Here is a 115,343-nt window from a genome sequence, read left to right as displayed (position 1 = left end):
CTATCTTTCATCGCCGCACCGCCATATTTGACCACAATTGTGCGACCTGCAAAGTGTTGGATGTAAGGCAGTGCTTCGGAAAGCACCTCTACTCGATTAGTGTCCGAATTCCTAACAAAATCGCTTTGTTTGAGCATGGGTAATTTACAAAAGACTAAAAACTTAATTCTAAACTTTAATGGTTAAAGCACATATCAACAGCCACCAAAATCACTTTTTTCGTTGAATTTATGGACGCGCCAGCCGGATCGATCGCCCTTATTCACACCAATCCTCAAAATCTTAATAGGTTTTTTTAATAATCTGACTGAAAATTTTGTATTATAACTTATAGAATCTTGCTAAAGTCAAGAAATGTATAACTCCCTTGATTTACTTAACCTTATATGTTAACTGCTGTCGCCCCGGACTCTCAAAACCCTCAGTACAACCTACCATCAGACGCTGACTCGTCCCCCCGGATGACAGTATTTTGCGATTTAGACGGGCCCATAGTCGATGTGTCCGATCGCTACTACACCACATATCAACAGGGATTAGCCGACACTCAAGCAGCCTACGGGGCCCTGGGAATCAACCTCAACCTCCAAATCCTCAGCAAACAGCAGTTTTGGCAAATGAAACAAAACCGAGTGCCCGATGCTGAAATAGCAAAAAGTTCCGGCTTGTCAGGAGAAGAAATTCACGTTTTTCTCGGCTGCGTGAGTCGGATTGTCAATCAGCCAGACTTGTTGCACTTAGATCGCATCCAGCCGGGGGTGCAGTGGGCGATCGCACTTTTGCACTCCCGCGGCGTGCGGCTGATTTTAGTCACCCTGCGGCCGAGAAATCAAGCCGTTCAACTGTTGCAAAATTACGGTTTAGCCAGACTGTTTACCAGCATTCGCGGCACTCAGATGGCGGATGCTGCGTATCACAACTACACAGCCTTAAAAACCGAATTGTTGGCTGAAGTTGCAGAAGAATTTGAGTCATCTCTGGGTTCAGCTTGGATGATTGGAGATACCGAAGCAGATATCCTCGCGGGACAAGCATTAGGGATACCTACAATTGCCGTTACCTGTGGCATTCGCAGTCGCCATCAACTGCAAAAGCACCAACCTAATTTCATTCTCAGTGACTTGATTATTGCCGTACATCACTTATTAGGTTCGGCGCAACAAGTAATAGTAGATTGACTACGATTTTGCAAGCACTCCGAATTTTAGAAACCGGGTTTTTTACCGAATTAGTGAGCTGAAATTAAGTGTTTTTGTAACAAACCCGGTTTCTCGCCACTCGCGTGTAAGTCCAAATTAGTTAACTATTAACTAATGCCCTATGCCCTATGCCCTATGCCCTATGCCCTATGCCCTATGCCCAATGCCCTATGCCCCATGCCCCATGCCCCATGCCCCATGCCCCATGCCCCATGCCCCATGCCCCATGCCCCATGCCCCATGCCCCATGACTAAGATTTTTCTAAATTCCTGGTCATTTCCCACAAGCGATTGAGGGGAAAATAAATTACCGGAGCCCAAAGACTGCTGAGAATAGCAGAACACAAAGCTATTCGCTGGTGATAGCTCCAAATTTCCAGTAAAGCCCGATCGCCCATAGCGAAAAATTGCAGCCCCATCACCGTTTCCGCTACCACCGCCATCCCAAACACAATTAAGGCGATCGGAATCGGATCTCTCTCCACAATATCAGCCGGAATCGACCAGCTTTTCTGCAAAACAACAGTTAAGACACCTACAAAAACTAGACTCACAGCGTGGGTGGGATGGGGAGCCGTCATCGCATCTTGAATAAAGCCCAAAACCATGCCCATGCTAGCGGCTCCCCAAACTGTACGTTTCCGCTTAATACTCCAGGCTACCAACCAAATCAACAGCCAGTTCGGGCTAATTCCCAGCAATTCCATTCCTGGCATCCGGGTGGGCAATATTAGTATACACAGCAGCACAGAAACAAATGTAACGCCGAAGTTGAGAAATTGGCGCCATCGCGAAGACAACCGAGATAAACGCTTCATTACTGCTTTGCTCCCCCCGAAGGTGCAGAAGATTCAGCCTGCGAAGCCTTGAGTTCGGCTTGCTTATCGTGGGGGTAAACAACCGCCCACTCCAGAGCATTCATCGGTGCAGAGAACTCAACAACAGCTTCGGGAGCAGGAGTTTTATTCATATCCACCGAAACCACTTTTCCCACAGGCAAACCAGCAGGGAACAACTGACTGAAAGAAGAAGTTGAAACTAGATCCCCAGGCTTGACATTAGGAACATTATCAAAAAATTCCATCACAGCCTGATTGGGGCCTTTCCCGCGCATAAAACCCATGTTGCGACTGCGGGTAATTCCCACACCCAATTGACTCGTAGGGTCACTGATTAACAACACCAAGCTAGTATTAGGAGTCACGCTGACAACCCGACCTACCAGACCGCCGGGGCCCATGACAGTAAAATCTGCTTTGATGCCATCATTACTGCCGCGCCCCAAAGTTACTTGCTGCCACCAATGATCGGCGCTGCGACCCACGATTGGAGCAACAATCCCTTTAGGTTTCTTAGCAGAAACGTAACCTAAAAGCTCTTTCAGTTTCTGATTTTGACTCTCTGATTCTAAGAGCTTCGCTTGCAATTCTTGAGTGCGAGCCGAGATGAGTTTCTCTTGTCCTGAACCGTCGGCATGAAATGGACGAGACACCCAATTGTAAACTTCAAACAGTGCAGCACCTTGTGTTTGTCTAACTCCCCAAGCCGCAGTTACAGCTAAACCTAAAAGAGCGATTTGTAGGCGCAGATCCCACCACCTGCGGATTGTGTTTTTTAGCATAATTTCAGTAATGTAAAATTGTTATGTCAGGATTTTAGATTTTAGATGGCAGACCTATTTCTAAATCCAAAATCCCAAATTTGTTAACTACATATTGCGCGACGACTGCCCGCTGAAAACCCGTTCCAACTGTTTGTTTTCCAAGACCCGACCGGTTCCCAAAACCACGCAGCACAGAGGATCTGCTGCCACGTGAGTGACAATTCCTGTTTCGTGACTGATCAGAGTATCTAAACCTTTCATGAGTGCGCCACCGCCGGCGAGCATAATTCCCCGGTCAATAATATCTGCTGCTAATTCCGGAGGAGTGCGTTCCAAAGTACGTTTGACAGCTTCCACGATTACTGAAAGCGGTTCGGACATACTTTCGCGAATTTCTGGGCCTTTGATTGTAACAGTTCGCGGTAGACCGGAGAGCAAGTGCAAGCCGCGCACTTCCATGATCGCGTCGTCATCCTCGGTAGTTGGGTATGCAGAACCTACCTGAATCTTAATTTCTTCAGCAGTACGTTCGCCGATGACCAAATTGTGAACTTTTTTCATGTATATGACGATCGCCTCATTGAGTTCGTCGCCCGCCACCCGCACAGACTCGCTGATCACCGTACCTTGCAAACTCAAAACCGCAACTTCCGTCGTACCCCCACCGATATCTATAATCATATTGCCAGTTGCCTCAGCTACAGGCAATCCAGCTCCGATCGCCGCCGCGATAGGTTCATCAATTAACCGTACTTCTCTAGCACCGGCTTGAGTAGCCGCCTCAATAACAGCCCGCCTCTCGACTCCGGTGACACCGCTGGGGATGCCAATAATGATCCGCGGTGAAACTAAGCTTTTGCCTTCGTGAACCCTGCGGATAAAAGTTTTGAGCATCAACTCGGCTGTATCGAAGTCGGCGATTACCCCGTCGCGCAGCGGGCGAAGTGCTATCACGTTCCCGGGCGTGCGCCCGAGCATTTTTTTAGCATCTTCTCCGACAGCCAGCGGTATTTTCAAGTCTTGGTCGATCGCCACTACGGACGGTTCTTGCAGAACAATACCTTTGCCGGATACATAAACGAGCGTGTTAGCAGTACCGAGGTCGATACCCATATCTCTAGATAAGGAAAATCGATTGAGAAGACCCACTGATTTGTACCCCCCCAAAACTAAAATACTAATGTGTGCAATAATGGTGTTACAAAAGTGTAACCGAGGTGGATTCTATTACGTTTTTCATCCTGAGTCTAGTCAGAAATGTACATTGTCGAGCATAAGTTGAACGCAGGCTCGCCAATCATCCACAATAAATATGTTCTGGTCAGTGGGTGTAAAATCAGGATGAAGCCCTGATTTGCGCTGTTCCAAGTTAAGTTTGGAAGCGATCGCCCTTCAGGGAGAGTTTAACTACATCACCAATCGAACACATTCCCGAAAAAGTTTATGAGTCTTAATGTTGTGACTTTAGTCGGCCGCGTCGGTGGCGACCCGGACGTGAAGTATTTTGAATCCGGTACAGTTAAGTGCAAGTTGACGCTAGCAGTCAGAAGGCGATCGACCAAAAGCGACGAACCAGACTGGTTTACCCTGGAAATCTGGGGCAAAACAGCCCAAATCGCCGCTGACTACGTTCGCAAAGGCTCTCAAATAGGGGTAACAGGCTCTTTGAAGTTCGATCGCTGGCAAGATCGCAGCACGGGAGCCAATCGCTCGATGCCTGTCATTAAAGTAGATCAGTTAGACTTGCTAGGCTCCAAGCGCGACAATGAGTCAAGTATGTCGCAAAATAGCGAATTCTAGTTTTTGCGGAATTGGAAAAATAATATTTGTCAATTGGGTGGCGGCTGGTGAGTTCAGAAAAGTTAGAAATTGTTCAAACCGAGTATCAAGCGGGCCGAGCAGCTTTTGAGAGCGGGCTGTACGCTCAAGCTATCCAAAGTTTAGAAACAGCTAGCGGTTTGGTCGATCGCACTTCCCGGCTGGGCGGCGAGGTGCAGATGTGGCTGGTGACAGCCTACGAAGCCTCGGGCGATACCGAAAGGGCGATCGAGCTTTGTCGCAAACTCACCCGCCATCCCCGCCAAGAAACCCGCCAACAAGCCAAGCGCCTGCTGTTCATTCTCGAAGCCCCCAAACTCAGCATCCCTGAGGAATGGACGGTAAAAATCCCCGATTTAGCAGCTTTGGATGAAAATAAATCAATTAATTTTCAAGCCAATCCGAACGCTGATATCAAGTACGCTAAACCCAAACCACCCGTAAAAGAACCTGTAGATTTGAGTCAGGTTAATACGAAGGATAATCGGTTTATTTGGGTGGCATTAATTGCGATCGTTTTGATTTTAGGTAGTTTATTTATTAGTTATTAAAAGCAATGGCAGATATTCAAATCAGTGTCGAAGGACAAGATGCAGTTGCGGCTACCGAGGAATTCTTTGCGATTTCTGGGTTGTCGGGAAATTGGGAAACAGCCGGAGATGATGAAAAAGAGGGAGTTTTAGTCACCATTGGTGCTATTGTCGGTATTGTTGGCGGCACTGTGGCGATCGCAGAACAAATTCGCAAGTGGTATCAAGAATACAAAAAAGGTGAATCTGGTAAAAAGATTGAGAAAGTTTTGCTGGTTGGGCGGCACGGGCGGCGGTTGCTGTTGGAAAATGCGACGATCGACCAAATTAAACAAATTTTAGACGAATAGAAGGAAGTTCGGCAACGAGCAATGTACGGGATGTAACGGATAGCCGCCGTTGTAGGGTGTGTCGCCACGCAAAATCCCTAGATGAAATAGACAATCTCAAAGCGACGCACCTTGCAAAATAGTAACGGATAGCCGCCGTTGTAGGGTGTGTCGCCACGCAAAATCCCTAGATGAAATAGACAATCTCAAAGCGACGCACCTTGCAAAATAGTAACGGATAGCCGCCGTTGTAGGGTGTGTCGCTACGCAAAATCTCTCAATGAAATAGACAATCTCAAAGCGACACACCTTGCAAAATAGTAACGGATAGCCGCCGTTGTAGGGTGTGTCGCCACGCAAAATCCCTAAATGAAATAAACAATCTCAAAGCGACGCACCTTGCAAAAGAGTAACGGATAGCCGCCGTTGTAGGGTGTGTCGTCACGCAAAATCCCTAAATGAAATAAACAATCTCAAAGCGACGCACCTTGCAAAAGAGTAACGGATAGCCGCCGTTGTAGGGTGTGTCGCCACGCAAAATCTCTCAATGAAATAGACAATCTCAAAGCGACGCACCTTGCAAAATAGTTATCGCACATAGGCATTTATCGCCGGCGACACACGCTACACATATCAGGCGGGCGGGCACGGGGGCACCGCCCCTACTTGTATAAATGATTTGGACGCAGAATATATCAGCAAAATATCCGGAAACGACAAAAACCAGAGGGAAGTCATCTTTAACCTGATTCAAAATATTTTATTTAACTATAGGTTAAAATTTTCGGCGATCGGGGAAAGCATCACCTATTAACCTTATATAAGTCCTAACTATGAAAATTTTGCACCTCGACCTCAAAACTGTTCAAGGTGATTATGTCGAATTTCGCTATTTTTTAGACAATCCCAATAATTATAATAGCCCGCGGCGGCTGTCTCTGACTGAAATTGCTGATTTAATTCAACTTGTCGAACGAGATTATTATGTGCCTTTGCCAGAAGACTATGCTGTTACTGGAAAATGCTTGTTTGACTGGCTTGATGGCACGGAACGCCTGTTTTCTCGAAAACTTCATGAGTTGGCTGGGGAAAGCGTTATTTTAGCCATTTCTGCGGCAGAAAGACTCGCTCACTTGCCTTGGGAATTGCTGCACGATGACAGCAGTTTTTTAGTGGCAAAACGCCAGCCGATTATTCCCACTCGCTGGGTGTCTTCTGACAGTGTTAAAAAGTTGTCGGTTGATGAGGCAAAACCGGAAAATCGAGCGCTGAATCTCTTGTTTATGGCAGCTTCGCCCGTCGGTGCGAAATCTGTGCTGGATTTTGAGAAGGAAGAAGGATTAATTCTGACAGCAACGGCGAAGCAACCTTTGGCGCTGGTAGTTGAAGAAAGCGGCTGTTTGACGGAATTGGGAGATTTAATTGATAGTCACGATCAGGGATATTTTGATGCTTTTCATTTAAGCGGTCATGCTACAATTAATGATGGAAAACCGCGTTTTTATACGGAAACCGAAACTGGTGAAACTTATCTAGCTAGCGGTGAAGATATTGCTAGATCGTTTAAATCTCGGATTCCTAAATTACTATTTTTGTCGGGTTGTCGGACGGGACAAAGTGGCAAAGCTGGGTCGGTTCCTTGTTTGGCTGAAGAGTTGCTGAGTTTCGGGGCTAAGGCGGTTTTGGGTTGGGGAAAAAAGGTGGCAGATGAGGATGCCACGGCGGCGGCTGCGAAACTTTATTCTAGTTTGGCGGCGGGCTATGAATTGACGGAGGCTTTGGCAAAAACTTATCAAGCTTTGATTGCAAATCAGGCGCGGGATTGGCATTTACTCAGGCTTTATGTGGCTGGAACTTTGCCGGGAAATTTGGTGACAACTTTGCAGACTCGCGGGCGGAAACGCGCACCGAAACCGACTGTTAGAGAACAGTTTTTGGATGCTGCGGGGCAGCAGGTGAAAGTGCCAACTCGCGAAGCTTTTGTCGGACGGCGGCGGCAGATTCAATCTTGTTTGAAGGCATTAAAATTGCCCTCGGATCTATCGGGTGTTTTGATTCACGGGATGGGAGGTTTGGGTAAGAGTAGTTTGGCGTCGAGGTTGTGCGACAGATTGACTGATTTTGAAAGGATTGTTTGGTCTGGTAAAGTTGATGAAAGAAGTTTATTGATTAAGTTGGGCGACAAGTTATCGCAGTCGCAGCGAGAACATTTGCAGCGAGATGATGATGAGGAGTTAAAATATCGCTTGCGAAACTTATTTTCGGCTTTGGAGGAGGGTGAGTTAAAGCCGTTTTTGTTGGTTCTGGATGATTTTGAAACTCATCTAGAATCGCGACCAAATAGTGGCTATGTGTTGCAGCCGGAAATGGCAAAGATTTTAGATGCTTGGGTTTGGGCAATTAAAGAAACTAATGCGCCTCACCGTTTAATTTTAACTTGTCGTTACGATTTTGACTCCCGGCTGTTGCGGGATTTTTACAAGCAGGGTTTGGATGGTTTTAAAGATGCAGATTTGCTGAAAAAATGTAGTTGGCTTAAGGCTTTTGCACCGAAATCTCAGGTGGATAGAGAGTTGAGATTGCAAGCGCAGAATTTGGCAGATGGAAATCCTCGCTTGTTGGAACGGCTGGATTTGGTTTTGCTAGCCGAAAAGCTGGATGTAAGTGCGATTTTGGCACGGATGCAGCAGAAAACTGCGGAGTTTCGGGAAAATATTTTGAATGAGGAATTGTTGAAGCAGATATCGCCGGAATTGAAAAGTATGCTGGAGTTGGCATTAGTTTATCAATTGCCGGTACCGAGGGAGGCTATCGCGGCTGTTTGTACAAGTATTGTGGAGATTGAAAAAATTATAGATCGGGCCATAGCCTTGGGTTTGCTAGAAGTTAGTCCAGATTCGTCGCTGCGAGTACCGCGAATTTTGTCGCTGAATTTGCCGGAGGAAAGCGCAGGTTTGCACCGAGAAGCTGCTGAGTTTTTGTATCGTCTCTGGTGGGAAGAAGCGGAATATTCTACGGAGGAAAAAGGGTTAGAAATTCATCGGTTGGCGCTGCTGGGAAAGGTGGAAAAGATTGCGGTGAAAATTGCCGATATTGTGACAAGTCGGTGGAAAAATCAAAGTCGATTTCGGGAAGCGGTGAAAACTTGCGAGGACACTTTAGCGGTTTTTCCAGATTATCGGATTTTTCACAGTTTGGCACGTTCTGAGGCTCAATTGGGCAACACTGATGCAGCAAAAAAGTATTACGAACAAGCATTAGATGAGTGTCCGCCCGAAGACGAAAGAGTAAAGGCAGCCATTATTCACAATCTTGCAGGAATTTATGCCAATCAAGGGGATGTAGAAGAGGCGATCGCACTTTATCAACAATCTCTCGAACTTGACGAAAAAATTGGGGATGTTCAAGGGAAAGCTGCTAGTTTGCACCAACTTGCAATAATTTATGCCGATCGAGGGGATGTAGATGAGGCGATCACACTTTATCAACAATGTCTGGAAATTGACGAAAAAATTGGCAATGTTCAAGGGAAAGCTGCTAGTTTGCACAATCTTGCAATAATTTATGCGAATCGAGGGGATGTAGAAAAGGCGATCGCACTTTATCAACAATCTCTCGAACTTGAGGAAAAAATTGGCAATGTTCAAGGGAAAGCTGCTAGTTTGCACTGTCTTGCAGGAATTTATGCCAATCGAGGGGATGTAGATGAGGCGATCGCACTTTATCAACAATCTCTCGAACTTAAGGAAAAAATTGGTGATGTTCAAGGGAAAGCTGCTAGTTTGCACTGTCTTGCAGGAATTTATGCCAATCGAGGGGATGTAGATGAGGCGATCGCACTTTATCAACAATCTCTCGAACTTGAGGAAAAAATTGGCGATGTTCAAGGGAAAGCTGCTAGTTTGCACAATCTTGCAATAATTTATGCGAATCGAGGGGATGTAGAAAAGGCGATCGCACTTTATCAACAATCTCTCGAACTTAAGGAAAAAATTGGCAATGTTCAAGGGAAAGCTGCTAGTTTGCACTGTCTTGCAGGAATTTATGCCAATCGAGGGGATGTAGATGAGGCGATCGCACTTTATCAACAATCTCTCGAACTTAAGGAAAAAATTGGTGATGTTCAAGGGAAAGCTGCTAGTTTGCACTGTCTTGCAGGAATTTATGCCAATCGAGGGGATGTAGATGAGGCGATCGCACTTTATCAACAATCTCTCGAACTTAAGGAAAAAATTGGCAATGTTCAAGGGAAAGCTGCTACTTTCGCAATGTTAGGACAATTGTTAGCATCGCGGGGAGATTTTGAGCAAGCCTTGAATTATTTACAGCAATCTTTGGAGATTTTACAGCATTTGCGCTCGCCCGACGCGGAGACAGTGAAGGAAATTATTGCTGATGTTCAGCAGATGGCTGATGGTTGAAGAAAACCGGGCGGTTAAAATATATCATCTTCTTCAGTCCCTCTGAGCTCGGACATCGTTTGTGTAGATGCGGTTTCAACCGCCGTCTTACTTCGACTAAAGAAACCGGGTTGTTCGCAGTTTTTGGGCGGTGCATCGATATGCTTGGAAAAAACCCGGTTTCTGCCCACACCCAAAATCGCTAAAATTAGAAAAGACAAACATAACAGGCGATAATTATTGTGAGCGATTCCACCATAGAGCAGATTTTGAAATTGGCAAGTCAGCGAGCGGATGCCGCTGAAGTATACTACCTGTCAAGTCAAGACACCCCGATCGAATTTGAAAACAATCGCCTCAAATCCCTGCAAACCAAAGCACTGCAAGGCGTAGCACTCCGGCTGATTTACAAAGGCAAAATCGGCTTTGCTAGTTCCACAGACTTAACGCGGATAGATGATTTAGTAGATGCAGCGATTCAAACAGCCGAAATCGGCGACCCCGCAGAATTTGAACTCGCCTCCGACTTCCATCTCAAAGGCCCGGAAAGCGCCTACACTCCGCCCACAACCCAAGAATTAGTCGAAACCGGCAAAAACCTCATCGAGCAAGTCCACGCCTACAATCCCGATATTATGGTAGATGTGGGCTTTCACGTCCGTAAAGGTCGCGTCAAAATTGCCACGACGCGAGATGTATATGCCGAAAGGTGCAGCCAAATAGTCAGCGGGACGATCGCAGGCAACTTGGTAAAAGGAGAAGACTTTATGCAAGCATACAGTTACGATGTCGCGCGCGATCGGGCGATCGACACCAACAGCATCCTCCAATCCCTCCTCGAAAAATACCGCCTCGCCGAACATCCAGCCACCATCACCAGCGGTTCCTACCCAGTATTATTTACCCCCAGAGCCGCCGCCAGCACATTAGGAAGCCTATTTGATACCATCCTTTCAGGTCAAACAGTAGTCCAAAAAGCCTCTCCCCTAGCCGACAAAATCGGCGAAACCTTATTTGACGAACGGTTCACCTTTTTTGAAGACCCCACCCTAGGCCCTTCCGCTTGTCCCTTTGACGACGAAGGTACACCAACCACCCGCAAAACCTTGATTGACAAAGGAACCGTCACCGGATTTTACTGGGATCGCAGGTGGGCGGCCCGCGCTGGTGTACGATCGACCGGTAACGGTTTTCGTGGCGGATTGTCTCGCCCAGGCCCAGACTTGACTAACTTCTGCATTTCCCCAGGAAATACCAGCACCCAAGACTTGATTGCTAGCATGGACGAAGGTCTTATCATAGAACAGGTTTTAGGTGCCGGTCAGTCCAATCAGTTAGCTGGCGAATTTTCTGTCAATTTAGACTTAGGCTATAAAGTAGAAAAAGGCAAAATTGTCGGTCGCGTCAAGAATACAATGGTTGCAGGCAGCATTTTTGAAGCCTTTAAAAATTTGGCAGATTTGAGCAGCGAAGCCGAATGGGTAGGCGGTGGGGCATATTTGCCGAGTATGCTGTTTCACCACTTGGGTGTAGCTTCGAGGCAATAAGTTCATTCAGTGCGGTTAATTTCAGGTGACTCCGACACTGCTGCTATCAAAATGTTAAGACTCACGTCTTGGTTTGTAGTGAGGACTTTAGTCCTCTTATCCTAGTTGAGTCAAGAAGGACTGAAGTCCTCACTACGAACCTGGCTTTGCAAAAAAAAACTGTTTCTGTCACAAATCGACAGCTATAAAATTGGTTTGTAGTGAGGACTTTAGTCCTGTTATCCTAGTTGAGTTAAGAAGGACTGAAGTCCTCACTACGAACCTGGCTTTGCAAAAAAACTGTTTCTGTCATAAATCGACAGCTATAAAATTGGTTTGTAGTGAGGACTTTAGTCCTCTTATCCTAGTTGAGTGAAGAAGGACTGAAGTCCTCACTACAAACCTGGATTTGCAAAAAAACTGTTTCTGTCATAAATCGACAGCTATAAAATTGGTTTGTAGTGAGGACTTTAGTCCTCTTATCCTAGTTGAGTTAAGAAGGACTGAAGTCCTCACTACAAACCTGGATTTGCAAAAAAACTGTTTCTGTCACAAATCGACAGCTATAAAAATGGTTTGTAGTGAGGAATTTAGTCCTCTTATCCTAGTTGAGTCAAGAAGGACTGAAGTCCTCACTACAAACCTGGCTTTGCTAATTTATGCAAATAGGGAAATACAGGGGAAGAAAGATGAAAGAGCAAAATGTCAAGGATGGAACTGGGAAGAAGAAAAAGCAGTTTTTCTTTCTTTTACCTTTTGTTTTTTGCCTTTTAACTCTAGTGACTGGATGCGTTCAGTACGATGTCGGAGTCAACTTTGATAGTCAAACTCACGGCGAAATCGTGCAGCACATTAAACTAGGGGAAAGGTTGACCAGCTTCAGCAGCGAAACTGTTGCCGATTGGTTGAAAAGCGTAGAAAGCAGGGCGAGATTGCTCGACGGAAAAACTAAACGGCTTTCTGAGAGAGAAGTTCTAGTGACGATTCCATTCAATAATGGAGCCGAATTAGAAGACAAGTTTAACCAATTTTACAATCCGATCCCACCCACCGCCAAATCTCGGGCCGCAAGTCCCCTAGAAACCGATTTGCCGAAGTTTGAATCTCACCTGAAAGTCAAGCAGAATAATTTGTTATTGGCGCTGCGAAATCGGTTGACTTTGGAATTGGATTTGCGATCGCTTTCTCTGCTTTCCTCAAACGGCAGTCCGCTGCTGAGTCCGGGGGGACTTTTGCAGCTAGACTTTAGCTTGAACACGCCTTGGGGTGCCGAAAATATTCAAACTCCAGTCAACGGTGCGCTGGTTCCCGAAAGCTACCAGCAAGGAAAGCAGTTAGTTTGGAAGCTGAAGCCCGGGGAAGTTAACTATTTGGAGGCTACATTCTGGATTCCCAGTCCCGTAGGAATTGGGGCGCTGATTATTGCGTTATTTGTGGCGGCCGGCACTGCTGTGAAATATCAAATATTCCCAGCTCTGGGAATCGGTAAAAAAACTCAAAACATCAGCCAAACCTAAAAAGGATATTTTCGGTTTAGGGCGGGCGTACCATTATCTTCAATAAACTTTCAAAGTTCCCATAAACCCGCCCTGGGCTATTATGGTTAATTGACCAGATTCTATCTGATCAACAAAACTGGGAGCATCTGCTAAAAAATAGTTGACAAATGGCAAACAATTTGATTGACCAGAAACAATTGGTTTAAAGCCGGAACCCTTGTAAGGAGAAATTAAAATCAGACTATTCATTACTCCAATCCTCTTCCTTCCAGATAGATGTCGCCCTCCGAAGTCAACCTGTTTGCTGTCAACTGTCAACTGTCAATTGTCAACTGAATGACCGGAATTAAGAATTAGGAACAGAGAAAATGCGAGCGCTAAATTTCTTCTTCATCTTTCTGATTTGCTTGGCTCTAGTATTGTTCAGCATCGAAAATACAGAGCAGACCACCGTTCAAATTATTAAAGGCGTCCAACTTAAAGCTCCGCTGTGCGTAGAACTAATTGTAGCGACCGGATTGGGAGCGATTTTAGCGTGGCTGTTCAGTTTGTGGTCGAGAATGCAGCGAACTATCACCTCCCGCCAAGAACTCCGCCAAGTTCGCCAAAAAGAGCAGCAAATTCAGGAATTACAACAAGATATCGAACGCTATAAAGCAGAAGTAGAAGGAAAACAACCTTTGTTAGAAAGTGCAGAACTGACAAGTTTAGAAACAGCAACAACCGAGGTAAAAGCTGCTGAAATGACTGCTAATTAAATTGAGTTACTCTCTCATTTTTGGAAGAAATCTCGAATCTCTGTCCAGAACCCACCGCTGGTCATAACCTTGGTTGTTTAACCCAAAAACTTGCTGAAAATACTTTATTTCGGTTAATGTACCCGGTTTCTGGGTGGTCGAGTGCACAAGTCCTAAATCTAAAATCTAAAATCTAAAATCCAAAATCGAATGGTTGTTTCCCGAGACCAAGATGGTTTAGAAACGATTTCTGAGGGGATCGCAATTTTAATTGACTTAGCAGAACGGGGAGAAATCGATCCTTGGGACGTTAAAGTCATTGAAGTGTTCGATCGATGTTTGAGCAAGCTGACCAACGCCTGCGATACCAATCAGAGTAAGGATTTCTCCGATTTGTCCCACTCGGGCCAAGCGTTTTTGTACGCTTCGATGCTGGTGTTGCTCAAAGCAGAAAGTATTGTCCTCTCAGAACCCCCGCCGAATCCCGAAGCTGACGAGGCGGCGCTCGAAGACGCAGAACGCTCAGGAGGGCGACATTTGCCGCAGCATCTCGAACGACAATTGCGCCGTCGCGGTGTCGCTCAACTGCCACAAAAACGCCCGGTGACTCTCCCAGAACTGATCGAACAGTTGCAGTTAATGAAAGCTGCAATGGAGCAGACTGTTGCTCCCAGACGCCGCCCGACTTCAAAAATGCGATCGCAAGCCGCCCAGGCTATCTTTGAGCTGGCTCACCAAGAAAATCTCGTGGAAACTGCTAGCGAACTCGATCGGTTTCTGGCACAACGCGGCTCTGAAATTGATGACGGTTGGCTCGACTTGGAACAACTGCTAAAACTTTGGCACGATCGCGATTTGCACACCTCTGTTAACCCAGAACCCCCGCCAGCGGCTGGAGAAGTCCACTTACCCGATCGTGACCGTGTGGGTGTTTTTTGGGCGCTGTTGCTGCTATCGGCTCAGTCTAAAGTAGAGTTGGTTCAAGAAGAGTTTTACCAAGACCTCAAAATCCGGGCGATTTGAGCTTGCAGGGCATTAGGTTCTCGGGGGAAACTAATAAACGTGCTGCTGCGTCGGCTAAAATTCCAGGCACAACCTCGCTCGCCGGTATTGTGCCACTGAGTCTACAACGCCGACAGCAGGAGTGCCAAGTTGTTGCTGATTCTCGATTCCTGGTTTCTGAAATCTAAGTGAATTGGGAATAAACGATCGATAGCCTGGTACGATGTCGCCTATAAACAGGTCAGGATATCGCTGCGATCGAATCGATCGCAACCGCTAGCATCTAATTGTTGAGTTGATATCAATTAACAGAGGGTTGAGGAAGTTAAGAATGAAAGCGATGATTCTGGCGGCTGGTAAAGGCACTCGCGTCCGTCCCATTACTCACACTACACCAAAACCGATGATCCCGATCCTGCAAAAGCCGGTGATGGAATTTTTGGTTGAATTGCTCCGCCAGCATGGGTTTGACCAGATTATGGTCAATGTTTCTCACCTGGCCGACGTGATTGAGAACTACTTCCGCGACGGTCAAAAGTTTGGGGTACAAATAGCCTATTCTTTTGAAGGGCGGATTGAAGACGGACAAATGATTGGAGATGCCGTGGGTTCGGCTGGCGGCATGAAACGGATTCAGGACTTTTCCCCGTTTTTTGACGATACTTTTGTGGTGCTGTGCGGCGACGCTTTGATTGACTTGGACTTGACTGCTGCTGTGAAGTGGCACCGGGAAAAAGGGGCGATCGCTACTATTGTAATGAAATCTGTTCCCAAGGAAGAAGTTTCGAGTTACGGTGTTGTAGTTACAGACGAGTCTGGCAAAATTAAAGCTTTCCAAGAAAAACCTTCTGTAGAGGAAGCTCTGAGTACCGACATCAACACTGGTATTTATATTTTTGAACCAGAAATATTCAATTACATTCCTTCTGATACGGAGTACGATATCGGTTCCCAGTTATTCCCGAAGCTAGTAGAAGCAGGCGCGCCTTTTTACGGGATTAGCATGGACTTTGAGTGGGTGGATATCGGCAAAGTTCCTGACTATTGGCGCGCAATTCAGAGCGTGCTGTTGGGAGAAATTAAAAATGTTTCCATTCCCGGAATTGAAGTGCGCCCCGGCGTTTACGTTGGTCTGAATGTAGCTGTCAACTGGGATAAAGTTGATATTACCGGCCCGGTTTATATTGGCGGGATGACGATTATTGAAGACGGAGCCAAAATTGTCGGCCCGACAATGATCGGCCCGAATTGTTGGGTGTGCAGCGGGGCGACTGTGGAAAACAGCGTGATTTTTGAGTATTCGCGTTTAGGCCCGGAAGTGCGGTTAGTTGACAAACTGGTGTTCGGACGCTACTGCGTTGATAAAACCGGGGCGGCGATCGATTTGCAAGCAGCGGCTCTCGATTGGCTGATTACTGATGCTCGCCAAGTTTTACCAACTCAGCAGGGAGAAGAGCGGCGGGCGATCGCAGAAATTCTCGGTCATGCTGAATAATTGGTAATTGGTAATTGGTAATTGCTAATTGCTAATTGCTAATTGATAATTGCTAATCGATAAAGGTAAGGTGCTCCATTTGCACCCTACCTTTACAGTTATGTCATCATCATTTCTCAACAAATGACAAATGACAACTGACAACTGACAACTGACAACTGAGGGCGGGCACGGGGGCACCGCCCCTACTGACTGACAACTGACAACTGACAACTGACAACTGACTACTGACTAATTATGACTGCAAATAAGTATATTTGCCCAAACTCCGCTCGTAATTTTGCAGTAAAAGTTGGGCCTCGGAAAGAGTGATTTTATTTTGCTGCAAAGCTGCTTCTGTCTGGCGGCGGATGCTTTCCACCAAACTTTCTGCATCATACTGAACGTAGCTGAGAACTTCTTTCATCGTGTCTCCTTTCACAACGTGTTCGATATGATAGCCTGAAGGCGTTAGCTGAATGTGAACTGTATTTGCATCGCCGAATAAGTTGTGAAGGTTGCCCATAATTTCTTGATAAGCACCTCCCAAAAACAAAGCTAAATAGTAAGGTTCTCCAGGTTTAATTGTATGCAGTTCCAGAACGGACTTGACATCTCGTAAATCGATAAATTGGTCGATTTTGCCGTCGCTGTCGCAGGTGAGATCGGCTAAAATACCGCGCTGAGTCGGTTCTTCGTCAAGTCGGTTTATTGGCATAATTGGAAACAATTGGTTAATTGCCCAACTGTCTGGTACTGACTGGAAAACAGATAAGTTGATGTAATAAATGGACGCCATCACCTTTTCTAAGTCTTCCAAATCTTCCGATACATAGTCTTTTTGTCGCGCGATGGCCTGTATTTTATCGCAGCAAGCCCAGTATAACTGTTCGGTTTTTGCCCGTTCCTCAATTCCCAGATAGCCTAGGTTAAATAAACTCACTGCTTCTTCCTTAAATTGGATAGCATCGTGATAGACTTCTTGGTAATTTTCCGGAGTAATAGATTGGTAAATTTCGTAAAGGTTGCGCGGAATTTGGTGCGCGTTTTCGTCTACTGGTTCTGGTACTTCTCTGGGGACATCGCTAGTCCCGAGTACGTCAAACACTAAGACTGATTGGTGAGAAGCGATCGCCCGCCCGCTTTCGCTAATGATAATCGGTACAGGAATTTTCCGCTCGTCGCAGGCATCTTTCACTCCCGCTACTACGTCGTTTGCGTAGTTTTGCATATTGTAGTTTTTGGAAGCGTGGAAGTTGGTTTTAGAGCCGTCGTAGTCAACGCCCAGCCCGCCACCTACGTCCAAGTAGTTCATATTAGCTCCCAATTTAGCTAACTCTACATAGATGTGGCTGGCTTCCCGAATGGCATCTTTGATGACGCTAATTGAGGAAATTTGAGAGCCGATATGGAAGTGCAGCAATTGCAAGCAATCCAGCATTCCAGCTTTTTCCAGTTGGGTGACAGCACGGATAATTTCAGGAATTGTCAAGCCAAATTTTGCCCGATCGCCCGTGGAACCTCCCCAGCGCCCAACGCCTTTGGTAGTAAGTTTGGCTCGCACTCCCAAAATCGGCTTAATTCCTAATGCTTTGCTAGCGGCGATGGCGAGTTCTACTTCCTCAATTTGCTCCAGCACAATTACGGCAGTTTTGCCGAGCCGCTGCGCTAAAATTGCGGTTTCTATGTATTCGCGGTCTTTGTAACCGTTACAAATCAACAAAGCGCCTGGGGTTTTTAAGGTCGCTAAAGCGATCATTAATTCTGGTTTAGAGCCGGCTTCCAGTCCGAAGTGATGGGGTTGACCGAAACGCACCAAATCTTGAACTAATTGTCGGTGCTGGTTGCATTTGACTGGAAAAACACCGCGATAAACATTTTTGTAATTGTAGCGAGCGATCGCTCTGGCAAAACAGGAATTGAGGCGATCGATCCGGTCTTCCAAAATATCAGAAAATCGAATCAGCAGCGGCAAAGCCAAATTTCGCTGTTTGAGCGATTCTACCAGTTCGCACAAATCCAGGGAACCGCCGCGATCGCCCTTGGGAGACACGGTAACGTGACCGGCAGCATTGATCGAAAAATAGGGTTCGCCCCAACCTTGAATGCGGTACAGTTTCTCGCTATCTTCTATTGTCCAAGATTTTTGTGGTACTTGAGAAGCGGCTACCAAAGCACTGTGCGATACAGTCAAACTCGTGACTGTTTGTGGCTGAGTCGATAGCGGCTCGATATCGGAGGAAGCAGCGGTGGCTGGGGAACTCATCTTATCGGAAATCTCTTTTAGGACTGGTCAAGTAGATAGTTTATCGCACATATTGGGTTTCCTGATGTGGTTGAAAATGCACTTTGGGTGCAACGCGGGGCAATTTGAGATCGGAAATTTTTCGATTTGACTCGATACATAGATGAAAAGTGCGGGATGCAACTAAAATTGCCACCACGATTGATTATTCTGAGCGACGGATGTCTTCTAGCTGTGTATCTCACACAGGTGAGCTCGGAAACTCAGTTTCCGAGCTCGCCTGGGCTAAGAGTGTTGTCGGACGATCGATCGCCCGACACACTCACCCAATACAGTTTAGATAAGACAGTGCGATCGGCAAAACCCTGTGAAAAAAAGATACTGCGATTGATTCGTTCCTGGCAATGACAACCGCTAAAAATCGCGTATTGCACCCTAACCAAAAATCACCTCCGGAGGTGCCATGTCAGCCCCCATAATCATGCCCCCGTGACTCTTAGACTTCTTCAAGCCCGGTTGAGGCGCTTTTTCTTGGCTTTTTGGAGACGGCGCAACCGAGGCGGCTGGTTTCACCTGTGGCTCTACAGCATTCGCTCCAGGTACGACGGGTTGCTGCGACAACCAACCCACGCCCCCGATCGCCCCAGCCATCAAAGCTGTGTAGCCGATGTACAAATGCACGGGACGCATTTGAAAGCCTTCGCCTGAGTCGGAGTCGGAAGCAGACAAATACGTGCTGGGAACGATTGGACTCGGGGCGGGTTTGGGCAAAGCATTCGCCATGGCGGTGCCGTCTAGCCCCAAGGCGTCGCCCAATCTGCGGATAAAACCTCTAACGTAAATATCTTGGGGCAGTTTCTCAATTTCCCCATTTTCGATCGATTCGATGTGGTGCAGCGGTACGAGAGTTTGACTGTGCAGTTGCTGGAGAGATAGCGATCGAACTTGCCGCCCTTTGCGTAATTCTCTACCCAACTCCAGCAGGCATTCTTCTCGCTGTTGAACTGCTATTGCTGCTGCTTCTTCCTTGGTGAGTTTTTGCTGTTTCTTGGGAAAACCAAGCCCTGGGAAGGATTTAGCGGGGGCGATAACAGTTGCAGCAGGTGCAGCGGACTCGACTTCAATTTCTGTTTGAGGCGCTGGTTTGCTTTCTTCTGGTATGTAAGTGTCTCGATCGCAATTTTCAGTCTCCAGTTCGGTTGTCGGAGGCGCTTCCAAAGTAGCGCTGCGCCAATAGAAAACAGGAGCAGGTACTGACGGCTCTACTTCTTTAAGATAAGTTGCAGCGGGCATTGCGGCAGCGAAATTCTCTTGGGTGAGTTGCATTTCCGTTTTGTTTGGTTTGCCAAATCTGTCAAATGCGAGCTTTACGGCTTCTCTGCTAACTGCTCTAATTAAAATTTCGGCAGCAGAGGCTGCGGAGCCCAACATAGTTTGCAAGCTAGCTAGAGCTTGGGTGTAGGTGTCGCTACACAGGAGTTCAGCTTCTATTTGACCGAGGACAGAACGAAAACTTTCTTGAGAAACTTCAATAGTTGCGTGATCTGTCACCCCAAAATAAGCCTCGGGTTTCAGTGCCATGATGTTTGTGGTGTATTGCTAGAAGGTATCTGAGTACGTTCTTCGACTGCTTGGCATTGATTCCGGAGGGGAGAGGGGGAGAGTGGGGAGTTTGAGAGGGCTCGCGGGAGAGTGGGGGAGTGGCGGTTACCTATTACCAATTCCCGATTCCCGATGTTCTATTGCTTGTGGATGCGATCGAGCAACCACAAACTCCCAATAATCCCCACAAAGTGGGCAACAGTGGCGTGAGTGTTGGCTAGCACCACAAATATGTCTAAAGGCTGAATAAATCGGCCCAAATCAACGGCGGCACCGAACAAAGCTTGTGGCTGAGCTAGGGATTTAGCTAACAGCGTGCCGCTGATGGCTTCTGCGCCGATCAGAGTCAGCAGCATTCCTGATAAGTTGCTCATCAGTGTCAACTGCACTTGTTTGATGGTGTCTGCTTTTTTGGGGCGGGCTGTGTTGGCGGGCGATCGCAACTCTCTCGACAAGCGGGTGAACCTCCAAGCACGAAATACGCTGTAACCGAGCACTCCCAGCCCGCACAGGGCAAAAAATACGCCCCCGCCGGTGCCGGCACTGGTTGAACTCCCAGGGGCGGTGGCGCTGGGAATAGCCAAGGGAATGGCAAAGAGCAAAATGATCGCCGCGACCACCGCCAGCACTGACTGCGCCCAGAAGCACACCCAGCCTACTGTACGAAGGGCAAAGGCAACTCGCTGTGCGGCTACCGGAAGCTTATCGTTATCTAACTGATCTGTCATATTTTGAGCCCATATAATTGAGTGGTTTTAATTTGCAGCAGTTTTTTTTAGGGCGGACGGTTGATGGCGGTTGACCATATAATGGAAGCAGAAATGTTTAAGATTTGTAACTAACATTCAATTTCACCTCTCAATAGCGTCGATCGCAAGGTATCAAAAGCAATGACACAACTACAACCGACCGTCACTCCCAAACTCGAACAACCAAAGTTTGGCTTCAACAGCTACGCGGAACGCCTGAACGGTCGAGCCGCGATGATTGGTTTTTCCCTAACTTTAATTATCGAGTATGTCACAGGCCAGGGGTTGCTGGCCTGGTTAGGTCTCAACTAATTTTAGCAACGGCGCGGTCAGTCGATTTTAGATTTTAGATTTTAGATTTTAGATTTGATGCCACAGATTCATCTGGGAACAGGAACAGGAGTCTAAAATTTGGGGATTGACCGCAAGCGAGCGTTGAGGGCTTGTACCCGTTTTGGGGCGGGTCAGCCTCACGCTTTGTCTGGACTCTCACTCGCGTCGATTTTCCATTTTTCGATTTGAGGATTGACTCGACAGATTCAGGAATTGATTAGAATATTAATTAGAAACAAGCCCAGCGACAAGTCGATCGACAAACATCGGTTGAGGAAATGCAAGAGCTAGCTTGGGATTTGGCTCTCGGATCGAATTTTGATTGGACAAGCTTGGCAATTTTACCTCGCTCCCGTACAATTCCCGACAGGCGAGAAGATTAATTGAGGTGAAGCTAGTTTCAAAGCTAGAAATCCCGATCGTACCGCCAACTCTAAGTTTTAGAGATTGTAGATAAATATAGAACAGAGTAAAACCACATGAATGCTTCGTGGACGCGACTTTTGAAGTCAGCTTACCGTAAAGAGCCTATTACCAGCTTTGTTGTCACAGTGGGCGTTGTCGATGCAGCCATTGGCAGCATTGGTGCGAGCGGCTCTTTATTGGCTTTTGGGCTGGGTACTGCTGGAGTGGCGATGGGTCTCCGCTGGTGGCAAAGTTACCGCTCTGGAGCCGAACAGCCCGCCCCTGCTACCGAATACTATCTTCCTCCTCAGTCTTCTCGCCCTCAGTTGCCCACGCTCAACAACGTGTCTAAGAAAAATCCTCCTTATTAATTTGCTCGGGGAATGGGACTCTGGGGATGTGGCGATCGCGCCAGCCTGCATCTGAGGCAATATTAAAGATAGGGTCAGAAAAGTCTTTCGAGCTTCGATCTTTGAGGCTGGGTTTATGAATATTTCTGTTGCCGAGAAACTATACAAAATTGGCTCTGTAGCTGCCTGTAGCGGTTTGTCGGTAAAAACTGTTCGCTACTACGAGGAGATGGGCTTGCTGTCTCCGGCGGTGAAGCGCTCGCCTGCTGGTTATCGGTTGTTTGGGGAAGCGGTATTCAACAGGTTGGTGTTTATTAAACGATCTCAGGCTCTGGGTTTGAGCCTTCAGGAGATTAATGATATTTTACAAGTTCGCGATCGGGGAGAGTTGCCTTGTTCTGAAGCGAAGCAGCATCTAACAGCCAAGGTAGAGGCAATTTCCGGGCAAATTGCAGCGTTAGAAACTTTGAAGGGGGAGTTGCAAGGTATTCTCAACGGCTGGGAAGAGCAACCCTCGCCCGCGAGCCTTACTGGGACGATTTGTCCGAACATTCAGCGGGATTGAGCAACGCCCCAAATATACAAAAAAAGGGAAGGAATTATCGGTTTCCTTCCCTTGGTTGTTTGGTTTGTGGTTTGGGCGATCGTTTTGTCGATCGTGCTGAGCTTTTAACCGTTTTCGGAGAGTTTGCTGTTGCTTTTTGAGCTGTCTGGCTCTTGCCGAACCGCCTTTGCCTTTGGAGTTTCTGCCCTCGCTGCGGGGAGACTCCCAACTTTTTAGTCTCATGTTTTTAATTATGTGCACTACTTCTATAGTACACCTCCATAATTTGAATGTCAAGTATTTTTGAGAGCAATTTTTTGAGGGGGAGTTATTGACAGTTTGATCGTTCGGAATGCAAGTCTTTAGATGGATGCGGACTAAAGTCCGAACGATCAAACCTTTATTATCGGTTTGATCGTTCGGACTTTAGTCCGCATCCATTAGAGGACTAAAGTCCGAACGATCAAACCACTGTGATGTTTTTTTTAAATGATATTAACTCTCAAATCTAATCACCTCAAACCCAATAATAGCGCGATGCCAGCGATCGCACAAACCACGCCCACAACAGCCCGGAGACTAACTTTCTCGCCTGCAAGCACGGCTAAAGGCAGCACAAACAGGGGACTGGTAGAACTGAGCGCTTGAGCGATAGCGGCGGGTGCATATTTCAGGGAAGTCTGTTGCAGGAAAATTCCGAGATAGGTTCCTAGAAAAGCTGCTACAATTATTGCACCTAATATTTTGGGTACTTTTAATTGTTGGAAACTGTCAAGGTTTCTGCGGTTGAGAAAGCACAGCATAACTACCATACCACCACTCAAACGCAACGCTACTGTCCATAGCGGATCGATATCTATTTGAGTGAAGGCGGCGCGGGATAAAATAGCTCCGGTGGCGTGGGCTGTTTGTCCTAATAAACTAATGCCTAATCCTTGCCAAAGATGTTTTGATGGTAAGGTTGTTTCGGCGGTTCTTTCGGCAATTACCCAAGCTATGCCGCAGATTGTTAAAAGAATGCCTATACAAGCAATGGGCGATAGTTTTTCTTGTAAAAATATCAAGCCTAATAATGCTGTTAAGGGGGGAGATAGGGTTTCTAAAAGCAGCGCTCGCCTCGCGCCTAAATATTTTAAGACGATAAACCAAGCTGTGTCTCCGATGCCAATTCCTAGGGCGCCGCTGATGAGCAGCATTGTTAAGATATTGGGGTTGACTGCTGGTAAGGATTTGCCTAAAATCAGTATTGTGGCAAAAATCATGCACAGGGCGATCGCGCCTTTGAGCAAGTTTAGTACAACTGCGGGGATTTGCTGTCCTACTCGCTGCCAGATTATGGAAGATAGGGCCCAGACAAATGCAGCACCTAAACCAGCAATTTCACCGATAAAATTCATTGGATTTTCAATTTTAGATCGAGGTGTTTGTAGTGAGGACTTTAGTCCTATAATTTTTCTTGCGGACTAAAGTCCTCACTACAAACCTGTAGGATACGCCCTGAAGCACTTTCGGAAATAAAATAAATTAGGGTTCCAGACTTATTATCCGAAACCCTAGTTTATTAAGCTTTTGTGGTAGTGGGCGGGGAGAGAATCGAACTCTCATACCTTTCGGTGTCAGATTTTGAGTCTGATGCGTCTACCAATTTCGCCACCCGCCCTTTTTCGTGGCTTCACTATCGTAACATACCGATCGACTTTGTGCAAGCAAAGATTCATAATTTTTTGAACTTGCCCAGCGATCGATCTCTCTGGCGCGCAATACTGGTACAGGATGGGATAACTGAGCGGTTTGAGCTTGCTTCAACATTTCCCCAAGTTCTGTACTGCTGAGGTCGTCATAGGCTCGCGCCTGCGCCAAAAACGCATCAACATTGAGTTTCGGTGCTAACGTGGGCGAACCTCCGGCCAGTTTCATCAACACCGATGCTACCACTCTGGGGTCTTGGGTGGCGAGTAGGGCGGCGCGATCGCACGTAAATTCTGCACAACGCAACCATTCCAACATTTGCGCCTGCAAACCTTGAGCGAACACCGCGCCCAAAGGTGAAATTTGACCAGCGGCTAAGACTATTAAATTAGCCAGAGTCAGGTAAACTCCGTGCTCGCACTTCAAATGTCCCAACTCGTGAGCGATTACGGCCTTCACTTCCTCGTCAGTGAGCAAATCAATCAGCGAAGTGTGCATCACCACAAAAGGCTGTTTTCCGCGCATCGCAAAGGTGTAAGCATTCGGCATCGGATGCTGGCGGACATAAAGCTGCGGCACTTCCAAATCCAGAGTTTTGCAAGCCTCCACCAGTAATTGATGCAGGTGTGGCAGTTGATTTTCCCCGACTTGAACGCTGGAAGCCAAATTTTCGAGCATGAAAAACTGTTCGCCCAGTTGTCCCAGCAACTGTCGCACCATCAAATCCAGGCCGGGTAGTTGTTTGAGTGTGTTGGTAGCTTCCAAGTCTAGCGGGTGCCGAAACTGGTCTGCTTTTAAGCCGATGAGGGGGATGTTCAACATTTTAGTCATTAGTCATTGGTCATTAGTCATTGGTCATTGGTCATTGGTCATTGGTCATTGGTCATTGGTCATTGGTCATTGGTCATTAAAAAAGATTGTTTTTTTCTTCTTCCTACTGACTACTGACTGCTGACTACTGACTGCTGACTAATGACTAATGACTACTGAACTAATGACTAATTAACAGTTTAAACTCGATCGCACGGAATTGACAGGAGCCTCAGCCGTCGCCGGGTTTGTTCCTTCTTTGACTCGTCGCAACTTAGCTCCCAATTTTTGGAGTTTGATCTCTAACTGCTCGTAGCCGCGGTCTAAATGCTGCAAACTGCTAATTGTGGTGACACCATCGGCTGCAAGTCCCGCGATTACCAACGCCGCCGAAGCCCGCAAATCTGTTGCAACTACCGGCGCACCGGAGAGCATGGGGACTCCGCGCACGACGGCGACATTGCCTTTAACGCGAATGTCTGCGCCCATGCGGTTGAGTTCTGCTACGTGGCGCAAGCGGTTCTCAAATACGGTTTCTTTGATCATGCTGTCTCCCTCGCTCAGCGTCAGCAAAGCCATAAACGGGGCTTGCATATCTGTGGAGAAACCTGGGTAAGGCAGAGTTTCGATGTCTGTGGCGGTGTGAATTTTGCCGGGAACTATCCGCACAGTGTCGGACTCTACAATAATTTTCGCACCCATTGTCTGCAATTTGGCAATGACTGCCGTCAGGTGGTCGGGAATTACTGACGACAAACTGATTTCTGAGTGAGTTATGGCTCCTGCTAGTAAAAATGTTCCGGCTTCGATGCGATCGGGAATAATTGCATAGTCTACCGCGTGGAGTTTCTCAACTCCCGAAATGACGATCGTATTTGTGCCCGCGCCTTGAATTTTGGCTCCCATCGCGCGGCAGAAATTCGCCAAATCGACTACTTCCGGCTCTTGAGCAGCGTTTTCAATTACGGTTTCTCCTTCCGCCAAAGTCGCCGCCATCATCAAAGTTTCAGTGGCGCCGACGCTGGGGTAGTCCAAATAAATTTTGGCTCCTTTCAAGCGGCGGTTCGGCCCTTTGACATAAGCATTAACTGTACCGTGGTCGATGTGGACTTCGGCGCCCAGGGCTTGCAAACCCCGAACGTGGAGCTCGACGGGCCTGGCGCCGATGGCGCAACCACCGGGTAACGGCACTTTAGCAAATCCCAAACGCGCCAGCAGCGGCCCGATGATGAAGAAGCTCGCCCGCAGTTGGCTGACTAATTCGTAGGGGGCTTGAGCGTCCATCAGGTTGCTGGCGTTGATGTCTAAAACGTCGCCGCTTTGTTGTACTTTGACTCCTACAGCCGAGAGAATTTGTCCCATGCGGGCGACATCGACTAGAGCGGGAACGTTGCGGATGTGGCAATCGTCAGGACATAGTATAGCTCCGGCCATGACTACTAAGGCTGAGTTTTTGGCGCCACTGATTTTGACGTTTCCTTTCAGGGGCTGGCGGCCCCAAATTTGTAATACTTGTTGTTCGCTTTCTGGTGAAGCTGACAGGTTAGACGAGTTTTGAGCTGGTGTAATGATTTTGCCCTCCATAATATTTGCTTCGCTACTTTATACATTATTAATTTTGGTTTCGATTTTACCGGAAAGTTTGGATATGTCTAGGGGGTAATCTGAGGACTTTCCGACTTTATCTGGGCTAAGTTCTTGCTGGGTGAGGATTTCAGGTGCAATCGCACAAATATTGTCGATCGACTTTAATGAAGTAATATGTATCAAAATTTACTTTTGTTTTCCGCTGTCCGTCGCGCCGCAGAGGCGGCGCCATTCTCAAGCAGCTTTTGAAGTAGAAGCTGCTTGAGAATTTCAAAGGTGGTACCCGCCACGTGATTTATCCGTGGAATCAATCCAAAATCGTTCGACAGAGCGAAGTCGAAGTCTAAAATCTAAAATCCTCAAGCCCCCGCATTTATCCGTGGGGTCAATCTAAAATCTAAAATCGTTCGACTGAGCGAAGTCGAAGTCTAAAATCTAAAATCGGTTGACTGTGTTGTTGACAAAAGTGGCAGATACCTGTTCGATCGACAATGCCCGAAAAGTTCGCAGGTTGTCGATCGCCCTAGTGCCTGTGCTACCCTGTGACAACACCCTAGAGCCAAAGTTAGTCCTAGCAAATGGTTCACATTAAGCGGATCGAACTAACTAACTTTAAGTCTTTTGGCGGCACAACTTCGATTCCTGTGCTGCCCGGTTTTACTGTGGTTTCCGGCCCCAACGGTTCAGGGAAGTCTAACATCCTTGATGCTTTGCTGTTTTGTCTGGGACTTTCGACTTCTAAGGGAATGCGGGCTGAACGTTTGCCGGATTTGGTGAACAGCGCCCAAAATAAGCGCGGTACGATTGAGGCTAGCGTGACTGCTACCTTTGCGCTGGAAGATGTGGGCGATGAATGGTTCGACCAAGATGAAGATGAGGATGATGCTCAAAATCAGGATGAAAATTTAGCGGATGATTTGTCTGTTAATTCTGTTGCAGATGTTGAAGCAATCGAAATTCCTGAAACTGAAGATAACAACGGACAATCATCTAATCTAAAATCTAAGATCCAAAATCCCGAAATAGACGTTCAAGACAAGAACGGAAAATCATCCAATCTAAAATCCAAAATCGAAAATCCAAAATCGGAAGATTTATCTGTTGAAGATGTCGAAGAGATTGAAATCGCCACAACTCAAGACAACAACGGACAACTACTTACTAGCAATCGCAAATCCAAAATCCAAACTCCAAAACCGGATGAGTGGAGTGTGACGCGGAAACTCCGAGTCACTCGTCAAGGAACTTATACGTCAAATTATTATATTAATGGCGCACCTTGCACGTTGACTCAACTGCACGAACAACTTAACCGTTTGCGGATTTATCCCGAAGGTTATAACGTTGTTTTACAAGGAGACGTTACGAGCATTATTTCCATGAATGCTAAGGAACGCCGCGAAATTATTGATGAATTGGCAGGAGTGGCTCAATTCGATCGCAAAATCTCCCTCGCAAGGCAAAAGTTGGATGAAGTTAAGGAAGTTGAAGAACGCAGCGGGATTGTTGAAAAAGAGCTGATTTCTCAACGCGATAGACTTGCTTCGGATCGCACAAAAGCGGAAAAGTATCAAAAGCTGCGGGCGGAGTTTCAAGAGAAGTCGCAGTGGGAAATTGTCCTCAAGTTCCGTCAGTTGCAAAAACAAGAATGGAAACTGCGCGAACAAATCGAAACGGGCGATCGCAATTCGGCATCTCTCACCGAACAATTGCAAGCAATTACTACCCAAATTCAAGCAGCAACCGCTGAACTTGACGCGCTAAATGCCCGCGTTAAGGCTTTGGGTGAGTCGGAATTGTTGGCTTTGCAAGCGACGATTGCGACTCAGGAAGCGGAACGGCGCCAACTTCAAAACCGCAAACAGGATTTGGAAACCACTGCTGGACAAATGGCTGCGAACATAGCACAAACTGAGGAAGAAGTGCGGCAATTCCGGCAAAGTTTGGAGCAAATTGAGATTGAAATATCTTATGTTAAGTCTCAAACAGGAATTTTGCAGGAACAGCGAGACGTAGCCCAGCAAAGTTTAGCTGATAATCGGGAAGTTGCAAATGCGATCGCCTCGACGGCCGAAGCTTGGGTGCAACAGCAAACGGAACTGCACCGCCAAATCGAAACAATTCAGCAAACTTTGGAACCGCAGCGTACAGAACAAGCTACGATTGGTGAAAGAGCCGATCGCCTGCAAAGTCAAATTCAAGAACACAACGAATCGCTGCAAGTATTGGAACAGCAAATTGAATCGAAAAAAGTTCAGCAATCTCTTCTGGGGGAAACCAAAGCAGTTGCTGCTTTGCAAGTGGAATCGCTGAATCAGATTTTAGTCGCCGCCGAACAAGAATTGCAACTACAACAGGAAACTCAAACTCGTTTGTTGGAAGAACAACGGGAAAGACAGCGCAGGTTAGATAAGCTAGAAGTGCAGTTTCAAGCGCAGCAAGAAGCGAGCGGCACGTTTACGGCAAAAATTATCGCCCAAAGCGGAATTGGCGGAGTTTGTGGCTTGGTGGCTCAACTGGGCAGGGTGGAACCGCGCTTTCAGTTGGCGCTGGAAATTGCGGCGGGCGGCCGCATGGGTAATATGGTTGTGGAAAATGACAGTGTGGGGGCTGCTGCGATCGAATTGTTGAAGCAAAAACGGGCGGGAAGGATGACGTTTTTGCCTTTGAATAAGATTAGAGGCGGTCGGTTTTCGGTGAATGAAAATTTGCGGCGCGCGGCGGGTTTTGTCGATGCGGCGGTGAATTTGATTGAGTGCGATGCGCGCTATCAGGAGATTTTTGCTTACGTTTTTGGCAGTACGGTTGTATTTGGCAACCTTACCGATGCCCGCCGCTATTTGGGACAATATCGGATTGTCACTTTGGATGGGGAAATTCTGGAAACTAGCGGCGCGATGACTGGCGGAAGTTCGAGTAATAGATCTAGCTTGCATTTTGGCACGGTTGATGGTAGTGATGCTGCGGATGAAGCGCGGACAATTGCTTCTCTGCAAGAACGTCTTGAGGAAATTGAGCGGATTTTGGAACGGTGCAAAATTGCGATCGATCGCGCTGCTGTTGCTGTCAAAACTCGCAGTCAAGAATTGATGGAGGCGAAGCAGAACTTGCGCGAAAATCAGTTACGTTTGGAACAGTTGGAGTCGGAAATGAAAAATTTGCAAGCGCAGCAGTCACAAGTGCGATCGCAAATTGCTAAAAATACTCAGGAATTGACTGATTCGCAAACCAGATTGCAGTTGCTGGAGAGAGAATTGCCGACGCAAGCAGCTCAATTGCAGGAATATCGCCAAACTTTGGCGCAGTTGGAAGAGTCGAACAGTCACAGCGAATGGCAGCAAATGCAGTCGGGTTTGCGCGCTCTGGAAGCGCAACTGCAAGAGCGCGAATTGGCTCACAGAAACGCTCAGCAGCGTCAAGGAGACTTACAAAATCAATTCGGGCGTTTGGAGGAGAAAATTAAAGAAGGCAGCGAGAGATTGCAGGAATGGCAAGTTCAGCAAAATGCGGGAACTGATGCTGTGAATCGCATTGTTTCGCAGCAGTTAGAACTCGACGGACAAATTGCCGCAGCTAAGGTGGCGCTGGCAGAAATTGAAGAAAGTTTGGGGGTGGAGAAGGGAGAACGCGATCGCGCGGAATCTCAACTGCGAGAGCAACATTTGGCAAAACAACAGTTACAATGGCAGTTGCAGAAACTGCACGAAACTCAGCAAGAACGCCGCGAACAATTAGCCGCAGTCCGTACTCTCATGGAAACACAGCGGGCAGAAATGCCCGATCCGGTGCCATCAATTCCCGAAAATGTGGAAAAAGCTAATTTAACAGAGTTGCAGCAAGAAGTAAAGGCGATCGCCAAACGCATTCAAGCTTTAGAACCAGTCAATATGCTAGCCTTGGAAGAGTACAACCGCACTCAAGAACGTTTGCAAGAATTGAGTCAAAAGTTGACGACATTAGCCGGAGAACGCACTGAACTGCTGTTGAGAATCGAAAATTTTACCACACTCAGGCGGCGCGCTTTTAAAGAAGCTTTTGATGCGGTTAACGAGAACTTCCAGACAATCTTTGCGGAACTTTCCGAAGGTGACGGGTATCTTCAGCTAGATGACCAAGAAGACCCGTTCAGCAGCGGTTTGAATTTGGTCGCTCACCCGAAGGGGAAACCCGTACAACGGCTGGCTTCTATGTCGGGAGGCGAAAAATCTCTGACAGCGCTGAGTTTTATTTTTGCTCTGCAACGCTACCGCCCGTCTACGTTCTACGCTTTTGATGAAGTGGATATGTTCTTGGATGGGGCAAATGTGGAGCGATTAGCTAGAATGATAAAACGACAGTCTGAACAAGCCCAGTTTATTGTTGTGAGTTTGCGGCGACCTATGATTCAATCGGCTGAGCGTACAATTGGTGTTACTCAAGCGCGGGGAGCTTATACTCAAGTCATCGGACTTAAGTTGTAGTCCCGGAGTATATGTCGATGACCCCAGACAAAAACGGATACAGTCCCACGTACTTAAATCGTCGAAAGATCGAAATTTTAGACCCTAGCTCAATCTCCCAGATTCAAAGCTACGAGTAAATCTAAAATCTAAAATCTAAAATCTAAAATCGATTGATGGTATTCAGTGATATATATACTTGATAAATCAGGATTAGAGTTAGAATGACATCCGAACAAATCTGCCAACGCTCCGATATTCTAGGCACTCAAGTCATCACCCGCGACAGAGGTAAGCGCTTGGGTGTAGTCAGTCAATTGTGGGTAGACATCGATCGGCGGGAAGTTGTGGCGATCGGTCTGCGTGATAATATATTCGCGGTCGCTGGAATGCCGAAGTTTATGTTCCTCAACAGTGTTAGCGAAATCGGCGACGTGCTGTTGGTGGAAGATGAAAGTGCGATCGAAGATGACGTTGATGTTGATGTCTACAGCATTTTGATTAACAGCGAAGTGATCACCGAAACCGGCGAACTTTTGGGGAGAGTGCGGGGCTTTCGGTTCGACCCGGAAGACGGTAAGTTAGTTTCAATCGTCATCGCTTCTTTGGGAATCCCCCAAATCCCAGACCAAGTTCTCAGTACCTACGAGTTGGGGATTGAGGAAGTTGTCAGCAGCGGCCCCAACCGCTTGATTGTGTTTGAAGGTTCCGAGGAAAGGCTGAGGCAGCTTAGCGTGGGTTTGCTGGAGCGCGTCGGTTTGGGCCAAGCACCTTGGGAAAGAGACGAGGACGAGCAAGGCTATTATCCGAAACCTGTGGCTACAGAATATCAATTGGGCCCGGGCGTGCGGATACCAGCACCAGAAATGCGTAGCAAGGTAGCGGCGCCTGTGGTGGAGGAAGTTCCTTGGGATGAGGATTCGCAGTGGAACCGGCCGCCTGTACGACAGCCACAGCAGATGCGGGTGATGCAGCCTGAGCCGATCGACGATTATGATGAGTATGAAGAGGATAATTGGGGCGGCGAGGACGATTACGAGGACGATTACGAAGAAGAGAAGCAGTACAGTCGCCCTGAAGTTTCTCGCCCGAAGGAATCGGTTGTTGAGTACGAGTACGAGGATGATGTGGAGGCGGATGCTTGGGCTGACGATGAAGCACCGAAACCTTACAAGGCTCCTCGGGTGAATATCCCTGAGAAGACTAAGACTCCTGAGTACGAGGAAGAGTCTGGTTATTAGGATTCATCTATGTAAGATACTGTTAAATAACCCGCTGTTGCGGGTTTTATTTTGGCGATCGCTCTCATAGATATAATAAAAGTGCGATCGATAAGGTAAAAACCGTGACTCTAACTGCAACCGAATACAAATATGTGGAATTAGACGAGAAGAACGTTCCTCTCATCGCCGGAACCACAATGAAAGTTGTTGAATTAGTACAAGCTCATCTCGCTTATGGCTGGAGCCCAGCCGAGTTGCACCTCAACCACCGCTATTTGACAATGAGCCAAATTCATTCTGCTTTTGCTTATTATTGGGATCACAAACAAGAGCTGGATGCAGATATGCAGCGCCGGTTCGAGTATGCCGAAAAGTTGCGCTTAGAAGCGGGCGAATCTGCTTTGGCTAAGAAACTGCGAGCCCAGAGACTAATCAAATGAAAAAAGGTAGAGCTAAGAATTTTGCTTTCAAATTAATAACTTATGTAATTTTCCCAATATTTATATCTGTCGGTAGTGCTGAAATTGTCTTGCGAGTTGCGGGATACAAACCCTGGCAAATCGAAAATGTGGATATTGCCGTAGAACCGAAAGGAAACTTTTTCACCAAAGAATCGGAACTCGGATACAAGCATTTACCAGGAAAATTCAAGGTAACGCTTAACGGCAATTACTCATTTAATGCAACTCACCTCAATAATAGTTTAAGAATAACACATCCGCTCAACACTTACAATCAATCATCGAAGAAACCAGAAGTTTGGATATTTGGCTGTTCTTTTACCTACGGTTGGTCATTGAATGACAGCGAAACTTATGCGTGGTTGCTGCAAGAAAAATTACCCAAGTATGAAGTAGTTAATTTGGGGGTTAACGGCTACGGCACACTGCACTCGTTTATTCAATTTAAAGAAGCACTCAAACAAGGAAATAAACCAAAAATAGCGGTGATTGCTTATGCGGGATTTCACGATAGGCGCAATACTTTGTTAAGGGCGAGAAGCAAGCAGATGGCTGCTTGGAATAAACTCGGCATCCTGTTTCAGCCAGATGCGAGGCTGAATGGAAAAAATAATTTTACCTACAGTATGACAAAACTGGAATATCACGAGTGGCCGCTGATGCGAGTTTCGGCATTGGTGAATTTTCTGGAGGTTAATTACAATCAATTTGAGGAGAGATTGTATAAAAGTCACGATGTTTCTAAGGCAATTATTGAAGAGTTTAATCGTGTGGCTGAGGCTAATAATGTTAAGTTGGTTGTGGCGGGAATCAATGCTGGTTCTGCTAAGATGTTGCAGGAATTGAGTCAGGATGGAATTGCTACGGTGGATATTTCGGTTGATTTGAAAATACCAGGAAATAATAATTTGCCTCACGATATTCATCCGAGTGCGGTGGCGAATCGGCAATATGCGGATAAGTTGGATGGTTTTTTGCAAGGTGCTGTTTTGAAGTAATACCATTTTTTTAAAGTTATGAAAAACTTTCATAAAAAGGTAAATAAAATAATTACAAAGCCCAATTGCCCTGTATCTCTATCAAATCTTTAAAAAATGGTATGATCATAACAAAAATGGTTCGTAGTGTGGACTTTAGTCCGCAATAAGACAATACGGTTGACTTAAGACTATTTCTGCCCCGGAGATCCCCCTAAATCCCCCTTAAGAAGGGGGACTTTGAGAGCTTTCTTGTTCCCCCTTTTTCAAGGGGGGTTAGGGGGGATCGTCCTTAAGTAAACAGTATTGCGGAATAAGAGCGGACTAAAGTCCACACTACGAACCTTATACCATTTTTTTAAAGTTATGATAGAGTTTTATGAAAAGGTCAAGGAGATAATTATAATGTCCAACGGTCGTTTATCTCTATTGCATCTTGAGAAAAATGGTATGAGTTAACGAACCGCGAAGGCGCTAAGGGCGCGAAGGAAGAAAGAGGAAGTTTAGGAGTTATTTAGGTTTGCTAAACTGATGAGATTATTTGATTTTAAGTTGCATCGCAAGTTTCTGATTGATGGATTTTTTATATTTCTGTTGGTGTTGGCGACTGTTGCGATCAGTTCAATTTACGTGTCTAGCGAACATACTTTTTATTGGTGGGATTATGCGGGCTACAACACCGCTACAGTTAATACGGCTAATTTATTTCGAGACTCGCCAAATCAAGCATGGCGGGAAGTTATACAGTCACTATCTAAGGAAAAAAACCTGTTAATCACGCTGCCGTTAGTGCCATTTATTCGGTTGTTTGGTGAGTCTCGGCTGAGTTATATTCTTAGTGTTTCGCTGATTTATGTGCTGCCGTTTCGCTTGTTGCTGGGGGCAATTTCTGCACAGCTAATTCCAGTTTATCCGCGCCGGGTGTTTTGGTCAACGGTGTTGCTGAGTTTGTTGGTTCCGATGAGTTGGATACCGACTCTGCGGGGATATTTGGATACTGGGGGCTGCGTGTTTGTAGCTTTGGCGATTTGGGTTTATTTGCAGGATGTCAATCTCAAGTCTTGGTGGAGAATACCGTTAATTGGGTTTTTCCTGGCTGTGGCGATTCTGTTGCGGAGGCATTTTGCTTATAGTGCGATCGCATTTTTGGGTGCGGCGACTTTACAGGCTATCATTGAGTTTATTATACAATATAACAATCCCAAGTCAGTGATAATTTGTGATGGGGACGGGCTAGAAGCCCATCCCACAATTTATTTAGGGTTGGGGGTTCAAAGTATTCAAAACAAAGTTGATTCGGGGCGGGATGGGCTAGCAGCCCACCCCACAAATCCTTTAGGATTGCTAGATAAATTTATTCACAACGAAGCTGGGAATAATTTGTTTGAATCTGGTATCAAGTTGGGTTTGATTGCTGCAACTAGCTTGATTGTTTTAATGTTGGTTGCTGGAGATTTTACTCGCAGCGCTTTGACGGTTGACTACGGCAATTTGTATGCGGCTTGGAGTTTGCCTGTTAGTGATATTTTAATTCGTTATGCGTCTTTTTACGGTTTGGGAACTTGGCTGCTGGTACTGATTGGTTTTTCGGCGGGGATTGTGACGCGAATATTGGTTCCTGGGGCGGCTGTTTTTTTGTCGTTGTTTGGGGTTTTGTCGCTAGTTGAGTGGCTGTTGGTGTTGCGTTACGGATACTTGCACTATACAATTCATGTTACACCGATCGCACTTTTGGGATTATCCACATTTTTCTGGACAACTTGGCTGACACTCCGGGGAAAAGTCCGCTATTTGATGCTGGGGGCGGCTGGTTTGTACTTGATTGTGAATCTCGCTGTCGGGTTGATTCCTGTTAAGGCTGATTTGTCAAGGTTGTTTGTGAGTAATTTTGGGCCGTTAGTGCGATCGGACTACGGCGAAGTTGTAAGATTAGTTGGGTTTCTGCGAAAGCTAGCACAGAATCAGGAACCGATTTATGTTGTCGGTGCTTCTAACAGTTTTAATGCTAATATACTCAGGCAAGCCAACCGCAAAGTTGACCCGCCGGAGGATTGGTGGAAATTAAATACTATCGGGAGGCCGCAAATTGACTCCCGCGATACTTACCCGCTACCGGAGTTGTTACAGGCGCAATATGCGGCGGTTGCTACACCTTTTCAGCAGGTGTTACCGGGTGACGAGCAAGTTTTGCGATCGCACGAGCAAGATGTTGTTAAAGTTGTGTACGATGCTTTTACCCAAAACTGGGAGATTTCCCGAGATTTCGAGTTGCTACCTCAACAGTTTAAGCTGGAAAACAACGTGACTGTCAGCGTTTATCAAAGAGTACGGCCGACTTCTATACCGACAGCGGTTAGGACTTTGGAGAAGATGCAGCGGCAAATAGTCGATCGACCTGGTACGCAGTTAGATTGGATTAGTTTGGAGCAGTCTGTCTACACAAGTGCCAATTATTCAGTCAGTCGCAAATCGGGTAACTTATATAAAATTGTAACTCATCCCATTAAAAACGGCAAAGAGCTCGATCGATATTTTTTGTATTTGGGGGCGATTTCAGACAAAGTACAAGTTACCGGAAAACTCGCTTCTGCTGACCAACAATGTCCAGGAGTCGCCCTACGCTTGACTTTGTGGGACAAACAAGGTAAGTTGATAGACTCTGCGACAATGACGGATGCTGGAAAAAGTGCGATCGACTTAAATCTATCGGTTGGTGGTAAAAATCCCATATATTTGCTGCTTGAGGTATTGAGTAGCGGCAAACAGAATTTAACAAACCAATGTAAGCTAGAAATTAATAATCTATCCGTACACAACAATCCTAAATAATATCATCTTGGTTCGTAGTGAGGACTTTAGTCCTTCTTCCTTCATCAATAAAAAACTAGCATTCCTCGCTACGAACCCAATTACTTATGTGTACCCGAACAAGTTTAGCCATCAATGCAGAAACATCAAAAATCAAACAGGTATTTTAAGATATCTCTCTATACCTTCATCATCATCGGTTCCCTGATAGCAACAGGCTACATTTTCCCAATTGGCGGGAATTTCCCAGAAGTGCCGCCGATTCAATTCATGCTAAATCCTGAACTCTACAAAAACGACTATTACGTTCAGGAAATGGTGAAATTTAATCCAAGATACTACTATTACTATATCATCTATATTCTGGCAAACCTCGGAACAAGCATTCCCCTAGCGCATTTTATTTATCAATTCCTAGCCTTCGGTTCATTTATCCTAGCTTGCTATGCAATTATCAATATTTATACTAATTCCAAACTGTCCGCAGCAGCGATGGCTTTTTTATGTATAGCCGCTTCATTTACAGATATTGGTAACACGCTGATATTTTCCACAAAATCAGTACCCAGTACCTTCGCGATGGCCTTCGCAATCTGGGGGATTTATTTTAGTTTGCGCCAGAAATGGCTGAGGGGATATTTCTGTTTTGGGCTAGCTTGTCTGCTGCAATTGTTAGTAGGCTTGTTGCCGGGATTGATGATGCTTCCCGTTTTAGTGCTACAATCTGTAAGAGAGCGGCAGTTCAAAAAGTTGATTTGGGCGATCGTACTTTTAGCAGCAATGGCAAGTATAGTATATGTACCCATGTTATTGACAGGTACTACGAGCACTCAGGCTATCGACAATGCCGAGTTTGTCTTCATTCACGCCAAAGTTCGCAACCCCCACCACATTCTCCCCTCAAATTGGCCTGTCGGAAATTGGTTGAACTTTATCTGTTTCATCATTGGCGGTTTGCTGTACATTAAAAATACAAACTTACTGCCAAAATTAGACAAAGTTAATTTTTACATAATTGTTAGCACATCAATTGTTGCACTGCTGCTAAACTACATATTCGTCGAAGTTTACCCGCTGGCGTTTATTGCCAAACTACAACTAGCTAGAACCGTACCATTTACTCAATTAATTATATTTATCACTGTTTGTCTCAGCCTAGATGAGATTGACAAACAAAAACAAATACCTGTTACTTTGCTGGTTCTATCTCTTCTAACTTTGCCTTTTCGAGGTATCATTTTCTTAGGATTAGCCGTTTGGCAAATTAAAAATTATCCATTTCCCAAACGATACAATATTTGGTTATGGATTTTGGCAGCAGGAACGGTAATTTTTAGCATAACCTATCCGCTGACTGATTCCTGGGAAATAATCAGCGATAGAATCATGGGTATCCCAGTCTTTTTTTCAATTCTCGCATTTCCATTTATCCTACAACAGACATCATTTGCGACATCTATCAAACAAATTTTTACTCATATATTAGCTTTGCTAACTACTGCTACCTTAGTTTGCGGAGTTGCAGGAATTCTACCCAAACCTATATTAAACGTATTTCAAACAAGAGTCAATATCAATGCCGTTCCGAGAGACGAATTAAGCCTCTTAGCCGTGCGATTTTCGCAAACTAGCAGCCGCGACGCCCTGGTATTAATTCCACCATCAGTTACCAGCTTCCAGTTTTTCTCAAAAAGGGCGATTGTAGTCAATTTTAAGAACTTTCCTTTTACCGAAAAAGGCATCAAAGAGTGGAAAAACCGCATGGAAGCTATTTTAGGAGTTCCATTGAACTCGCAAATGATTTGGGGAGGAAGCGACTTATTCAGCCAGCGTAGCAGTGCAGATTTAGTCAAAGTCGCCCGAAACTATAAAGCCGATTATATCCTGACACGCAGCGATTGGCATCCAAACATTGACGGAGAAATAGTAGATAAACAAGGCAAATGGATAATCTTTAAAATCACCAATAAAACAGGTTCGTAGTGAGGACTTCAGTCCTTCTTAAAAATTAGGTTCGTAGTGAGGACTTCAGTCCTTCTTAAAAATGAGGTTCGTAGTGAGAACTTCAGTCCTTCTTAAAAATGAGGTTCGTAGTGAGGACTTCAGTCCTTCTTAAAAATGAGGTTCGTAGTGAGGACTTCAGTCCTTCTTAAAAATGAGGTTCGTAGTGAGGACTTCAGTCCTTCTTAAAAACCAGAGGACTAAAGTCCTTACTACAAACATCAATGATATATCTGCCGTTAAATATCAAAACCAGAATCATCAATAATTTCACAAATCTGCTTATCCACATAATCAGCAGCCACATTCCGCGCAATCAACTCAGCCAAAATCCCCAAAGAAATCAACTGTACCGACAGAATTGTACACAAAATTCCGAAAAATAACAACGGTCGATTCCCAATCGGCCCAAAGTGCATCCCCGCTAAATTCAGAAACCAAATCACAATCAAATAACTCAGTGAAAGAGTTCCCACCAAACCAAAACACAACCCCAATCCGCCAAACAAATGACCTGGTTTGTGCAAATACTGCGTAGTCGCCAACACCGTCAACAAATCAATAAATCCCCGCGCGTAGCGTTCCCAACCATAATTTGATTTACCATGTTTTCGCGGATGGTGTTCGACAACTACTTCGCCAATTTTAAACCCTAAATTGTTCGCTAAGGCCGGAATATAACGGTGCAATTCGCCGTACAATTTAATCGATTGCAAAACTTCCCGACGGTAAGCCTTAAAACCACAATTCATATCGTGCATTTTTACCCCTGTCAACAAACACGCAACAGCATTAAACAGGCGCGAAGGTAAGGTTTTAGAAACGGGGTCATTCCGTTGTTTGCGCCAACCGGAGACTAAATCAAATCCTAATTCTAAATGATCTAAAAATTTGGGAATTTCGGCTGGGTCGTCTTGTAAATCGGCATCAAGGGTAAATATAATTCTCCCGGCCGCATTGCGAAATCCCGCGGAAAGTGCGGAGGATTTGCCAAAATTGCGGCGCATTTTAATCGCTTTAATTCGTTGCGGAAATTGACTTGCTAAATCGGTAATTTCTCGCCAAGAATCATCGCGGCTACCATCGTCTATGAAAATCACTTCGTAACTTGCGATTCCTCTTTTCGACATGACGACGCTAATTTTTTCAAACAGTAATTTCAGGGTTGCTTCTTCATTGTGAACGGGAATTACGAAGCTGAGGTCTTTTTGCATAGCTAATTTTTTAATTGTTATTAATAACTCAATACGCTTGGGTTAAGACTGCTTATGCCCCGGAGATCCCCCTAAATCCCCCTTAAGAAGGGGGACTTTGAGTATTCTCTTGTTCCCCCCTTTTTAAGGGGGGCTAGGGGGGATCAGTCTTAACCCAACCGTCTTGATTGATTGTTTGGGAATTTCGTAAAGCTACCCAACTTTCGCGGTTGGTAAATGAAGCGTAAGCTGTCAATAGTTTATCGGTTGGCGATGTTTGAATGTATCCTCTCCAAGCTGCGGATTTGTAGGAATCGCCAAACAAGTTAACTAAGTCGGGGCGCGGAAATCCTGACATGGCGAAACCTCGAACTACATTTTCTTGGTTGAGAATGACAATACATTTTACATGATTTTCGGGGTCTCCTACCCAACCAATTACTCGGGCGGCTTTTGGTGCGAGTTTGGTAACAGTATCAAAATATCCTGGTACTCCATCTTTGGGGGCCCAGAGTAAATTTGGATCAATTTTTGTATCTAATGCTGCACAAAAGTTGTGTTTTTTGATGTCTCGATTGAATGGTACTAAGTTGTTAGTTTTTAAGGCGTCGATTAATCCGACAAAGGCGGCGGGTTTGTTCCCGACTCTTTCTTTAATTAGGGTGATGTCGGTGATACCTAATTGCAAGGAAAGTCCTACTAACGGTTGATAGGTTGCTCTACGGGCGATCGCCCTTGCAGTTTCGCCACCCACCCCGTACATTAAAATGACGGCGACTGTCACGACTGCAAACAGCGGTGTCAGCCAGCGTCCTTGAATTCTCGGTATCGGTTGCAACTCCCGCACAGCAAGCACTATGAGGATAATTGTACTCATCCAAAACAAGGCTGGGAGTGTGGCGTAGCGGGAAGCGGTGGCCTGTTCGACTCCAAATCCCGATCGACTAACTGCGGCCATTAACGCCGTTTGCAGGGTGTACAATTGGATGGACAGCCAAGGCAGCCAATTTGGGCGATTTCCTACAGGATAGCCAAGCTGCACAGCCTTTTTTGCCAATAGCCAATAACCGACAAAACCCGTCACAGCAATCAAGCCAATTATACCAATAGTTGACGCAATAATAATATTTTCGCTAAAAATCCCACCGAGATAAATCGGAATATATTCGAGAGTTTTCAGCGGATTAATTTTAGTTAAAGAAGGATGATTGGACGGAGTTTTATAAGTTAAAAAATACAGACCAATCACCGCAATCGAAGCAGCAAAATACAAATAAGTTATCCGCCGAGGAAACCGCAGGACAATCGCCGCCCCACATAAAATCGGCCACAAACCCAAAGGAGTGCTGTAACTAATGCAGCCTAAAATGCCAAAAACAATACTACCAATTACCCAACCATTCCGTAGGGGCGGTGCCCCCGTGCCCGCCCCCAGTTGGGAATCAATATCTAGAGGCTCAGCCTCTCTCTTATTTAACAAAATTGTCACATAGGATTGCAAACAAAATATCGAACAAATCACAAATAAATTAGCAATTATCCAGTGAACGCCACTGAATCCCCGCATCCAGTTGTGCGCCGCCGCCGGAGTAAAATTGAAAATAGAAATACAAATAATAACTGAGATAAATTGTAGCGGAAAACGTCTCAGATTCAACGGCAGCAAAGCAATTAATACGTAGCATTGAATCAAAGCCAAAAACCAAGCAGTCAAACACAAACCAATATTTGAACCTTGGGTAACAATGATATTCAAGGCATAGATAATCGCCGGAATAAACACAAAATGCTCGTTAGCCCGAAATATCCAATTAAAAGGATTTGTAGCAAAACCATCTACTGAATAAAAATTCCACGTCATCCACCAATAATCAAAATTAGACAAGTCTCCCGCTTGGGATATCAAGTACAAAATATATGATGCTGGTATCAGAATTCCGAACACCGATGCTGCAATTAAAATAGATTGTTGCTTGACTTTCATGTATTCCGGGGGATATTTTTAATCTATCGGGCTGGTTTTGCTCAATACGGTTTAGTTAAGCCCGATCCCCCCTAACCCCCCTTAAGAAAGGGGGGAACAAGAAAGCTTTCAAAGTCCCCCTTCTTAAGGGGCATTTAGGGGGATCTCCGGGGAATAAACAGCACCCCAAAGGTACAAACTAAACACAGTAAAGCACATAACAGACAATATCTCGAACAAAACCCGCCCTCATATTTCCTCAATTTTTCATTTCAATTCTCTCACCAGCATTTGTCTGAGCCCTTGCCGCCAGTGGGGAGGATAGCTTCCCAGAAGTCCTGATATTTTTGTGGTTGAGAGGACAGAAAAAGCGGGACGTTTTGCGGGTGTGGGATATTCGGCGGTGGTGATGGGAATTACGCGCTGGATTTTGAGGGGAAAGCCGAGTTTCTCTGCTTCTTCAAAAATGGCGATCGCAAAATCGTACCAACTACAAACACCGCTGTTAGTATACTGGTAAGTCCCAAAACTTTCTAGCCCAAGCACAGGGATGATTTGGGCAGTTGCAGCACCTAAATCTGCCGTCCAAGTTGGACTTCCGATTTGATCTGCTACTACTCGAATTTCTTCCCTTTCCTTTCCCAACCTCAGCATGGTTTTGACAAAGTTGCCTTTTCCGCCGTTACCGTAAACCCAGGCGGTTCTAATAATAATATGTCGGTTTCCCGCTTTTCTAATTGCTTCCTCCCCAGCTAACTTGGATTTGCCGTAAGTTCCCAAGGGATTTGTAGCATCTGTTTCGAGATAAGCCGAACCGCTGCTACCGTCAAATACGTAATCAGTGGAAAAGTGGATTAAACTTGCGCCCAGTTTGTCGCATTCTTGTGCGAGAATTCCCGGTGCGATACCATTGACTGCGTGCGCTAAGTCTGCTTCGTTTTCAGCTTTGTCCACCGCAGTGTAAGCGCCGGCATTCACGACTACATCCGGTTTAATGTCAGCCATTGCTTGACGGATGGTTTCGGGTTGGGATAAATCTACGGAAGTGCGATCGACTGCAATGACCTCTCCCACAGATAATAAGATGGGCTGCAATTCTTGAGCTAGCTGTCCGCTGCCGCCTGCGAGTAAAATTTTCATTATTAAAACACTTGAGCTCTTTTCAACGTTTGTCCAGCTTTGTCTTTAGGTGATAAAATTGGATCGGCACCATCTAGCGGCCAGGCGATCGCCAAATCAGGATCATTCCATACAATACACCGCTCGTGTCCCGGTGCATAGTAGTCTGTAGTTTTGTACAAAACCTCAGCAATGTCTGATACTACTAAAAAACCGTGAGCAAATCCCGCCGGTACCCAGAGTTGCTGCTTATTTTCTGCACTCAGAAAACAGCCCACCCACTGTCCGAAAGTCGGCGAATTTTTTCTAATATCCACCGCCACATCATATATTTCCCCTGCAACAACCCGCAGCAATTTACCTTGAGGCTGCTGCATTTGGTAGTGCAAACCGCGCAGCACATTTTTAGAAGACTTGGAATGATTGTCTTGCACAAATTCTGCCGTCACGCCCGTTTTTTCTACAAAAGCTTGGTGATTAAAACTCTCAAAAAAGAAACCGCGATCGTCTCCAAAAATTTTTGGCTCAATAATCAGAACGTCCGGTATTTCAGTAGATATAACATTCATAGTTGGCTGTGACAGTGATAAACTCATACTTAGTCTATGCTATCTTACTATGAAAACTGACACATATCTCAAAAAATTGTATGCCAACCGCTTTGATTCCCGACAAATGCAAGCCAAGGTGGCACTCTGGAAAGTTTTGATTGACGAATTTTTACAAAATTATGTTCCTTCAAAATCAGCGATTTTAGATATTGGCGGGGGCTACTGCGAGTTTATCAATCACATTCGGGCGGGAGAAAAATGTTTAATTGACCTCAATCCCGATTCTAAGTTATTTGCTAATACTGATGTGAAAGTGCTGAATATAGATGTGCTTAATTTAGACAATAATACTGCTTTCAATAAAAAGTTCGATCGCATTTTCATCTCTAACTTTTTTGAACACCTCCGCAACAAAGAGGAACTTGTCGAAATTATCTCGTTTTGCTTTGATGCGCTGAAGCCTAGCGGCTCACTTTTGGTAATTCAGCCTAATTTCAAATACTCTTACAAGGAATACTACGATTTTATCGACCATCAATTACCCATTACGCACTTATCTCTACAAGAGCTTTTACAAACTGTGGGATTTAAAATTGATGTCATGATACCGAGGTTTTTGCCGTTTTCGACGAAAGGGCGGCCGGCCTCGCCTTTGTTGTTAAAGGTTTATTTGAAATTGCCTTTTTTGTGGCGGTTTTTGGGCGGGCAAATGTTTGTTAAAGCATCGAAGTTATAAGTTAGAAACGATGTTCGAGTCGGCGGTTGAAACCGCAACTATACAAACAAAGTCCGCCTGCGCGGACTGAATAAGAAAGATAAACCTTTAAGAGTCGGCGGTTGAAACCGATCCTACACAAACGAAGTCCGGATGGTGCGCGGACTGGAATAAAATAGCTCATTTTAATAATTCATCGACGGGAATGCTAAAACCAGGCAAAACAATTTGACTGCTAACAACTTCCCCAGCAATAAAGATGATTCTGAATTGTTTTGTGACTACAACAATCCATTGGCTTTCTGGATATACCAGCCAAACTTCCTCACTTCCCGATTCTAAATATTCCGTAGCTTTAGCGATTACATCTTCAGCCAAATCAGTTGGTAAAACAATTTCAGCACATAAAGGAAAGCTTTGCGGCAGCACTTTGAGATTGCCAAATTGTGCGGCTAATTCCGAGGGAAGGTAAGCAACATCAGGATAGCGTCCCTGCTGGTTTGTCCGACAGGGAACATCCGTATAAACCTCTCCTCCCTGTCCGCTAGAGTCTTTGTAGTTTCTCCAAGAAAAGTAAAGGTTTCCTTGTACCTTGCTATGCTTGAGAGTCATACCATTTTTCTCCAATAATTCGCCATCAACCCACTCTTGAAGATCCGGTGGATTTTCCATCCATGCTTCTAGAGAGTAGGTTTTTGAGGCCGGGGCGACAACTGTAGAAGTTAGCATTTTTTCGGTTCTCCGTGTCGAACTTTTTTCTATGATATCAGATACGATCGCCCTTTATGCCTGTCACATCCAAGTGTTATCATAAAAACAACGAAGCATCAAGCATTTCAGGCTTTGGGCTATGAAGGTAAAGCTGCTATAAAAGGATCAGTTTGAGGACAAAAATGATGACACAAACTAAATCATCCGCCGCCCTTGCAGTCAATATTCCGCCAACACTAACACTCATCGTTACCCGCGAACAGTTCGTCGAATTGGCGATCGCAAATCGGGATGTACAATTAGAATGGACAGCCACAGGAGAATTAATCCTAAACCCGCCCACCGGAGGCGAGATAGGAAAAATTAACTCCGATATCAGCGGACAAATCTGGTTGTGGAACCGCCAGACTCAACTCGGTGTAGCATTTAGTTCTTCAACTGGTTTTACGCTACCAAATAGGGCTATTCGCTCTCCTGATGTGTCTTGGGTGTGTCAACCAAGGTGGGATGCACTCACCTCAGAACAAAGAGCAGGTTTTGCTCCTCTTGCGCCTGATTTCGTGGTGGAACTTTGTTCTGAAACTGATAGAATGAAGCCGCTGCGAGATAAAATGAAAGAATACATGGAAAACCAGGTGCGTTTAGGTTGGTTGATCGATCGCAAAAACCGCAAGGTGGAGATTTACAGGCTAAATCAGGAAGTCGAAGTGCTGGATAATCCTGCAACTTTGTCAGGTGAAGATGTTTTGCCAGGGTTTATCTTGGATTTGAGGGAAGTTTGGGCGTAAAGTGCGATCGGCCGCAATATTTTTGCGGATATAGTTTATTCGATATCTCCCATTCTATCGTATATAATAAACCAAATTTGTAGGGGCGGGTTCGCCAACCATATCTGATAAAAATGAATAATTTCATAAACCCGCCCCCACCCAACAGACAATCAAAATGTACCATAAATTTATTGGTAAAATGTTGATATAAATAATCACGGGGATGCGGTGGGTTTATGAGATTATTTGTAGGTTTCATAGATGGTTTGTGAACCTGCCCCTACCCAAATAAGGAAGAAACTTAGGCAGAAACCGGGTTTTTTCGACAATATACGCCGCAGTCTTAAATCTGTGAAAAACCCGGTTTCTTTAGTATCTATCACATCTCTACAAATCGGTGTCGCACACCGCCCCTAAACCTTTAAGCGTAGCCTTCTCAGCATCCGTCAAACCCGTAACACCCGTGATATTCATAGCCTCATAAGGTCTTTCGCCTATCAGCGTTTTGAGGCACTCACCAGTCTTGACATCCCAAATCTTAATTGTCTCATCGCTACTGCAACTAGCAAGTATTTTACTATCTGGACTGAAGGAAACAGATCGTGCCGAATTAGTATGACCTTGCAAGATTTTCAAACATTCACCTGTGCGAACATCCAATAATCTTACGGTTTGGTCATAACTAGCACTGGCAATAGTTTTACCATCAGGACTGAAGGCAACTGAATTTAAGTAATATGTATGACCTTGCAAAGTTTTCAACAATGTATTTTTGGTGATGTCCCACAGTTTTATCTTACAATCAGAGCTACTGCTGATAAGCGTCTTTCCGTCTGGACTGAAAGCAATTGCACGCACAAAATCTAGATCAGTATAAAAAGTTTGTAAACATTCACCTGTATAAATATTCCATAGCTTTACAGTCTTGTCATCACTGCCACTAGCAATGGTCGTACCGTCGGGACTAATTGCTACTGACCATATCCAGTCTGCGTGTCCTTCTAAGGTTTTTAAACATTCTCCAGTGTGAGTATCCCATAGTTTGATAGTTGGATCGGCACTGCCACTAGCAATTGTTTTACCATCAGGTGCGAACGCGACAGAACTTACCCCACAGTGATGTCCTTGTAAAGTTTGGAGACATTTTCCTGTCTTAATATCCCATAGCTTAACTGTTTTGTCATAACTACCACTGGCTACAATTTTACCGTCGGCACTAATTGCCACTTCATTTACTCGACTGGTATGTTCTCTTAACGTTTTTATACATTCCCCAGTACGCATATCCCATACTTTTACTGTCTGGTCTTCATTGCCACTAGCTAAAATTTGACCGTCAGCACTAATTTTTACTGAACGTACAGCACTAATATAGCCCTGCCAAACTCTCAAACATTCCCCAGTGTTAATATTCCACAATCTGGCTGTTTGGTCATCGCTACCACTGACTAAAGTTGTACTTTCAGGATTAATGGCTACTCCTCGTACCCAGTCAGTATGTCCTAGTAAGGTTTTCAAGCACTCCCCAGTATGAATATCCCATACTTTAACTGTTAGGTCATCACTACTCGTAACAATGATTTTACTGTCACGACTAACCGCAATCGATCTTATCCTCCCAGTGTGTGCTTGTAAGGTTTTAAAACATTGTCCAGTTTGCATATCCCATAATTTCACTGTTCGATCGAGACTGCCACTAGCTAGGATTGTACTCTCATGATTGATTGCTACTGATTGTACTGAATCTGTATGCCCTTCCAAAGTTTTGAGGCATTCTCCTGTGCTGATATCCCATAGTTTCATAGTTGTATCGTCGCTACAACTCAGTATGATCTTACTGTCACCACTAATGACAACCTCCCGTACCCAGCCAGTATGTCCAAGTAAAGTTTTTAAGCATTTGCCAGTACGAATATCCCATAGCTTTACCGTCTGATCTGCACTAGCACTGGCTAGTATTGTACCCTCATAATTGATTGCTACTGAATATACTCGCTTGGTATGACCTTGTAAAGTTTTGAGGCATTCTCCTGTACGGATATCCCATATTTTCACTGTTTGATCGTAGCTACCACTAGCCAAGATTGTACAGTCTGAATTGAAGACTACTGACCGCACCCAATCTGTATGTCCTTTACAAGTCAAAATTTGCTTACCATCTTTAACTTGCCACAATCTAATTTCACAACTAGCATCACCTGTCGCAAATAGTTTTCCATCTAAACTAAATGCTACTGTAAAGACCGAGCCGAAAGCTTTGATAAAAGCAGAATCACTCAAATTCGCCTCAGTAAAATTGACACGCCGCAAACTAGCATCTGAAAAATCAGCACCTTTAATTACAGCCCGCGATAAATCTCTCCCTTCTAAAGCAGCGCTATCAACCTTCACCAATACCGTCGCCACATTCCCCCCGATATAACCAATTTCTGCCTCAGTTTTACCTTTAGTAGCTTCCAAAATTTCCAATAAGCGAGACTTGACCTCATCAACAAACTCATTTTTTGAAAGCATCGGCACTAGCAAATCTATCACCGCTTTCGTCAAAAGTTCCCGCCCAAAACTGTTGCGAATCCGCGCTAAAGTTTCACCAACAAAACCCTTCAAAGCCGGAATCGGCACAACTTCACCTACATTGTCCACCTGACGGCTAAAATACCCAGACCAAGTATAATCCACCGAATCAACAGAACTATCCAAATACAATTGTGCCTGAGACAACTCCGTAAAATCAGCAGGCAAAACTCCCAACTCAGCCGCCAACTTATACGCTACAAAAAACTCCAAAAGTGAGCGATGAGCCGGAGAATAATCGCCCTCAGCATTGCGAATCAGCATCGTTTGACCCATCATATCGTAATGCCAGTGGTCTAAATTCTTTTCCTCTTGAACCACAGCACCGAACAAGCGGCGAATCCTGTCGGGAAACAGCCTATAATTCAAACTCATCTGGTCATTTGAGAGCATTTCCCAGGAGAGTTCGCACAGGAAAAATAGTTTATCTGCCAGCGATGTAAATGTCCTTTCAGCCTTAATATCCCGCTCCATTTTCCGGCGCACCGCATACAGATATACCCGCGACATATCCACAGGTTTACCAGCTTGAATATCCGGCAATGCTTCTAATATCAATTCCGCCATCACCGGTCTGCACGCCAAATCCAATAACTGCGGATTGTTCATCACCTGTGTCACAGTTTTGGCATCGGCTTCGTGAGACAATACCTGACGGATTTGGTCGTCGTTAAATGCTGCTAATTCCAACACTTCAAACTGCGGCGTTTCTCCGCTGAGATTGGCAGTCGAGGCTTTTAATTCCGCATTCAATAAAGCGCGTCCTTCCTTGGCTTCGGGAAAGTGTTCTGTGCGACAGGTTAAGATGACTTTCGCACCGGGAGCAATCACTTTTGCTAGTTCCCAGAAGTTATTAATCATTTGTTGCCGATCGCACTTCGCGGCCATTTCATCAAATCCGTCAAAAATCAACAGCAACTTACCCATCCGATTCAGTTGATCAAACACCTCACTATTCAGCCGAATATTGTGCTGAGTAAAAAAGAAACCCGCCAAAACATTCTCCACGTTGAGCGCCTTCGCATAGTCGCGCAAAGTGATAATTAAAGGCAACCGAGGCCGTTGAGTTCCTTTGTCCTTAGCCTGTTGATATGCCTGCAAAGCCGTCCAAGCGTAGTGAAAAGCAAACCAAGTTTTCCCCGTCCCGAATTCGCCCAAAACAGAAATATGTTCCTTCGCCGGATCGTCCATCCACAAATCGATATAACCATCAATCCAGCCATCCTCTTCGCCGTAATAACTCGCATCAATTTGTCGCTTGTTAACCGAATCTAACTCAGCTTTCGTACAACCCAGAGGCACGTATTTGCCATCGATTTTGCGGCGCTTAACTTCATTTTCCAACCATTCGATATAACTGCTAAAATCAGCATCAACATCAATCAGTTCGTCAAAGGTATAACAATCGAGATGCCGATTTTCCGGCTGGTCAACTTTCTTTCGCGCTGCTTTGGAAATCCGCCGCGCCGTCACCAGCCAACCTTCATCGGTTTTTTGCGCTGCTACCGACTCTCCCAGGGCCTCAACATCTTGAATTTGCGCTTCTCCGGCGATGCCGCGAATCAAAATGCGATCGAATCTGCCCCGCCTCACCGGAATTTGAATAATCCATTCAAAATAGTTATCTTCCCAAACTTGATACGGCTCAAAATCGTAGCCCAATATTTCAAACCAGCCGCGCATTTGCTGCGCCAAAGCAAACCCTTGGGATTTTCCAGCAGTTTCATTTCCTGCTGGTAAAGCCGGATTATTTTCAACTGCCAATCGCGCCATTTCGGTGCGAATTCCTTCTAAAGTTGGGAGTCGATCGAGTCTTTCTTGAACTGCTATAATTTGTTTGTGTACTGAATTAATCTGATTGCTAACTAAAATTTCTTTGGGATTGCGGGTGTTCTTGGTGACAGCGATAAAAACTGCTGAAAAAGCAGCAAACTCGCGCCGAATGTCAATCCCTAAATCTTTAATTTCATCTCCCAAAGCGTAGGCATCGAGAAATTTTTCGCCTCCTTCGATTAAAATAGCCGGAGAATTGCGATCGAATGCTTCGCGAAAAGCTTGTTTAATTTCTTTTTGCCGGAACAGTTCTAATATTGGCTTAGGTTTACCGACGCCGTATTCTACTAATGTGTAAGCGTAAACGCTGCTGAAGTCTGGTAGCGGATGTTCGGGGTTGAGGTTAAATTTTTTGAGTAATTTGATGACCGTTTCGTTGCGATCGAGTTTATCTTTAATTAAAGGCTGGGCGATACTGGTAATGGCGCTGATAATTGCATCGATATTTGGTATAATCATGCTGGGATTTTGAGGTAGTTGGTGGGAGAAGCAAGAGATGAGACGGCGGTTGAAACCGCACCTACACAAACAAATTCCGCCTCCGCGGAATGAAGAAAATAAGATAATTTCAACTGTCCGGTCTTCTTCAACCCGCGGAGGCGGGTTTTGCCTGTATAGACGCGGTTTCAACCGCCTGGTATTCTTAACATCAGCATCCCCGCATTAGTTTCCGCAAGTCCTGTTTAAGCAAAGTGCGATCGCCCTTCGAGGGCTTCGCTAACGCACTGCTCACAATTCCTCATTTTCTAAATATTCATCTAAAATCGCTTCCAAATCTCGCACCCCATGCAATACTCGCAAAATTTCGACACCTGTTTCCTCGGCTCGATAGAATATCAGATAGCGTTTAAATCCTCTGATTTGATATTGTCGAATATTTGCAAGTCTGGGATTATAAAATTGACTCATTTTTCCCAGTCCTGGCATCTTACCTAAGAGCTTAAATGTCTCATCTGCTGCTACCAAAAACTGTTCTGCTACCTCCAGATTATCTTGAGCCATGTCAGTAGCGTGCTCAATTAAGTCTTTGATAACAATTGAGCGTTTGTGAATTTCAGTCATTAGTATAACTTTACTTTTGAGCGACGTTGTTATGTACAGTCTGCCGAATATTTTCCCAGTCTATGTCAGTCATCGGAGTCGCTTCACCAGAATCCAAAGCTTCTAATAAAAGTTCTTCGACACGTTCTTTAGCGGTTTTACGCTTTTGTTCATGAACAATCAGCTCCAAAATATAATCGCTGATATTATTATAATTGCCACTAGCTACTTGTTTTTCGAGATAGGCTTTTACGGAATCAGGCAAGGAAATATTGATGGTGCTCATAAATTTGAATCCTTGGCTTGCAAGCTTCTATTTATTGATTTTATCACAAATAAGGGCGATCGCACTTTCTCCCCAAAGCCAAAGTGCGATCGCCCTTCAATTTACCTTTTACCAAATATTTAACTCATTCACAAATAAACGGTTAGTCCTGCGTCTTCAGCAAAACCGCGCTATGTCCAGCATAGGCGTCATAGATGCGTTCCACATGACTGGAAAACGTGTTAACCGGCAACTCCGAGGGCAGATACCACTGGATTTCGTCTGCTTCTTCCGTGGTACGCAGGCTACCCCCGACGACTTCACAGCGGAAGGTAAACACCAAGTCCGATCGCGATGGTATAGCATAAATGCCGATCGCAGCTATCACCTTGACCAGCAAACCCACCTCCTCTTGTACCTCACGGACAACCGCAGCCCACGGAGTTTCCGCAGCCTCAACCCTACCACCAGGCAAGTTCCAAGCGTCCCTATCGGTGCGATGGCACAGCAGTACCTTGCCACCGTTGTCAATAATTATCGCAAAAGTACCAAGGGTGTGCATGGTTGACAAGCCTAATTTTTCTAATGAGTAGCGAAGCGACTCAAGCTTACGCTTCCCGCCCATATTTTCAATCATCGTAGACATCCTGCACATCTTGGGTTTCGCCAAGATTGAGGAGTGGAGTCCGCGCCTCCCCTCGCCCATTAGCGGTGAGATTATGCGGATTTTGACTCGCTATTTTGCTGAGTAGGCGTTGAGCTCGATCGCACTTTTATCAAGATTTTGTCGAGATTTTGTTGATAAGTGCGATCGGCTGTCTGCAATTCTTCATCTTCTAAACTTGGATAAATCCTCTAAAAAATACACGGATAGATATTACAAATTCAAACATTATGTAGGGAAAAGGCAGTGCCGTTTCCCGACCGCAGAATAAAGGGTTTTATTACCAAATTCCACAAAACATCTGCGCTGCCAAAAATCCCTACAAAATCGAACTTAAAACCACCTCATTAGCCGCAATCCAATCATAAATATCCTGCAAAGCTGCCTCCGGCCCAATCATAGGCTGCCATCCAGTCTTCTCCATCACCCTAGAAGAATCAGTGATAAAAATCGGAATATCCCCCGCGCGTTCCTCCAAAACCGGATTAATTGAAATAGATTTACCCGAAATCTTGCGGCACAAATCAGTTGTTTCAACTAAAGAAAGACTGTTGCTCACACCGCCGCCTACATTAAAAACTTCGCCGTCAAATTCAGCAAAATGTTCTAACTGATAATTAACTAATCTCAACAAATCTTCAACGTGCAGCAAATCTCTAACTTGCTTCCCACTGCCACCAAAACCAATATAACTTAGCGACTTTTGAAAATAGTGAGCCGCCACCCACAAACCGCAAACTCCCTGATCGACTTTACCCATTTGCCAAGCACCGGTAATTAACCCGCAGCGGTTAATAATTGCCTGCACGTTGTATGCTTCTCTGTATTCCTCAATCAGCAATTCCGATGCTAATTTGGTGGCTCCGTAAAGCGAACGGTGTCCTTTTAACGGGAAGTCTTCTGATATGCCTAGCTCTGAGATACCGGGTAATGTTTGTTCTGGGGCGATCGCAAATCTATCATCCAACTCCAACAGCTTAACAGATTTCACGCTTGCGATCGGATAAACCCGGCTCGTAGACAAAAACAGCAAACTCGCACCAGTCTGTCTCGCCAACTCCAAAACATTCACAGTACCCAACAAATTCGTCTGCAAAACGTACTGAGGCGAACTAAAACCCGCCAGCACAGAAGGTTCCGCAGCGCAATCGATAATACAATCAGCATTCAGCGCCACCGGATCTAAATCAGCCGCCGTGCGAATATCCCCATAAACAAACTGAATCCCGCAACTTTTAAGCCTCGGAATATTCAATTCTGAGCCCCGGCGGCGCAGATTATCCAAACAAATGATTTGCCATTCTGGGTGAAGTTTCTTCAGGCCAATTGCCAAACAACTGCCGATAAAACCCGCACCGCCCACAATTAAAATTCTTTCAGGCATTAACTCAACTTTCTTATTTGATAACTATTCTGGTTCAATTCCCAAAGCCCGCAACTGATTAGCTAAACGCTCGGCTCGCTCTTGGGCTTGTGCAAGTTGCTCTTGGGCTTGTGCAGCTTGTTGCTGTGCTTGCAGTGCAGCTTCTTCTGGTGTACAAACTAACTCACCGTCTGGGGTAAAATAACGCAATTTCCCATCATGAATTCCCAGATATAATTCTAGTACCTCACTCCACAATCTACCAAATTCATTGGCAACAATAGCTTGATATTCTTGACCGATTAGACGAAAACCGCTAAACTCTAAATCTTGAGGATCGAACCAAAAGTATTCGGGTGTTCTAAACCGATTTTGATATAATACCTTTTTTTCGTTGCGATCGACTCTGGCGGTAGAATCCGAGAGCAATTCGATAATTATATCGGGGTATCTCCCGTCTTCTTCCCAAACTACCCAAGAACGGCGCGGACGTTTTTCTGTGTTTGTTATCAGAAAAAAATCTGGGCCGCGAAAATCCCGATTCCGCAATTGTTGCTGGCTGTAATAAACTGTCAGGTTTGCTCCCACAAAAAAGTCGTTTCGTTCGCGCCATTGCCATTCCAAGCAGGCAACTAATAATGCTAACTGAATATAATGTAGGGAACTTTCCATTTCTGGCTCATCACTTTCAAGTTGAGTGGCATCTGGCATCAATCTTGCCATTTCTGGGGCTGTCAAAACCATGACTTAATCCTCCAAATAAAGTATCAATGGCTGCGGTACTAAAATCATTAGTCATCATTCCTTAATAGTCAGAACTTCAGTCTTTGACTTTGGTAATAAATCTAATTTTAACTCATTCATCTTTCTAGTCCGGTGGTAGTCGCCGCGAGAGAGATGTTTTTCGAGCCAGACATACAAGACAATAAATAGATATCGGCTGCCCATCTCTTTGATTTTTAGCTTAGAAATACCAGCAGTTCGATTGTACCATCTCAGAGGAATGACCGTATAGGAAAAACCCCGGACAATTGCTTTTAAAGGCAATTCCACAGTCAAATTAAAATGATGACTCAAAATCGGCTGCACGCCTTCAATTACTTCTCGGCGGTAGAGTTTAAAAGCATTGGTAATATCGCTGTATGGTAAGCCGAAGATAGTTTTGACAAACCAGTTTGCTAAGCGGTTAATTGCTAATTTGTGGATGGGATAATCAACGACAAAGCCGCCTTTAATAAATCGGGAACCGAAAACGCAGTCATATCCTGCTTGCAATTTGCGGTATCCTGCTACCAAATCTACGGGATCGTCGGAAGCATCCGCCATCACAATCGCCACCGCATCGCCGTCAAATTCCGCCAAACCCCGGCGCACGGCAAATCCGAAACCGTTGGGAGGTTGATTGTTGATGTATCTAACTGTGGGGAAAGTCTCTGACAATTCCTGGCAAATGTCAACGGTTTTATCCGTGCTATTGTCATTCACAATCAAGATTTCGTGCCCAATCCCTTCTAAATCTAGCGTTTTGGCTAAAGCCCGCACAGTAGCATACAAACAGCCCTCCTCGTTGTGGGCTGGTATAATCACCGAAATTTTCACTCTTCATCCTCCGCGCAACTGGACAAACTGGTTGTCAACAGGATTATACACCCAAGCTTTGATTGTTGTTTCGCCAACGGCCAAATCACTACCCCACACCTCAACCGCCCACCTGGAATTATTGTACAACTGCGATTTCAAAGTCTTAGCAATATCGGGACTATCCAGATTCACATAAGCGTTAGCGAAAAAAGATTGTTTGTCACCGACAGATAGCAGTACGATATGCGGCTGTTTTTTATGCTGCGGGAAAACCGCCCAACCAGCAATTTTTGTCTGACCACTCAACGATTTGTCACCGGTTTGAGGTTTGTCTAAATAACCGTGAACTTTCTCGCTCTTAGAAACAAACTCTACATTTTTCGCAAACTTTCTCCAACCTATTTTACTCAGAATAGCAGCACCATCTCTCACCAACCAAGTTTTTTTACTCAAGACCCTCAAACAGCTTTCGGGTGAATTCTTGAAAAACTCCGACGGTTCGAGATAGTCCATTAACTGTAAACAATCTTGAGCGCCTTGTTTGTAAATTAGTGCCGAGCTAGTTTGGGCAATTGCCTGCTGAGAGTTAACAATAATTATTCCAATTAACAACCCTGCAATTGCCCGATAAATAAACGTATAGTTCCATTTTAACTTTGTTTTAATTTCTCGTATAAACAACTGTCCAAGCTGAACCAAAGCAATTAACAGCAAAATAGAATTAGTCGTATATCTCGAAGATTCGATCGCCTGAATCGACCCAAATTCCGCCCTACCCACCGTAATAAACAAAGCTGACAAAACCGAAAACAAACCTATTGACAGCCACGGCAAAGCCTGATAAAGCCATCCCAGAGGACTTGTGGGAGGGGCATCTTGCTCGTCCCCACCCAATTCTAAATCTGTTGATAAAATCTTCTTCCCAAAGTGCCATCCAAAAAACACAAAACTACCAAATATTACCAATCCGACTAACGCCGAAATTCCCGGCAATCTAACAATTGGCGAACCCAATAAACTCAAAAAATAATCAATCACCACCAGCGGTTTACTCAACAATGAAATAATACTTGTTTTCCTGCCGGGATGATAATCAATTGAATAAATAGCACAAGTTGCAGTAAACAACAACATCCATATAATTAATCTGCTTTTTTTCTGTACTCGATTCCCCTCCACAGCCACCACAGCCGGAATCACCGCCAACCAAGACAGCAAGCCTTGAGCTAGGGAAAAACTCGCAATAAAACAGAATGTAGCAGCAAGAATAATCCTAATTTTAGGTAATAACTTGTGAGTTGAAACCAGCGCGTAAACCGCAGCCACAAAACATAAATTTACGAAAAACCATGCTAACTGAAATCCCCAAAGCCAGTTTTCATGCTGAACTAGGGAGAACAACAAAATACAAGTTAAAATATTAGCTAAATGCCATAAATTATCCCCATTATTACAGTTTTTTGTAGAGGTGCTGCCCCCGTGCCCGCCCTCTTGATGGCCTCGATGCCCGAAATCTGCTGTAACCTGCATCGAGGATAACTTGTACATAGTCATAAAAGTTATCGCCGCCAAACCGATGCTGAGACACAACTGATAATTAATATTCCATTGGGATGCAAAAACCAGCACCGAAATAATTAACTTCGGAAACACTATCCGGTGGTTGCTGTGCAAAGCCCAGAAATCGTTAAACGTAACACTTCCTTGGGCGATTTTTTCAAACAGGCTAGCTAACCTCCACTCGTCATCGATGGGAACGTTAACGCTAAAATTGGCTACAAACCCGATTAACAGGACAACTGGGATCAGATATAGCGTAAATAAAACTGTTTTTTTCATGAATGTGCGATCGCACCAATTGCCACGACCATTTTATATCAAATGTATATACTTTTGTCATTGCACGACGAGAGAGCAATCACAGGGGTTCGACTTTCGTCCTCATAGTTTGAGCAAATAAGGACTAAAGTCCTCACTACAAACCTGCCATCAAGTTTGTAGTGAGGACTTTAGTCCTGTTCAATTCGGTTCACCAACTACTTAACAGTCTTGAACGTATCCAGCTTGCCAGTAAATCGGTTGATAAACATCTGCAAAACAGTCCGCTTGCCGATATTAATATTAGAGCTTACGGCCATGCCCGACTGCAAGTTAACTTCCTGTTCGTTTGACTTGCCCTTGTTCAACACAAACTTTTGATTCTTGAGCTTAATTTTGGTTTTGAAAGAGTAGTATTTCCGCAGTTCAGTAGGAGGCTCAGCATCCTTGCTAATCTCTTTCACTTCACCTTCGGCAGTACCAAATTCCATCGCTGGGAAAGCCTCAACGTTGACCTCTACAGGCACGCATTCGTATTTTGTGAGACCCAATTTCTCTCTATTAACTTCCTTCTCAGGACACACGCAGCTTTTACCTTTTTCGCAGTCAATCTTTTCGCCATCTAATTGTTTGCCGTGATACTTCTCCAATTTTTCCCGCTTGTTTTTCAAAGCATCCAATATCAGAGCCACGTTGCTGTTTTCTAAGTAAACAACTGCTTGCAAGCCGTTTTCGTCATCCAAAACTTTGAGCAACTTCTCTGTTTGCTGCGCTTCATAATAAGCTTCTTCGCAGCGTACAGGGCGGGGTTCCCCAGGCTTCACCACTGAGTTAATAATGGATTGGCAGATCGGATCTTTGGCTAGATCCAACTTAGCTTTCTCCTTCTTAGAAGGTTTCAAATCGAAGATCACGCCGGATACGGGAGACTTCAGCACTTGAGTATCGCGGGTTTGCTGCGCTTTTTCTAGCTGGGCGTTTACTTCGGACAGCTTTTTCAGGTTTTCTACTTTGAAGCGGCTGAGCTGAGAATCGCTGCTGGCAACTTGTTTCTGGTTTTCAGCAATTTTGGTGTAAAGTTCTTTTGCCCAGGAATCTTTGGTGTTTTTCAATTGTTCTTGGGCGCGGGCTATCGACTCCTGAATGCGCGCTTGCTCTCCTTGCTGGCGCTCTACTTCAGCGGTAATTTTTTGGATGTCACCTCGACGCGCATTCATTTCGCCTTTGCGCGTGTTGATTTCACCGAGGCGCGTGTTAATTTCGCCTTTGCGGGCGTTGATTTCACCTTCGCGCTGCTTGATTTGATCTTGCTGTTTGAGAACTTCGCTTTGGCCTCTGAAAACGTCTTGTTCCTGCTTTTCTTTTTGCAATTCAGCGATCGCTCCTTGCTCTACTAAGGGCGTCAGTCTGCCCAAAATGCCTTGATTGGACTTCAATACTTGTTGCGACTTCGCTAGCTGTTCGTCAGCCAGTTGTTTCTGCGCCTCGGAAGATTTTATTTGCTCTTTTGAAGATTCTAACTGCTGCTTGGCATAATTTAATTGGTTCTCAGCAAAACCCATTTGTTGCACTGCTACGGTCATTTGATCGCCGGCGGCTTTCTCAGCATTTTCAGCTTGTTTCAGTTGTTTTTCCAACTCTTGAACTTGACCTTGGGCGGCGGCGACGCGAGACAGAAATTCCGATCGATAATTTACGTATAGTCCCTGCTGGGCTGCATCAAAATTTCCGCTGGCTCCCCTGTTGAGGTACAGCTCGTCAATCAAAGCTTGCAGCACTTGATTTTGTGCCGCGAGGCTCTGTCTGTCTTTGATTGTGGACTCTAGGTTGGAAGGAATAGCGCCTTGAACTTTGTTATTGACGACATCTTCGTAAAATTTATTTTCCTTTTCCAGCGCTTCTTTTGTTTTCTTAATCGATGTTAAATCAGCACTGGGTGCAACGGGGTTGAAAGTGAGCAGGGGCTGGTTTTTTTCCACGCGATCGCCATTTTCAACGTGCAGCCTCACCACAGCGCCCGTAGCAGGCGCTTGGATGTCTCTGGCGCCATCTTTTAGTTCCAATTGGCCGACAGCGGGGACAGCTTGCTCTACGCTAGCAAAATAAGCCCAAATTACCGCCGAACTGGTCATCAGCATGATCATCCACAAAAACAAGCGCGACCAAATCGCTGGTTTTTCGAGAATGACTGGTTGCTCTGAAAGAATTACCGATTTCATAGCCATTTGTTACGTTTCTGTTGTTAGTTGTTAGTTTGTTATTGTTAGGTATTCGATGACTCTTGTTGCTGGAACAGGCAGTAGTAACGCCCTTTAAGAGCCATTAATTCTTTATGCGTTCCGCGCTCGACTACAGAACCTTGATCCATCATAATAATTACGTCGGCGTTTTGGATTGTAGTCAGGCGGTGAGTGATGAAAAACACCGTGCGGCCAGCGAACGATTCTGCTAAGTTGTTGCAAACTTGACGTTCGGAATGGTAGTCCAGGGCGCTTGTAGCTTCGTCTAAAATCAGCAGTCTTGGGTTTTGCAAAATTGTCCGGGCGATCGCCAAACGCTGCCGTTGACCCCCAGAAAGCGATGCACCGCGTTCTCCCACGATCGTATTGTACCCAGCGGGCAAGCCCATGATAAAGTCGTGAGCTACCGCTAGTTTTGCAGCTCGTACAATCTCATCCGTACTCGCATCGGGATTGCTCAGAGCAATATTTTCTTGGACACTACAGTTAAACAGCAAAGTATCTTGCAACACCACCCCAAGCTGACTGCGTAGCGAGTACAGTTCCACCTTAGCAATGTCATAGCCGTCAATAAAAATCCGGCCCGACAGCGGCGCATAAAGACGCTGCAACAGCTTCATCGCCGTACTTTTACCGGAACCACTTCCCCCCACAATTCCCACAAAACTGCCCTGAGGAAATTCTAAGTTCACATTCGCCAATTGTAGCGGCCCGCTCTCCAAGAATCGGAAGGAAACCTCTTCATAAGTAACCTGCCCTTGAATTGCAGGTAACGGGATATTGCTCCTGTCTTCCTCGCTGGTTTCCGTGGGCTTATCGACAATATCCTTGAGCATATCGATCGACATCGACACTTCTTGGAAACTTTGCCACACGCTCACAAACCTCAGCAGCGAACCAGTCACGTTACCGGAAATAATTCGGAAAGCAATCAACTGACCCAAAGTAATGTCATTTTTCAGTACCAAATAAGCTCCCACCCACAACTGAGCTAAGTTACCTACTTGGTTTAAAAAGCTGCTAATTGTACCTGCCGTAGTCCCGGTTAGAATTGTTTTAAAACTAGCTGTAATATATTTTGCATAGCGGCTCGACCACTCCCAGCGGGATTTTAATTCAATATTTTGAGCCTTAACAGTTTGAATTCCGCTGACTACTTCCACTAGATAAGATTGAGAGTCAGCAAAACGCATATTTCTTTGTTTAATCAAGCGCAGCACCAGCGGGTTGATCAGAATAATCATCAGCGCCAGTATCGGTACCACGGCCAAAGATACGAAGGTTAGCTGCACGCTGTAGGAAAGCATCACGGCGACGTAAACCACCGAGAATACTGCGTCGAGAACCACTGTCAGAGCTGTACTCGTCATGAATTCTCGAATTTGGCCCATCATGCTGAATTTGTAAACCAAATCTCCCACGCGCCGGTTGTCAAAGTAATTTTGGGGCAGCCGCAGCAAGTGGTCGATTACCTCCGCACTCAATTTGACATCGATGCGGTTGGAAGTATCTACAAACAAGAAGGTACGCAAACCGTTGAGCAGTCCTTCAAACAGGGCGACACCTAACAGAAATGCCCCCAAAATATCTAAGGTGTCAATGCTGCGCTGACCTAATACTTTATCAATAATTACTTGGCTGATTAATGGATTAGCAAGACCGAATAGCTGTACAAAAAACGAGGCGAGCAACACCTCAATAAATACTGTTTTGTGTTCCATCAGCGCGGGCACAAACCACCAGAAGCTGAACTGCTCTTTTTGTTCGACTTGCGGCGCTTGCAGTAGCAGGACTTCTCCTAGTTCTCCCCAGATTTCTGTAAACTGAGGTACTCGCTTCCGCATCAGCCCTTTTTCTGGGCTCGCTAGCACCAATTCTTGCTCGGTGATGCTGTAAACGATCGCAAAGCTATCTTCCCATTTAATCATTACGGGAGCTTTGATGCGGTTGATGGCTGCTGCGGGGACTTGCGCCAATTGAGGTGTCAGGCCGATGCTTTGGGCGATCGCGCCGCAGGCTTGCAGGTTAATCACACCAGCGGTTTTTAACTGATTTTCTAGAACTTTGCGGATGATATCTCGGCGAAATTTGATGCCGAAATACTTGCTCAACATTTGGAAGCAAGCTAGCGGGGCATCTATTTGCCCTTTGGCGCGGAAAACAGGGTATTTCGCCGTATCTGGTGATACGATGCCGGGGTCTGGCGGGGTAACGGGGGCGACTATAATCTCTCTGAATTTGCCACCGGGCGGCTTCACCACAGAGACAGGAGGATCTGTCTCGTCATCTGGGGGAGCTTTTTCTGGTGGTGATTCTGGGGGTTCCCGGAAGCCGACCAAGCGGGCGCCGGCGGGGCCTTCTACTTTTAAGGATTTAGCTGCATTTTCCGCAGAGAAGCGGCTGCCGGTGGGAAACTCGCCCAAGACGCCGCTGCTGACGAGCCAAATTCGATCGGCATCTAGCTCTTTAGCGAGGTCTTGAGTTTTTTTGTTACCGTTGGGGACGTTGACAACTGTCGCGTCTTGCCAAGCGTGCAGGGTAAGTTCCTTGAGATTGGATGTGCCGTCGGCTTGGCGCTGCAATTCCAGGCTCAACAGTTCAAATACTTCGCTTAATGAACTATGTTTGCGAAAGGCTTCTCCAAATTTCGGCTGTTTTTCCAGTACGTTCAGGAAATCTTCAGCAGGTAGGACGATCGCCACAACCTCTGTAGAGGCGATCGCCGTTTCGCACGGAACTCCCCGCACCAAACCCGCCCAGCCCAGAATTTCTTGGGGCTGCGCCAAGCGCAAACTGACGTGGCGCTGCGATCGTTGGTCAAAGCCCAACAGCCGGGCCTGACCTTGATAGATAATTGCCACCTGAGTCGGCATTTTTTCCCGTTCAAACAGGGGTTGCCCCGTCCGGTAGCCTAGGAGCTGGCATTTAGCCACCAAGGCCGTTAGATCCGTCTCTGACAGTCGGTCAAAGGGAGGTGTTTGAGCTAAGAAATCCTGAATTTGGGAGAGGGAAACAGCGGAAGAAGTCATCCGATTTTAGATTTTAGATTTTAGATTTTAGATTGAATCCGGAGGCTTGTTGTCAGGGTGCTACGCTTTTTAAAGTTTCCACGGCTAAATCCGGGATACCCTGACAAAACTGCTTTCGGTCATGATATTGAAGACACAGAAGCGAAGGGCTGTAGCGGGCCTACTTTCGATATTTGTTCGGCGAGCCAGGTTTCAAAGAGTTCGTTAATCAAGTGCAGCCGCATCGATTCGTCGAGCTGGGCTGGCATGAACTTTTCTAGTCGAATAATTACCATCCATTCTGCCAGAGGACGCGGCGTCCAGAGTTGATTTGGCTGGCTGACGGACAAAAGTTTACTAATTGCCGGGTGGGGCTGACTGAGGGGTACTGGCCCTAACAGGCCGCCTGACTTGGACTCTGGGCCTTCGGAGAAGTCGCGGGCCACTTCGGCAAAGGTTTGTTCCCCTTCCTGGATGCGAAAGTAAAGTTCGTTTGCCAGTGCTGGGTTTTTGGTGCGTACTAGGGAATAGACTACGTGGTCTAGACTGGCTTTGCGGGTTAAAAAATAATTATCTACTTTAGGTCTCCAAGTCTCTTGCTTAAATTTTTCGATCAGCAAGGGCCTGACGGCCATCTCTTGAAGTTCTTCTTCCGTCATATTTTGGCTGCGCAGCCAAGCTTCTTTGGCTTCGGGGGCTGTCAGTTGGTGCTGTGCCAGAAAGTCAAGGACGGCGGAAGTGCGTTCTTCGTCGCTGCAACTAAATGATGCGATCGCTTGATCGATGATTACACCCCGCAAGAATTGGGGCATCAACTGGTAGCGCTTCAGGAGCGATGGCATATCCTGAGCTTGCAGTAATTTATCGCCTATTTGAAAAAGTCCTGTCATTTTTTTTTCTCCAACTGACTTGCGCTTCCCCTTTTAATTTAGTTGTGGCAGGAAAAGAGCGACAACCACTAACCCGTCAACCTCCCGATGATAGCAGAGCGTCAAGAAAGCTAACGCTATTGCTGTCTATTTCTAGACGCTTTGCATCGTGACGGTGTTCCTTTCAAATAGTTTGCCTATTTGATGGGAGTAAGCGCGGCTGTCGAGAATTTTGGGGTTAGCCGCCATTGCGTGCTGGACTCGATCCCGATAGTGCCGGCGCATTTCAGGGCTAGTTCCCAGTGCTGTACTTATCTCTACATAAGAGTTCTCGCTGTTTGCTACCAGTTCCGGAAGTAACACTTCTGCGAGGACTGCTGCTGATTGGCACGATCGAGTTTTTTGCCCTTTTCTTGTCACCACTGGCAACCCCACTAACAGCGGTTCTGCACCGGAGCAGGCACTGCTGTATGGATAGGAGTCTAAATATATATCAGCTAATTCCAAACATTTTATGCAATCTGCACGATTTGGTAGCGCTCGTATCACAACTACCCGCTGTTTGTCAATGCCAAATTCCCGGAAGGTCGATCGAATTTGGTTGTAAAAAGGCACCGTCGGATAGTTTTCGGCGCGGGAGCCAAAGGGATACAAAACTAAAATAGAATTCGGTACGGCGGCAATAATTGTTGCCCAAGTTTCTCGCAATTCTGGGATAATTGTCCGTGCCGGAGCACAGGAGAAAAACACTACAGATTCATCGGTGGCTCCCCAACTGCTACGAGTCGGTTCAACTGTGGCAATTGCTGGTGCTGCATGATTGCTAAAACAAACTCCCGAGCCTTCTAAAGCAATTAATTTTTCGCGATACTCTGCTGCTGCACCTGCGGGTAATGCCAAATCTCCAGCAATTAAATAATCGATATGGCGGGCGCCAGTGGTGGCGGGAGTTGAGGCGGCGGTAGCCATTTGTACCCGCGCCAGTCGGTGCAAGCACAGCAGCGCGCCCCGTTGGGATGTGTCGGCGATATTGGTGCTAATTAGTAGAATATCTAAATCGTGCGATCGAATTTCCTGTACTTGAAGAGGCAAATCTGCCGACAGTTGCACCAGCTTGTCGGCACAACTTTCGCAATATTTCGCCAGCGGCTCGTCTTCTACCTGGAAATGATACAGGATAATTTCAAATTTGTCTCGATCTAAATATTCAAAACTCGGAATTGCCACAAAAGTCTCTAATTCGGCACTAATTTTGTCAAGCAAGAATCCCAGTCTAATTTTAGTTGGCTCAGATACTCTAGGAGCAAAATCCCAGTCTATTTGACAGCCAATATTTTGCAAATGAAATTCCAGAATATCCGCTCGCTGGCTCAAGACATCGAGCAAATTTGCCTCACTCAAATACAAAGCTTGGAGGCTGACACTCTTCGCGATAAATGCCGCCACATAACGCCAAACTTCCACCTCGGGAAAACTAGCGATATTAACAGCGACGTACTCGATTAACTGCTGCAAATATGCCGAGTAACTTTCCACTTCGCAATTTTGTTTAAAATAATTGGGAGACTGAAATATAAATGTCACAAAATCGTCAAAAAACCAGGGAGGAATCGCAGCATTTTTATACTTTAGCGGCAACTGATAAGCATCGCAATACAGCATCGCTGCGAGATAATATTGTACCTGCTCGGCAATTTCCCCGCCTCCTACAAGTTGCGAGGATAACTGCTGCACAAAACTTTGCTCTGAGTCAGTTAAACTTTCATTTTTGAACCCGCTATCTAGCAACAATTTATGAGCTTTTCCTGCTGCTTGCGAGTAAGCGGCTTCTAATTTTTCCGCTGGTAAATTCAGCCAGCCTTCAGCTATTTGTTGGCGGTATTGGCGCAGTTGGGCGATAACAGACTCGTTTGAAGGTGATTTTTTGTACTGTGCAACCAGTGCTGACAATTCCGATAAACTCGGCTGGGTTCTCAAGGCCAATTTTTGGCTAATTTTGTTGGTAATTTCGGGATTTAGGAAACTGTATTCTGGATTGTTTAGTAATTTTTTGTAAAATCTGACAACATCTTTCTGATTTTCCCCAACCGCGAAGTTTTTCCAAGTTTGTTGTTCGGGATGAATCCGCAGCGAGGAGAGTTGTTCGTCTACAAATCCGATGTGATAGTTGCCCATAATCCGCCACCACATATCTAAGTCTACATACTGAGACAATCCCGAATCAAATAATCCTATTTCGGCAAAAACTCGGGCAGCAATTAAGACGGTACTGGGTTCGCCAATTTTGTTGATGGGGTTGTTCAAGCAGTTAGCATCTGCTAGCAATTCTTTACCGGGTTGAATAGATTTTAAATTCGACCAACTTTTGTGCAAATCTTTAATTGATTGGGAAGCTTTCCGCAAAATCGGGTGAGATTCATCGGCGGCGATGGTGATGCCGCGCGGGGAAAAAACCATGCCTATGTCTGGGTGTTGCTGGGCGACGGCGACCATTTTTTCGATACATTCGGGTTCGAGCAAGTCATCTTGAAATAGAAATTTGATGTATTCACCTTTGGCTTGCTCGATGCAGAAGTTCCAGTTTTGTGATAAGCCGTAGTTGCGGTGGAGGATGATGCGGAAGTCGGCGGATGTTTGGGATTGGAAAGATTGGGCGATCGCAATTGTGCGGTCTGTGGAGCCGTCGTCGGATACAATCAGTTCTATGTTAGGGTAAGTTTGGGCGATCGCGCTTTTGATTGTTTCCTCAATAAATGCTTCTCCGTTGTATGTCGGAATACAAATGCTTACCAAAGGCTGCCAGTTTGGCACTTCAGATTTTGATAGACTTTTGGGGTGTGATGGTTGCAAGTCAACTTGGCGATGAGATTGCTTCGTTCCTCGCAATGACACGGAATCTTTATGCAAGTCTGGGCTAATTTGGGCAGAATTTGCTTTGGCTGTGGCTGACAGAGGCAAGTTTTGAAAGTTATCGGTAATCTCGGCGATATATTCGAGACGTTTTCTAATTTTATTCCCGGTAACTTGCGGGTTGAGTAAAGTCTGAATTTCCTCAGCAGCTACCGCTCCAATTTGTTGAGCTTTTGGGTAATTGTTAAACACGTACCGCATTAAATCAGCAGCGTGTTCGATATCCGGCTGTGCCCAAATATTGCCTTTTTTGTAAGGCCCGCAATCTTCCTCAATGGAAATTAATTTATATTTGACTAAAAAGCTATTTCCGACATTCATAAATTCTGTATTTGATGAATAACCGGTGGCAATTACGGGTTTGCCGTAAAACATCGCCTCAGCCATGGTTAAGCCGAATCCTTCGCAACGGTGCAGCGATACGTAACAGTCGCAAGCGTCAAGCAAACCGTTGATTTTATCTTTGGATAAATACCCGTCTAGGTGTTTGATATTTGCACAATTTGCTACGGCTGAGTTTAAGGATGCTTGAGCCTGTATAAATTTGTTTGAGTTGGAAGATTTGACAATCAACAATACGCCGTCATGGTCGCCAAAAGCTTGTTTAAATGCTTGAATAGTAGCTAAAGTATTTTTGCGCTCGATGCGGCTGGAAAAGTCGAATACAAATAGAAAAATAAATTTATCTTTAGGTAAATCCAGTGCTTTTCTGCTCGAATTAGGTGCGGCGAGCGCCAGACTTGGCATGATTTTGATGACCGGAATTGGCGAAACTGCGGAAATAGCTTCTGCACAATAATTGCTGTAAGTCCATATTTCATGAAAGCGCTCAAATGCAGGCTGGCTTGCGGGCGGAAATCCGGGAAGTTCCCAGGCCCAAAAGCCGATATTATATTTGTTGTCAAAATAGCTGGCGTCTGTATGTTTGATAAAGGTTGCAACTTCGTCGGCGTTGACTTGAATTAAGTTTACTGGATGGGGATTGTCCGGGCTAAATTTTTGATAGGTGGTGTCTTGCTTGCGGTGGGGACTGCGGGTAAAATTGTTGAGGGTGAAGGGAATGCCGGCGGCTTCTACAGCTCTGATGTTGGCTCGGACACCTTCTCCTATGCCAAATTCGCCGTTGATGTAGCCGCTGATGTTGATTCCTAGATTATGGTTCATTGTTTTTAATGTATTTAGTAAATTGTTGTGTTAATTTTTTGCAAAAAAAGCTGCATTAATCGAAGGTCTTAATTCGGCTAAGGGAGATAGGGGTTGAGAGTAGGTTAGACTTTTGCTGAATATTTGCTAACATATAGCGATTGGCGAACCAGATTTAAATGAACCGCAGAGGACGCAGAAAACGCAGAGGAGCGAGAAGAGAGGGTAGATAAAGAGTTGGTAATTGAAAATTTAGTCCTTGACAACTGTGCCGATCGCCATTGTATACTGGCATCGCCATGCTAACCTTCGGCTGGTTGTCGGTCGGCATGGTTGCTCTGTTTGATTTTACGATAAATTAATTAGGAATTTTAGGTAAAGTGATCGATCGCCCCAACCACGACCTCCTCAAACTGCTACCGCCGGATGCTAAAGTGATTGTGGAAATTGGCTGCGGTACGGGTTCTATGGGCGAACAGTACAAGCTGAGCAATCCCCACTGTCAGTATATTGGCATTGAATGCGATCGCCAAAAAGCTAAAATTGCGGTCGATCGGCTAAACTGGGTGACGGTAGCCGATATTGAAGAACTGGCGATCGAAAGTCTCGACATCGCCCCCGGAAGCGTGGATTGCTTGATTTTTGGCGACTTGTTACCCTATCTCAAAAACCCGTGGGATATTCTCAAGCAATACAGTGCTTTACTGAATCCTGAGGGGCAAATTTTGGCGATAATTCCCAACGTTCAATATTGGCGGCGCATTGTCAATTTGTTGCGGGGACATTGGGAAAATCCCGACAGCAAGATGCAGCACTGGTTTACCCTAGAAAGTATTAAATCATTATTTGCTGCTGCCGGATTGCAAGTTTATGAATTGCAAGGGAAGGGACACAAAACAGAAAATTTTGCTCAATTCCAGCAATTACTGCATCCCATGGTGAAGGCCTTAGAGCTGAAATCCAGCGATTTTGCTACAGAAACGGGTGCTGAATATTATATCGTGCGATCGACCAAATCGACGGTAACGCCGCGCAGACTGCTGATCCAAACCATTATTATGGCTCCTACCGGGTGCGATCGCGTGCGAGTTTTGGAACCCGACAAATTTAGCGCCACAATTCCCGGTGTCCGCACCGCATCCGCTGTCAAAACAGCCGAAGCAATACCTGGGCTACCAGCAGAAGAAAAAGTCTTCATCTGGCAGCGAACAATCATGCAATATCCCGCCTACATTCCCAAACTCAAAGAACTGCTGCAACAAGGCTATTTAATAGTAGCAGAAATAGACGACAACCCGATCCGCCGCCGCGAATACGCAGACAACAATCACCTCAGCTATCGCGGCTGTCACTGCGTTCAAACGACGACAGAACCGCTCGCAAAAATTTTGCGGCACTACAATCATAACGTTGCCGTATTTCCCAATCAATTAGCTTATCTACCTCCGCCGCGAATTTACCCAGTAGAAGATACAGTCACCATCTTTTTTGGTGCACTCAATCGCGAACAAGATTGGCAGCCGATTATGGCAGCGCTCAATCGAGTTTTAGTCGCACACAAACACCGGATTAGAGTTAAAGTCATCCACGACCGCAGATTTTTTGAAGCGTTGGAAATACAGCAAAAGCAATTTGAATCATTTTGCAGCTACGAACGGTATCAAGAAATTATGTACAGTTGCGATATCGCTTTACTGCCGCTCGTTTCCAACCCAGTTAACGAAATGAAATCTGACTTGAAATTTATCGAATGTGCAGCGCGGGGAGTAGCGGTACTGGCAAGTCCCACCCTGTACGAACATTCGATAGTAGAAGGTGAAACCGGATTGATTTACAAACATGGAAAAGAGTTTGAAAATAAGCTTAATTCGCTGATTTCTGACACTTCTATGCGGCGGGAAATAGCAGCGAATGCTTACGAATGGGTGCGGGACAACCGCTTGCTGTGCGGACACTACCGGCAGCGGCGAGATTGGTACTTGCAAATGCGCGATGAGTTACCGCGTTTGAATGCTGAGTTGCAAGGAAGATTGCCGGAGTTATTTGCAGACTGAATGCGGTAATATTTATAGGGGTTATTGTGCAATACGCTTGGGAGCGGATAAGACGGCGGTTGAAACCGCTGCTATACAAACGATGTCCGCGGGAGGCCGACAAAGAGAGAATAACGTAATGTTCACCGTCAGGTATTTAACCTGCTCCCGTCACGTGAGTGTCTGTACAGACGCGGTTTCAACCGCCCGGTATTCTGTTTTATTGTTTAATTTTTAATTGTTAAATCAACACCAATGCGAATTCTATTCACAATTGCTCACTTCTACAATCCCAGCGGCGACGGGAAACACGCTTCCCAGCGAAACGACCCCCAACCGCGACTGAATGCTTTAACTGCTTGCGTGACATCGCTGCAAGCTTTGTACGGCAAATCTCAGTCGATGATTCACATTGGTGAATGTGCGACTATTCCCGCAAATCAATCTCAAAACCACGAAATTGATATTGTAGTTTGCACTACTCAAGGCTATCATTTGTTGGCTGAATTGCCGATACAGCCAAGGTCTTTTATGCACCACGCTACCAAATGCGAACCGCTGCTGTTAGGGTTTGAGTGTCAAGCAGTTTTGCGAGCGTGTCTTGACAAATACGATTATTTTTGTTACTTGGAAGATGATTTAATTTTACACGATCCGTGGTTTTTCAGTAAATTAAATTGGTTTACGCATCACGGGGGGCCTGGAAATTTGCTGCAACCAAATCGCTATGAAATATCGCCTCAAGGCGCCGTTTTTAAAGCATATATTGATGGTGATTTAAATGTTACAGCTACTTCCAAATTTCAAAATGTGGAGGAACAGCCGCAGTTATTGGGGAAAATCATGGAACAGCGTATCTCTTTTGAGCGGGCTTTGAATCCTCATTCTGGCTGCTATTTTTTGAATGGGGAACAGATGGCTCACTGGGCGAAACAGTCTCATTTTTTGGACAGGGATACTAGCTTTATCGGGCCGCTGGAAAGTGCGGCGACTTTGGGAATTATGCGGACTTTTAGGGTTTATAAGTCCACTCCTGCTTATGCTAATTTTTTGGAAATTCAACATTTTGGGGCAAGTTTTCTCAAGTTGATCGGTAATAAGGTGAGGATTTCGGAGGAGGGATAATATAAGGTTCGTAGTGAGGACTTTAGTCCGCATCCCAAGAAGGACTAAAGTCCTCACTACGAACGAATAAAGGTTTGTAGTGAGGACTTTAGTCCGCATCCCAAGAAGGACTAAAGTCCTCACTACGAACGAATAAAGGTTTGTAGTGAGGACTTTAGTCCGCATCCGAAAAAGGACTAAAGTCCTCACTACGAACGAATAAAGGTTTGTAGTGAGGACTTTAGTCCGCATCCGAAAAAGGACTAAAGTCCTCACTACGAACGAATAAAGGTTTGTAGTGAGGACTTTAGTCCGCATCCGAAAAAGGACTAAAGTCCTCACTACGAACGAATAAAGGTTTGTAGTGAGGACTTTAGTCCGCATCCGAAAAAGGACTAAAGTCCTCACTACGAACGAATAAAGGTTTGTAGTGAGGACTTTAGTCCGCATCCGAAAAAGGACTAAAGTCCTCACTACGAACGAATTAGGAATTCAAACTATCGCCGATTTTAACTGTGCCGCTGTTAAGAATTTTGGCTAAAACTCCGGTTTGTGCGTGACCGAATTCTTGTTGTAGTAAACTGAGTAGCGGAATATCCCGATCGCCCGTTTGTGGATTTACTTCTACGTTGACACAGCGACCAATTCGTGCAGTAACTTCGATCCGCGCCGTACCTAATTGAAACTGTTTTCCGATTAACTCAAATTCCGACCAAGCTGAAATGCCTTCTAACACAACGTTTGGGCGAAATCGGCCCACGTCGATATTTGAGAGGGCGACTTCGGTTAATTGGTCTAGTGTAGCTTGACTGAGGAGAGAAATATGTACCGGTTCTCGATCGGGATAACGAGTTTCGCCGCTGCTGTCGCCCACTAAGCGCAAAGGTGCAAGCTGCGGGTGTCTGGCTTCTTTTGTCGGTTCAATTTCCGCCAGATATTCGGTAAAAAAGCTGCTAATGCGATCGCGCCCCGCTGCTGTGTTTGTTGCTGCTGATAATACTGCAACTCCTTGACGTTTGACTGTTAAAACGGTCGTTTCCGGTTGATAATGGCACTCCAAAGCTGCTAACAAAGGCCAATCGTTTTGAACCGCCAAATATTTTTTGCTCATCCAAGGCGCGTTTTCGGCGGGTATTTTGGCCGCTTCAAGATTATCCGCAAACATCAGTGCAAAAGCGCGATCGCCCTTAACGCCATGTCCTGCTGTTAAAGTAAACTCCGACATTGCTTGCGGTGTCAGCCCTTTAATTGGATAAGTGAATAACTGTTTGATTGTTGCTAATATCATAAATATCTCGCAAATAGCTACAATTTTAACTCTAACTGTTGTCCCCTTTTCTTGACAGTTATGGGGCATCGAATCTACGTCATATAGATTAATTAAATTGACTCAACAATAAAATTAAGCTAGCAATTCATAGCGCCGAATATCTGGAGGTGCAACTGCTAAACCGTCTAATTTATGCACTGCACCTTGAATGTGAGTTGAAGCGAGATGTAGTTCTAGCAAAGCTGCACTTTCCCACTCTTCCACGAATGTAAAATCTGTAGGATAGGCTTGATTTTGCAGCAGTTCGTATTTGATGCAGCCTTGTTCTTGGCGGGTTGGCTCGATAATGCTCAGCAGTAGAGATTTAAGTTCTGCTACTTTGTCTGGAAAGGCGACGAGGCGGGCGACTACTCGCAAGGTTGGTGTGGACATAGGATCAAAAAGATAGAGATAGAGCGATCGAATTTACCGATTTGTATCGGGCAAACTCAATTAAACACGATTTTACTTAAACTAACCTAAAGAGGTCGATCGGTCAACAGCCAGCATAATGTTGCCAGGACGCGCTCAAGTCTCAGAAACCCGGTTTATTCCGAAATTCTTCGTTACCAACCGCAGAACGTCGTATAAACCGGGTTTCTTGGTATATTTTAGCCCACAAGTAAATCCACCTAATTAAATCTACAATACGGATCGCTAAAAAGCTTGCTGTTTATGTCTTTCTCCCTCTTCCAACTGTCAACTCTTCGACTCCCCTCGACTTCGCGGGCGGGCAAGTCGCGAGCGCGCAAGCTGTCAACTCTTCGACTTCGCTCTTCGGGCTCTTCTGTCAACTGTCAACTGTTCCGATCAATCTTTAGGATAAAAGCGCTTGTTTTCTGTAGAATATTCCCAGGCGATCGCCTCCGGGTCTTTTTCGCGACTCCACTGAGCAAACTCCGGCTTAACTTTCCATTTGCCGATCGTAGTGGCGTGAACTTTGAACCTGCGGGAAAGTTCCGTCTGGGTAAAAGAAATTTTCGGATTTTCGGCCGTCTTGGTTTGGGCGATCGGGAACAAGTTGGGTTTTTTATCTTGTGTTTTTTCCCGATTTGTGGGATGCTCTTGAACAGCTACTGCCGCATTTGGTATTTCGGTTTGATTGACAGTCGGAGCTATTTGAAAATAATACAAAATTCCGCCTTGTTCCGTCACTTCAAAATCCGCTGCAAACTCAGACGCCCGTTCGTCGAGATACTCTTGAACTTTTTCTCCTGGGAGTTTGGCATTCATCGCCAAATCTAACGCCGTAACTCGTCCTTGATTTTCCTTAATCAACCTGTAGAAAACCGAGTCTAAATGAGCGAGTTTGTGTTTTTGCTGCTGCTGGTATAGCTTGTAAGCCCAAGCAATGCCTGCTGTGGTGGCGATCGCCCAAAACATCGTTCCCGACTCGAAACTGGCAACCGCCGTTAAGCAAATAGGCAAAAGCAGGGTAAGATATCCCCAAACGCTGCCCTTCTGTAGGTTATTGCTGTTTTTGACCATAGTTCCCAAACAGGTACGTAGTTTAGTTTAGCAGAGCTTGTCTGAATGTTGCAGCAGGGTGTTGACAGTCGATATCTCGATCGGTCGATCGCACATCCGCCCAAAAACAGATACAACCCGGCGACACTCCTGAGCGGACAACCCCTAATTTTAGATTGAAATTCCAGCTCTTTTGATTCATCTGTGGAGTCAATCGAAAATCTAAAATCGATGCTAGGTACTCTACTACAAAATTCCCAAGTCTACTTTTTTTAAACCGAGGATTCATGTACTTTTTTCGCAAACCAATAGCTGTCTTGCTCGTATTTGTTGCTTGCTGTATCCTGACGGTTAGTTGCGGTGGACAGAACCGAACAGCCCAGTGTACTAAATTTACTGAAATTGTCACCAAAGGCAATGCTTTCATCGATCTCAAGAAAGACAGCAACGATGCTGCTACGAGCAAGAACTTAGCTAAAGATTTAAACCAGACAGCTAAACAAATTGAGGATTTGCGAATCACAGATCCCACCCTCAAAGAAATTCAGGGGCCGTCAGTTAAATCTTTCCGCGAAATGGGTCAAGCACTCGGCGACATCGGCAAAGCTCTTGAGGCAGGAAACCGGGCTTCTACAAGTATAGAAGGTCGAGAGCAAATCCAAAAAGCTCAAGCAGATATTATTCGAGCGGGACAGCAGGCGAATCTAGCCGCCGAAAATCAAGATGCTTTGACTAAGAAACTGATTAATTATTGCAAGAAACCTTCCTAAATGCTATGAGTTTTCGGTTCTGAGTGTCAGCCAGCCGGAGCGTCGATTTGCGATTTGCGATTTACTTGCAGCGCTGCGAATCAGGTATCGCGAACCCCGTTGCCCGATCGCGCTTCGCTGGGTCTAAAATTGTAGTATGTCCGCGACTAAAGTATGCGGCACGGTAGCGATGTTTAGGCAGGTAATTTTCACCTAGCAATTACCAATTCCTAATTTCCAAAATTTAATGATGAATTTCTAAATTCAAAATATAGCTGCCAAGTTGCACTTTTTCCGACCACAACTCGTATTCTAACCGCAGGTGTTCGGGTTCGGGCTTTCCGGTCAGCGTCAAGTTGCGAGTGAAGTTGCGGAGGCGCAACTGTTCGGGAGTCGCTAGGGATTCGCCCTGAAGCCAATAACGGCTCAGGCCGTACATTCCGCGTTCCCAGCAGTGGCGGTAACTGTATTTGCCGTTTCCCTGCATGGTCATAATCACTCGATAGGGCGAAACTTCGAGCCACAGCAACCGGGGTTTTGTCGTTGTGGGTAATATAGTAACTTGCTCGCCAGATGCGTCAGAGGCGTCGCAAAATTGTCGATCGAGTATTGCGGGCTCGTGTAACAACAAGTGAAAGCGATCGCGGTCTTTTTGATACAGAGTACCAGCGGTTTCAACAACAGACCACAAAGGTAAATCTGTGGATACCAGCGATAAACTTACAGGCTTGCGGTGATGCGTCAGCATAAATAAAAGTGTAGGAGTTATTGTGGATCTGGTCGTTTGAGATTTGATATTTTAGAGTTTTGATTCTAGATTTTAGATGATCTCGGTTCCCAATTCCGGAGCTTTTAGTTAAAAAATGCAAAGCCTACAACTGGCCCGCCAGCAAGAATGAGTGGTTGATTCATCGATCAATCAGTCGATCGCCGACAGCCTGACAGGAAATCTCAGTATATATACGGGTAGTATTTGTCAAATTAAGGTGAAATCCTTGCCATTGCGTCCGCCCTCCCCAATCGCCGATCGCCGTTTTACAAAATCAGGGAAATGTCGGGCTGCGGTGCAAACGCTTGTGCAGTCGGTCATTCCCGAATCCTAAATCTCAAAAGTTAAATCCTATGGCCGATCGCTGGGAAAAGGGTAGGATAGCTAACGCTGTCCCATCCTAGTTTATCTCAATGCAAGCTGACATTATAACTACTTCGGTTCTGGGCGAAAGTCAAACTTTAAGCATTCAAAAACCGGCCTCGGGCTTGTCCCTGCAAGGCAGGATTCGAGTTCCCGGCGATAAATCGATTTCTCACCGGGCTTTGATGTTGGGGGCGATCGCCAGCGGTGAAACGACAATTGAGGGACTGCTGCTCGGAGAAGACCCGCGCAGCACTGCGAACTGTTTCTCGCTGATGGGAGCATCCGTTTCCGAACTCAACGCGGAACGGGTGACTGTTAGGGGCGTCGGAATTGGGGAGTTAGAGGAGCCTCTCGAAGTCTTGGACGCGGGCAATTCCGGCACGACGATGCGGTTGATGTTGGGAATTTTGGCCTCTCATCCTGGGCGTTTTTATGCGGTAACGGGTGATGGTTCTTTACGATCGCGCCCCATGTCGCGCGTCATTAAACCGCTGCAACAAATGGGTGCACACATTTGGGGCCGCAAGGGCAATTCTTTAGCTCCTTTAGCGGTACTCGGACAGCAGTTAAAAGCGATTCACTACCATTCGCCGATCGCCAGCGCTCAAGTTAAATCCTGCATTTTGCTGGCGGGTTTGATGGCGGATGGAGAAACTACAGTCACAGAACCCTCTCTGTCGCGCGATCACAGCGAGCGGATGCTGCGGGCGTTTGGGGCAAAGTTGAGCGTCGATCCAGAAACTTGTAGCGTGACAGTGACTGGTGGAGCGCAACTGCAAGGACAGAATGTAATTGTACCGGGAGATATTAGTTCGGCAGCCTTTTGGCTAATTGCTGGGGCGATCGTCCCCGGTTCCGAGCTCGTAGTGGAAAATGTCGGCGTCAACCCAACTCGGACAGGGATTTTGGAAGCTTTGGAAATGATGGGCGCTGACATTCAACTGCAAAATCAGCGAGAAGCGGCGGGGGAACCGGTAGCGGATATCTTGGTGCGCTATTCCGCACAGTTGCGGGGATGCACCATTGCTGGCGACTTAATTCCCCGACTGATTGACGAAATCCCAATTTTGGCAGTAGCGGCGACTTTTGCGTCAGGTATTACCATCATTCGCGATGCGGCGGAGTTGCGAGTCAAAGAGAGCGATCGGCTCGCCGTGACTGCTGCGGAACTCAACCGGATGGGAGCGAAGATTACCGAGTTACCCGACGGTTTAGAAATTACCGGGGGAACTCCGTTAACTGGCGCGGATGTTGACAGCTACACCGATCACAGAATAGCGATGAGTTTGGCGATCGCAGCCCTCAACGCCACAGGTGTTACTAAGATTCACCGAGCCGAAGCCGCTGCCATTTCCTACCCCGACTTTACCGCCACTTTGCAACAAGTTTGCCATCCAAATTGAGAGTGGAGTGGGAGTGGGGATAATTGATCAATTACCAGTTACCCATTCCCCGCTTCCAATTTTCTCAACTTTCATCCTTGATATCCGTTAAGTGCGTTAAACAATCCGCCGCCGAAATTCCAGGACTTAGTTAGGAATTTTGACCGATCACTTGTTCCTTGAAAGAATCAATTTCCGTTAACAATTCTTGGCGAGTAGAAGCTTTGAGCATATACCGGTAAACAAACCAGCCTGTATATCCCATGCCGATCAACTCAAAAAATGGAGCTACCAAAGGCACATCATTAAGAGCCTCTAAAACTCCCAGCATTACCTTGATACTGACACCGCCTGCCAGGATTAAACCAATAGTTACCAGAGGTTTTTGATATTCAGTAAAAAAGTTTGAGAGATAAGCTGGAAGTTCCGACAAAATTGTGAGAATTTGGTCTTTAATATCTTCGAACTGGCTCGCTGGTGTTTCTGAGGTTGTGATTGTAGTTATGACCCCAGGCTTGTCGCTCACTAGGTCTACTGTCACAACTTCAGTGATGGTTTGCGTGTCGTCAGAAAAGTTAGCTTGTGTCATGGGATAATTCCTCGGTTGTCAAGTAAAGTTGCACGCTTTGAGTTACTGCCAGTATAGTTATCTGGCAATTAGCACAGCATTCTGGCTGCTGGGGCTAATTGATGAGATTAAGGCAGAGCTTCACCAATGGCAAGCAAAAATAACGATCTGACTTGATTCTAAACAATTCCCCCCGCTGACAAATCGCTCTTTTGACTCATTTTTTCAATCGATCGAGGTCGATTTGATTGCCAGAAGTACGCCCTCGTTCAAAATCGGTGATATTGCCGATCGTGGTTTCGGCGATATTTTGCAACGCTTCCTCGGTGAAAAAAGCTTGATGTCCCGTAATCAGGACGTTGGGGAAAGTCAGCAAGCGCTGAAACACGTCGTCTTGAATCACCTGATTTGACAAATCTTCAAAAAACAGATCCGTCTCTTGTTCGTAAACATCTAGCCCGAGATAGCCAATTTTACCAGACTTGAGCCCTTTGGTAACAGCTTTAGTGTCAATCAACTGACCGCGGCTGGTATTGATCAACATCATCCCCGGTTTCATTTGCTCGATCGCCTCTGCACCGATTAAATGATAAGTTTCTGGTATCAGCGGACAGTGGAGGCTAACAATATCACAAGCAGCCAACAGTTCCGGGAGCGCCATGTATTCCATCCCCAGGGCTTGACAATCTGGATTTGGCGAAACATCGTATCCCAGCAGGCGACACCCGAATCCGTGCAGAATTTTGGCAGTCAGGGCGCCTATTTTGCCAGTCCCGACGATGCCCACCGTTTTAGCGTGGAGGTCAAAACCCAACAAGCCGTCTAAGGCAAAATTGCCTTCGCGGACGCGGTTGTAGGCGCGGTGGATTTTGCGGTTGAGCGACAAAATCATGGCGACGGCGTGTTCGGCGACGGCGTAGGGAGAATAAGCCGGAACTCGGACAAGAGTTAAGCCTAAATCGCGGGCTGCTGCTAAATCGACGTGGTTGAATCCGGCCGATCGCAGCGCCAACAAGCGCACCCCATTTTGGGCGATCGCCCCCAGCGTTTTTGCGTCCAAAGAGTCGTTAACGAAGGCGCAGACGACCGGAAATCCCGCAGCTAAAACGCTCGTTTCCAGGTTCAAGCGCGGTTCAAAAAACACCAACTCGTGTTGGCCGTCGTTGGCTGCTGTCAGAAAAGTGCGATCGTAAGATTTGGTACTAAATACGGCTACCTTCATAATTTTTGCCTGCAAATCCAGTAATAGTTGGCAATTCTTTCCAGATTAACTCTCTTTCCTTACCACAAGTCCATTGCCTATAAAAAACCCCGTTTCCCTTAGAAATATGGGGTTTCGCAACGATAGCATCTCTGAAGCAACCCGATTTTTAGCTCGATCGCAAATCCTGCTGACTTTTTGAATAAAACTTCTTAAACTATAGTAAAGCGCACGCGACCATTAATTACTAAATTTTCAGGAGAACAACCGATGCGTCCACAACTCAGACCAATAATTTATGAAATTTTAGAATCCTCAGAAAGCAGCAATTTCTACAGTTTAGCCGATGACGTTATTATTATTTTTTTGACACTGATAAACGTTGCAGCTTTTATTGCTTCTACTTCACCAAGCTTGTTCCTAGAACATAAAACGATCTTGGAAAACATCGAAATCATTTCATCGTTAGTATTCACACTAGAATATGTTTTGAGGCTGTGGGTGTGTACCATCGATCGCAGATTCACTCACCCACTTTGGGGAAGATTAAAATACGCTTTGACGCCGCTAAGTCTAATCGATTTAATTTCAATTTTACCATTTTACGCTTTGCTGCTTTTCCCCGGTTTAAGCTTCGTTAATTTAATTCGTTTAGTGCGTTTGTTGCGATTGCTAAAGATGAGCAGATATTCAGAGTCTGTCCGAACTCTGGGAGCAGTATTATACGGAAAAAAAGAGGAGCTAATCGCCACTGCTTTTGCAGTTTTTATTCTGTTAATATTTGCGTCTAGCGTCATGTATTTTGTTGAATACGAAGCGCATCCAAAAGCTTTTGGCAGCATTCCAGATGCCATGTGGTGGGGAGTTGTGACATTAACTACTGTCGGTTACGGCGATATTTATCCGATCACTCCTTTAGGCAAATTTTTAGGAGCAATATTAGCTTTTTTGGGGATAGGGATTTTTGCACTGCCGGCGGGCATAATTGCTTCTGGTTTTTCGGAGGAATTGCAAAGGAAAAAGCAGGAAAAAATGGGAGTTAATTTAGATCAATCGGCTAATTATCAATCGGTACCAATGCTGGGGGAAGTCGAGGTTAGTTTTGAACAACAGCAAAAGGCGATCGCACTTTATGTCGAAAGTTCCGCAGAGTTGATGCAGATTTGCATCAACTCTGCTAAACAGAAGTTAGGAAGTCAGATTGAGAATGAACAAATCCTGCGCGATTTAGCTATTCATCTTTACAACGATGCCGTGCGCAAGTTCGAGCTTTAATTCCATTCAGGTTCGTAGTGAGGACTTTAGTCCGCATCAAAGAAAGGACTAAAGTCCTCACTACTAACCTTGGACAGATAAGTTCGTAGTGAGGACTTTAGTCCGCATCAAAGAAAGGACTAAAGTCCTCACTACAAACCAATGACTAATTACCAATCTGGCGGCAAATTGTAATGCTCAAGAGTGGATTTATCTTTCAGCAATTCTTGAGTTTGTTCATCCACCCGAATCTGACCATCAGCCAAAATTAACGCCCTTTGAGTCGTTTTCCCAATCCAGTTTAAATCGTGAGACGCGATCAAAATTACCTCGATCGGCAATTGCGACAAAACCTTAGCCAAATGACGGCGCCAGGAGGGGTCTAGTCCGTTGGTCGGCTCGTCTAAGATTAAAATGGCAGGCTCTAATGCTAAAATTGCGGCTAATGCTGCTAACCTTCTTTGACCCCCAGACAGTTCGTGGGCGGAACGGTTGGCAAATTCGACTAAACCGAATTCGTCTAATAAAGCTAAAGCTCGATCGCGCGCCACGCCCAGCGGTACTCCATAATTGCGTGGCCCGAACATCACATCCTCCAAAATAGTCGGCATAAATAGCTGATCGTTCGCATCTTGAAAGCAAAATCCAATTTGCCTCCGCGCTTGCGATAAAGTCGCCTGTTCCAGCTTGGTTCCCTGCACTCTTACCTCGCCAGATTGTGGCATTTTCAATCCGATCAAGTTTTCTAGCAAAGTGCTTTTCCCAGCACCAGTTAAACCGAGTAAAGCAACTCTTTCTCCCGGTTTTAAGGTGAATGAAATTCCTTGCAACACAGGTTTTTGCTGCGGGTATCCGAATACTAAGTCCTGCACTTCAATTGTTGTGGTCACTTTGAGATCAGTCAATTTTTTTGCCTCGATTTTTGGATTAAGAGTTTTTAACCGCAGAGGGCGCAGAGGGCGCAGAGAGGGGAGGGGAGAAGGAAAAAGATAGAGGCATGAATTAATCAATTTCCTATGCCCTATGCCCTAGGCCCAATTACTGTAAGAAGCTATTGTTAATCCGGCTGCGGTTAAAATCGCGAGTGTCACCCAGAGTCGCTCTTTTGGCGTGGATTTTGAGTCAGTCGGCAAACTTCCTTGATAGCCACGAATCATCATGGCTGCGTGGACTCTTTCGGCGCGATCGAGACTTCGCAAATAAAGCGCTCCGATCATGGAAGCACTGGCATAGCGCAGCCATCCTCCCGTACCAGATAAGCCTCGGAGTTGGGCGGATCTTTTCATGCGATTGACTTCTGCTAGCAGAATTTCTAAGTATTGTCCGGCTAAAAGTACAATCTCTTGCAAGCCTGCTGGTAACGGCAATCCTTTGAGCGCAATTCCGAAACTATGAGGTGGTAAAGTTAATAGAAAACTGTTCATAATTAGCAGGCAAATTAGGGAACGTAGCAACAGAAAACTCGCTCGTTCCCAACCTTGGGGCAGCACTAATAAGGATAGAAATAGCAATTCTGCTCCCAACAGTTGCGCTAGGGTTCGCAGCGGAGCTCTGAGCCAAAATGACCACAAAAGTGCGATCGCTCCATAAATCCCCAGCCACAGCCAAGCCCCAGTCTTCATAAAACCAATGCCGATGACAATTGTCAAAGACAGCCGCAGTCGAAAAGGTATGGAGAGTTTAGACATCTTTCGGTTTTACCAATTGAGCAATACCAAAGGCCGCGCCGAAGCTGACGGCTGAGCCTAAAAGTCCGGCAATGCTAGTACCGATAGGCTGTTCTTCTAATCCTTTAACTTTGTAATCTGCTAAAGGAGTAGGGTTTTCGATTGCCGCAGATTCTTTATCTTTAAAGCCATATTTTTCGGCTACCGAATCTAACCCATCAGGCCAACTAGAAGCGAACAGGGAAAGCACGCCGGAGATTAATAATACTCCCACTACTGGTGCTAGCCATTTCTGCAATTGTGGCTTTTCTCCCGGCAGTAAATCCGGCCGCACTTTGACGAGATAAGTTAAAACTCCGCCTGTAATTACCCCTTCGCCAATGCCAATTAAAATATGTACGCCTACCATTGCGGGCAATGCAATATTCAGCGGTACTGTACCAGAAATTGCGAGTTCGATCGCACAACAAACCGAAGCAGCAACGACGCTAAGGGCGGCAGCGATGCCCGCAGCTAGGGGCAAACGATTTCGGGAACCTCCCAACAGTTGCTGTAACGGCTGTAACAACCACCAGCCAACCCAAATCCCAACTAGCCCCATGTTAAAAATATTCGCACCCAGGGCTGTGATCCCTCCATCGGCAAACAAGATGCTTTGAATTATGAAAACCGTACTCATTGCCAAAGTTGCCGCCCAAGGGTTCCCCAAAACCACGGATGCCAGCGCGCCTCCCAACAAGTGCCCGCTGGTGCCGCCGGCTACGGGAAAGTTGATCATCTGGGCTGCAAACACGAAAGCTGTAGTTAATCCCATGATTGGGGCTTGCCGCAATCCCAGACTGGCGCGGGTTCGATTGAGGGCAACTGCAATTACTGCTGCACTTGCTATGCCGGTGGCAATAGCTACGGGCGGTGAAAGAAAACCATCAGGTATGTGCATCGATATATCAAAAAAGAGATAACTGCCAACCCTTAAGTCAACTATTTTTTACAAAACTTTACAATCCCCTCAGGGGGCATTGGTGGGAGCGAGCGATCGGGGAAGTCGTGGCGGGCGATCGCTTATCCTGCAAAGCTTCTAGCTTAACAGCCAGAATTTTGACGAGTGGGGAGCGGAGATTAAATAATTCTTAAAAATTCATCAAATTTTGTACCTACAGCCCGTATTTTTGAGCTATTTGATAATAGTTATCAATAAATTTACAAATTTTCACTATCAAATGTATCAATATCAAAGATTGGATAAAAATCTTAAGAAATTATAAAATTTTTAATGAAAGCCAGTAATTAGTTTTATTCTCAACAGTTGAGAATAAATAGCATTAGTTAACGGATAACAAAAGCTGCAAAATTAGCTCCAAGCTAGTCAAGGCAAGGATTTTTGGTATTGGCAAAACTAAAAACTCAGATGTTATTGCTGTAAATCTATGTGAAGCGGTGTTTGGGCGGTTGTCGATCGCGTGCAAGTGCGATCGGCTATTTGGGCACCAACCGCATTCTCAAGAGACTTAAAACACTAATGCAATAATTCTCAAGTAATTTCCCCCACAACCTACAGGAGGTTTGCCAGCAGTGCAACACTCAACGCCAGACTCAACTACCGATTTAGTTCCCTCAGAATTTCCCAGACAGCTAGATATCGCGCAAGTTACTATCTACGGACTCAGCTTTTTATCCGCCGGTTTATTCCTGTTTTTACCTTTAGTTAACCTATTGCATCCGAGCCCTTGGCAGCGGTGGATGGGAGCAATTCACGGCATGGGTGCAATGTTGGCATTAGTCGTCATGGTTTATACAGGACATCTCGCATTTCCCTTAATGCGGGGTGCCGGTAAAATATTGCCTCAAATGCGTACTTTAGCATTTTGGTCAACTCTTTTGAGTTTTTTAGCCATTTCTACCGGCAACTGGGCTTATATGCGTTATCGGGCAAGCGCAGATTTTGGCGGAGCTCGCGCTTGGCTGAAAGAAAACTCGCCTTTAGGGCAGTACGTTTTGATGGAATATCACGAATTTAGCGTGCTATTTACCTTGCCTTTGACAGTAGCTTGCGCGTGGATTTTGTGGAACTACGGCGACTCAATTTTAGACAAGAAAAATCGCCCGGTTCTCACAGCAACCTGTGTCGCTTTGGCAGCAATTATGTTTTTTGCAATGGGCGGCATGGTGAGCGGACTTGGTGTTGCTAAAATTCGCGCTTTGTAAGTTTTTAGTGACTTTAACTAATGCAGGACTTACGAACAGATAACGTAATTATGTCATTGCGAGGCTGACGAAGCAATCTCAAACCTTGATTTTCGGCGCTCAGTGTGTAAGTCCTATAATGACTGATGAATAATGACTAAACTTAGGAGATGGATCAAATGACAAGACAGTTATATCAGGAAAATTCCGCCGACAGTGAACCAGCGTATGGCAAATTTTGGAGCAAATTAAAACGCTTTCCGAGCGGTTTATCTGAAGGCTCAGAAACTCCACCTAGTGTCAGTGGCCCGGCGGCAGCGGCATTAATTAGTGCAGCAATTGGCTGTTTCACAATGATGGTAACTCACCACTTTTCAGACACATCCAAAGCCATAGAGAAAATGGTTTGGAATCTTGGCACTTGGATTCCGGGAAGCAAGACTGGTGATGAATTGTGGGGCAACATCGGCAGTTATACAGGCAAGGAAACCATGTTGCTTGTAGGTTGGCTTGTCAGTTGGCCAATTCTCTATACTCTCTGGAAAAACAAGAACATCAAAAGTCGCACCATATTTTTATGGATGATTAGTTTGTTGGTTGCTGCGACAGCTATGTGCTGGCATCCTCTATTCCCCTATTTGCCGTTAACTTAAATAATCTGAGGTTTGATTGATGGAAACGAAAAATAAGCCACTCCCAGCGAAGGAGATGCACAAAATAGTTTGGGCTTGTGTGGGAGTTTTGACTCTTTGTTTTGTGACTTATCCGATTGCGATGTTTCGCGTTACACAAAAAGAAAAGTTTCGCGGTATTTACGTCAAATCTTTGACAATAGAGGGGAAAAAGCCTGATGGTACGGCAGCAGATGTTAAGGCTGTTGCGAATAAGCCGGCGGAATCTGCTATTGCGAGTAGTGGTGTGCTTCCGGCTGTAGTTGCTGACAGTCTAAAAAATCTGCCTGAAAAGTCTCCTGATGTTGCGCCTGTTGCGAATAAGTCTGCTGAAACCGTTATTGCGAGTAGCGGTACAGACAAGACTGTGCAAGCTGTGCCTGTATCAGCAGGTAAGCAGGAAGCTCCGGTGGTTAATGGGACTAATCAGACAGTGGAAATTACCGATCGCACCCAGCTACAAGAGTTAAGCCTGAAATTGTACGATCGCATTAATCAAGGTTGGCAAACTAGCCCTACCTTCACTCAAAATCTAGTGTATCGCGTGAGTGCGAGTCTTGACGGGGCGATCGCAAATTTTGAGCCACTCAATCAACCAGCCAAAGATTTCACCCAAGAAACACCCCTGCCAAATTTGCAGAAGTCTTCCCAGCCTGAGAGTAACAGTGGTGCAGTACCCGCAGCTAAGTTGACCGTAGTGTTTACTCCTAGCGGAGTATTAGAAGTTAACCCCTAACTGACGCCAAAAAACTATCCGGTAAGGTGCGCGACGCGCGCCTTGCTTGGCAATTTTTTTAATCAGAATAAAAGCCCAATATCTATGCAGTAGGGTGCGGAGTCCGCACCCTACTGCATAGATATTAAAAAAACACTTTTTGCCTAAATTCCATTCAATCAAAAAATATGATATCCTAAGCAGTGCGCTTTATTGCAATCTACATCAAAAACCACAAATGAAAGAACTTGACGAGAAAAAAACCCAAGAACTGCTAGCCACCATCATGGAATGGGAACTAGCAGGGGTTGTGCGCTACACCCACTATGCACTGATGGTGACAGGCCCAAACCGCATTCCCATCGTACAATTTTTTCAAGCACAAGCAACTGAATCTCTGCTCCACGCGCAACAAGCAGGAGAAATTCTCACAGGTTTAGAAGGGCATCCCAGCCAAAAAATTGCCCCAATTGAAGAAACCTACAAGCACTCGGTGAAAGACCTTTTGGAAGAAAGTCTAAATCACGAAAAAAAAGCACTCAAAAAGTATAAATCTTTACTTGAAGTCGTGACAGACGCCAGCGTTTACTTGGAAGAATACGCCCGCACCCTAATCGGTCAAGAAGAACTGCACCAAGTAGAACTCAAGAAAATGCTGCGAGATTTTAGTTAAGCAATGCAATAGTTATTAGTCCTTAGTTATTAGTCCTTAGATACACCCCAACCGCCTTAATAAAACCTCCTGCTTTCTTTCCCCTTCCTTAGCATCTTCGCGGTTCAATAATCTTAGGATTAAAAACTAAGGACTAACGACAAATTAACCAGGGCTATTTCATTCTTTGTAGGGGCAATCCCCCTGTGGTTGCCCCGATGCCCGAAATGAACGATAACTCTTCGGTGGGGGGTAGGCACGGGGGCACTACCCCTACAAAACCCTCGTTTTTTCGAGAATGAAATAGCCCTGCAAATTAACCAGTATAAAAAATGAACTTTAGTGAAGCCCTACCAACTTTTGTAATTACCCTGCGTGAAGGTGTGGAAGCAGCCTTAGTCGTGGGAATTGTACTCGCTTGTCTCAAAAAAGCTCAGCAAAGTCACCTCAATTCTTGGGTATATGCAGGAGTCGCAGCCGGCATTGCTGCTAGCGGTTTTGTGGGTGTTTTATTCAATGGGTTGCTAGCAGCACTATCGACATCTAATCAGCCTTACGCACCAGTATTTAAACAGCTATTAGAGGGCGTGTTGGGACTGGTGGCGATCGCCATGCTAAGCTGGATGCTAATTTGGATGACTCAGCAAGCCCGCTTTCTGAAAGCTGAAGTTGAAGGAGCGGTGACAGCAGCTTTAACCAAAAACACCAATGCCGGCTGGGGCGTATTTGGCTTAATTTTTATTGCGGTACTGCGCGAAGGTTTTGAAACAGTCATCTTTGTCAGCGCTCAATTTCAGCAAGGTTTAAGTCCGGCTTTAGGCGCTTTGGGCGGTTTGACAGGGGCCGCAATCATTGGCGCGCTGCTGTTTAAGTGGGGCGTCAAAATTGATATCCGCCTGTTTTTCAAGTTTATGGGAATTTTGTTGCTGTTAATCGTAGCAGGTTTGGCGGTGTCGGCGCTCAAACATTTCGACGCTGCGGCTGCAATTTTGTCACAGATTGATAGCAAGTATGCAGGGATTTGTGTTTTTTACGATCGCACTGCACAACTCCACTCTTGTATTCTAGGCCCGATGGTGTGGAATGCAGCCGGAGTTTTGCCCGATCGCGAATTTCCAGGAGTGATTCTCAAAGCACTGTTGGGATACAGAGATCGAATCTATCTTTTGCAAGCTGTTGGTTATACAATATTCTTACTAACAGTCGGCAACCTTTACTTCCAAAAATTAAACCCTCAAGCGACTGTTCCCTCCCCAAATACTCAACCTGCTCGCCCTCAGTAGCCTTTCTAGCAGTTTTTATCCTTTGTTTTGCTGCTGCAAGCGCGATCGAAAAAATTCCAGAATTGCCAAAAAAAATCCACCCAAGATTTCCAGGTTGGGGGATTGATTATTAAACTTATATGTGATATCATCTAATAATGGAAATAGTGCTTATTTTTTTATAAATGCTCATATTTCTATTATTCAATAATACCGTCAATAGCCCTAAAAAGCAAGTGCGAATCCTCAAAAAAAAGAAAATTTTTCACTAAACTTAACAAACTAAAAATTAATAGTTAACGCTTAACAGATGTCTCAAAGACGGGGCTTAAATGGTACAGCATTTAAACTGTATATTTCAATGACCTGTTCCCCAGTCGGCAAATCCACTCTCCGAATTCTGCTTTCTCGGTCGATCGCCACAGACAATCTCTCGCACCCGCAGCAGCTTACCATTGGCGCCATTGTCTGAAGTCGCAGGTGTACCCACAAAAAACTTGAAGCTGTTCTGGTAGGCCCAAAAATCTGCCCCCAGCAAGATTTTTTGTCGAACAGTCTTCTGATAAGCGCTCAAGATGGCTTATAATTAGTACAAGAATATTTACAGAGTTCTGAAAGTTCTTAATGAACCTTATAATCCTTAATGAAGCTTAAAATTAAAAAATTGCTCCTTAAAGTTACCTGGAACCCCCAGAAGGCTGTAGCCTCCGCCATCTGGTTAGCGGTGAGATAAATGATGATGCCTCGGATACTTGTTATTGATGATGACGCGGCGATCGCCGAACTCGTAGCCGTCAACCTAGAAATGGCTGGCTACGAAGTCACCCAGGCAGAAGACGGCATCAAAGGTCAGGCCCTGGCAATACAATTGCTGCCCGACCTGATCGTGCTAGACCTGATGCTACCTAGAGTAGACGGATTCACAGTCTGTCAGCGGTTGCGGCGCGACGATCGCACAGCCGACATTCCAGTCTTGATGTTGACAGCCTTAAGTCAAACCCAAGACAAAGTAGAAGGCTTCAACTCCGGCGCCGACGACTACCTGACCAAACCCTTTGAACTAGAAGAGATGCTGGCGCGAGTGCGAGCCTTACTGAGGCGCACAGACCGCATCCCCCAAGCAGCCAAACACTCAGAAATCCTGAATTATGGCCCCCTGACTCTTGTCCCCGAAAGGTTTGAAGCTGTTTGGTACGTTAATACCGTCAAACTGACTCACCTAGAGTTCGAGTTGCTGCACTGCTTGCTCCAGCGCCACGGTCAGACAGTCTCTCCCAGCGAAATTCTCAAAGAAGTGTGGGGTTACGACCCTGACGACGACATCGAAACAATTCGCGTGCACATCAGACACCTGAGAACCAAAATGGAACCAGATCCCCGCCATCCTCGGTACATCAAAACCGTATACGGGGCGGGTTATTGCCTAGAGTTGCCCAGCAACGAGCAAGTAGCCGAGGAAAGCAAATCCTCTGCTACTTGCTAGCGCGCCAGATACCATAAGCAGTTAAAAATCCAACTAGAAAAGCCTGAGAGCAAACGCTCTCAGGCTTTGTTGTTTAGAGTTTGAGTTGACATCCTCACCGGGAGTCAACGCCACGGTGATTTCCAAACCTCACGATTTAGGTTTCTGCTTCATCGCAACCGCCTCAACCCACAAGGAGTTTTATGGTCTTATGTTAGCTCCACAGACTATCCCCGCTAGCCCAGCGGTTCTGATGTGTCGAATACCAAAAAAGGAATTCTTATGTTCTGTTTTGAGTCTAGGGATGTTTTCCATTGCCCCGTCGTCTTTTCCCGGTCTACCGATTTTTCTGCCCCGTTGGGAAATATCGCAAGCTTTGGTGTGAGGGTTTATGTCTCCATCGTCACGGGTGGGTCATTGACCATCTCAATCTTAACAAAAACCTCGAATTAAAGCCGTCCTAGAAGAACGGGGTTTCCACCCACATTTTCTGATGAATATGCCGACCAGTAGCCATTAACTCTCTTGATTCAGAAAAAAATAATCCCGCACCCCTTCTAGCCCCACTTTTATCAAAGCTTGCCCAGAAGAGAGTACCGGATTTCTTGTGCCACCTTGTCTTTTCCGAGAGGATTAGATAGCTACTTAAACAATATCCTACCCTTAATAAGACTATTTATCAATAAAATCTCGAATATTGACCTAATTGCTATTTGCCATAACCCGAAATAAACTTCCAATCGAGCCTCAAAAGCAATCACACACTTAGCTTCATGATTTTTTATACCATTTAGTTACATATCTTAACTAAAATAAGTGAAAAACTTTATCAAATAGCTCTTGACGAAACTCCTAAAATTGTTGATTATCTATATCAATAAGCGGTGAACGCTTAAAACTCAACTGACATCTTTCACAAGAGGTAAATCGCCCCGTGACAAGCATGGCAAAAACATCCTTCCCAGCCGAAGGAGAATCATTTCCCTGGTGGGCCGGCAACGCCCGCTTAATCAACCTTTCCGGTCGCTTACTGGGCGCACACGTCGCCCAAGCCGGTCTCATCGTCCTCTGGGCGGGAGCTTATACCCTATTTGAGCTTTCCCGTTTCAACCCAGAATTGCCCATGTACGAACAAGGCTTAATCCTGTTGCCTAACTTAGCCAGACTCGGCTTGGGCGTCGGTGCGGGAGGCAAAATTGTCGATACTTATCCGTACTTTCAGATTGGTGTTATACACCTAATCAGTTCAGCCTTTCTCGGCTTCGGCGGCATCTTTCACTCGCTCAAAGGGCCAGAAACCCTCGAAGAAAGAACTCCTTTCTTTGGCTACAAATGGGAAGACGCAAATAAAATGACCACTATCTTGGGCATCCACCTAGTTTTGTTAGGTGTTGGTGCTTTCTTGTTGGTGGCCAAAGCTATGTATTTCGGTGGTTTGTATGATACCACGATCGGGCAAGTGAGGGTAATTTCGGAACCCACACTCGATCCCACTGTGATTTTCGGCTACCTGTTCGGTGCAGGTGGCAAAAACTGGATTGCCTCTGTTGACAATCTCGAAGATGTTGTCGGCGGACATATTTGGGTCGGAATCCTCTGCATTGCCGGTGGCTTGTGGCACATTCGCACTCAGCCTTTTACTTGGGCCAAAAAACTGTTCGTCTGGTCAGGAGAAGCTTACCTTTCTTACAGTCTCGGCGCATTAGCCTTAATGGGTTTCATCGCCGCCTACTTTGTCTCAGTCAACACCCTGGTTTTCCCAGTTGAATTTTTCGGCCCAGCTTTAAACATTGGCATCCAACAATTTCCCTATTTCGGTAGTGGAGAAGTTTTGACTTCTCGAACTTGGCTAGCAAACGCTCACTTCTGGCTGGCTTTCTTTGTTCTGCAAGGACATTTCTGGCACGCTTTGCGCGCGGCAGGATTTGACTTCCGCAAAGGCGAAGTTGTGCAACCGATGCGTGGAGATGTTCGCGCTAATGCAGCGAGTTAACCCAGAATTTACGCGCGGGGGTCAAAAACCCGGTTTCTGCATCGACATTTCTCGAAACAAGCGACGACTTTTGTGAGAAACCGGGTTTTTTGGGCAACTCCAATTCACCGAAATTAGAGGAAAGAGAAAATGCAAGCAATAGTTGAACCGAATTTAGTACCAGAACCGGAAAAGTCAGAAAACGAGTACGGCTGGTGGGCTGGAAACGCCCGTTTCACAGAATTTTCAGGACGAATTTTAGGAGCTCACGTTGCTCACGCGGGCTTGATTGTCCTCTGGGCCGGGGCGATGACTCTGTTTGAAATTTCAAATTTCAACCCAGAGTTGCCGATGTACGACCAAGGTTTAATCTTGCTGCCGCACTTGGCCAGTTTGGGTTTAGGAGTAGGACATGGTGGTCAAATTGTTGATACCTATCCCTATTTTGCGATCGGAGTTGTGCATTTAATTAGTTCCGCAGTTCTCGGTGCCGGCGGCATTTACCATTCCTTGGTAGGCCCGAAAGTATTGCCACAAAACAATACATTCTTTGGTTCTTTCGGCTACGACTGGGAAGACAAAGACAAAATGACCAGCATCATCGGTATTCATCTATTGCTATTAGGTGCCGGTGCTTGGTTGTTGGTCGCAAAAGCCTTATTTTGGGGCGGTCTTTACGATCCCCACGTTGCTGACGTGCGGATAATTAGCGAACCGACGCTCAATCCCGCCCAGATTTTCAGCTATCTTATTCCAGTCCACGGCCCGGAAGGAATGGCAGCAGTTGACAACTTAGAAGATGTTGTCGGCGGTCACATTTATGTTGGTTTGATCTGTATTCTTGGCGGTTTCTGGCATATCTTCACTAAGCCTTTTGCGTGGGCCCAGCGAGTCCTGTTTTGGTCGGGAGAAGCTTACCTTTCTTACAGTTTAGGCGCTCTGGCTTACATGGGCTTTTTGGCCGCCTACTTTGTGACTGTAAATGACACTGTTTATCCAGAGGTTTTCTACGGCCCTGTGGGTTTGAGTGGCGCCGGTGCAGCGGTTGTTTCTTCGCGGACTTGGCTAGCAACAAGTCACTTTGTTTTAGCGATTTTGGCGCTTTCTGGTCACATTTGGCACGCCTTGCGCGTTCGGACGAAAGCGGCGGGATTTGATTTTCGATCGGGCGAATTTGTAACGGCAACTTCCAGCAAGGTTGAAAAATCCGGTCAGATGCAAGCTCAACCTGCGGCGGCAACAGTAGTTAGTTTCTCGGATGTGACTGTAACTTTTTTGCGGAATTTACCGATTTACCGTAAGGGATTGTCTCCCATAGTCCGGGGATTGGAAGTGAGTTTAGCTCACGGCTATTTCTTGGTAGGAGCTTTTGCAGTATTGCTGCCTTTACATGAAAAAGGTTTAGCACCATTAGCCGGATTGCTGGCAACTCTGGCATTGGTGTTGATTTTGGCGATCGGGCTCTCGGTTTACGAGAACCGAAACGTTGAAGCAGGTAAAGTTTTGTACTGGCATAAAACGTCGGAAGATTGGAGTTTGTTCCGGGGCGGTTTTGTGATGGGCGGTACTAGCGGAGCTTTCCTCGCCTATTTGCTGCTAGACAACTTTGCTGGCATTGATGCAATTTTCCGAGGTATTGTGAACTAAAAAAAACCGTTTGTAGTGCGGACTTAAGTCCGCTCCGATAGTGCGAACTTAAATCCGCACTACGAACTAATCCATCTAAAATTCAATTTTTTTGATACCGAAGTAAGTACAACAAGGAAACAAAAAACGATGCAAACCTACGATAATCCCAATGTTAAATATGACTGGTGGGCTGGCAATGCCCGCTTCGCCAATCTTTCAGGATATTTCATTTCCGCTCACGTCGGTCAAGCCGCTTTAATTACTTTCTGGGCTGGAGCATTTACTCTGTTTGAAATGTCTCGCTACAACCCAGCAATTTCTATGGGCGAACAAGGCTTGATTTTGCTCCCCCACTTAGCAACTCTGGGTTTAGGTGTAGGAGTAGGTGGTCAAATCGTCGATACTTATCCGTACTTTGTGGTCGGAATGGTACACCTCATCTCATCGGCTGTTTTGGGTGCTGGTGCTTTGTTTCACACCTTTAAAGGCCCTAAGAGCTTGAAGGATGCCAAAGGTCGCGCCGGGAAGTTTCACTTTGAATGGGAAGACCCCAAAAAACTCGGTTTCATCCTAGGACATCACTTGATTTTCTTAGGATTAGGTGCGCTGTTGCTGGTGGCGAAAGCGATGTTTTTCGGCGGTTTGTACGACTCGACAATTCACGATGTTCGCACTGTTGTCAGCCCAACTCTTGACCCATTAGTAATTTACGGCTATCAAACTCATTTTGCCAGTGTTAACAACTTGGAAGATTTGGTTGGTGGTCACATTTATGTCGGCATTATGCTGATTATTGGCGGGGTTTGGCATATCGTGAAAGAGCCTTTTGCTTGGGCTAAGCGAGTGTTGAGTTTCTCTGGGGAAGCTATTCTTTCATACTCGATCGGTGGTATTGCTTTAGCAGGATTTACAGCGGCTTACTTCTGTGCAGTTAATACTTTAGCTTATCCCGTTGAATTCTACGGGCCTGTGCTAGATATCAAGTTGGGTATTACCCCCTATTTTGCGGATACGATCGCCTTACCGTTCGGTGCTCACACTCCTCGCTGCTGGCTGGCTAATGCTCATTTCTTCTTGGCTTTCTTCTTCTTGCAAGGTCACTTATGGCACGCTCTGCGGGCGATCGGCTTTAACTTTAAGCAAGTTGAAACTGCTTTAAATACGATGGAAACTGAGTCCTAGGACTTCAGAATTTGCAGAGTGAAATGTTTCTCTGCAAGGACTGGGGCGGGCAATGTTAATCAATTTCAGGACTTACGCATCAAGTCCAAGAAACCCGGTTTTTTGATTGAGATAAGTACGTGGACATATATATTTCCCGTCTGAAGAGACAACGAAGTAATCTCAAAACCCTGCGATTGCTTCGTTCCTCGCAATGACATTATTGTATTTATTTATGTCCACCTACTTAGAAGGTTTTAAGCAAATATTTTGGTTGAAACACCCGGTTTTTAGCTACCCATGCGTAAGTCCTAAATTTAAAAATTGCCTGCTCTAGCTAGAATTTTACGAGGGAAAGAGCTGTGACAATTGCTAATATTAACGATTTTGGAAGGGATGGAGCGAATGTTAAGTGGTGGCTTGGTAATGCCCGCTTAACTGATTTGTCGGGTAGATTGTTGGGCGCTCATGTTGCTCACGCGGGTTTGATTATGTTTTGGGCGGGAGCAACTACGATATCGGAAGTGACTCGCTTTGTGCCAAGCACGCCCATGTATGAGCAGAATCTCTCTTTACTGCCACATTTAGCAACTTTGGGCTGGGGTGTTGGTGCTGGGGGTGTTGTGACTGATACTTATGCTTATTTTGCGATCGGCATATTGCATTTAGTGGCATCTGCTGTTTTGGGCGCTGGGGGTCTTTATCATGTTTTTAGCGGCCCGGAAATTTTGCATACTGGAGGCGGAATTGTTGCTAAGTTTCACTATGAATGGAATGACGCTAAGAAGCTGGGTTCCATTTTGGGAAGCCACTTAATTATTTTAGGATTGGGTGCTTTTTTGCTAGTGATCAAAGCAATGAATTTTGGGGGAATTTATGATAGTGCGATCGGCGATGTACGGCTGATTGTTACCCCAAATCTCAATCCGGCGACAATTTTTGGCTATTTGTTCGGATTTGCTAATGGTGGCTGGACAATCCTAGGAATGGCTAGTGTTAATAACTTAGAAGATGTGATCGGTGGTCATATTTGGATTGGTGCGATGCTAATTTCAGGTGGCGTGTGGCACATTCTGGTTGAGCCTTTTCCTTGGGCTAAGCGAATTTTGATTATTGAGGCTGATGCTATTCTTTCCTATAGTTTAGCTGGCTTGGCTTTTATGGCTTTTCTTTCCTGTGTTTTCGTGGGGTATAACACGACTGTTTATCCTGTGGAATTTTACGGAGGCGATCGCCTGGGATTGGCAAATGCACAATTTTTATTGGGTACATTAGCCCTTGCAGGTCACATTTGGCACGCTTCTCGCGCCCGCCTTAATAGAAGCTGAATGCGATTTAAGTCAGAAACAAAGTTTGTTCCTACTTTGTTTCTGTACTTTGTATCGGTTTCAAATTTGTGTATACTTTGAGAAATTACCCTATGACTGTTTTTATTTACTGCTCCTGTATCAGTATTTTGATGCTGCTGTTTTTGTGGAGTGTTTCCCTAACATTGCGCGAAGGATTCCATCAACTCCGACGCCTGCATCAAGTTCCTTGTTCAGATTGCGAGTTTTTTACTAATGACTACCGCCTCAAGTGTACTGTACGGCCGTGCGTTGCTTGTACTGAAGATGCGATCGGCTGTACTGACTTTGAACCGAAGACTTGTTTTGCCAATTCTTGCCAGCAACATTTCTCTAGGGTTCACAAACCTTATGCAGAAGTACCGACAACAAATCCTTCTGTTCCACCTTTAGCAACCGGAATTAAAAGCTAATAAATTCCCCCTAAATTAGGGGGATGTATAACAATTATTTGGACAAATTCGCTATGAATATCTACAGCGCTAACTCACTTAAACTCGAACTAAATCAGAGAGGCTGCCGCCTGACTCCCCAGCGAGAAACTATTTTGAGTGTCTTTCAAACTATGCGGCAAGGCAATCATTTGAGTGCGGAAGAATTATACAATATTTTGCAAAATAAAGGAGAACGAATAGGCTTGTCTACTGTCTACCGAACGCTACATTTATTAGCAAGAATTGGGATGTTGCGCGAACTAGAATTAGCAGAAGGACACAAACATTACGAACTGAATTTGCCGGAATTGCACCATCACCACCATCTGGTTTGCATTCAGTGCCACAAAACCTTTGAATTTAGCGACGAATCGATTTTGAAAATAGGCAAAAAGCAAGTTGAAAAAGCTGGTGTAGAACTGCTGGACTGTCAATTAACTGTGCGTGCTGTTTGTTTGGAAGCACTGCGGGAGGGATGGCCTTCTTTGGTGCCGAGCAATTGGTTGTGTCCGAGATATCACTCGGAACTTGAGGAGGAAATGAGTTGAGTTGGATGAAATACAGTTCGGGAATTAGTAATTGGTAGTTGCTAGTTTGTACTTGGTAATTGATTATTCGTTATTTCCTGTTAGTTATACGGTTTATGAAAAAGTTTGCCACAACGGAATTGTTGGGTTTGTTTCGTCCACCAAATGTGCAAGGTGCGTCGCTATGAGATTATAGGTTAAATTTAGGGATTGTTTGCAAGCGACACACCCTACCAATACTAATGACGACAACTATTAACTATCAACTATCAACTGACTACACTTATACTAATATCCAAGGTGCGTCGCTATGAAATTATAGGTTAAATTTAGGGATTTTTCACAAGCGACATACCCTACCGATATTAATGACAACTGTCAACTGTCAACTGTCAACTGTCAACTGACTACACTTGTACTCAAGCAACCTCAGAATCTGAACGTTGGTGTTCCATCCGAAATACGTTAGCGTACAAACTAGCAACAATCTGTTTGCCTTCCTGAGTCAACTGCAAATAACCGAGAGATTCGCTGATGTGGGGGTAAATTCCACTCCAGTAAAACTGAGAGTAGCTTTCCAGCAAGTCGCCCGGATGTCGGTAGCCCAAAACTTTAGTAGCACCGCTTTCTTCCAACTCATAAAACAGCGCGCCAATTTTCTGCAAATATTGTGGGTTGCTGAGCTGACCTATCAAGTCAGCACCCCGAACTAAACTAGAATAATTAACTGCATCTTCGTCAATATTGCCGTCAAGCACCGAGAAACGAGTCTGTTCTATGTTCTGCTTAATTATCTCAGCATTAATTAGCTTGTGGTTGCCGAAACGCTCGTCAATGAACAGTTTTGCTCTGTCAACTCGGTAAGGAGCGAGGCTGGCCGCTGTTGCACCCGGAGCAAGGGCGATTCTCATGCCATCTTTTCCTGTAGCATATAATCCTGCTGATACTTGGTCTTGCCGACAAACTCCTTTGACATATCCAATATCCTGGCACAGCAAAGAAATAATGAAGTGCAGCCAATTTTCGCAGGAAACTCCACCCTTGCGAATGTGTTTTCCTCGCAAGATTTCTTGACCTACTAGCGTAATGCAAATGGCGTGTTCGGTATTGTGATATAGAGCGTCGCTGCTGGCGATGTTTTCTAATGCCATTGCCCCCACCCAGGCAATAATGTCAGCATAGTCTGATTTGTAGCCTCCGTAAGTGCGGCTGTACCCATTCTCCAGTTGTTTTATGAAGGCCTCTATCAGCAGTTCTGTAGAATTAAACATACCCTGTCCTGTGATTTTAATATTGCTTTTCAAGAGCGGTGAATCTATTTTGATTTTATCTAATTTTATCATGAGATTTCAACTCATAATTCAAAAATCATTCACCTTACCTGCGTTGTTGGGCCCTGGCTGGTGCGGTAATCTCAAAACTTCCGTGCAACTCACTCAGTCCCTGACGGACAGCCATCCCCGCCGCACTGCATATAGCAGCCTGCTGACAATTTTGGAATCGTCGGAACTTTTTAAACTTTGACAATTAATTTCGGATTGAATTTGGTGGAACAGACTCCGATCGATCTTACCGGACTTCCAAATGTTCAAGTAAAGTTCAGAAATATTACTTTCAGGAATATAAGCTTTGGTTTTCATTTGCGGTCAACTGAACGTATGTTTCTTATTCTCAGGCAATTTTATATAATTTTATGTGATGTCGATCTCTCTGAGGCTGTGATGCGCTCGCACCGTAGAGTTGATGCGCCTCTGGGAAAAATGGTGATGCGAAATCTTGGATAGCGTAAATTTTGGGGTCGGCTGTGACATAAATCACAGTTGCCGTTGAACTCTCAAAAAATATAGCCGAATCTCATAAATATGATGTATTGACCAATTAATTAACAATCTCTTAAGTCCTTACTGCTCGCGACTGGTGCTGAACTTCTACGGAACTCTGTTTCCGCGTAGCCGAACCAAGCCAATCTCAAATCTAAAAATGCCAAATCTCAACTTGTACCTCCGTTAAGTGAGACTCGGCTAGATACCAAATATCGATTGGTGGGCCCCGGCGATCTGGCCATCCCAACTTCCTGTCAGGAAGTTCGATCGCCCGCTGCTGCAAATTTCTTGCCAAAAAAACTCGACTCGTGTAATATATAGAGTCTGGTATCCTCACTTATCCATAATTATTTTGATTTATCCCGTCCCCCCAGAGGGGAAGGGACTTTCAGTGCGGATGCCGCCAAATCACACTATATTCAGCAAAAAGCTAGAAATGCCGTAACTCATGCCCACTATTCAGCAACTCATCCGTTCAGCACGGGAACAAACGCAGAAAAAAACCAAATCGCCAGCTCTCAAGAGTTGCCCCCAGCGCCGCGGAGTTTGCACCAGAGTGTACACGACCACCCCGAAAAAACCCAACTCGGCGCTGCGGAAAGTGGCTCGGGTACGGCTGACTTCTGGTTTTGAAGTGACAGCCTACATCCCCGGGATCGGTCACAACTTGCAAGAACACTCGGTAGTAATGATCCGGGGCGGTAGGGTAAAAGATTTACCCGGAGTTAGATACCACATCATTCGCGGTACATTAGACACCGCCGGAGTGAAAGACCGCAAGCAAGGTCGTTCCAAGTACGGGGCCAAGCGTCCTAAAGAGAAAAAATAACGCGGATTTCGCCCGATCGCCAGAGTTAAAAAGCAAAAATAAGTTTCGATCGTCGATCGAGATTTGAGCTAGAAACTCCAAATTCAATCAATCAAAATCAAAAATCGCAAATAGAACTATGTCTCGCCGCACAGTTATTCAAAAACGTCCAGTTCCGCCAGATCCAACCTACAACAGCCGGTTGGTAAGCATGATGGTGAGACGGATCATGCAGCACGGCAAAAAATCCGTGGCCTCCAGCATAGTCTACGACGCCCTCAAAACCATCCAGGAACGCACAGGAGCCGAACCGTTAGACTTGTTTGAAAAAGCAGTCAAAAACGCTACACCCCTGGTAGAAGTCAAAGCCCGCCGGGTAGGTGGCGCTACATACCAAGTGCCGATGGAAGTACGTTCCGATCGCGGAACTACCCTCGCCCTCCGTTGGCTGATCAGATTTGCCCGCGCCCGCACAGGCCGCTCGATGGCTGCCAAGCTGGCTAACGAACTGATGGATGCAGCTAACGAAACCGGCAGTGCAATTCGCAAGCGCGAAGAAACACACCGTATGGCAGAAGCTAACAAGGCTTTTGCTCACTACCGTTACTAATTGCCAACTAGGGCATGGAGAAAAGGTCGATCGCGCAGCATAAAAGCATCGGGCGATCAATTAAAAAGTGTAAATTTTGAGTATTGAGATTGCTTCTCCAGGGACAATGCTGCCGGCCATTCGTGAAGCAAACTCAAAACTCCCAAAGTAAAAATTCACCCTGTCTCTGAATCCTCCATGTCGCATCCTTAATATTTTTGTAAACAAATGTTGCAAACAATATTAAAATGTAACAATAAGCTCAATAAACTTATGTTGTAAGTCGATTGGGAGTGCAAAATAAGGTTACTGTGTAGTATAATAGTATTATAACAGCAACACAAGATTAAGGAGGTAGCTGTGGTACGTATCGTCCCGCTAGAAAAAACTCGCAACATCGGCATCGCCGCCCACATTGACGCGGGCAAAACAACAACAACAGAAAGAATTCTGTTCTATTCTGGCATGGTTCACAAAATGGGTGAAGTGCACGATGGAACAACAATTATGGACACGATGGCGCAAGAGCGAGAGCGGGGAATTACGATTACTGCTGCCGCTATCACCACCACTTGGAAAGAGCACAAAATCAACATCATCGACACTCCCGGACACGTAGACTTCACTATCGAAGTAGAACGTTCCATGCGAGTGCTTGACGGAGTGATCGCAGTATTCTGCTCGGTAGGCGGAGTGCAACCACAATCGGAAACAGTTTGGCGGCAAGCCGATCGGTATAAAGTACCGCGAATCGTGTTTGTCAACAAAATGGATCGAATGGGCGCGAACTTCTACAAAGTCTATGCTCAAATTTGCGATCGGATGAGAGCGAACGCTGTACCCATCCAAATCCCGATCGGCAGTGAGGAAAACTTCCGGGGAATTGTAGACATAGTGCAAATGAAAGCCTATATCTACAAGAACAACACGGGCACTGATATCGAGGAAGTAGAAATCCCCGATGAAGTCAAAGAGCTGGCCGCCCAATATCGCACGAAGCTGATCGAATCCGTAGCAGAAACCAGCGACGCCCTTACCGAGAAATACCTCGAAGGTGTAGAACTAACCGAAGACGAAATCCGTTTGGCCCTGCGCCACGGTACTGTCCAAGGTACGATCGTCCCCATGCTATGCGGTTCGGCATTCAAAAACAAAGGCGTTCAGTTGTTGTTGGATGCAGTCATCGACTATCTGCCGTCGCCCTTGGAAGTTCCCCCAATTCAAGGACTCCTACCCAACGGCGAGACAGCAGAGCGCTTTGCCGACGACAACGCCCCGCTGTCAGCCCTGGCATTCAAAATCATGGCAGACCCCTACGGTCGCCTGACCTTCCTCCGCGTTTACTCCGGTGTCCTCAAAAAAGGTAGCTACGTCCTCAACTCCACCAAAGACAAAAAAGAGCGGGTTTCTCGCCTAATTGTACTCAAAGCGGACGATCGGATAGACGTAGAAGAACTCCGCGCCGGAGACTTGGGAGCAGCCTTGGGTCTGAAAGACACCTTCACAGGCGATACCATCTGTGAAGAAGGCTCGGAAGTGATTCTGGAGTCCCTGTTTATTCCAGAACCGGTCATTTCGGTGGCGGTGGAACCCAAAACCAAACAAGACATGGAGAAGCTCTCCAAAGCCCTCCAGTCCCTCTCGGAAGAAGACCCCACCTTCCGAGTCAATGTTGACCCAGAAACCAATCAGACAGTCATCGCCGGCATGGGCGAACTGCACTTGGAAATTTTGGTAGACAGGATGCTGCGCGAATTCAAAGTAGAAGCCAACGTCGGTCAGCCGCAAGTAGCCTACCGGGAAACCGTTCGCAAAGCCGTCCGCGCCGAAGGCAAATTTATCCGCCAAAGCGGCGGTAAAGGTCAGTACGGTCACGTGGTGATCGAACTAGAACCTGCTGAAGAGGGAACCGGCTTTGAATTTGTCTCCAAAATTGTCGGTGGCACTGTACCGAAAGAGTACATCAATCCGGCAGCACAAGGGATGAAAGAAGCCTGCGAATCAGGTATTCTAGCAGGATATCCCGTGATCGACCTCAGAGCTACTATGGTAGACGGGTCTTTCCACGATGTAGACTCTTCAGAAATGGCATTTAAGATCGCCGGTTCAATGGCAATCAAAGAAGCCGTGATGAAGGCGTCGCCAGTGCTGCTAGAGCCTATGATGAAGGTAGAGGTTGAAGTTCCCGAAGATTACATCGGGAACGTCATCGGAGACCTCAACTCGCGTCGGGGTCAGATCGAAGGTCAAGAGACGGATCAGGGAATTGCCAAAGTTTCTGTAAAAGTTCCACTAGCAGAAATGTTCGGTTACGCTACTGACATCCGCTCAAAAACCCAAGGTCGAGGCATCTTCACAATGGAATTCAGCCATTACGAAGAAGTGCCGCGAAATGTGGCTGAAGCCATTATCGCTAAGAACAAAGGGAACTAATGATTTAAGGTTTTAGATTTTGGATTTTGGATTGAATCCAAAATCTAGAATCTAAAATCTCAAGTCTAAAATCGCTAAAAAAAACAAGGAACAGATCGAGAATGGCACGCGCAAAATTTGAACGGACTAAACCCCACGTAAACATCGGCACCATCGGTCACGTTGACCACGGCAAAACAACTTTGACCGCGGCGATTACGATGACTCTTTCAGCATTGGGTCAGGCTAAGGGTAAGAACTACGCCGACATCGACGCTGCGCCAGAAGAAAAAGCACGCGGTATTACGATTAATACTGCTCACGTAGAATACGAAACCACAAGCCGCCACTACGCCCACGTGGATTGCCCCGGACACGCTGACTATGTGAAAAACATGATCACCGGTGCTGCTCAAATGGACGGTGGCATCCTAGTAGTGTCAGCGGCAGATGGCCCCATGCCTCAAACACGCGAACACATCCTGCTAGCTAAGCAAGTTGGCGTTCCCAGCCTGGTTGTCTTCTTGAACAAAGAAGACATGGTAGATGACGCTGAACTGTTGGAATTGGTTGAATTGGAAGTTCGCGAACTCTTGAGTTCTTACGATTTTCCTGGCGATGATATCCCCATCGTGACCGGTTCTGGCTTAAAAGCTCTCGAAGCGATGCTTGCTAATCCCAAAACCAAGCAGGGCGAGAATGAGTGGGTTGACAAGATTTACAAGCTGATGGAATCAGTAGATTCTTACATCCCTACTCCAGAACGCGAAATTGACAAGCCTTTCTTGATGGCTGTAGAAGACGTATTCTCGATTACTGGTCGGGGTACTGTTGCTACTGGTCGGATTGAGCGCGGCAGTGTCAAAGTCGGCGAAACTGTCGAAGTGATTGGTCTGAAGGACACTCGCAGCACTACGGTGACTGGTGTGGAAATGTTCACCAAGTCCTTGGATGAAGGTTTGGCTGGCGACAACGTGGGTCTACTTCTCCGGGGTATTTTGAAGGCAGATATTGAAAGAGGCATGGTGATTGCCAAGCCGAAGAGCATCTTGCCTCACACTCAGTTTGAATCTGAAGTGTACATTCTCAAAAAAGAAGAAGGCGGCCGTCACACGCCCTTTTTCTCGGGCTACCGCCCTCAGTTCTACGTCCGTACAACTGACGTAACTGGTACAATCATGCAGTTCACTGCTGATGATGGTACAGAAGCTGAAATGGTGATGCCTGGTGACCGGATCAAAATGACTGTTGATCTGATTCACCCGATCGCGATCGAACAAGGAATGCGCTTCGCAATCCGTGAAGGCGGCCGAACAGTCGGCGCCGGCGTTGTTTCCAAAATCCTCAAGTAGGAATTCGGTAACGCTTTAAATAGCAGAAAAGCCTAATCAAATTTGGTGGCTTTTCTGCTATTTAGTCATTGGTCATTGGTCATTGGTCATCTCGCCCGAAGAGCGAAGTCGAAGGGTGGTCATTGGTCATTGGTCATTGGTCATCTCGCCCGAAGAGCGAAGTCGAAGGGTGGTCATTGGTCATTGGTCATTGGTCATTGGTTATATCATTTCCGATCGATGGTAATATCATGGCTGAGGCACGTTGATAGGCGCTCAGAGATGATATTAGTAGTTAGTGGTTAGGGATCGAAGGTTAAATAACAACTGCCAACTGACAACTGCCAACTGACAACTGACAACTGACAACTGACAACTGACTAAAAATAAACTGAACCTAGAAAATTCAACAAAAAAAATGGCAACAATTCCACAGCAAAAAATTCGTATTCGCCTCAAAGCTTTCGATCGCCGAATTCTCGACGCATCTTGCGAAAAGATTGTAGATACAGCAAATCGGACAGCCGCCACTGCGATCGGCCCGATTCCCCTACCGACAAAACGACGGATTTATTGCTTGCTGCGATCGCCCCACGTAGACAAAGATTCTCGCGAACACTTTGAAACTCGCACGCACCGTCGCATTATCGACATTCACCAGCCCTCGGCTAAAACAATTGACGCTTTGATGAAACTGGATTTGCCAGCAGGCGTAGATATCGAAGTCAAGCTGTAGATTGACCGAGATCAAAAGCAGAAAGAAGGAACAATGGAAAAATACATTGTTCCTTTTTTGGTAAAAGTGCGATCGACAGTTGACAGTTGACAGTTGACAGTTGTCAGTTGACAGCTTGCCCCCTCGCCGGTCGTTGCGGTTGTCAGTTGTCATTAGTTTCTTAATAAATGGGTCTAATTAAAACGTAAATTTTTATCAGTCAGGGAGCGCTAAAAAAATAGTTATTTCAAAGTGGCTATCATAGCGTTTGACATAGTTCGTTAAGCAAAAACATAATTTTTATCAGTTTTAAGGAATGACGGCTTTTTGAAGATGTCAGGGGTTGCTGGGAGCATTGGCGATCGCCCGCAGTCACTCCCGGAGACACCACAAAAGCCGATCGCTCCCGCCCCGGAATTACTCAAATCAGTTAAAGTAAGAAAAATAAGCGCAAGTACCGTCACCTTTGAGCGACAATGGCATCCTCTTCCTCCTCCGCAGTTCGCGAACTCCCCTTATTTCCGTTGCCGGAAGTGGTTCTATTTCCAGGTAGACCGCTGCCGCTGCAAATTTTTGAGTTTCGCTATCGAATCATGATGAATACGATTCTGGAGGGCGATCGCCGTTTCGGTGTGCTCATGTGGGACCCCAACCAAAACAAAGTCTCAGCCGTTGGCTGTTGCGCCGAAGTCATTCATTGCCAGCGCCTCCCGGACGATCGCATGAAAATCATGACTCTCGGACAGCAGCGGTTCCGAGTCCTCGATGCCGTTCGGGAAAAACCCTATTTAGTCGGTTTAGTAGAATGGATTGAAGACGAACCGCCAGAAAAAGACCTCCGATCTTTGGGGAAAGAAGTCGAACAACTGCTGAGAGATGTAGTTCGTCTCTCCAGCAAATTGATGGATCAGCCGATCGACCTACCCGAAGACATTCCCAGTTTGCCAACAGAACTGTCCTACTGGGTAGCCAGCTACCTTTACGGCGCAGCGACAGAACAGCAAACTCTTTTAGAATTGCAAGATACTGCTGCAAGATTGGAACGCGAAACCGAAATTTTAACTTCCACTCGCAACCACTTGGCAGCAAGAACTGTACTCAAAGATACGCTCCAGTAGCGAATTGGCGCAGGCAAAAAGTACGATCGGCTTTGCCTGCATTCAAGCCAAAATCACACAGAAATCATACCATTTTCGATTTGAGATTTTCGCATTGGAGATTAAATAATTGAGAATTAATAGACCTTTTACAAAAATATCTAGGAACGGGCAAGATGCCCGTTCCACAAAAATAAATTTTTCTGTGGAACGGAACGGGCAAGATGCCCGTTCCACAAAAATAAATTTTTCTGTGGAACGGGCAAGATGCCCGTTCCCAAATTAGATGCTTGTGTCACAAAATCTCGACCAACCGAAACCCTATGATGCAGTTAGAGGCGGTCAACTGCCCCCTCCTGTGGGCGGTGTGGTACTCGGCGGACTAGCAGGAGTCAAACACCGACTGTCTAGTTCTGTCAGCGAACATCGGATTGCAGCCCTCAAGGAAGCCTTCAATTATGGCGATGCAGGGTTAAAAACAGTTATAAAAATTTGTCAAAGCGACCCAGGGCCAGTGCAGCGGGCGGCCTGCGCTTTAGTGCGAGACAGGCTGAGCGCGATCGCCCGCGAAAAATTACAAGCCTTTGTACCTGCAAGTTTAGACTCAGAAACAGCGGCAGACAGCAATCAAAAAATATTAAAGAACTCACCCAGCGCAGTCTCAGATAAAAATAGCGATCGACAATTATCAGAAGCACAGTTAATATTTGAGACAACTATGCAGCAGATGCAACCAAATTTGTTACTTTTGGAAGCATTAGTAGCCTCTGTAGAACGCGAAGAATTCACCTGCGAACTGATGAATTTGTGGGATTTGTTAATCTTAGAAATTCAGGAACCTCTCAAGCAACTGCGTCAGGCTGTTAGCAGTGCCATTTCCGCCCAACTCCGCATTCAGTGGCAGTACAATCAAGCTGAATCTCAAGCCAATCAGTGGCAGCAGCGAGCTTTGGTAGCTCTGGAGAAAGGAGACGAAAACTTGGTGCGACACGCCTGGGTTCGCAAACAGATCGAGTTGGATAAGGTAGCAGAAGTAAAAATTGATTTAGACGACCAAACTGTGCGAGTAGAAACTCTCAACCGCAACTTGCTAGCTTTGGAAAGTAAGATTGCTGAAGCTAATTCTAAGAAAGAGATACTCAAGATGCAGGTTCATTTTGCTAAGGTACAGGAGCAAATAGACTGCACTTTCAGCCAAATGAATACTATATTTTTTAGTCCTTAGCCGTCTAATTTGGCGCTTCTTTATGTTGACGGTTGACGGAATCCGGGCGACCTGTACCTGGAAGCAATAGGATTGGAGTAATGAATAGTATTGTTTTAATCTCTCGGTTACAAGTGATTAGCTTTGCACCAATTCTTTCTGGTAATTTATATTGCTTGATATCAGACTTGTCTGATGAAAAAATGAATTGCCCCGCTTAAATTTGTTTCGCGATCGCGCTTGGCGCCTTCCAGGTTAGCACCGCATAAAATAGCCCCGCTCAAATTAGCGCCGCGCAAGTCAGCTTCTCTCAAATCGGCGTCCTGAAGATTAGCTTCATACAACAATGCTCCTTTCAGGTTAGCTTGTTTTAGACTCGCTCCTCGCAGTTTTGCCTCAGTTAGATTGGCTTCTGTGAAATCTGCATTATTCAAGCAAGCATCAATCAGGTTGGCTTCGATTAAGTTTGCCCCGTACAAGCAAGCGGCCGTCAAATCAACACCTATCATTTTTGTCTCGCTCAAATTGGCGTTTTTGAGATTGGCGTGAATCATGTCAGCTCCTGTGAGCCTGGAAAAAGTTAAATCAGCTTTGGTAAGATTAGCCCCATTTAATTGGGCCATTACGAGGCAAGCATTCTTGATATTTGCGCCTATTAAGTTTGCCGAACTTAGGTCTGCAAAAGCTAAATTGATTTCGTTCAAAGTTGCACAGGCTAGATTAATATGACTTAAGAAAGCTTCTCGCAACGAAGCTTCTTGCAAGTTGGTTTCATGAAAATCTCTTTCTCCGGCTGCGTATCGCTTCAGAATTTCATCCGCATTCATCTGGCTAGCCTCCTAAGTTGTACCTAAAATTATACTACTGACAGTACACTGTAGCAACCAAAGATTTTTAAAGTTTCCGTGTGATTTTTTAACTCTTCTAGTGCCGATCGCACTAATCCAGAACACGCATCTGCTTCAACATCCATAAAGAAAATGTATTCTCCGAGCGATCGCTTCGTCGGGCGAGATTCAATGCGACTTAAATTAATACCGCGACTGGCAAATACTTGCAAAGGTTTGACCAAGGTTCCGGGCATATTTGCAGGTACGCTAAAAGCTAGTGACGTGTGGGTGCAATTGGCGGGGGCTGCATCTAACTGCAAGTTAGCCTCTTCTGCTGTAGCGGCGGATGTCACCGATGAGTCGTGGGATGCTGGGGCGTTTCCTAGTTTTGCTGCATCCGATCCCAGCACCCAAAATCGAGTGTAATTGTCAGGATAATCATTAATCGGGCTCGCTAGCATGGGCAATTTGTAGAGTTCAGCGGCTCTGGGCGAAGAGATTGCCGCTATACTGGTATCTTCCAGGTACTGCAAGGCTTCGGTGGTTGAATTGGCTGGAATCAACTCAGCCCCCGGGATAAACTCTGCCAACCACAACTGACACTGAGCTAGGGCTTGCGGGTGAGAGTAGACTTTTTTAATTTCGTTAAAATTTGGAGCATTTGACAGCAGGGCGTGGGAAATCGGCAAAACCAAGGCGTGTTTAATCCGCAGTGTATCCAGCCGCCACAAGGTATCTAGGGTGACAGTCACACTACCTTCTATGGAATTTTCCACCGGTACGATCGAACAATCAACCAGTCCAGAGGCGGATGCCTCTAGTGCCTGAGAAATGGTGGAATAAGGATACAGGGTGCATTCGGAGTTCGTTTCCAGGCTCAACCAATTGACATAAGCCTGAGCCGCTGTTTCTGCATTAGTACCAACAGGGCCCAGATGTGCGATCCTCTTCGACGGCTTGGCTAACGAAATTTTCATAATAATCGGCAATTTTGCGTTACAAATGTTTGCTTTACTCTCATCAGCCAGCAAGTATGATGAAAAAATTAGTGATTTCGCGAAAGCTTTTATCCGTTGTTTCTCGGATGACACTACCCGAGTGCGCGAGTGATGTCACCTTAAAAAAGTGATAGTTTATTAAGATATGCTTACGAATCCTATATATAGATATCTTCTCATGTATACCCGCTTTCATGCTTCCCAATCCGTTGAGATCGCCGTACCTGACGAACGGGTTCCCATTCAACATTATCTGCGCCAGCCGAGGCGACTGGTAAACGCTCTGGTCGATCGCACTCGCACAGAGCAACTGAGCGATGACTGTTTTCGCTTGAAAATGCGACCGTTACAATTTATGATGCTGAGCATTCAACCCACGGTAGACATGAGGGTGTGGCCGCAGTCGGACGGCACGATCGCTCTCGAATCCGTCGGTTGCGAAATCCTCGGGGTGGGTTATATAAACGATCGCTTTGCTCTCAATCTTAAAGGACAGCTTGCTGCACACCAAAAGGGCGGGGTAACGTATCTGAAGGGAAAAGCCGATTTGGAAGTGCAAGTAGAGTTACCGCCACCGTTTTGGCTGACGCCCAAACCGATTTTAGAAGCAACTGGCAACGGTTTGCTCAAGAGCGTGCTCTTGGGCGTCAAACAGCGGTTAATGTACCAGTTGCTCTTAGACTACCGCCGCTGGGCTAGCAGCGAAACAGAGGTAATATCGAGCGATATCCCCCAAATCTTATCCCTAGAAGGGTGAGTTAGTAGTAGAGAACCTGTTAATTAATTTAGAGATTTATTTGCCCAAAAATCGGCTCAATTGCTCAGGTATTAATCCGACATCAAATAGTGCACCCTGAACTTTGTTTGAGCTAGCCCGCAGGCATGATATACCAGTTCTCAGAAAGATGAGGTATTAATCCCTCAATCCCTCAATCCCTCAATCCCCCAATCTAAAATCTAAAATCTAAAATCTAAAATCAGAACCTGTACCTCACCTTTTTGAGAAAGGCTATAGATAGCGGTGGATCAGTCAAGATCGATGTGAGTCTGCGCTCCCTCTTCATCGTCTTCGATGATTCCGCCAGCCACAGACCAAGCAGTTAATTTTTCTGGGGAAACTTCCTGCTTTTGGCTGGCGAGTTCGCCCTGGGGCGAGCTCGCTATTTTGCTCGGTTGCAGATTCGTCGCCGCCACCCGAATCCGGATTTTTGGCCCGGAATTGCCCAAGCGAATGGTCATCCCGTCCGCCACTGATACCTGAGCGATGGGTCGATCGTCTACATAAGTGCCATTAGCACCAAAATTAATAATTTCCCAGCCATAAGGATGATTCCACAGCTCGACGTGGTGGCGGGAAACTACAGCGCTGTAAATAATGACATCATTGTCGTTCGATCGACCGATCCGAACCACCGATTCACATTCAAAACACCAACTCTGAACCGGGACAGACTGGATAGGATGTAGCAGAGTTAAAGTAATCACTGATATTTTGACACTCCCCCGCAAGACAGAAACGGGGATGCTTCAAGCTCAATTTTTTGGGATAAAATAGCCAAAATTTTGATGCTTAAAGGCGTTCTCAGTGCACTGCAACTCCCTGGCTTTGCAGCCAACAAAGTTGAAATTTTGGCGGTTTGAAGAATTTGAACAAACTTTTGATTGTGGGCTTTCCCCTCAGGAACAAATTGGGTTTTTCCTAGATAACAACCAAACATGATGGTATTAATCTGGTGAACGAAGCAGTAATTGACAGCGGTTTCAACCGCTTGATTAATTTGATCCCGAATCGAGCGATGGCGCCGGCGGGAACTCGGCTTTGGAGGATTCGAGTTGTCGATCTGGCAACGGTTAACGATCGGCAAATTGATGTTGCCCCTGACAGAATTTAACCAATTGTTAATACTGGGCGTTCTATATGAAATACGAATTGGTTGTATCAAACAGCATAGGTCTTTTTTAGTTGCTAACATTTTCCTTATTGATTCGATACCTTTAAAATACAATGCTTTGAGCAGCACAGGAATTCGGATCGAGAAAGCCTCAATGAACTGCACTCCTGTACATATAGACCTTCCGGGGGCGTGCCGCCCCAAAATGCGACCGATAATTAGTCGGTTTCTCGCTCCCGAAGGTGGCGCTTCAGAACAAATCCGACTCGGGCGGCTCCGGGGGCGACTCTGGTGATGCAGATTCCTGCCTTTGCCGCTGCTTCAATTGAGCAACTTTTTCTTGAGCTACATCCCTGACTTCTAGAGCTTTATCTTGAAGTTTTTCTGCCAGACTTTGAGCATTGCGCTTGACGCCTGCCACATTTTTGAGAGTTCTGTCCAAATCATCGTGCAAAAACTCTGCGACGTGACCGACTTTTTTGTGAAGTCCCTCCGCGTACTGCACGGGTTCGGATACAGCAGCTTCAGAGACGATCGCCCGCTTGCTGCCGATGGTCGAAATAGCTGCCACCGGCAGTAAGTAGATCCCGTCTAAAACGCCGCGCCAGCCGCTCGATTTAAACAGGTAGTCCACCACAGAACCAGTCCGGGCATCAAATAGATAGTCAACCACCGTACCTGCTTTATTCGCAGCGTCTGTGAGCACCTCAAGACCGATCGGACAAACAGCTTGTTCCGGCTTAGACAATTCCGGGAGTTCGGGGTTAATGGTGACAAAAACATTTTCGCCTATGGTATCTACTTGCGCCCAAGCGAACCAAGTTTTTTTGCTGCCCAAAAGTCCCGACTTGCAAGTGAAGCCGATCGCCCGCTGGGAGGTGATATCCAGCCAAACTCGATCTACCCTGCCCACCTCTTGGGCGGTGCGGCGGTCGATCGTGAGGAGGCCGAGCAGCTCGCTGCGCTTAACAATCTGTTGTGATGTACTCATAAATAAACTCCTGAGTGCCGCCTGCAAGAAAAATTTCTATCGTCCAAAGCTGCCGATTTAATATTCTTCTTCTTTTTCTGCTTCTGCTTCTGATTCTTCCGAATAATGGCGATTGCTTTCTGCCTCCGTTAAATCTTCCTCTTCCCTAGAAGTGCCAACTTCTTTTTGATCGGAAATCGGAATCGTGCTAATCTGAGCGCCCTCCAAGGGAGCGTGAATTGCTTTAGCATCCCTTGGCTTGACGCTAAGAAGCCCTAACTGTACTGACGACTGATTCGGGCTGACATTGATTTGAATTTTCGGGCCCGAGCGAGCCAAGTGAACGATCAGACCGTCCACAACGGGAACCTTAGCGATCGGCTTACCATCGAGGTAAGTGCCGTTGGTACCTAAATTAATTAGTTCCCAAGTTATGCCGCTGCGCCGCAATTCGATGTGGCGACGAGAAACCACAGCGCTAAAAAGAACGACGTGGTTTTCTGTCGATCGCCCGATCCGGACGACCTGTTCGTCTTCAAAGATCCAACTGCGGACGGGTATAGACTGGAGTGGATGTAGCAAGGTCAGCTTAATCACATTGGCAGCATTGAGTTTTGGTAGAGCGGCTCAAGATGCGATTTTAGATTTTAGACTTTCGATCGCCCAATCCAAACTCGATCTAAGAGATTTGAAATAGAAAAGTAACCAGGTCTCCTTTGCCTAGAGAGATACGGTCTCCCGGTCGCAACCGGTGTCTGTTCCCCTTTGGCAGCGGAGTATTGTTGACGTAAGTGCCGTTGGAACTGCCTACATCTTCGAGGTAGCAAGCATCTCCCTCCACCCGGAGATTTGCGTGTACCCGAGAAACTATCTCAGAATTTGCAAATCCCGAAACATCAATATCCGGCGGCACTAAATCATTGGGCTTGCCGATATGAATCACAGACAGATTGTGAGGCAATTCCATCGGCGTATTTGTCTGAACGTGTATCAGGCGCGCCGACTGCTGTTGCAGTTGAGTTTTAGCCACACCTGCTACTGGCTGGCTGGCGGTGTCTGGGGGAGATGTGTTTACTGCTGTTGCCGCCGATTCAGTTGTAACAGGAACTAGAGGCAACGGCGGGGGTTCTGGAATTGTCGGAATGCTGGCAGGAGTTTTTTCCAAGTTCGGCCCCTGACTGGGGGCAACCACTGTTTCCAGTGCCATCATGGGTTCGGTTGGCGCGGGCTCCGGCGTCGGTGGCGATACCACTGTCGGGCCCACAGTCGAGACAGAGGGTGCAGTCACCTCAACTTCTGGAATTGTGGAACCCGGACGCAAATTAAAGCCGCACTGACCGCAAAATGCTGCATCTGTCTGAACCGCAGCACCGCAGTTCGAGCAACTTGCCGTAAGCGGTAAAGGCGTGTAGCAAGCCTCACACTGGCTGGCCCCGTCGGGGTTCTGGTGATTGCAATTGGGACAGACAATCATAAAAAGAAATACGGTAAGTGGGAAACTCCGCGACTTTAGTCCCGAGAGGGAAACGACCCGGGGGACTTTAGTCCCCGTGAACCCCCTTGCGGGCTTGGAGGGGTATGGTTGCCCCTCCAATGGAGATATTGTGGTCTCCTTTCTCCCTTGCGGGGTAATGTTCGCCTCGACCTGGTATATAAAGGCTTGTTAGACCTGCAACACTGTTTCAGTGACTTTAAAACTGTTTAATTGCAGATGACAGAGCGAAAAACTGGCGTCGCATTCTCCGGTGTCGTGACCTAAATAACGGCTCCTCGCGATCGAGGGGTCTGGTCAGTACAGCTTGCTCGATTTCTCTTACAAGCTCAGTCCCTAAAGGGCTGAGTTACTGACAAAAATAGTCGTGTATATGGTCAAATTTTAACTTTAACCGCCACAATTCTCATATTGCTTCGCTCATACTAGCAAGTGATCTCGCGCCGTGACACTCGGGGTTAAAGGAAAGATTCAATTAGTGATAGTGATGGCTGTGTGGACTGGAGCCGCTGTTGAGGCTATTTTAGTGCTGCGCCAGCGAGGGCATCCAGCAGCCACCAAAGTTCGCCTTCTGGTTGAACGAGTCTGGCCGGATAGGTCATGTCGTCGGCTGCGGGGGCAAAAATTTCAGCTAAGGCGGGTTGTTTGCTGGCTCCTGCCACCATAAAAATGACGCACCGGGCGCGGTTGATTAAGGGGACTGTAAAGGTGATGCGGGGTTGACCGTCTTTGTTGCCGACAGTTACTAGGGCCGATCGCACTTGCAAGGCTGCTGTGCCTGGAAATAGAGAGGCTGTGTGGGCGTCGTCTCCTATGCCCAAGAGAATGATGTCGAAAGCGGGAACTTCGCCGTCGGATATTTGGAAGAATTGCTGCAATTCGGTTTGGTAGGCCCTACAGTCGGCTGCGGGGTCGCCTGCGCCTGTGGGCATCGGGTGGATGTTGCCGGCGGGGATATTTACTCGATCGAGCCATACGAGGCGCGCCATTTTTTGATTGCTGTCCTGGTGTTCTGGGGCAACGTAGCGTTCGTCGCCCCAAAAAACGTGAATTTTGTCCCAAGGCAAATCTTGGGTCGCCAGCGATCGGTAGAGTGGTTCTGGTGTACTTCCGCCCGCTGCGGCGATCGTACACATTCCGCGTTCTGCGATCGCTGCTGTGATTTTCGACAGGACAACCGCGAGCGAGCGCTCTATTAGTTCTTCCCGACTTCCTAATACTTCTACTACTTTTTGCATCAAATTCCTCTCAAGTTTCCTTGGGTGTTGTTCTCAACAATTGCCAATTTTTCCTTGACATTTTGCTGAGCGGTCGATCGACCAGCCCCCCGGCAGGCTAAACACTGCCTCTGGTCAGATTTTATCATTCCTATGGCCGCTTTATTTTACCTGGCAACACATATTTATACCAGTGTTGGATAGAGCTTCATCTGTTGGATATATGTGTAGCAACTTTTTCTGAAAAACCCGATCGCGCTTACCCGGGATCGCAAAAATAATCAAGATTGATGTGGTAGACTATGAAAAATAGTTTTAAGTCCGCACAGGATGGAAGGAAAACTATGTCAAGTTTCAAAAGATTCCCTACATCTGTCCGCTATCTGATAGCACGATTGCGCCACTGGGCGCAACCCGCGGTTTGGGCTCCCCTAGCCGTACTCTGCGGGGGAGGGTTATTTATCTGGGAGGTCTCCGTACATCCAGAAAGGTTGAGCGTAGATGGCGAAGAAGTAGCAGCCTCAAAAAAATCAGATTCGCTGCCGGGGCTTTCTCCTGAAGATAGCGCGATTGCGGCTGAAATCGACAGCTTGCCTGTGCTAGTCAATCAGTTAAATAGCTCTAATTCAGAACAGAACTTGTTAAATTCAGTAACAGTCAAAGGCAAAGGTTTATTCGACGAAATTCGCACTCGCACCTTAGAAATTCCGCGGCGACCTTCCGCGCCCAAGCCAGCGGCAACAAATACATTTGTGTCGCTGCAAAATTTACAAAATTCTGCGGTTGGGACACTCAACAATAGCCTGCCAAATTCCAGCTTCCCAAGTTTAAACGCGACAGAAGATTTGAGTCCACCTAGCGACAGCGGCTCGATTTCGGGAAACAAAACGATCGCCGAGTCGGGGAGTACACCGACAGCAAGTTTACCGCAGGCATCGGGCGCTAGTTCCGGGAAACAAAACGACAATCCTCTGCCTTTGAGCCCGCTGCAAACAGCTATGAAAAAATACGTCGCTGGTAGCACTTCGACAACCGCGGCTTCAAGTCAAAAAACGGCTTCATCGGCTAAATTGCTCGATCGATCGGCTGGGGCCGATCCTCCAGCAAATCCGGCAAATGTGCTGCCAACCACCGCTACAGCTCAAGGGAGAGAAAATCCTGTGAATGTTCCGGCAGCACTTGGGCAACTTCCAGTTCAGACCAATACAATTATCAACGAATCTCAACAATTCTTAAACCCGGCAGCTACAGCCCCTGAATCATTTGCCGGGTTAAACTCCGGAGTACCCAGCCTCCCGGAAATTAATACTGCACCTGCGGCTGTGGCTGTGCCAAAAAATCCCTACCAAACTAATTTATCCGGCTCCGGCTTAGCACCGCAATTTCAACCTGTGGCGCTTCCAGTCACCACACCCGGGCCAATACCCGTAGTGCCGAATGTCCGTCAATCCGCTTTTCCCAGCGCGATCGGGGAAAACAAGATGATTAATCCCCAATTCTCTCCCAATTCAGCCAATGCTCAATTCCAACAAACTCAACCGAACCAGCTTAACTTGCCCAGTCAGCCTAACTTTGGGGTTGTGCCTCAAAACACAAATAATCAGACCCAGCAAATTCAACCGGAACCTGTTTCTAGCCCTCGCTCCCTAACTCCGGGACGCTATCTCGGCGGTGGCGAAATCAATACTTTTGGTAATCCGTAGAGGATGGAAGGAGGTATTGACCAATCAATCCCCCAATCCCCAAATCTCAAATCGAAAAATGGAAAATCAAAACCTGTACCTAAGGTTTTTGAGAAAGACCATAACTTATCTAGAGGCTGCTCGTCCTAACAACAATCCCCCGATTCCTAAACCAAAGGCGATCGGCAGCCAAGCCGACAAAATCGGTGTCAAAACAGCTTTCACGCCCATCGAACTGGTGATGAAAGAAAATACATAGTAAGTGAAAATCACCACCACGCTAATACCAAAACTCGTTCCTTTCCCGGAGCGGCGCGGTTGAGTTCCCAAAGCAGCTCCCACTAAACCAAATACCAAGCACACGAAAGGAAAAGCATATTTTTCTTGAATTCGCACCCGCAGTTTGCGAATTTGCGGTGCGTCGCCGCTGTTTTTAATGATTTCCAAACGCTCTAAAGCTTGGGCAATGTTCATTTCCTTGAAGTCTCGCACTCTGGCAGCTAAATCTAAGGGCGTGCGGGGGAGTTGCAACTGCTGGTGTTGAAATCTAACTATATTGCGGTAAGAGCCGTCTGGAGCTACTATATAAGCGGTGCCGTTGAAAAAATCCCAGGTGTTTTCTGAGGCATTCCAAGTAGCTGATTCCGAAGAAACGATTTGATTGAGACCAGGGGCGGAGCGATCGATAATTGTTAAACCTTTCATTTGCTGGCCATCAAACTGTTCTGCATAAAAAAAGCGGGACAGAATTTCTTCACCGCCTTTTTCGGGTTTGCGAAATTCTGTGTAGATAATATTGCGATCTTGAAAAGTCGGTTTTTCTCGTTTAAGCGCTCTGTCTAAAGTTAAAGTTGCTCTGTAGCTGGCGGCGGGTACGACTAATTCTTGCAAGCCAAAGGTCAAACCCGCAACAATTAAACTCATAATTACTGCCGGCACGATCAAGCGGTAAACGCTAACTCCGCAACTGCGGAGGGCGATGAGTTCGCTGTCGCTGGAGAGTCGGCTGTAGCTCATTAAGGTTGCTAGCAGCATTGACATGGGGAAAGCCAATACTACAAAGTATGGAATTTGCAGCAGAAAAATTTCCATCGCGGCGCCGTAGGGCAGGCCTGATTCTGCTACTCTGCGGACTAATTCAAATAATGCTCCAACGGTGACGGCGACGGAGGTAAACAGTCCGACGCCAAACAGAAACGGGCCGATTAGTTCTTTGGTAATGTACCAGTCCATTACTGAAATTCTCGGTAGCCAGTTGAAGGGATTGAAAGATTTGGAGATTGCTATTTTCATACTTTGCCGTTTTTGCGGTTTGCTCCTCAATCTAAAATAGGATTTACGCAGCGGTGGTTAGAAACCGGGTTTTTTAGGAAAAGACGCGTCGGAGCCCGCAGATTCGATAAAAAACCCGGTTTCTTTGGTCTCGTGCCTCAGCCCTGTAAAATTTAAATTTTAAATTCTCAAATTCTGCTTTCTGCTGTGAAAAAACTATCGCACGAAGTTGTCGCCTAAGTAATACTGGCGCACTAAAGGGTTGCTGTAGAGTTCTTCTTCAGCCCCGGAGGCTAAAATTTGACCGTCTCGCATGATGTAGGCTCGATCGGTAATTTCGAGGGTTTCTCGGACGTTGTGATCGGTGATCAGGATGCCGATTTGACGATCGCGCAGTTTGGCAATTATCGTCTGAATTTCGTCAACGGCGATCGGATCGACACCTGCGAATGGTTC

100 protein-coding genes and 1 tRNA gene (2 of these 101 cut by a window edge) are annotated in these 115,343 nt (G+C 45.9%); 50 read left to right on the top strand and 51 right to left on the bottom strand.

Annotated elements, in window-relative coordinates; translation table 11 throughout:
- Positions 1–137 carry the 5' end (the start) of an acetylglutamate kinase gene (gene argB / locus QZW47_RS00985; protein WP_293122363.1) on the bottom strand. 775 nt of this gene lie to the left of the window's left edge, so only the first 137 of its 912 coding nucleotides appear in the window; its start codon is at positions 135–137; its stop codon lies beyond the left edge, outside the window.
- A 249-nt stretch (positions 138–386) separates the two neighbouring features.
- Here argB and QZW47_RS00980 point away from each other — a divergent pair, with 249 nt between their 5' ends.
- The gene (locus QZW47_RS00980; protein ID WP_293122360.1) at positions 387–1,178 is read left to right on the top strand and encodes an HAD family hydrolase; all 792 of its coding nucleotides are present in this window, start codon (positions 387–389) and stop codon (positions 1,176–1,178) included.
- A 272-nt stretch (positions 1,179–1,450) separates the two neighbouring features.
- On the opposite strand, the gene mreD is transcribed toward QZW47_RS00980, so the two are convergent.
- The 3 genes from mreD to QZW47_RS00965 form a co-directional block, all read right to left on the bottom strand.
- On the bottom strand, positions 1,451–2,017 hold the full coding sequence (gene mreD, locus QZW47_RS00975) for a rod shape-determining protein MreD (protein WP_293122357.1): 567 nt from the start codon (positions 2,015–2,017) through the stop codon (positions 1,451–1,453).
- Positions 2,017–2,820, bottom strand: coding sequence for a rod shape-determining protein MreC (gene mreC, locus QZW47_RS00970; RefSeq protein WP_293122354.1), 804 nt, complete (start codon positions 2,818–2,820; stop codon positions 2,017–2,019). The genes mreD and mreC overlap by 1 nt, the downstream gene beginning before the upstream one ends.
- Positions 2,821–2,907: 87 nt before the next feature.
- Complete coding sequence (locus tag QZW47_RS00965; protein ID WP_293123371.1) at positions 2,908–3,915, bottom strand: rod shape-determining protein; 1,008 nt, start codon at positions 3,913–3,915, stop codon at positions 2,908–2,910.
- A 330-nt stretch (positions 3,916–4,245) separates the two neighbouring features.
- Between QZW47_RS00965 and QZW47_RS00960 the strand changes: the two genes are divergently transcribed.
- The 6 genes from QZW47_RS00960 to QZW47_RS00935 all read left to right on the top strand — a co-directional run bounded on the left by QZW47_RS00960 (position 4,246) and on the right by QZW47_RS00935 (position 12,922).
- A complete protein-coding gene (locus QZW47_RS00960) occupies positions 4,246–4,602 on the top strand; it encodes a single-stranded DNA-binding protein (RefSeq protein WP_293122352.1) in 357 nt (118 codons plus the stop codon).
- A gap of 47 nt (positions 4,603–4,649) precedes the next feature.
- Complete coding sequence (locus QZW47_RS00955; RefSeq protein WP_293123368.1) at positions 4,650–5,171, top strand: tetratricopeptide repeat protein; 522 nt, start codon at positions 4,650–4,652, stop codon at positions 5,169–5,171.
- Between the two features lie 5 nt (positions 5,172–5,176).
- Positions 5,177–5,500 (top strand): hypothetical protein, encoded by a 324-nt coding sequence (locus QZW47_RS00950; protein WP_293122349.1) that lies wholly within the window; start codon positions 5,177–5,179, stop codon positions 5,498–5,500.
- 812 nt (positions 5,501–6,312) lie between these two features.
- On the top strand, positions 6,313–9,900 hold the full coding sequence (locus tag QZW47_RS00945) for a tetratricopeptide repeat protein (RefSeq protein ID WP_293122346.1): 3,588 nt from the start codon (positions 6,313–6,315) through the stop codon (positions 9,898–9,900).
- A 221-nt stretch (positions 9,901–10,121) separates the two neighbouring features.
- Entirely contained in the window at positions 10,122–11,426 is a 1,305-nt protein-coding gene (locus QZW47_RS00940; protein ID WP_293122344.1) for a TldD/PmbA family protein, read from the top strand.
- 668 nt (positions 11,427–12,094) lie between these two features.
- Positions 12,095–12,922 carry a DUF3153 domain-containing protein gene (locus QZW47_RS00935; protein WP_293122341.1) on the top strand — a complete coding sequence of 276 codons (828 nt, stop codon included), beginning with the start codon at positions 12,095–12,097 and terminating at the stop codon, positions 12,920–12,922.
- Between the two features lie 39 nt (positions 12,923–12,961).
- On the opposite strand, the gene QZW47_RS00930 is transcribed toward QZW47_RS00935, so the two are convergent.
- Entirely contained in the window at positions 12,962–13,153 is a 192-nt protein-coding gene (locus QZW47_RS00930; protein ID WP_293122338.1) for a hypothetical protein, read from the bottom strand.
- 119 nt (positions 13,154–13,272) lie between these two features.
- Here QZW47_RS00930 and QZW47_RS00925 point away from each other — a divergent pair, with 119 nt between their 5' ends.
- The 3 genes from QZW47_RS00925 to QZW47_RS00915 all read left to right on the top strand — a co-directional run bounded on the left by QZW47_RS00925 (position 13,273) and on the right by QZW47_RS00915 (position 16,138).
- Entirely contained in the window at positions 13,273–13,662 is a 390-nt protein-coding gene (locus tag QZW47_RS00925) for a LapA family protein (protein WP_293122335.1), read from the top strand.
- Positions 13,663–13,851: 189 nt separating this feature from the next.
- Entirely contained in the window at positions 13,852–14,664 is an 813-nt protein-coding gene (locus QZW47_RS00920; RefSeq protein ID WP_293122332.1) for a ScpA family protein, read from the top strand.
- A 310-nt stretch (positions 14,665–14,974) separates the two neighbouring features.
- Positions 14,975–16,138 (top strand): NDP-sugar synthase, encoded by a 1,164-nt coding sequence (locus QZW47_RS00915; protein ID WP_293122329.1) that lies wholly within the window; start codon positions 14,975–14,977, stop codon positions 16,136–16,138.
- Positions 16,139–16,373: 235 nt separating this feature from the next.
- Here the strand turns inward: QZW47_RS00915 and speA are convergent, their stop codons facing one another.
- A complete protein-coding gene (gene speA, locus QZW47_RS00910) occupies positions 16,374–18,383 on the bottom strand; it encodes a biosynthetic arginine decarboxylase (RefSeq protein WP_293122326.1) in 2,010 nt (669 codons plus the stop codon).
- Between the two features lie 126 nt (positions 18,384–18,509).
- On the opposite strand from speA, the gene QZW47_RS00905 reads away from it, so the two are divergent.
- On the top strand, positions 18,510–18,770 hold the full coding sequence (locus QZW47_RS00905; protein WP_293122322.1) for a hypothetical protein: 261 nt from the start codon (positions 18,510–18,512) through the stop codon (positions 18,768–18,770).
- Positions 18,771–18,797: 27 nt separating this feature from the next.
- On the opposite strand, the gene QZW47_RS00900 is transcribed toward QZW47_RS00905, so the two are convergent.
- Positions 18,798–19,943, bottom strand: a complete 1,146-nt coding sequence (locus tag QZW47_RS00900; protein ID WP_293122319.1) for a helix-turn-helix domain-containing protein — start codon at positions 19,941–19,943, stop codon at positions 18,798–18,800.
- A gap of 158 nt (positions 19,944–20,101) precedes the next feature.
- Entirely contained in the window at positions 20,102–20,692 is a 591-nt protein-coding gene (locus QZW47_RS00895) for a DUF3611 family protein (RefSeq protein ID WP_293122316.1), read from the bottom strand.
- A gap of 162 nt (positions 20,693–20,854) precedes the next feature.
- Between QZW47_RS00895 and QZW47_RS00890 the strand changes: the two genes are divergently transcribed.
- The 3 genes from QZW47_RS00890 (at position 20,855) to QZW47_RS00880 (ending at position 22,366) form a co-directional block, all read left to right on the top strand.
- Positions 20,855–21,025, top strand: a complete 171-nt coding sequence (locus tag QZW47_RS00890) for a hypothetical protein (protein ID WP_194065476.1) — start codon at positions 20,855–20,857, stop codon at positions 21,023–21,025.
- 500 nt (positions 21,026–21,525) lie between these two features.
- Positions 21,526–21,822 (top strand): hypothetical protein, encoded by a 297-nt coding sequence (locus QZW47_RS00885; RefSeq protein WP_293122308.1) that lies wholly within the window; start codon positions 21,526–21,528, stop codon positions 21,820–21,822.
- A 115-nt stretch (positions 21,823–21,937) separates the two neighbouring features.
- Positions 21,938–22,366 carry a heavy metal-responsive transcriptional regulator gene (locus QZW47_RS00880; protein ID WP_293122305.1) on the top strand — a complete coding sequence of 143 codons (429 nt, stop codon included), beginning with the start codon at positions 21,938–21,940 and terminating at the stop codon, positions 22,364–22,366.
- Between the two features lie 491 nt (positions 22,367–22,857).
- Here the strand turns inward: QZW47_RS00880 and QZW47_RS00875 are convergent, their stop codons facing one another.
- The 4 genes from QZW47_RS00875 to murA form a co-directional block, all read right to left on the bottom strand.
- Positions 22,858–23,742 carry a DMT family transporter gene (locus tag QZW47_RS00875; RefSeq protein ID WP_366930775.1) on the bottom strand — a complete coding sequence of 295 codons (885 nt, stop codon included), beginning with the start codon at positions 23,740–23,742 and terminating at the stop codon, positions 22,858–22,860.
- A 181-nt stretch (positions 23,743–23,923) separates the two neighbouring features.
- Positions 23,924–24,005, bottom strand: a tRNA-Leu gene (locus QZW47_RS00870).
- A complete protein-coding gene (locus tag QZW47_RS00865) occupies positions 23,984–24,856 on the bottom strand; it encodes a M48 family metallopeptidase (RefSeq protein WP_293123362.1) in 873 nt (290 codons plus the stop codon). Before QZW47_RS00865 ends, QZW47_RS00870 begins: the two co-directional genes overlap by 22 nt.
- A 180-nt stretch (positions 24,857–25,036) precedes the next feature.
- A complete protein-coding gene (gene murA / locus QZW47_RS00860; protein WP_293122302.1) occupies positions 25,037–26,428 on the bottom strand; it encodes a UDP-N-acetylglucosamine 1-carboxyvinyltransferase in 1,392 nt (463 codons plus the stop codon).
- Between the two features lie 581 nt (positions 26,429–27,009).
- Here murA and smc point away from each other — a divergent pair.
- The 6 genes from smc (at position 27,010) to QZW47_RS00830 (ending at position 38,322) form a co-directional block, all read left to right on the top strand.
- Positions 27,010–30,891 (top strand): chromosome segregation protein SMC, encoded by a 3,882-nt coding sequence (gene smc / locus QZW47_RS00855; RefSeq protein WP_293122300.1) that lies wholly within the window; start codon positions 27,010–27,012, stop codon positions 30,889–30,891.
- A 203-nt stretch (positions 30,892–31,094) separates the two neighbouring features.
- The gene (locus QZW47_RS00850; protein ID WP_293122297.1) at positions 31,095–32,111 is read left to right on the top strand and encodes a PRC-barrel domain-containing protein; all 1,017 of its coding nucleotides are present in this window, start codon (positions 31,095–31,097) and stop codon (positions 32,109–32,111) included.
- 104 nt (positions 32,112–32,215) lie between these two features.
- The gene (locus QZW47_RS00845; protein WP_293122294.1) at positions 32,216–32,533 is read left to right on the top strand and encodes a DUF433 domain-containing protein; all 318 of its coding nucleotides are present in this window, start codon (positions 32,216–32,218) and stop codon (positions 32,531–32,533) included.
- On the top strand, positions 32,530–33,552 hold the full coding sequence (locus QZW47_RS00840) for an SGNH/GDSL hydrolase family protein (RefSeq protein ID WP_293122291.1): 1,023 nt from the start codon (positions 32,530–32,532) through the stop codon (positions 33,550–33,552). Before QZW47_RS00845 ends, QZW47_RS00840 begins: the two co-directional genes overlap by 4 nt.
- Positions 33,553–34,062: 510 nt before the next feature.
- Positions 34,063–36,360, top strand: coding sequence for a hypothetical protein (locus QZW47_RS00835; protein WP_293122288.1), 2,298 nt, complete (start codon positions 34,063–34,065; stop codon positions 36,358–36,360).
- A gap of 114 nt (positions 36,361–36,474) precedes the next feature.
- Complete coding sequence (locus QZW47_RS00830; protein ID WP_293122285.1) at positions 36,475–38,322, top strand: DUF6798 domain-containing protein; 1,848 nt, start codon at positions 36,475–36,477, stop codon at positions 38,320–38,322.
- Positions 38,323–38,579: 257 nt separating this feature from the next.
- Here the strand turns inward: QZW47_RS00830 and QZW47_RS00825 are convergent, their stop codons facing one another.
- The 4 genes from QZW47_RS00825 to rfbC all read right to left on the bottom strand — a co-directional run bounded on the left by QZW47_RS00825 (position 38,580) and on the right by rfbC (position 43,184).
- Positions 38,580–39,554 carry a glycosyltransferase family 2 protein gene (locus tag QZW47_RS00825; protein ID WP_293122281.1) on the bottom strand — a complete coding sequence of 325 codons (975 nt, stop codon included), beginning with the start codon at positions 39,552–39,554 and terminating at the stop codon, positions 38,580–38,582.
- Positions 39,555–39,687: 133 nt separating this feature from the next.
- Positions 39,688–41,517 (bottom strand): hypothetical protein, encoded by a 1,830-nt coding sequence (locus tag QZW47_RS00820; protein WP_293122278.1) that lies wholly within the window; start codon positions 41,515–41,517, stop codon positions 39,688–39,690.
- Positions 41,518–41,763: 246 nt separating this feature from the next.
- On the bottom strand, positions 41,764–42,636 hold the full coding sequence (rfbD, locus tag QZW47_RS00815) for a dTDP-4-dehydrorhamnose reductase (protein ID WP_293122275.1): 873 nt from the start codon (positions 42,634–42,636) through the stop codon (positions 41,764–41,766).
- 2 nt (positions 42,637–42,638) lie between these two features.
- Positions 42,639–43,184 carry a dTDP-4-dehydrorhamnose 3,5-epimerase gene (rfbC, locus tag QZW47_RS00810; RefSeq protein ID WP_293122272.1) on the bottom strand — a complete coding sequence of 182 codons (546 nt, stop codon included), beginning with the start codon at positions 43,182–43,184 and terminating at the stop codon, positions 42,639–42,641.
- Between the two features lie 49 nt (positions 43,185–43,233).
- Between rfbC and QZW47_RS00805 the strand changes: the two genes are divergently transcribed.
- On the top strand, positions 43,234–43,902 hold the full coding sequence (locus QZW47_RS00805) for a methyltransferase domain-containing protein (RefSeq protein ID WP_293122270.1): 669 nt from the start codon (positions 43,234–43,236) through the stop codon (positions 43,900–43,902).
- Positions 43,903–44,061: 159 nt separating this feature from the next.
- Here QZW47_RS00805 and QZW47_RS00800 read toward each other — a convergent pair whose 3' ends face one another.
- A complete protein-coding gene (locus tag QZW47_RS00800) occupies positions 44,062–44,610 on the bottom strand; it encodes a Uma2 family endonuclease (protein ID WP_293122267.1) in 549 nt (182 codons plus the stop codon).
- Between the two features lie 167 nt (positions 44,611–44,777).
- Here QZW47_RS00800 and QZW47_RS00795 point away from each other — a divergent pair, with 167 nt between their 5' ends.
- A complete protein-coding gene (locus QZW47_RS00795; protein WP_293123359.1) occupies positions 44,778–45,380 on the top strand; it encodes a Uma2 family endonuclease in 603 nt (200 codons plus the stop codon).
- 369 nt (positions 45,381–45,749) lie between these two features.
- Here the strand turns inward: QZW47_RS00795 and QZW47_RS00790 are convergent, their stop codons facing one another.
- The 12 genes from QZW47_RS00790 to QZW47_RS00735 all read right to left on the bottom strand — a co-directional run bounded on the left by QZW47_RS00790 (position 45,750) and on the right by QZW47_RS00735 (position 66,692).
- On the bottom strand, positions 45,750–50,228 hold the full coding sequence (locus QZW47_RS00790; protein ID WP_293122264.1) for an NACHT domain-containing protein: 4,479 nt from the start codon (positions 50,226–50,228) through the stop codon (positions 45,750–45,752).
- 270 nt (positions 50,229–50,498) lie between these two features.
- Positions 50,499–50,831 carry a type II toxin-antitoxin system RelE/ParE family toxin gene (locus QZW47_RS00785; RefSeq protein ID WP_293122261.1) on the bottom strand — a complete coding sequence of 111 codons (333 nt, stop codon included), beginning with the start codon at positions 50,829–50,831 and terminating at the stop codon, positions 50,499–50,501.
- Between the two features lie 10 nt (positions 50,832–50,841).
- Positions 50,842–51,096, bottom strand: coding sequence for a type II toxin-antitoxin system ParD family antitoxin (locus QZW47_RS00780; protein ID WP_293122259.1), 255 nt, complete (start codon positions 51,094–51,096; stop codon positions 50,842–50,844).
- Positions 51,097–51,238: 142 nt separating this feature from the next.
- Entirely contained in the window at positions 51,239–51,721 is a 483-nt protein-coding gene (locus QZW47_RS00775) for an NUDIX hydrolase (RefSeq protein ID WP_293122257.1), read from the bottom strand.
- A gap of 337 nt (positions 51,722–52,058) precedes the next feature.
- Complete coding sequence (locus QZW47_RS00770; protein ID WP_293122253.1) at positions 52,059–53,123, bottom strand: NAD-dependent epimerase/dehydratase family protein; 1,065 nt, start codon at positions 53,121–53,123, stop codon at positions 52,059–52,061.
- 24 nt (positions 53,124–53,147) lie between these two features.
- Positions 53,148–53,846 carry a Uma2 family endonuclease gene (locus QZW47_RS00765; protein WP_293122250.1) on the bottom strand — a complete coding sequence of 233 codons (699 nt, stop codon included), beginning with the start codon at positions 53,844–53,846 and terminating at the stop codon, positions 53,148–53,150.
- A gap of 54 nt (positions 53,847–53,900) precedes the next feature.
- Positions 53,901–54,701 carry a glycosyltransferase family 2 protein gene (locus QZW47_RS00760; RefSeq protein ID WP_293122247.1) on the bottom strand — a complete coding sequence of 267 codons (801 nt, stop codon included), beginning with the start codon at positions 54,699–54,701 and terminating at the stop codon, positions 53,901–53,903.
- Between the two features lie 3 nt (positions 54,702–54,704).
- Complete coding sequence (locus QZW47_RS00755; protein ID WP_293122244.1) at positions 54,705–56,522, bottom strand: hypothetical protein; 1,818 nt, start codon at positions 56,520–56,522, stop codon at positions 54,705–54,707.
- Between the two features lie 197 nt (positions 56,523–56,719).
- Positions 56,720–58,720: a chromosome partitioning protein ParA gene (locus tag QZW47_RS00750; RefSeq protein ID WP_293122241.1), complete on the bottom strand. Its 2,001-nt coding sequence runs from the start codon at positions 58,718–58,720 to the stop codon at positions 56,720–56,722.
- A 44-nt stretch (positions 58,721–58,764) separates the two neighbouring features.
- The gene (locus QZW47_RS00745) at positions 58,765–61,770 is read right to left on the bottom strand and encodes a peptidase domain-containing ABC transporter (protein ID WP_293122238.1); all 3,006 of its coding nucleotides are present in this window, start codon (positions 61,768–61,770) and stop codon (positions 58,765–58,767) included.
- A gap of 119 nt (positions 61,771–61,889) precedes the next feature.
- Positions 61,890–62,639 carry a peptidylprolyl isomerase gene (locus QZW47_RS00740; RefSeq protein ID WP_293122235.1) on the bottom strand — a complete coding sequence of 250 codons (750 nt, stop codon included), beginning with the start codon at positions 62,637–62,639 and terminating at the stop codon, positions 61,890–61,892.
- Positions 62,640–62,771: 132 nt separating this feature from the next.
- Positions 62,772–66,692 carry a glycosyltransferase gene (locus QZW47_RS00735; RefSeq protein WP_293122232.1) on the bottom strand — a complete coding sequence of 1,307 codons (3,921 nt, stop codon included), beginning with the start codon at positions 66,690–66,692 and terminating at the stop codon, positions 62,772–62,774.
- A gap of 359 nt (positions 66,693–67,051) precedes the next feature.
- Here QZW47_RS00735 and QZW47_RS00730 point away from each other — a divergent pair, with 359 nt between their 5' ends.
- Both QZW47_RS00730 and QZW47_RS00725 read left to right on the top strand, forming a co-directional pair.
- Positions 67,052–68,725: a methyltransferase domain-containing protein gene (locus QZW47_RS00730; protein WP_293122229.1), complete on the top strand. Its 1,674-nt coding sequence runs from the start codon at positions 67,052–67,054 to the stop codon at positions 68,723–68,725.
- A 234-nt stretch (positions 68,726–68,959) separates the two neighbouring features.
- Positions 68,960–69,829, top strand: coding sequence for a calcium-binding protein (locus tag QZW47_RS00725; protein ID WP_293122226.1), 870 nt, complete (start codon positions 68,960–68,962; stop codon positions 69,827–69,829).
- 463 nt (positions 69,830–70,292) lie between these two features.
- Here the strand turns inward: QZW47_RS00725 and QZW47_RS00720 are convergent, their stop codons facing one another.
- From QZW47_RS00720 to QZW47_RS00710, 3 genes are all read right to left on the bottom strand, one after another.
- A complete protein-coding gene (locus tag QZW47_RS00720; protein ID WP_293122223.1) occupies positions 70,293–71,096 on the bottom strand; it encodes an MOSC domain-containing protein in 804 nt (267 codons plus the stop codon).
- Positions 71,097–71,210: 114 nt separating this feature from the next.
- Entirely contained in the window at positions 71,211–71,510 is a 300-nt protein-coding gene (locus QZW47_RS00715; RefSeq protein WP_293122220.1) for a putative quinol monooxygenase, read from the bottom strand.
- Between the two features lie 417 nt (positions 71,511–71,927).
- Complete coding sequence (locus QZW47_RS00710; RefSeq protein WP_293122217.1) at positions 71,928–72,605, bottom strand: hypothetical protein; 678 nt, start codon at positions 72,603–72,605, stop codon at positions 71,928–71,930.
- Between the two features lie 266 nt (positions 72,606–72,871).
- On the opposite strand from QZW47_RS00710, the gene QZW47_RS00705 reads away from it, so the two are divergent.
- Positions 72,872–73,354 carry a hypothetical protein gene (locus tag QZW47_RS00705; RefSeq protein ID WP_293122214.1) on the top strand — a complete coding sequence of 161 codons (483 nt, stop codon included), beginning with the start codon at positions 72,872–72,874 and terminating at the stop codon, positions 73,352–73,354.
- A gap of 223 nt (positions 73,355–73,577) precedes the next feature.
- Here QZW47_RS00705 and QZW47_RS00700 read toward each other — a convergent pair whose 3' ends face one another.
- Positions 73,578–74,081, bottom strand: a complete 504-nt coding sequence (locus QZW47_RS00700) for a hypothetical protein (RefSeq protein WP_293122211.1) — start codon at positions 74,079–74,081, stop codon at positions 73,578–73,580.
- 151 nt (positions 74,082–74,232) lie between these two features.
- Between QZW47_RS00700 and QZW47_RS00695 the strand changes: the two genes are divergently transcribed.
- Together QZW47_RS00695 and aroA are read left to right on the top strand one after the other, a co-directional pair.
- Positions 74,233–74,436 (top strand): hypothetical protein, encoded by a 204-nt coding sequence (locus tag QZW47_RS00695; RefSeq protein ID WP_293122208.1) that lies wholly within the window; start codon positions 74,233–74,235, stop codon positions 74,434–74,436.
- A 79-nt stretch (positions 74,437–74,515) separates the two neighbouring features.
- Positions 74,516–75,871 carry a 3-phosphoshikimate 1-carboxyvinyltransferase gene (gene aroA, locus QZW47_RS00690; protein ID WP_293122206.1) on the top strand — a complete coding sequence of 452 codons (1,356 nt, stop codon included), beginning with the start codon at positions 74,516–74,518 and terminating at the stop codon, positions 75,869–75,871.
- Between the two features lie 130 nt (positions 75,872–76,001).
- On the opposite strand, the gene QZW47_RS00685 is transcribed toward aroA, so the two are convergent.
- Positions 76,002–76,439, bottom strand: coding sequence for a CAAD domain-containing protein (locus QZW47_RS00685; RefSeq protein WP_293122204.1), 438 nt, complete (start codon positions 76,437–76,439; stop codon positions 76,002–76,004).
- A 196-nt stretch (positions 76,440–76,635) separates the two neighbouring features.
- Positions 76,636–77,640: a 2-hydroxyacid dehydrogenase gene (locus QZW47_RS00680; RefSeq protein WP_293122201.1), complete on the bottom strand. Its 1,005-nt coding sequence runs from the start codon at positions 77,638–77,640 to the stop codon at positions 76,636–76,638.
- A gap of 249 nt (positions 77,641–77,889) precedes the next feature.
- Here QZW47_RS00680 and QZW47_RS00675 point away from each other — a divergent pair, with 249 nt between their 5' ends.
- Complete coding sequence (locus QZW47_RS00675) at positions 77,890–78,894, top strand: ion transporter (RefSeq protein ID WP_293122198.1); 1,005 nt, start codon at positions 77,890–77,892, stop codon at positions 78,892–78,894.
- A 149-nt stretch (positions 78,895–79,043) separates the two neighbouring features.
- On the opposite strand, the gene QZW47_RS00670 is transcribed toward QZW47_RS00675, so the two are convergent.
- The 3 genes from QZW47_RS00670 to QZW47_RS00660 form a co-directional block, all read right to left on the bottom strand.
- The gene (locus QZW47_RS00670) at positions 79,044–79,778 is read right to left on the bottom strand and encodes an ABC transporter ATP-binding protein (protein ID WP_293122195.1); all 735 of its coding nucleotides are present in this window, start codon (positions 79,776–79,778) and stop codon (positions 79,044–79,046) included.
- A gap of 123 nt (positions 79,779–79,901) precedes the next feature.
- Positions 79,902–80,561 (bottom strand): energy-coupling factor transporter transmembrane protein EcfT, encoded by a 660-nt coding sequence (locus QZW47_RS00665; protein ID WP_293122193.1) that lies wholly within the window; start codon positions 80,559–80,561, stop codon positions 79,902–79,904.
- On the bottom strand, positions 80,554–81,480 hold the full coding sequence (locus QZW47_RS00660) for an energy-coupling factor ABC transporter permease (RefSeq protein WP_293122189.1): 927 nt from the start codon (positions 81,478–81,480) through the stop codon (positions 80,554–80,556). The genes QZW47_RS00665 and QZW47_RS00660 overlap by 8 nt, the downstream gene beginning before the upstream one ends.
- A gap of 632 nt (positions 81,481–82,112) precedes the next feature.
- Between QZW47_RS00660 and QZW47_RS00655 the strand changes: the two genes are divergently transcribed.
- The 12 genes from QZW47_RS00655 to QZW47_RS00595 all read left to right on the top strand — a co-directional run bounded on the left by QZW47_RS00655 (position 82,113) and on the right by QZW47_RS00595 (position 94,576).
- The gene (locus tag QZW47_RS00655) at positions 82,113–82,745 is read left to right on the top strand and encodes a hypothetical protein (protein ID WP_293122186.1); all 633 of its coding nucleotides are present in this window, start codon (positions 82,113–82,115) and stop codon (positions 82,743–82,745) included.
- 158 nt (positions 82,746–82,903) lie between these two features.
- Entirely contained in the window at positions 82,904–83,377 is a 474-nt protein-coding gene (locus QZW47_RS00650) for a hypothetical protein (protein WP_293122183.1), read from the top strand.
- 19 nt (positions 83,378–83,396) lie between these two features.
- Positions 83,397–84,131: a hypothetical protein gene (locus QZW47_RS00645; RefSeq protein WP_293122181.1), complete on the top strand. Its 735-nt coding sequence runs from the start codon at positions 83,397–83,399 to the stop codon at positions 84,129–84,131.
- Positions 84,132–84,348: 217 nt separating this feature from the next.
- A complete protein-coding gene (locus QZW47_RS00640; RefSeq protein ID WP_293122178.1) occupies positions 84,349–84,783 on the top strand; it encodes a ferritin-like domain-containing protein in 435 nt (144 codons plus the stop codon).
- A gap of 311 nt (positions 84,784–85,094) precedes the next feature.
- Positions 85,095–86,045 carry an FTR1 family protein gene (locus QZW47_RS00635; RefSeq protein WP_293122176.1) on the top strand — a complete coding sequence of 317 codons (951 nt, stop codon included), beginning with the start codon at positions 85,095–85,097 and terminating at the stop codon, positions 86,043–86,045.
- A gap of 718 nt (positions 86,046–86,763) precedes the next feature.
- Positions 86,764–87,507, top strand: a complete 744-nt coding sequence (locus QZW47_RS00630) for a response regulator transcription factor (protein ID WP_293123356.1) — start codon at positions 86,764–86,766, stop codon at positions 87,505–87,507.
- Positions 87,508–88,429: 922 nt separating this feature from the next.
- Positions 88,430–89,479, top strand: a complete 1,050-nt coding sequence (locus tag QZW47_RS00625) for a chlorophyll a/b binding light-harvesting protein (RefSeq protein WP_293122174.1) — start codon at positions 88,430–88,432, stop codon at positions 89,477–89,479.
- Between the two features lie 129 nt (positions 89,480–89,608).
- Entirely contained in the window at positions 89,609–91,105 is a 1,497-nt protein-coding gene (locus QZW47_RS00620) for a chlorophyll a/b binding light-harvesting protein (protein WP_366930774.1), read from the top strand.
- A gap of 129 nt (positions 91,106–91,234) precedes the next feature.
- Entirely contained in the window at positions 91,235–92,269 is a 1,035-nt protein-coding gene (locus tag QZW47_RS00610) for a chlorophyll a/b binding light-harvesting protein (RefSeq protein ID WP_293122171.1), read from the top strand.
- 341 nt (positions 92,270–92,610) lie between these two features.
- Positions 92,611–93,576 (top strand): chlorophyll a/b binding light-harvesting protein, encoded by a 966-nt coding sequence (locus QZW47_RS00605; RefSeq protein WP_293122168.1) that lies wholly within the window; start codon positions 92,611–92,613, stop codon positions 93,574–93,576.
- Positions 93,577–93,668: 92 nt separating this feature from the next.
- Positions 93,669–94,007 (top strand): hypothetical protein, encoded by a 339-nt coding sequence (locus tag QZW47_RS00600; RefSeq protein ID WP_293122165.1) that lies wholly within the window; start codon positions 93,669–93,671, stop codon positions 94,005–94,007.
- A 53-nt stretch (positions 94,008–94,060) separates the two neighbouring features.
- Positions 94,061–94,576, top strand: a complete 516-nt coding sequence (locus tag QZW47_RS00595; RefSeq protein ID WP_293122162.1) for a transcriptional repressor — start codon at positions 94,061–94,063, stop codon at positions 94,574–94,576.
- A 398-nt stretch (positions 94,577–94,974) separates the two neighbouring features.
- Here QZW47_RS00595 and QZW47_RS00590 read toward each other — a convergent pair whose 3' ends face one another.
- The 3 genes from QZW47_RS00590 to QZW47_RS00580 all read right to left on the bottom strand — a co-directional run bounded on the left by QZW47_RS00590 (position 94,975) and on the right by QZW47_RS00580 (position 96,673).
- Positions 94,975–95,826: an Npun_R2479 family HD domain-containing metalloprotein gene (locus QZW47_RS00590; RefSeq protein ID WP_293122159.1), complete on the bottom strand. Its 852-nt coding sequence runs from the start codon at positions 95,824–95,826 to the stop codon at positions 94,975–94,977.
- Positions 95,827–95,991: 165 nt separating this feature from the next.
- Positions 95,992–96,195: a hypothetical protein gene (locus QZW47_RS00585; RefSeq protein WP_293122156.1), complete on the bottom strand. Its 204-nt coding sequence runs from the start codon at positions 96,193–96,195 to the stop codon at positions 95,992–95,994.
- Positions 96,196–96,529: 334 nt separating this feature from the next.
- The gene (locus tag QZW47_RS00580; protein ID WP_293122153.1) at positions 96,530–96,673 is read right to left on the bottom strand and encodes a hypothetical protein; all 144 of its coding nucleotides are present in this window, start codon (positions 96,671–96,673) and stop codon (positions 96,530–96,532) included.
- A 153-nt stretch (positions 96,674–96,826) separates the two neighbouring features.
- Here QZW47_RS00580 and rpsL point away from each other — a divergent pair, with 153 nt between their 5' ends.
- The 6 genes from rpsL to QZW47_RS00550 all read left to right on the top strand — a co-directional run bounded on the left by rpsL (position 96,827) and on the right by QZW47_RS00550 (position 103,351).
- Complete coding sequence (gene rpsL, locus QZW47_RS00575) at positions 96,827–97,207, top strand: 30S ribosomal protein S12 (protein ID WP_006632197.1); 381 nt, start codon at positions 96,827–96,829, stop codon at positions 97,205–97,207.
- Positions 97,208–97,325: 118 nt separating this feature from the next.
- Entirely contained in the window at positions 97,326–97,796 is a 471-nt protein-coding gene (gene rpsG, locus QZW47_RS00570) for a 30S ribosomal protein S7 (protein WP_006632196.1), read from the top strand.
- Between the two features lie 339 nt (positions 97,797–98,135).
- Positions 98,136–100,208 carry an elongation factor G gene (gene fusA / locus QZW47_RS00565; RefSeq protein WP_293122105.1) on the top strand — a complete coding sequence of 691 codons (2,073 nt, stop codon included), beginning with the start codon at positions 98,136–98,138 and terminating at the stop codon, positions 100,206–100,208.
- 101 nt (positions 100,209–100,309) lie between these two features.
- Positions 100,310–101,539: an elongation factor Tu gene (tuf, locus tag QZW47_RS00560; protein WP_293122102.1), complete on the top strand. Its 1,230-nt coding sequence runs from the start codon at positions 100,310–100,312 to the stop codon at positions 101,537–101,539.
- Positions 101,540–101,945: 406 nt separating this feature from the next.
- Positions 101,946–102,254 carry a 30S ribosomal protein S10 gene (rpsJ, locus tag QZW47_RS00555; RefSeq protein ID WP_265238410.1) on the top strand — a complete coding sequence of 103 codons (309 nt, stop codon included), beginning with the start codon at positions 101,946–101,948 and terminating at the stop codon, positions 102,252–102,254.
- Between the two features lie 455 nt (positions 102,255–102,709).
- A complete protein-coding gene (locus QZW47_RS00550; protein WP_293122099.1) occupies positions 102,710–103,351 on the top strand; it encodes an LON peptidase substrate-binding domain-containing protein in 642 nt (213 codons plus the stop codon).
- Between the two features lie 140 nt (positions 103,352–103,491).
- On the opposite strand, the gene QZW47_RS00545 is transcribed toward QZW47_RS00550, so the two are convergent.
- The gene (locus tag QZW47_RS00545; RefSeq protein WP_293122096.1) at positions 103,492–103,629 is read right to left on the bottom strand and encodes a hypothetical protein; all 138 of its coding nucleotides are present in this window, start codon (positions 103,627–103,629) and stop codon (positions 103,492–103,494) included.
- On the opposite strand from QZW47_RS00545, the gene QZW47_RS00540 reads away from it, so the two are divergent.
- The gene (locus tag QZW47_RS00540) at positions 103,617–104,555 is read left to right on the top strand and encodes a PspA/IM30 family protein (protein ID WP_293122093.1); all 939 of its coding nucleotides are present in this window, start codon (positions 103,617–103,619) and stop codon (positions 104,553–104,555) included. The two genes, QZW47_RS00545 and QZW47_RS00540, sit on opposite strands and share 13 nt — an antisense overlap.
- Positions 104,556–104,716: 161 nt before the next feature.
- Here the strand turns inward: QZW47_RS00540 and QZW47_RS00535 are convergent, their stop codons facing one another.
- Complete coding sequence (locus tag QZW47_RS00535; protein WP_293122090.1) at positions 104,717–105,361, bottom strand: pentapeptide repeat-containing protein; 645 nt, start codon at positions 105,359–105,361, stop codon at positions 104,717–104,719.
- Positions 105,362–105,390: 29 nt separating this feature from the next.
- Positions 105,391–106,341: a prephenate dehydratase gene (gene pheA / locus QZW47_RS00530; protein ID WP_293122087.1), complete on the bottom strand. Its 951-nt coding sequence runs from the start codon at positions 106,339–106,341 to the stop codon at positions 105,391–105,393.
- Positions 106,342–106,540: 199 nt separating this feature from the next.
- On the opposite strand from pheA, the gene QZW47_RS00525 reads away from it, so the two are divergent.
- A complete protein-coding gene (locus QZW47_RS00525) occupies positions 106,541–107,119 on the top strand; it encodes a DUF1997 domain-containing protein (protein WP_293122085.1) in 579 nt (192 codons plus the stop codon).
- 269 nt (positions 107,120–107,388) lie between these two features.
- Here QZW47_RS00525 and QZW47_RS00520 read toward each other — a convergent pair whose 3' ends face one another.
- Positions 107,389–107,847 carry an FHA domain-containing protein gene (locus tag QZW47_RS00520; protein ID WP_293122082.1) on the bottom strand — a complete coding sequence of 153 codons (459 nt, stop codon included), beginning with the start codon at positions 107,845–107,847 and terminating at the stop codon, positions 107,389–107,391.
- Positions 107,848–108,095: 248 nt separating this feature from the next.
- On the opposite strand from QZW47_RS00520, the gene QZW47_RS00515 reads away from it, so the two are divergent.
- Positions 108,096–108,254, top strand: a complete 159-nt coding sequence (locus tag QZW47_RS00515; protein WP_293122080.1) for a hypothetical protein — start codon at positions 108,096–108,098, stop codon at positions 108,252–108,254.
- A 250-nt stretch (positions 108,255–108,504) separates the two neighbouring features.
- Here the strand turns inward: QZW47_RS00515 and QZW47_RS00510 are convergent, their stop codons facing one another.
- The 4 genes from QZW47_RS00510 to pgl form a co-directional block, all read right to left on the bottom strand.
- Positions 108,505–109,245, bottom strand: coding sequence for a PRC-barrel domain-containing protein (locus QZW47_RS00510; RefSeq protein ID WP_293122077.1), 741 nt, complete (start codon positions 109,243–109,245; stop codon positions 108,505–108,507).
- 57 nt (positions 109,246–109,302) lie between these two features.
- Positions 109,303–109,821 (bottom strand): FHA domain-containing protein, encoded by a 519-nt coding sequence (locus tag QZW47_RS00505; RefSeq protein ID WP_293122074.1) that lies wholly within the window; start codon positions 109,819–109,821, stop codon positions 109,303–109,305.
- An 82-nt stretch (positions 109,822–109,903) separates the two neighbouring features.
- Complete coding sequence (locus QZW47_RS00500) at positions 109,904–110,698, bottom strand: FHA domain-containing protein (RefSeq protein ID WP_293122071.1); 795 nt, start codon at positions 110,696–110,698, stop codon at positions 109,904–109,906.
- Positions 110,699–111,234: 536 nt separating this feature from the next.
- Positions 111,235–111,954 (bottom strand): 6-phosphogluconolactonase, encoded by a 720-nt coding sequence (gene pgl / locus QZW47_RS00495; protein WP_293122068.1) that lies wholly within the window; start codon positions 111,952–111,954, stop codon positions 111,235–111,237.
- 323 nt (positions 111,955–112,277) lie between these two features.
- Here pgl and QZW47_RS00490 point away from each other — a divergent pair, with 323 nt between their 5' ends.
- Positions 112,278–113,636: a hypothetical protein gene (locus QZW47_RS00490; RefSeq protein ID WP_293122065.1), complete on the top strand. Its 1,359-nt coding sequence runs from the start codon at positions 112,278–112,280 to the stop codon at positions 113,634–113,636.
- A gap of 105 nt (positions 113,637–113,741) precedes the next feature.
- Here the strand turns inward: QZW47_RS00490 and QZW47_RS00485 are convergent, their stop codons facing one another.
- Both QZW47_RS00485 and lptB read right to left on the bottom strand, forming a co-directional pair.
- Positions 113,742–114,908, bottom strand: a complete 1,167-nt coding sequence (locus tag QZW47_RS00485; protein WP_293122062.1) for an LptF/LptG family permease — start codon at positions 114,906–114,908, stop codon at positions 113,742–113,744.
- 195 nt (positions 114,909–115,103) lie between these two features.
- On the bottom strand, positions 115,104–115,343 hold the end of the coding sequence (lptB, locus tag QZW47_RS00480) for an LPS export ABC transporter ATP-binding protein (protein WP_293122059.1). Its footprint extends 489 nt past the window's final position; the window shows 240 of its 729 coding nt (coding positions 490–729); its start codon lies beyond the right edge, outside the window; its stop codon occupies positions 115,104–115,106.

Source organism: Microcoleus sp. bin38.metabat.b11b12b14.051, from assembly GCF_013299165.1.
Lineage (GTDB): Bacteria > Cyanobacteriota > Cyanobacteriia > Cyanobacteriales > Microcoleaceae > Microcoleus.
The sequence above is the reverse complement of the archived record's forward strand: the minus strand, read 5'-3'. Positions and strand labels throughout refer to the sequence as shown.

Coding starts and splice junctions, on each gene's coding strand:
- QZW47_RS00850 (WP_293122297.1), top strand. CDS start 31,095: ATGACATCCGAACAAATCTGCCAACGCTCCGATATTCTAGGCACTCAA.
- QZW47_RS00635 (WP_293122176.1), top strand. CDS start 85,095: ATGAACTTTAGTGAAGCCCTACCAACTTTTGTAATTACCCTGCGTGAA.
- QZW47_RS00755 (WP_293122244.1), bottom strand. CDS start 56,522: ATGAAAAAAACAGTTTTATTTACGCTATATCTGATCCCAGTTGTCCTG.
- QZW47_RS00660 (WP_293122189.1), bottom strand. CDS start 81,480: ATGCACATACCTGATGGTTTTCTTTCACCGCCCGTAGCTATTGCCACC.
- QZW47_RS00825 (WP_293122281.1), bottom strand. CDS start 39,554: ATGCAAAAAGACCTCAGCTTCGTAATTCCCGTTCACAATGAAGAAGCA.
- QZW47_RS00890 (WP_194065476.1), top strand. CDS start 20,855: ATGACACAACTACAACCGACCGTCACTCCCAAACTCGAACAACCAAAG.
- QZW47_RS00750 (WP_293122241.1), bottom strand. CDS start 58,720: ATGAAATCGGTAATTCTTTCAGAGCAACCAGTCATTCTCGAAAAACCA.
- QZW47_RS00685 (WP_293122204.1), bottom strand. CDS start 76,439: ATGACACAAGCTAACTTTTCTGACGACACGCAAACCATCACTGAAGTT.
- rpsL (WP_006632197.1), top strand. CDS start 96,827: ATGCCCACTATTCAGCAACTCATCCGTTCAGCACGGGAACAAACGCAG.
- QZW47_RS00900 (WP_293122319.1), bottom strand. CDS start 19,943: ATGGCACTGAAACCCGAGGCTTATTTTGGGGTGACAGATCACGCAACT.
- QZW47_RS00650 (WP_293122183.1), top strand. CDS start 82,904: ATGACAAGACAGTTATATCAGGAAAATTCCGCCGACAGTGAACCAGCG.
- QZW47_RS00735 (WP_293122232.1), bottom strand. CDS start 66,692: ATGAACCATAATCTAGGAATCAACATCAGCGGCTACATCAACGGCGAA.
- QZW47_RS00875 (WP_366930775.1), bottom strand. CDS start 23,742: ATGAATTTTATCGGTGAAATTGCTGGTTTAGGTGCTGCATTTGTCTGG.
- pgl (WP_293122068.1), bottom strand. CDS start 111,954: ATGCAAAAAGTAGTAGAAGTATTAGGAAGTCGGGAAGAACTAATAGAG.
- smc (WP_293122300.1), top strand. CDS start 27,010: ATGGTTCACATTAAGCGGATCGAACTAACTAACTTTAAGTCTTTTGGC.
- murA (WP_293122302.1), bottom strand. CDS start 26,428: ATGGAGGGCAAAATCATTACACCAGCTCAAAACTCGTCTAACCTGTCA.
- rfbC (WP_293122272.1), bottom strand. CDS start 43,184: ATGAATGTTATATCTACTGAAATACCGGACGTTCTGATTATTGAGCCA.
- tuf (WP_293122102.1), top strand. CDS start 100,310: ATGGCACGCGCAAAATTTGAACGGACTAAACCCCACGTAAACATCGGC.
- QZW47_RS00960 (WP_293122352.1), top strand. CDS start 4,246: ATGAGTCTTAATGTTGTGACTTTAGTCGGCCGCGTCGGTGGCGACCCG.
- QZW47_RS00620 (WP_366930774.1), top strand. CDS start 89,609: ATGCAAGCAATAGTTGAACCGAATTTAGTACCAGAACCGGAAAAGTCA.
- QZW47_RS00895 (WP_293122316.1), bottom strand. CDS start 20,692: ATGACAGATCAGTTAGATAACGATAAGCTTCCGGTAGCCGCACAGCGA.
- QZW47_RS00805 (WP_293122270.1), top strand. CDS start 43,234: ATGAAAACTGACACATATCTCAAAAAATTGTATGCCAACCGCTTTGAT.
- QZW47_RS00720 (WP_293122223.1), bottom strand. CDS start 71,096: ATGATATTAGCAACAATCAAACAGTTATTCACTTATCCAATTAAAGGG.
- QZW47_RS00700 (WP_293122211.1), bottom strand. CDS start 74,081: ATGCTGACGCATCACCGCAAGCCTGTAAGTTTATCGCTGGTATCCACA.
- QZW47_RS00535 (WP_293122090.1), bottom strand. CDS start 105,361: ATGAATGCGGATGAAATTCTGAAGCGATACGCAGCCGGAGAAAGAGAT.
- QZW47_RS00600 (WP_293122165.1), top strand. CDS start 93,669: ATGACTGTTTTTATTTACTGCTCCTGTATCAGTATTTTGATGCTGCTG.
- QZW47_RS00590 (WP_293122159.1), bottom strand. CDS start 95,826: ATGTTTAATTCTACAGAACTGCTGATAGAGGCCTTCATAAAACAACTG.
- QZW47_RS00500 (WP_293122071.1), bottom strand. CDS start 110,698: ATGATTGTCTGTCCCAATTGCAATCACCAGAACCCCGACGGGGCCAGC.
- QZW47_RS00715 (WP_293122220.1), bottom strand. CDS start 71,510: ATGTCCACACCAACCTTGCGAGTAGTCGCCCGCCTCGTCGCCTTTCCA.
- QZW47_RS00795 (WP_293123359.1), top strand. CDS start 44,778: ATGACACAAACTAAATCATCCGCCGCCCTTGCAGTCAATATTCCGCCA.
- QZW47_RS00745 (WP_293122238.1), bottom strand. CDS start 61,770: ATGACTTCTTCCGCTGTTTCCCTCTCCCAAATTCAGGATTTCTTAGCT.
- QZW47_RS00820 (WP_293122278.1), bottom strand. CDS start 41,517: ATGAAAGTCAAGCAACAATCTATTTTAATTGCAGCATCGGTGTTCGGA.
- QZW47_RS00550 (WP_293122099.1), top strand. CDS start 102,710: ATGGCATCCTCTTCCTCCTCCGCAGTTCGCGAACTCCCCTTATTTCCG.
- QZW47_RS00885 (WP_293122308.1), top strand. CDS start 21,526: ATGAATGCTTCGTGGACGCGACTTTTGAAGTCAGCTTACCGTAAAGAG.
- QZW47_RS00785 (WP_293122261.1), bottom strand. CDS start 50,831: ATGACTGAAATTCACAAACGCTCAATTGTTATCAAAGACTTAATTGAG.
- speA (WP_293122326.1), bottom strand. CDS start 18,383: ATGAGTTCCCCAGCCACCGCTGCTTCCTCCGATATCGAGCCGCTATCG.
- QZW47_RS00740 (WP_293122235.1), bottom strand. CDS start 62,639: ATGACAGGACTTTTTCAAATAGGCGATAAATTACTGCAAGCTCAGGAT.
- rpsG (WP_006632196.1), top strand. CDS start 97,326: ATGTCTCGCCGCACAGTTATTCAAAAACGTCCAGTTCCGCCAGATCCA.
- QZW47_RS00790 (WP_293122264.1), bottom strand. CDS start 50,228: ATGATTATACCAAATATCGATGCAATTATCAGCGCCATTACCAGTATC.
- QZW47_RS00680 (WP_293122201.1), bottom strand. CDS start 77,640: ATGAAGGTAGCCGTATTTAGTACCAAATCTTACGATCGCACTTTTCTG.
- QZW47_RS00640 (WP_293122178.1), top strand. CDS start 84,349: ATGAAAGAACTTGACGAGAAAAAAACCCAAGAACTGCTAGCCACCATC.
- QZW47_RS00630 (WP_293123356.1), top strand. CDS start 86,764: ATGCCTCGGATACTTGTTATTGATGATGACGCGGCGATCGCCGAACTC.
- QZW47_RS00510 (WP_293122077.1), bottom strand. CDS start 109,245: ATGAGTACATCACAACAGATTGTTAAGCGCAGCGAGCTGCTCGGCCTC.
- QZW47_RS00930 (WP_293122338.1), bottom strand. CDS start 13,153: ATGAATAGTCTGATTTTAATTTCTCCTTACAAGGGTTCCGGCTTTAAA.
- QZW47_RS00645 (WP_293122181.1), top strand. CDS start 83,397: ATGGAAACGAAAAATAAGCCACTCCCAGCGAAGGAGATGCACAAAATA.
- QZW47_RS00945 (WP_293122346.1), top strand. CDS start 6,313: ATGAAAATTTTGCACCTCGACCTCAAAACTGTTCAAGGTGATTATGTC.
- QZW47_RS00925 (WP_293122335.1), top strand. CDS start 13,273: ATGCGAGCGCTAAATTTCTTCTTCATCTTTCTGATTTGCTTGGCTCTA.
- QZW47_RS00675 (WP_293122198.1), top strand. CDS start 77,890: ATGCGTCCACAACTCAGACCAATAATTTATGAAATTTTAGAATCCTCA.
- QZW47_RS00705 (WP_293122214.1), top strand. CDS start 72,872: ATGTACTTTTTTCGCAAACCAATAGCTGTCTTGCTCGTATTTGTTGCT.
- QZW47_RS00865 (WP_293123362.1), bottom strand. CDS start 24,856: ATGTTGAACATCCCCCTCATCGGCTTAAAAGCAGACCAGTTTCGGCAC.
- aroA (WP_293122206.1), top strand. CDS start 74,516: ATGCAAGCTGACATTATAACTACTTCGGTTCTGGGCGAAAGTCAAACT.
- QZW47_RS00595 (WP_293122162.1), top strand. CDS start 94,061: ATGAATATCTACAGCGCTAACTCACTTAAACTCGAACTAAATCAGAGA.
- rfbD (WP_293122275.1), bottom strand. CDS start 42,636: ATGAAAATTTTACTCGCAGGCGGCAGCGGACAGCTAGCTCAAGAATTG.
- QZW47_RS00770 (WP_293122253.1), bottom strand. CDS start 53,123: ATGCCTGAAAGAATTTTAATTGTGGGCGGTGCGGGTTTTATCGGCAGT.
- QZW47_RS00775 (WP_293122257.1), bottom strand. CDS start 51,721: ATGTCTACGATGATTGAAAATATGGGCGGGAAGCGTAAGCTTGAGTCG.
- QZW47_RS00485 (WP_293122062.1), bottom strand. CDS start 114,908: ATGAAAATAGCAATCTCCAAATCTTTCAATCCCTTCAACTGGCTACCG.
- QZW47_RS00840 (WP_293122291.1), top strand. CDS start 32,530: ATGAAAAAAGGTAGAGCTAAGAATTTTGCTTTCAAATTAATAACTTAT.
- QZW47_RS00935 (WP_293122341.1), top strand. CDS start 12,095: ATGAAAGAGCAAAATGTCAAGGATGGAACTGGGAAGAAGAAAAAGCAG.
- QZW47_RS00625 (WP_293122174.1), top strand. CDS start 88,430: ATGGCAAAAACATCCTTCCCAGCCGAAGGAGAATCATTTCCCTGGTGG.
- QZW47_RS00610 (WP_293122171.1), top strand. CDS start 91,235: ATGCAAACCTACGATAATCCCAATGTTAAATATGACTGGTGGGCTGGC.
- QZW47_RS00950 (WP_293122349.1), top strand. CDS start 5,177: ATGGCAGATATTCAAATCAGTGTCGAAGGACAAGATGCAGTTGCGGCT.
- QZW47_RS00880 (WP_293122305.1), top strand. CDS start 21,938: ATGAATATTTCTGTTGCCGAGAAACTATACAAAATTGGCTCTGTAGCT.
- QZW47_RS00710 (WP_293122217.1), bottom strand. CDS start 72,605: ATGGTCAAAAACAGCAATAACCTACAGAAGGGCAGCGTTTGGGGATAT.
- QZW47_RS00915 (WP_293122329.1), top strand. CDS start 14,975: ATGAAAGCGATGATTCTGGCGGCTGGTAAAGGCACTCGCGTCCGTCCC.
- QZW47_RS00920 (WP_293122332.1), top strand. CDS start 13,852: ATGGTTGTTTCCCGAGACCAAGATGGTTTAGAAACGATTTCTGAGGGG.
- QZW47_RS00765 (WP_293122250.1), bottom strand. CDS start 53,846: ATGGTTTTGACAGCCCCAGAAATGGCAAGATTGATGCCAGATGCCACT.
- QZW47_RS00800 (WP_293122267.1), bottom strand. CDS start 44,610: ATGCTAACTTCTACAGTTGTCGCCCCGGCCTCAAAAACCTACTCTCTA.
- pheA (WP_293122087.1), bottom strand. CDS start 106,341: ATGAAAATTTCGTTAGCCAAGCCGTCGAAGAGGATCGCACATCTGGGC.
- QZW47_RS00965 (WP_293123371.1), bottom strand. CDS start 3,915: ATGGGTATCGACCTCGGTACTGCTAACACGCTCGTTTATGTATCCGGC.
- QZW47_RS00780 (WP_293122259.1), bottom strand. CDS start 51,096: ATGAGCACCATCAATATTTCCTTGCCTGATTCCGTAAAAGCCTATCTC.
- QZW47_RS00490 (WP_293122065.1), top strand. CDS start 112,278: ATGTCAAGTTTCAAAAGATTCCCTACATCTGTCCGCTATCTGATAGCA.
- QZW47_RS00980 (WP_293122360.1), top strand. CDS start 387: ATGTTAACTGCTGTCGCCCCGGACTCTCAAAACCCTCAGTACAACCTA.
- QZW47_RS00540 (WP_293122093.1), top strand. CDS start 103,617: ATGCTTGTGTCACAAAATCTCGACCAACCGAAACCCTATGATGCAGTT.
- QZW47_RS00525 (WP_293122085.1), top strand. CDS start 106,541: ATGTATACCCGCTTTCATGCTTCCCAATCCGTTGAGATCGCCGTACCT.
- mreD (WP_293122357.1), bottom strand. CDS start 2,017: ATGAAGCGTTTATCTCGGTTGTCTTCGCGATGGCGCCAATTTCTCAAC.
- QZW47_RS00665 (WP_293122193.1), bottom strand. CDS start 80,561: ATGTCTAAACTCTCCATACCTTTTCGACTGCGGCTGTCTTTGACAATT.
- QZW47_RS00585 (WP_293122156.1), bottom strand. CDS start 96,195: ATGAAAACCAAAGCTTATATTCCTGAAAGTAATATTTCTGAACTTTAC.
- QZW47_RS00830 (WP_293122285.1), top strand. CDS start 36,475: ATGCAGAAACATCAAAAATCAAACAGGTATTTTAAGATATCTCTCTAT.
- mreC (WP_293122354.1), bottom strand. CDS start 2,820: ATGCTAAAAAACACAATCCGCAGGTGGTGGGATCTGCGCCTACAAATC.
- QZW47_RS00835 (WP_293122288.1), top strand. CDS start 34,063: ATGAGATTATTTGATTTTAAGTTGCATCGCAAGTTTCTGATTGATGGA.
- QZW47_RS00725 (WP_293122226.1), top strand. CDS start 68,960: ATGCGAATTCTATTCACAATTGCTCACTTCTACAATCCCAGCGGCGAC.